This window comes from Butyrivibrio sp. MB2005 (assembly GCF_000424285.1).
In the GTDB taxonomy this organism is placed as follows: Bacteria; Bacillota; Clostridia; order Lachnospirales; family Lachnospiraceae; genus Butyrivibrio.
This window is the reverse complement of sequence record NZ_AUJP01000003.1, coordinates 1-115343: the sequence shown is the minus strand read 5'-3', so window position 1 is coordinate 115343 and position 115343 is coordinate 1. Positions and strand designations below refer to the sequence as shown.

The window sequence follows — 115343 nt, the reverse complement described above, 5'->3', positions numbered from 1 at the left end:
CTTCATTACAAGACCCTTGCCGTTATCGCCCATGCGGATTACGTTGCAGCCCATGTATAAAAGGATGGGCTTCATAGCTTCGTAAGTCTTCTCATCGCCGCCTACGTAGATACCAAGTGTACCTTCAATAGCTGCGGGCTTTGACTTAACTACAGGTGCATCGATGAAGCCTGCACCTGTCTTTTTAACCATCTCTGAGATCTCAACTGAAACGCTGGGATCGATTGTGCTCATATCTATGCAAGTCTTAGACGAATCAAGAACATCAACGATTGCCTCGTATACTGATCTTGAGTGCTCACTCTTTGGAACCATTGAAATGATGACATCTGACTGCTTTGCAAGCTCTACTGAATTCTCGCAGGGAACTGCGCCCTTAGATGCAAGAAGGTCGACCTTCTCCTTGATGAAGTCGAAGCAGTAAACAGTGTCGTCATGCTTTTTTACTATATTCTCGCACATGGACTCTCCCATGATGCCAAGTCCGATAAAACCGATTTTCATATTTCTCTATCTCCCTTTAATATTTTTAAGGTTTCGATCACTCGGTAACTGTGTTATCCCAAGCTTCACAGAATGTGTTAAGACCCTGGTTTGTGTATGCATGCTTCATGCAATCCTGGAATACTGCAAGTCCGCATGTAACGATGTCAGCACCTGCTACTGCGCAATCAGCGATCTGCTTAGGTGTACGGATTGCTGCACAGATGATCTGTGTCTTGCCATAGAAACCGTAGTTCTTGTAGATCTCTACGATGTTCTTGATATATTCCTTGCAATCCTCACCGTTCTGCTCTTTCCAACCGATGAAAGGTGAAACGAAAAGTGAACCGTTCTTTGCAGGAAGAATAGCCTGTGAAGGTGAGAAGATCAGAGTTACGTTTGTTCTGATGCCTTCCTTCTCAAGGATTCTTGCAGCTGTGATACCGGGCTCGATTGCAGGAATCTTGATTACGAAGTTAGGGCTGATCTTAGCAACCTTTCTTGCCATCTCTACCATATCCTCTGCCTTATCGAAGTGAGGATTGATCTCAACTGATACAGGGAACTTATCAACTCCCTCAAGACCCTCTTCCTTGATCCAGTTTGCAATATCGGTAATAGCTGTCATGAAAGGCTTACCACTTAACATGATGTGACGGGGATTTGTTGTTACACCGTCAATACCGAATGTATTGTAAGCTAATTTGATTTCATCGAGTTTCGCACTGTCTAAGAAAAATTTCATTATATTGCCTCCTAAAACTATATTAGTTAATCGCTTTAAGCAATTATAATCATAGCACCTCTCATTTTACAGTCAACAGCTAATATGTGGGTTTTATTAACTTTGGCGTTTTGTTTATTTTGTTTAATCTATTTTTGTTAATTAGTCACATAAAAGAAAAAGTGATTTTGATTAACGTTTTTAATTTATAGTACACCAAACCCAGGCCATACAAGCATTGTCACGTATCCAACCGCTACCGCTATGAGCATTCTCACCAAAGCTACCACAAGACCATTCTTAAGAAGCTTGTCAGGATCAAGACCGTATGATACGGAAATAGCTCTTACACTTACAGGAAGAATTGATTCAAAGTTCATGCCCATTGCTGTCGTGAAGACATACGGAATGGGATCAAGTCCCATCTTCTGCGTTACACCAATTACTATAGGCAGTGCAACAGCTGCAGATACTGTACTGTTTGTCATCTCGGATATAATGCAGGCAAAAAGTGTAAATACCAGTATTGTTACAAATCCGCCATTTAAGTTGGCAGATGAGATCACACCGGCGATAGCATCATTAGCACCTGAGCCTGTAAGTATCTGTCCAAGGGCAAGGCCGCCTGCGAAAAGAAGAAGCATTCCCCACATAACTTCCTTCTGGGCTTTTTCCCAGGTAAGAAGCAGTTCCTTTTTCTCGAAAGATACGATAACAAAGTTAGCAAAACCAAGAAGCAGGAAAAGATATGCAGGAACAAGTCCCGGAATCAGATCCGCATATAAGGGTCTTACAAATGAACCGAGCATAGCTACAATAAAGAGAACAAGACTTACTTTCTCATCCTTTTTCATGGGGCCAAGTTCCTTGTAGCATTTTTCAAAATATTCCTTTGTTCCCTCAAGAGAGTTTGTCTTCATGGGCTTAAGAAGCATTGTAAGAAGAACCGCTACAGTAGCGATGATAGTGTAAGGAAGCATTCTGGTAATCCAATCAATGTACATAAATTCCTTACCTGTAAACTCTTCAATAAAGGCTATGGCTGTGATGTTCATTGCACCGCCAAGAGGTGTGCCGGCACCGCCGACCTGAGACCCCCAGGCAATGGCGCAAAGGATAGGTGTTGCAGCTTCGCAGTTTTTGATATCCTTATAACCTGCTGCCGCTAGCATTGATACAGCGATAGGTGTGAAAATAGCAACTACAACTACGTTGGGCATCATGTTTGAAAGCACAATGGCTGCAATGAGCCATACGGTAATCTGAGATTTCATGGAAGGTCCGATAAGCGAAAGAGCCTTAAGTGATATTCTCTTATCAAGTCCTATCTCACTCCAGGGAGCTGTCAAAAGGCATGAGCCGAAGATCAGAATAATACTGCTTGATGCATACTGGCTTATAACATTCTCCATGGGAACGATATCAAAAATCGCGTTTATAACTCCGGGAAGAAGCGCCGTTACAGTTATGTCAACCGGTCTTGTAACCCACCAGTAGATCATCCAGACCGCAGTTCCTATACCCTTTGCAGCGGTATAATCGATAAGACCTGTTTTGCCAAGACAAAGACTTATCAGCAGGAACAGCACAGGTCCCAGTATCAGGTGCATTCCTCGTTTTGTGTTACTCATTTCTTTTCCCCTTTAATTAACAATTTTAATCAATTATCTTATTTTTTAAGCAGATCTAACTACCACAAGCCTGCGGAATTAAATCTGCTTTTATTTGCTTAGAACTTCAGAGCATTGTCCTCATTCCAGAGTTTATCATATTTGAATCCTGTAACCTTTTCACATACAGCGATCTCCTTAGAAGTGATCTTTGAATCATCCTCTCCTCTTCTTCGCATAATTTCTTTTTTAATGATATCGTACTCAGGCTTATTCATCGGGAACAGAACCGCGAACACAATCGCCAGTGCCATCAGAGCAACGGGAATCCAAACATAGAGCTGTGTAATACCCATCTGCGTTCCTGCTGCCTGTCTCAGCTTCTGAGAAGCAAGGTTCTCATCATATCCGATCATTGCGAGACAAATACCTATTATAGTCGAACTAAGTCCGGTTGCAATCTTTCTGATGAAGGTCGCCATTCCGGATACTGTTCCGGGACGTCTTATTGAGGTAATAAGCTCATCCACATCCGCCATGTCGGACAAAATAGCGTAGATACTTACTGATGAAGCAGCCATACCAAGTCCGATAATGAATGAAAGCACAAGGATTATAACAAAAGGTGCTCCCTCATAGGAGAGGAACAGCAGTGCAACAGTAGCGATCATTCTCACAGGGAAGCCGATAAGTATCGGGAACTTCTTGGATGTCTTTGGCATGATTATCGAGAACAGTATCGTGCCTGTAAACTGAGCAAGAAGCAATACTCCCATCATGATTGTGAAACGGCCGCCGGAGTATGCATTAAGCACGTCATCAACATAGTAAACCGCAAGGCCTGTAACAAAATCAGCAGCACCCTGTCCTGCAAGGAAGATGCAGATAAAAAGCTTAAAGGAAAAGCTCTTATATACTGTAAAGGACTGCACAAGGCTCTTTCTTAACGGAACCTTTACGGGTTCCTTCTGCTTTTCCCAGGTTCCGAAGAAGGTAAGTAAAACCACCACAAGGAAGATCACTGAGAAAATGATCGCAACTGTAAAATACAGGCATGCATTGGTGTTATCTGTGATAATGATGGTAGGTACAAGGCCTGCCAGAATTGCACCAAAGCTTGAAAATACAGTTCTTATTCCGGAAAAGCTGCCTCGCTTATTGTAGTCATCAACCATATCCGGAAGAAGTCCGTTATAAGGTACCATTACGATAGTGAAGCCCGTTGAAAACAGCATGTACATAAGTGCGTAAAAAGTATATTGTCCGCCCACGCTCTCAATGCCTGCATTCATCCAAAGCATCAGAAACGTAATAGCAGATATGATACTTCCGATAAGAATGTAAAAACGTTTTGCTCCGAATTTCGAGCTGGTTCTGTCAACTATATTGCCCATTATAGGGTCTGTAATTGCATCCCATACTTTTCCTATAAGCGGGATTGTACCTGCAAGTGCAGGCGACATTCCTAGCGCCTTTGTAAGAAATACCGTGAAAAATGTGCTGATTACAACAAATGCACCGCCGCCGTAAATGTCAGCAAGGCCGTAAGCACATTTTGAAAGAAACTTATCTTCTCTATTATTACCCATCTCATTAAACCCCATTAAATTATTCTCTTATTGTGATAAGCTCATCGAATCTCTCAGAGCTTTTTCTGACAAATACACATGGCTTCCCAACAGGCGCATCCACAGTACAAATCCCCTTCTTGTACTCCTTACCTGTATAAAGATGTACCCATGTATCATCAGGTAGTGTAACCGTTCTTTTGTCGGTACCCGCTTCAAGAACAGGTGCAACCAGAATATCTCTTCCCAAAAGATACTCTGTCATCTCGCTGTAAGCCCAGGATTCATCATAGTGATAGAACACAGGCCTGATGACGGGAGTCCCTTTCTCTACCGCCTCATCAACGAGTTCTTTAATATAAAATCCAAGCCTTGCATGAATCCTTGTGCACATGGCTGTGTGCTTCAAAAGCTCTTCATCTGAGTCAAACTGCACATTATTTCCGGGCTGATTGCCCTCATGAGTTCTGAAAAGAGGCGAAAATGCATTCATCTCTTCCCATCTCATAAGAAGCTCCTTAGTTCTTCTCATGTGCATTATGGTGGTATATCCGCCTGCATCCGAATGAGTTATGCCGTATCCTGACATGGCAAGTGACAGTGTTGCAGGTATTACAGATGGAATTCCATCATCCACCGACCAGTCTACATGCTGATCTCCTGTCCACATCATGGCCGCACTGCCAAGACTCTGCGTATAGCCTGCTCTTGTGAAAAAGAAGACTTCATCCTCTACGCCGCACTCTTCTATGGCCTCTCTGTTCATCTGTGCCCAGATACCCGGCCACTTATTGTGAAGAGCCTTAGGATCCCCGTCATAGAGCACAGCATCCACCGGCAGGTACTCACCAAAATCAGCCATCCAGCCGCCCATGCCGATCCCTATCATATTTTCCTTGATGATATTCTTATACCAGTTGTAGGCTTCAGGATTAGTGAAATCCACCATTGCAGCCGGAAATGTTGTTATCGTAACAAGATAATCGTCTCCGTTTCTATCCTTTACGCAGTATCCCTTTTCTTTTGCTGTCTCGTAAATATCCTTCTCAAGTGCGATAAAAGGATTGATGTAACCAAGGAATCTGACGCCCTTCTCCTTCCACTCTTTTATCTTGGATGGAAGATTCGGATATTGCTGATCGTTGTATCTCCAGTTCCACATAACCTGATAGCCAAAGCCTGTACAGCGACAGCCGCACCAGTCCTGACACCAGACACCTACAACCTTGCCATTTTCTTTTGAAAGCTCTTCCAGCTTCCTGTCGATATTGCCGCAGCCATCAAAGCCTTCTTTTACCTTATCGCCATCCTTGATCCAGTCCTGCATGGCGATGATACCGCCCTCATAGATCCAGTCAGGAAGCCTTCTCTGACGGCCAAGAAGAGCTGTCAGCTTATCAGAAAGCTCTGTAAAAGTGCCGGCTCTTTCGCTTGTAACCACCGGAAATTCCTGGGTGTATAAAGTAATCTTGTCAGGAACTGAAAAATCAAACTCGCCGTAAGCGCTCATATCCACATGAACATAGTATTTATCTGATGATGTGAATGTGGGCTGTACATAGTAAGATTCATATTTATCAAAGGGCAGCTTTTTCTTTGGACGAGGTCCCCTCAGCTTTTCCTTGATAAGCTTTTTGGAAATCCTGGATGCATTCTGATGCTCTGCAACCCATATCCTTACGTTTTGCCCTTTAAGATCAAACTCTGAATAAGTCTCCCCGCATCCGTAGATATGTTCACCCGGATTAGTAGGAAAACTTAGCCAAAATCGGTTTATCTTAGAAGCACTGCCGGCTTCGGATGACAACCTGATCTCAGTCCTGTCCCCGCTCTTTGTAACCCTAAGTGTCAGAATCTCTCCGGCTTTTTTGCACTCATATTTATAATCTGTCCCATCCGGAGTATTTTCCGTTTCCTTCAAAACACACTGTTCTTTCCAGTCAAAACTCTGTTTATACTTAAAGCTTCCCCTTTTCATGGAGAAGTTATTCTGCCCTGCCCCCACGCAAAGGGCCATATTTTCAAAGACTATTGTAATTTCCTCCCTGATGTTATATTATCAAAACAAATAATTGATTAAATGTTTTAATTAACTCTAAATCATTCTATATTAACTTTTACGTTTTCTCAATTGTGAATATATAAAGAAAAATAGACATCCCAATTGTGCATAAATACAGAATCAGGCAAACAGAAAAGCATTATAAAAAACAGCCAAAATAAGGTATAATAACACTATAAACAAGCCATTTCAGAAAGGTTTATTTATTAAATGCTTAGATTTTATTACGTAATAATAGTCTCTTTACCTCTGATTATCTATTACATCATAAAAGCCAGACTTGTCATGAACAAAACAGATAAATATGACGATGAGTATTGTTACAGAATCGCACGCAACATGGTTCGAAAAGTAATGCGTAACTGCTTCATCAAAACGAACTGCTATGGCGTGAACAACCTTCCAAAGGAAGGCGGCTACATAATGATTCCAAATCATCAGGGTAAGTTCGATGCGCTTGGCATCATTAATTCACACGACTCACCATGTAGTGTTGTAATAGATCTGCAACGTTCAAAGATGATACTGACCAACGAATTTATAGGACTTCTCAGGGGTATTCGTCTTGATAAAAATGACATGCGCTCACAGATTAAGAGCATGCGCCAGATGGCAGATGAAGTAAAAGAAGGAAGAAAGTACATTCTCTTTCCTGAAGGAGGATACGATCACAATCAAAATACTGTGCAGGACTTTAAGCCCGGAGCCTTCAAGACTGCTCTTTGGTCAAAACAGCCCATAGTACCGGTTGCCCTTGTTGATTCCTATAAGCCCTTTGAGCTTAATTCCCTAAAGCCGGTAACTACGCAGATACATTTCCTTAAGCCAATCTACTACGATGAATACAAGGATATGAACACCACAGAAATAGCGGATATGGTTAAAAAGCTTATAGAATCAAAAATAGCCGAAGCATTAAGCTCAGCAAATAAGTAAAGCTTTGTCATGGCAAGTAAATACTAAATAAAAAGACGCAGGTTACAAACTTAATTGCAACCTGCGTTTTTTATTCTTCTGTATCCTGTTCTGTATCAGTCTGGCTCTCCTTTATATCAAAGGTGCCTTCCGGTATGTAAACAAGTACCGCTGTAATACGATTTCTCTTGATGGCGCTGGCAGTAAGCTCTACACCGTTATCAAGCTTTGTGGTCTCGCCGCCTCTTGGCAGTCTGTCAAGATTCTCTATCATCAGTCCGCCGATTGAATCATAATCGTCTGATTCAAACTGTGTTCCTAGAGCATCATTGATATCATCAAGCTTCATGTTTCCTTCTACAAGGAATCTTCCATCGCCAAGCTCTCTTATCTGCTCTTCTTCGTCCGTATCATACTCATCACGGATCTCACCAACGATTTCTTCAAGAAGGTCTTCCAGGGTGATCATACCAACAGTAGCGCCGTACTCACTAAGTACAAAGGCAACGTTCTGGGCATTTTTTCTCATCTCCACAAGAAGATCCGCTGTCTTTTTATATTCGTAGGTGTAATAAGCTTCTCTCAAATAATCGCTTATCTTGAAATTATCCTTATCGGATACCAGCACGATATCCTTGATATTTATAAGACCGATGATGTTGTCCTGATTATCCTCATAGACAGGGATTCTGGTATACATCTCCTGCTTGAAGACTCTCATGACTTCATGGTACTCAGCGTCAGCACTGACGCAGCTCATATCGATTCTGGGGATCATGACATCCTTGGCTACAGCATCACTGAATTCAAAGATATTGTAAATGATCTCCTTCTCGCCGCTCTCGATTACGCCGTCCTCATGACTTACATCCACGTAGGTCTTAAGCTCATTTTCTGTCATGACCGTTTTGCTGTTTTTATCAATGCGAAGGATTCCAAGAACCACATCTGCTATGGCATTAACGATCCAGATAAAGGGTGTGAGGATCCACATGATCGCAAGGATTATTCTTGCGTAATACAGTGAAAGATTCTCCGCATAGGTTGTAGCTATAGTCTTAGGAATAATCTCACCGATTATAAGAACTGCGATTGTAAGGACACCGGTTCCGATACTTACGGCCCAGTCGCCCCACAGTCTTTGTACAAACATAGTGGCAAGAGCAGATGCCGACAGATTAACTATGTTGTTGCCGATAAGCACTGCTGACAGCATCTTCTGATAGTTATCAAGAATCTGCGAAACAGCCACGGCTCTCTTATTATTCTCATCCACAAGCGTCTTTATTCTCACTCTGCTGACACAGCTCATGGCTGTCTCTGCCGATGAAAAGAACGCCGATATAAACACCAGTAAAACAAGTATTACGAACTGTATTATGTTTTGCTGCAATTTGATTCCCCCTGTAATTAGCAAAATCTAAACTCAAGTAATTTTATTATATCATCCGGTACATCTGCAAATATCTTGCCGCCGGCTTCCTGCTGTTCCTCCCTGGTGCGAAATCCCCAGGCAACACTTATGCAGGGCATGCCTGAATTGGCTGCTGTTTTAATATCCACATCGGAGTCGCCAACATATACGCAATCAGATGCGGTAACACCAAGAATCCTCATGGCTTCTATAACCGTATCGGGTTCAGGCTTTTTGCGAATGCCTGCGCTCTCGCCTATAGCAACATCTATAGTATCCTTAAAATATAGAGCTGCCAGTTCCTTTGTGGCATCCATAAATTTGTTTGATACTATGGCAAGCTTATAGCCTTTTTCCTTAAGAGCTGTAAGAAGCTCCGGAATTCCTTTGTAGGGTCCGCTGTTATCGTTACAATGAACCTTGTAATGCTCTTTAAAATCTGCAAAAACAGCTTGGAAATCCGGATTCTCAAGGCCGCCCGGAACGCATCGTTCCATCAGCTTCTGTACTCCGTTCCCCACTCTGTATTGTATATCATGAAGTGAGCAGGTTTCCATACCATGCTTACTAAGTGCATAATTGGCACTTAGCATCAGATCCTCAAGTGTGTACAAAAGTGTTCCGTCAAGATCAAATATTACTGCCTTAATTTTACTCATTTATGCAAGCTCTGCCTTCCCGGTCCCCATCTTGGAGACTACCTTTTTCTTAATGATGAAATAACTTATAAGATGAGCGGACGCAGTTATAAACCAGGTCACAGGATATGAAATATAAAGTACTGTAAGGGAATGATATATCCTAAATATCGTCAATATCCAAACTATTCTAAGTCCGCACGCACCTACTATAGATACTATCATAGGCACTGTGGAATATCCCATTCCGCGAAGACTTCCGCAGATTACATCCATACATCCGCACAGGAAATACAAGGTGCAGATGATCGCCATACGCTCAACACCAAACTTAATGGTATCAGGCTCAGCTGTGTAAATACCAACAAGCTTGGGTCCAAGGAGATAGAAAAGATTACCCATTGCAAGGCCTACAACCGCTACTATAGCAAGGCAGTTGCGAAGAACCTTCCCTATTCTGTCCGCTTTTCCTGCACCTACATTCTGGCTGGTGAAAGATACGCAGGCCTGATATATGGAGTTCATTGCCATATATACAAAGCCCTCAAGGTTCGCACCTGCAGCACTTCCCGCCATGGCTGTAGCACCAAACTCATTTATAGAAGACTGAATAAGAACATTTGAAAATGAAAAGATGGTTCCCTGAAGTCCTGCAGGAAGGCCCACTCTGATAATCCTCTTAGCCTTATCCATATTCACACGGATTTTCCTAAGGTCAAGCCTATAGCTTTCTTCTGTCTTCATAAGCGCTCTTACGATAAGAGCTGCGGATACTGCCTGCGCAATAATGGTAGCAAGAGCAACTCCTGCAACATGCATGTGAAGAAGGATTACAAAAATCAGATTGAGTATAACATTTATTACGCCAGCACCCATAAGGTAGTACAGCGGTCTTCTGGTATCCCCGGTTGCCCTAAGAACGGCAGCTCCAAAGTTGTAAAGAAGCGTCACGGGCATTCCCACAAAATATATCCTCATATAGAGAGCAGATAGATCGATTACTTCCTCGGGAGATCCCATTAGGCCAAGAATCGGCTTGGATGCAAGAACACCGATTACAGCGATGATCACACCGCCGATAAGAGCCAGCGCAACAGTAGTATGAACCGTCTCGCTCATCTCTTTTTTCTGTTTTCCTGCGAAATATCTGGCTGCAAGAACATTCACGCCTACAGAAAGCCCCATGAAAACACTAAGGAGCATATTGATAACAGATCCCGTTGATCCGATGGCCGCAACGCAGTTTGCACCCATAGTCTCATCACCGGAAAACTGTCCCACAACCACGATATCCGCTGCGTTAAACAGGAGCTGCAAAACGCTTGAAATCATCAGTGGTATAGAAAAAAGGAGAATCTTCGGCAGAAGAGCCCCCTCCGTCATGTCTATTTCGTATTTCTTATTACCAGCACTCATTTTAATAACCCTGTGCAAATCCGCACAAACAAATCAAAAAACAACCTCATTAAGGTTAATATTATCCGTCCTCTCTCCGATACATACTGTAAGAACGTTTCCAATGAGGGGGAGAGGTTCTATTATATAACCGGCAGTTACTTCGGGACTTCCTCTGCGAATTTCCATATCATCAAAGGATATATGGAAACCGCTCAGGTCTTCCTGAAGTCCATGGCCGGTCATTTTTATGTAAGCTTCCTTTGCAGACCAGATCCTGAAAAACATGTGTGAACGGTCTTCATCATCTGCTATCTTCCTTAACATCTCATTTTCTTTTTCAGAAAAAAATCTCTCGGCAAGCTTATCTGAATCCGATACCCGTTCTTCCTGCACATCAATTCCAACAGGAATACCGGCCGCAGCCAAAGCCACATAGTCACCTGAATGAGATAGTGAAAAATGGAAACTCGGATAATTTTTAACGTACGGTTTACCATTTTCTACCAAGACGTAGCTTATGTCAAGTACATCCTCGGAAGAAAACTCTAGCGCTTCATTCTCTGCGATATAATCCTTTAGAGCATTCTGAACAAGAGCTCCTCCCACAAGGCTGCAGACCTTGTCGGGAAGTCTTTTGAAACGAGAAGCCTTCTCTATTCGCGTCTTATCCACCCTTTTCATAAGGGCTTCTAAAACCGAATCATCGGCCTTCGCCTGCTCTATCAGATTATGAACGTTGCAATAATAGATTTTCATCAGTGCTTAAGTTCTGTCTTGTAGAAATCCTTAAATTCTTCGTAACCCTGAGCTGTAAGCTGCTCCTTCTGGAACTTCTTGTTCTTGTTCATACGAACAACAAGAACCTGCTTGCCTGCTGCCCTTTCCTTCTGAGCCTCCGCGATGATATCTGATAACTGCTCGCCGCCGATACCCTTCTCTACAAGGAAAGCTACCTTATCCTTCTCATCGGGAATCTTGAAGCCCTCATCCATCATGATCATGATTATACGCTCAAAACCGATTGAAAATCCGCAGGCAGGTGTATCCTGACCTGTGAACTTACCAACCATCTTGTCATAGCGTCCGCCACCGCCACAGCTTCCGCCGTACTGAGGCATAGCAACTTCAAAGATTGTTCCTGTATAATAGCTCATTCCGCGAACAAGAGTGGGATCGAATACAAGCTCGAACTCAGCACTCTTTGTGGTGTCGACACTTGAAATGATCTCTTCAAGATTGTTCTTAACATCAGCATCAAGGAAATCGCCAAGCTCATCAGCAAGGAATCTGATTCCGTCAATTGCACCCTTATCCTCAACATTCTTGAACAGGTTAAGGTACTTATCGATGCTGGTCTTATCAAAGCCATCCTTCTCAAGCTCTTCTGCAACCCCCTCAAGACCGATCTTATCCATCTTATCAAGAGTGATGAAAACAGAATCATAGCTCTCTTCCGGGAATCCGCTGTAAGCTGCCATAGCCTTAAGCATACGTCTGTCGTTTATTCTGATCTGGAAGCCCTTAAATCCGAGTCTTCCAAGAGTTGTGGTTGTAGCAAGGATAAGCTCTATCTCTGCAAGGTTAGTTGCCTCGCCAAGGATATCGATATCGCACTGCATGAACTGACGATAGCGGCCCTTCTGAGGTCTGTCAGCTCTCCATACATAGCCCATCTGAAGTGCCTTAAAGGGTGAAGGCAGCTCGTTCTGGTGATTTGAATAATATCTTACAAGGGGAACAGTGAGGTCATAGCGAAGACCTGAATCTGTAAGGTCATTCTCTTCCTTCGCTGTCTCTAAGTTAAGCTTCTCTCCTCTTTTCATTACCTTGAAGATAAGCTTCTCATTTTCTCCACCCTGCTTACTGTTAAGGTTTGCAAGAGATTCAACGCTGGGAGTCTCGATTGATGTAAAACCAAATCCCGCATAGGTCTCCTTAATGATACCTATTACATAATCTCTAAGCTTCATCTCCTCAGGGAGAATATCCTTCATTCCTGTTACAGGCTTTTTAATCAGTGCCATTTTTATTCCTCTTCTTTCTTTTATATAAATTTGCAAGGAAGTTCTGCTCTCACTTCGTTCGCCAGAACACGCGCGCACTAGGCTCGACAAAACCTCGCCAAGTGCTTACAGCCAATTCCAAGGGTCACTTAGTTTCTTAGCGCGGAGCACTATGTCCTCGCGGTTCTGTTTGATGTAAAACTCCAGAGCTGCGATCTCGTCAGGCTCGAAGCCTTCAGATTTCATGATCTTGTAGCCCGGGATTATGCCTTCAGCGCTGGCTTCCTCGCCATTTACACCTTTTCTCACGAAATAAATTCTGATAAAGGTCTTACCTGACTTGGACGTAAGGAGTCCTGTCTGAGTCATTTCAAGTTCCTGGCCAAAATTTTTTGCCATGTTTTACCCCACATAAAAAAAATGAACATTCTCCACACATAATATATGGGCGGAACAAAAAATACAAGTCCGCCCACGTCTGCTCTTATTCTATTCCGGTTACAGTTACATTTTCAAGTCTTGTGAGCGCAGGGATAAGGCAGAAGTCGTACTGACGCTGTTCTTTGGACATGTACATCTCATTTACGAAATTGAACATGCTTCCTGAAACAGAGCCGCCGCTTACAGGTGTAACCTTATCTCCGTCGTGATAGTAAGCAAGTCTTATCTCTCCGGCGATATCGCCTGAAATAGAGTCAACCTCAAAGCTTGAGAACTCTACCACTTCAAGATATTTGCCGCTTCTGATCTCATCCATGGTCTTGCTGCCGCCGCTTACCTCGTAATTGTAAGCCATGGAAGATCCCTCTATTCCAAGATAGCAGCGATATCTTCTGCCGCCGCAGAAGGTCTTGGGTACATTGTTTTCGAGAAGAACCGTATCCTTGATAACTGCACCTTCTTCATCCACATCGAAGTTTTTGGATGAATTGGGAAGATTCCTAAGAACCTTAAGAGTCACCTTATCGCCCTTTGCCTTGGGAGCAATATCCTTGCCGATTTCCCAATCTGAATAATGATTGTAAATAAATCCTGCATCACTCTTACCTGCAAAATAGTGGTAGAGCATAACAGCATCGCTTGTAGGGAACACAACTGCTGCCTTGCCAAGCTGAGGAGTAGGACCTGCAATTAGCTTATCCTTACCATATTTTAAAACTTCAGTAATGTCTTTCTTGAGGCCTTCCTTATCACAGGTGCCGCCCTCATACATGCGATAAAGCTCAATCTCATGTGCCTCATCTCTGGCATTAACAACAACCTCTACCATTGAAGAAGGGTACTCGTAGGAAACATCAATGCCTTCAGAGTTGATAAAACGGCACTTATTTTTATTTACAAAAATCTCGTATGAGTTAAGGTCCTCTGTATCAGTCTCGGGAATCTCCTTCATGGTATTAACAAAGTCTTCCGCAATCTTTGATACATCGATGTCGCTATTCTTTGAAGCCTCAAATTCTACAGGCTTGTTGAGCTCATAAAACGGATTCTGCACGTTCTCAGCTCTTGAAATAAGCTTATCAATTTCGCTCTTTATCTCATCCTCTGTAAGTGTGGGATAAATCTCACCGGATGCGCTTCCGATCACCTTGCCGTCCTCGAGCTTTTTTAATACCTTTACGTTGATGTGCTCAACGTCTCTTACTCTGTTCTGATCAAGCTTGTGCTTAATAAAATAAAATTCATATGCAAGTGTAACTGTATCTGTAACCTCGAAGGCATCAGCACCGGATGCCCTGAGGATCTCTACTATTTTATCTGTCATTTTGAATATCCTCTTATTATGTATATAATTTTTTCCTTTTTCACAAGGAAGTTCCGCTCTCACTTCGTTAGCCGGAACAACAGCTCTGACTAGGCTCAAAACAACTTCGCCAAGTCATCGCAGTTAGCCTAGTCTCGCAATTGCCTTAAGGCACGGGCCGCCATCTGAAACCTTTGCCCATTCCTTGTGGCCCTTGCCGCAGCCGCCGGTACCGAAGGATTCGCGGTCCTTACTTACCATTGAAATGGAACCAAGAAGATCCGGAACATAACCTGTCATAACAACAGGAGAAACAACCTTACCTGTGAATTTACCGTCGATGATTTCTTTTCCTCTTGCGACGATACACTGGATTCCCCAATGCTTGGGATCCTCCATTCCTGAGAACATTCCTTCAAGATAGTAACCCTTCTTTACAGAAGCGATCATCTCTTCTTTTGTAGACTCGCCGCTGTCAAAAATAGTGTTGGTCATTCTGGTGTAAACCTTGTGCTCAAAGTTCTCACGCTTACCGTTTCCTGTAGGCTTTGTTCCAAGTCTGAGGGCAGAAAGAGCATCGCAGACACCGGTTTTCAGGATACCGTGATCTATTTCTGTAACATCACCTGCAAGAGTTCCCTCATCATCAAAAGCATAGCTTGCAACATCAACAACGACGTTTGCACCCTCGTGCATGGAAACAAGATCTGAACCTACTCTCTTATCGATATACTCTGCGCCAAGGGCTCTGTTTTTCACAAACATATCCATCTCAACGCCGTGACCAAAGGCCTCGTGAGCGATAAGTCCTGTAACCTCAGGGCTTGTTACAATCTCATATTCACCGGGCACAACAGGTGATGCATCAAGCATCTCGCCTACTTCTATTGCAGCAAGCTCTGCCTTTTCTTCAAGGCCGTCGATTATGCCTACACCGCTTCTGTCTGATACACCCTGAATTGCCATTGAGTTCTTGCCATTTTTCACACCTATGGCAACAACAGATCCTTCAGTGTAAACATAGCTCTGTCTCATATCTCTGTTTTTGGTAAGGAACATCTTACATACATGTGTTGACTTAGCGGAAACAACAGCATCTACCATATAATCCTTAAGACCTGCTGCCTTATCGCTGTAACTCTTTAACTTTTTCATAAGAGCACCAAGATCAGCATCCTCAGGCATTACATCTGTTTCCATCTCCACAAAAAGTTCGCAGGGCTCGTCCTCAAGCTTTGCTGTGTCAAAGACTTCAGTAGATGTTCTTTTTAAAATGGAAATCTGATCATCAAGAATCCCCTTTAACCTGGAAGCCATCGCACTAACGTCAGCTTCAGGTCTGTTAAAGGCATATTCGCTGTAAAGGCCGTCCTTGTAAACTCGTACAACGCAGCCCCTCTCAGTCATCATTGTCTCTCCTGTAAGAGACTTGTTTCTCTGTGAAGCCTGCATGGAAAATCCCTTGGAATCCGTTGCAAGAATGCTCACATAATCATAATCCGATGAGAGCTCATCTATGAGCTTTTTAAGGCTCGGAGCAAGCTCTTTCAGATAGTTTGAAAAAATTGCTTTCATATAATAAAACCCCTTTCTTTTTCACCAGCTCCCCGATCATTTATCTTCTGATCTTATCAGAATTATTCAAAAGCCTTTGCATGGCTTCTTCTAACTTATGTCTTGGGCATGCGATGTTGAATCTCTCAAAGCCTTTACCCGCTTCACCAAAAAGGTATCCTTCGTCGGTAAACAAAAGCACATCCTTGATATTAAACTCCTCAAGCTCGCTGCAGCTAAGTCCGTATGCGCCAAAATCACACCACAAAAGATAGGTGCCTTCAAGGGGATAGACCTTCACCTCAGGGAAATGCTCATTAAGAAAACTCTTCATATACTTCGCATTACCATCTATCACTTCTATACATTCATCAAGCCACTTTTCGCATTCAGTATATGCTACTCTGCAGGCCTCCATTCCAAGGGCATTGACTACTCCTCTATGTTCTTTGGCACGGCTGTTTATAAAGGCTTTTCTCCTGTCCTCATCCTCAATAATGATGCACGAAGTCTGAAGTCCTGCCAGGTTAAAGCTCTTACTTGGTGCAGTACATACCGCCATGTGTTTTCCTGCATCTTCAGCCACATTGGCCATAACAGTATGCTCATAGCCCGGCATTATCAGATCGTTATGAATCTCGTCACTGATTATGAAAACATCATTTGAAACGCAGATATCATAAACCTGCTTAAGCTCTTCCTTTGTCCACACTCTTCCAACCGGATTGTGAGGATTGCAGAATATGATAAGCTTGTTGTTTTTATCTGCTGCTGCCTTTTTTAGGCCGTCAAAATCTATGGTGTATGAAGAATCATCATGTAAAAGATCCACATTCACCACTTTTCTGTTATTTTTTTCAATTGAGCCCTTAAAAGGATAATATACGGGAGTCAGAATAATTACGCCATCTCCCTCATCCGTCGTGGACCTGATAAGGTCGCTCAGTGCAGGAACCACACCGTCTGATAGGGCTATCCACTCTTTTTCAATATGATAATCGTGGCGCTTTTCCATCCATCCACAGACTGCTTCAATAAATCCATCGGATGGTGCCGTATAACCAAGAACCGTATTCTCAATATATTTCTTTAATCCCTCTATGATCTCAGGAGCATTTTTAAATTCCATATCCGCTACGGAAAATGGGATCACGCCCTCAGGGATGTCAGGATTTTTGTCAAACATATCCTTATACTTGTAGGAAAAAGATTTTGTTCTGTCAGGACATGTTAAAAAATCGTACATTGTCTTTACCTCTGATATTTATTTTCTCTCTATAATTCCGGAATCCTTTTCCCTGGCGATCCTGGCCAGATCCTCGTATTCCTTCTTCTGACGGCTTACACCATAGCCGCTTACTTCCTTAATTCGAATATCCCCATCAGGTGTGGAGACAGTTTTCTCTACGCGGTCAAGAACATAGCGTCTGCAAATGCTCTCTCTTATGCCGATAGTTGTAGTATATTTAAAAATCAGTTTTACAAATTCATCCTTTGCATTTTCTTTGCAAAGTACCGTCAGCATTACGCCGGGGCGGTTCTTTTTCATTCCTATGGATGTGGTGAAAACATCCAGGGCCCCTTCTTCCATAAGGCGCTCTGTGGCAAAACCGATCTCCTCGGGAGTCATGTCATCAAGATTGCAGACAAGCTCAGTGACGCTGTCCATCATATCTGTATCTTCGCCAAGCATAACTCTTACAGTGTTTGCCTGAGGGAAGTCCTTTTTGCCCATACCATATCCTATCTTGGATATACTCATAACAGGCTGATTTCCAAAGCTTGACGCGAAATATCTAACCAGCGCTGCCCCTGTAGGAGTACAAAGTTCGCCCTTAATATCACCGCTATAGCTGGGAATTCCCCTTAGAAGATATGCGGTTGCAGGTGCGGGAACAGGAAGAATTCCATGGGCACACTTAACCTGACCGCTTCCAACATGGATTGGAGATACCACTATATTATCTACTTTAAGGCGGTTCATGACAAGACATACCGCGGAAATATCAGCGATTGCATCCATATTTCCAACTTCATGAAAATGAATCTCATTTACATTTACGCCATGGACATTACTCTCAGCTTCAGCAATCAGTTTGTAAACATTTATCACATCCTGTTTTACAGCTTCACTCATCTTAAGAGAATTAACGATCTCTTCGATATCCTTAAGGTGTCTATGTACGTGATGGCTGTGATGATGCTCGTGCTCATCATGGTGATGATGTTCATGATGATGCTCATGCCCCACATCTTCACTTATCTCTTCTTCACCATTTACCTTCACTTCCAGATGGCTACCCATAATTCCGCATTTTTCACTTTTTGTAAGCTCGTAGGTAACCCCGGGAATCCCCAGCTCAGATAGCTCTTTTAATATCTCTTCCCTGTCATCGCACAGCTCTATAAGTGCAGCTGATAGCATATCACCGGCAACGCCCATTTTGCATTCCACATATAAAGTCTTCATCATCATGTCCTCATTAAAATACTTCTCGTCAATTGTTGCTAGTTGGTGAATCTTTTAAATCTTATGTTATTATATCAATCTATGGACACTTTATCACGACCAATATTGTTAAATATGGTATCATATATAGAAATGATTTTAGGCTTATTTACTGCATTCGCGGTAAGTATTCCTTTAGAAAAGGATGTTAAAAATGGTTTTATTTTTCGATATCGACGGAACACTCTGGAACTATAAAAACGAGATCAACGAAAAGACAATAGAAGGAATCAGACAGGCAAGAGCAAACGGTCACAAGTGCTTTATTAACACCGGCCGCGCCAGAGCTTTTATCACCAATGAAAATCTGCTTGGCATCGGCTTTGACGGCATCGTATCAGCCTGCGGAACCATGATTGAATTTGGAGATGAAGTTATTTACCAAAGATTCATTCCAAAAGAGGATGCCATAAGAACCATCGAAACAGTAAGAGAATATGGCTTTAAGCCAATCCTTGAAGGTCCCACACACCTCTATTTGGAGCTTAAGGATTTTCAGGGTGATATGTACGGCGATAAGATAATCGCTGAGATGGGCTCACACCTTCGGGGTATCGATGAATGCTATGGAAATTGGGAGATGAATAAACTCTCCTGCGCAACAGAGATTCCTGTTGAAAAAAGAGATGAGTGCTTCGATAAGCTCTCAGACCTTTATGATTACATAATTCATTCAGACACCGTTGTTGAGATGGTTCCCAAGGGCTTCAACAAAGGTACAGGAATCGAGAAGGTCTGCGATCTTCTTGGTGAATCAATTGAAAATACCTTTGCCTTCGGTGACAGCATAAACGACAAAGAGATGCTGCTCGCAGCAGGCGTTGGTGTAGGCATGGGTGAAACCTACCATGACCTTACAGACTACGCAGACTACATCACAACATCTCTTGATAACGACGGCATTTGGAATGCCCTTAAGCATTTTGAGCTTATTTAAGACTTATCTTTAAATCATTTCCTTTTGCGTATACCTTAGCCTCAGCTCCCATGACAATGGGCATTGCAGGATCGATATGTCCTATATCCGCATCCATTACGATAGGCACTCCAAGCTCGCCCACAATATCTGTCACTGCATTGAAATGATTTGCCCCCATCATCTCGCTTCCAAAAGCTGTCAGTGGACGACCTATTACAAAGCCCTTGGCACTGTCAAACCATCCCGCTTCTCTCATGTTCCAGATGGTTCTTCTGTAGCTGAGAGGTGTCAGGTCACAGGCTTCAAGAACCCAGATAACATCCTTAAAATCTTTATTGAATTCCTTCATCTTATCAAACCTTGTTCCCACAAGATTTGCAAGAACGTCAACGCAGCCCCCAAGGAGGATTCCCTGCATATTTATCTCAGTATTCTCATCTACCTTGACTGCCTTACCACTATTGCACACAAAGCTTGTAAGAATCTTATCTGAATTATATTCGTAGGGAACATCAAAGTTCACCTTCGAATAATCCGTAATTTCTTCAGAGGGCTTCTCTTCTTTTGCAGGATCAACGAATTTCTCATATCCGGAGAACTCTGTCTGAGTCCCCTCAAGAGCGGCCATAGCGTCATACTCAGGTTTCTCCCATTTTTTTGAAAAGCCCGAAATACACGGCCCATATATACCCTGCACTCTTGAAATTGTAACAAGAGGGAAAATAAAATTAGTATTGTCCGAATAGCCAAGATACCACTTGGGCTTCTCATTTTTCAAAGCTTCAAAATCCACATAGGTTATGGTCTCATTCATGCACTCACCGCCCCCGGCAGAGATAATTGCATCGATTTCATCCCTTTTATAGAATTCCACAAGCTCAGCGGCAGCTACCTTGGGATCAGTATTTATTCCGATTCCGTCATTTTTAAAAAGGGTATCACCCTCAATAATTTTATAGCCTCTGTTCTCAAGATTTCTCTTGGAATAACCATACATTGAATAATAAGGCTCGCTGGATGGCCCAAAAGAAGGTGCTGTGATTCCGATACTACATCCTGGTTTAATATATTCAGGTCTTTTTATCATACTGTTCTCCTCCTTTTTATCATCAGTATATTTTAAAAACATACATAAAAACAGGCTGCTCTTTTCGGAAAACAGCCTGCTTTACAAAACTATCTTTGTACTAAAACTTAATACGGCAGTTTATATTTATAGTTGATCAGTCTCTCCACAAACTCTTCGTATGGAAGCGGCTTATCAAAGAAGTATCCCTGTGCCAGAACGCATCCTGTTTCTTTCAGGAACTTAAGCTGCTGTTCAGTCTCCACGCCTTCTGCGATACTCTCAAATCCCATATCGTTAGCAAGAGAAATTACGTGGCGGAACATGATACTTCTGATGCTTCTCTCATCCTCATCATCTTCAGGAAGGAAGCACTTATCAACCTTAAGTACATTCCAAGGGATTTCTTTTATGAGATTCAGTGATGAATAACCCATACCGAAGTCATCAACAGAAGTAAATATTCCTACCTCCTGAAGATCACTAACCATTCGCTTAAGATAAGTGAATTCCACATCGGCATTGGTCTCAGTAAGCTCTATCTCAATGCATTCATGAGGTACGTTATGTCTGTCTATGATATCGAGAATATGCTGCGTTATATCAGGATCAGCCATGTGCTTACGTGACAGGTTAACAGAAACTCTAACTACTCGTTTACCCTCGTCAAGCCATTTTCTTATATCCATGCAGGCATGCTCAAGCATATAAAAATCAAGCTTGCAGATATCCATATTCATCTCCAGGATCGGAATAAATTCCATAGGCGGAACTATTCTTCCATTCCTGAACCATCTACACAGTGCCTCAGCTCCCATCAGTTCACCGGTTTCTACTGCTATCTTTGGCTGATAGTAAACCTTAAACTCCTCATCCCTGAGAGCTTCCACAAACTTACTCTGAACCTTTATGATATATTCACGATCGATATCTGTTTTTCTGTCGTAATTAATTATGCTGGCACCGCCGCCTGTCCTTGCCTGCTCTGAAGCCCCGGTTACCTTCGTCATTATGTCGCCAAAATCATGATATTCGAATTCCTCAGGAATATTGAAAACACCTGCAGATGAAGACACGATAATATAGTCACCGCTATTATCATCATAGACAACAGGTGCCCCGGTAATGATTTTAATTACGTCATCTTTTTTATCCTCAGTCAGGATCATTATGAAATTGTCACCACCGATATGACAAACGACACCATCACCGGCAATCGCATCCTCAATCAATGAGATATATTTCCTCATAACAACAGTACCGGCATCTCTTCCGATCTGCTGATTGACAAGTGAAAAATGGCTAAGATTAATTCTGATAGCCACCATGCCGTGAAGCTTATCTTCCTCATTAAGCCTGTCTATTTCGCGCATATAGAACTTTAGGTTCTTATATCCGTCAATATCATAGAAAGAAAGTCTCTCAACTGTTCTTTGCAAACGCGTTCTGGATGCAATGCTGACGATAATCTTTTGAATCAGATCGATACGCTGAGTCTCCTCTTTATTTAGAGGTTCTGCGCCTTTTGCAAAATAGCAGATACAGGTGGTCACAGTTTTTACATCTGTTTCGAAGCGGGCAATTCTTGTCTTATCAGAACTGTTCCCATCATCGTAGCAGATAAACTTTTCACCTATATCAAGAGCCTCATTTTCAAGACTGTCGTAAAAACAAGTGACGCCCTTTGATACTCTGAACATTTTGCATAGCTCGCCCAGAGTAGTATAGATGTCTTCAATATCAAGGACTTCAGCCGTCATCTTTTTTACAAGTTGTTCAAGTAATTCATAGTATCCCATACACGGATCACCACTTTCATACTTAATTAACAATGACTACTATTATATTTTACCTTAATATTCAGATTTTGGCACCACTTGTTATCGATTTGTCAGATAAAAGTTTTATTAAATTGATAATCTAATTCTATACTGCGCTATGGAATCCACCGAATTCATTCTGCAAACCTTACCATCCTCCATTTCAGGTCTGGTCTGAAGGTAAATCTTATCATTTTCATGCAGGGGATAAACCACAGCCTCAGCCTCGAACTCTTCCTCAAGACCGCTTTTTCCTTCTGATCCTATAAATCTCTTAAGCCCGATTTCCCACTTTTGACCTGTGTAGAAGCTGTCAGCAATCATCTGGCCTTTGGTAAAGCTCTCCATCTCTGCTCCGGCATAGATTTCTCCTCTGTCTCCTGCGTAGTCTATCATAAGATAAACTTCATCTATGTCAGCATCTATATCAGATACTTTTATTCCGTATTTCATGCTGCCGTCGGAGGCAGCTTCAGCGTTCTCATCCCAGGAAAGAATTGTCATTACAGGATTTACATACTCATCAACATATCTGTAATCAGCAAATTCCATGCTGTCTATCATATATGATTCGCTGGCACTTTCAGCATCTGCATGTATAAAACCTATGGGCGTCTCATCAAGATCAGGCCATACTCTGAAGGATACGCCGTGAGCCTGTCCATCAGAAGGAATCTCTGCATATATCTCATATCCAAGAGAATTGCCCTTTTTGTCGGTCCTTGGATTCTCAACAACGTTATATTCACTTATTATGAGGTGCTCTGCGCCGCGCTCATCCTTTACCTTTACAGCGTGCTCAGCCTCTTCCCTGAGAAGAGTAACAATGCTGATTCTTCCAAGGTCACCTTCAATTTCGTAGGATGCAGACTCATTTTTATCTGTGTAGAAGACGTATGCTATCTCTCTTCCTCTCTCGTCATGAAGAATACAAAGAGGAGTTGCGTTAGCCTTCTTTAAAACCGCATCATAGCCTATAGGCATATTAAAGGGATAGAAGAAATAGTCTCCATTCCTTACATCCCTCTCCTCGAAATCGCAGATTTTCTCTCCTGCTTCATCATAAGCTGTAAGCACAATCTGCTCATGATCAGCCATCTCATATCTTCTCTGATAATTGTTTACAAAAAGATATCCGGAGAGTTCTTCCTTGCCGCAAATCTCTGTCTTGTGTGCTCTTACAGCACTTCTAAGAGATGAAAGATCATCCGGCTTAAGGGGGTTACCTGGCTGCGGAATGTAAGGCATGTCACAAAGTTCTTCTCCAAAATCCTTGGTGAACATGGCAAGAGTTCTTACCTTGCGATAGGTCTCCTCCATCTGTCCATACTCTCTGATGGGAGCATTAAAATCGTATGACAAAACAGGAAGATCATTAGGATATCCGGTCTCAGTACTCTCCTGAAGAGTTGTGAGCTTACCCTCGGGATTGGTGCCGCCATGATACATATAATATCCAAGAAGATTTGCACCACTTCCCATTTTTACCATACTCATAGCAGCTGTATCATCACCTGTAGCGATAGGTCTTCTGTGGTGTGTAACCTGAAGTCCGCCTCCAAGCTCTGCTGTAAGATATGGGAACTTATCCATATCAAAGGTAATTCCCACGCCAAGACCATGATCTGAGCCTATGTTGTGATCATTTCTCTCTTTAGTGAAAATATAATTGCCACTTGGCTCAATCTCAGTAGTTCTGGGATCCCAGGGAGCTTCGCAGTATCCACCCATGACAGGCAGCATCCCTCCTGTCACAGCACCTCCCCAGCCGGTAGCAGTATAGATTGGTACATCAAAGCCTATCTCCTTGGCCATGCTCTGAAGAGTTCTCATATGCTGTTCACCCTCAGCTCCTCCAAAACCGCCGCAATGACCATACTCATTCTCAATCTGAACACCGATAACAGGGCCACCATCCTTAAGGAAAAATCCCTTTGCCTGCTCAAAGATGTGCTCATAGAAATTTCTAACATGTGCAAGATATTCAGGTGCATCGCTTCTAAGATCGTATCCCTTTTCCTCAGCATCCTTCAAAAGCCAGTCAGGGAAGCCTCCGTTTCTGGCTTCGCCGTGAGCCCAGGGTCCTATTCTCAAAATGCATTTAAGGCCGCTCTGTTTAACGGTCTCAAGGAATTTATGCAGATCCCTGTCCCCGCTAAAATCAAACTCTCCGCGAACTTCTTCGTGATGTATCCATATAGTATAAAGTGAAACGATGTCTACACCGCCACTTTTCATTTTCTTAAGTTCTTCAGCCCAGTAACGGCTTCTATATCTGGAAAAGTGCATCTCACCCATAACAGGATAAAAAGCCTTCCCATCAACTGTCAGTGACTTTTCATTAAAAGACAGTTTGTTTTCCTTAGTAAGTTTCATTTTTTCATATCCTCCGGGCAGGTCTGGCTCAGAAGAGTCATTCTCCTGCTTTATTTAAAAAGTGCCGGCTCATTTGAAATACCAATAAATGAGCCGGCTTATTGATTTTACTTCGTGCTTTCCTTCATTACAACTTCATAATTTTGCAGACTTTGTTTTTCAACACTTTCACCGTCAATAAGCGAAAGCAGCATTCTTGTCGCTGTAGCACCAAGTTTTCTTTCATCAAAATTCAGTGAAGTAACAGGAACTACAGCATTTTCCAAAATATTACTGTTGTAAAAGGATGCCAGTCTAATATCCTCAGGAATCTTGATTTTTTGTGCTCTGCATATAGAGATCACATACCCAGCAAGCTGATCATCCATACAGACTACACCATCAACCTTCTTGGCTGCAAGCTGCTTTACAATTTCGGTAAGTCTCTGCTCATTACCCTGATTAAGGAAAATAAGTGACTCATCGATCTTCTTATTGGCCCTCTTAAAGGCATCAACAAAGCCATTATATCTGGTCCTTGTTATCATGTGATTCGAGGAACCGCCGATCAGAGCCAGCCTGGAATGCCCCTTCCCTATCAGAATAGAGGTAAGTTCCAAGCATGCGCCATAATTATCATTATCAACAGTAATGATATCTTCGTCAAAGGATGTACCTATGGCTATAAATGGAATCCCGCTTTTCTTTAAGTACTCTGCAGGCCTGTCATCAATAAGCGTTCTTGTCAGGATTACTCCATCAACCTTCCTGTTTTCAATGATTCGTCTGAGATTGGATATCTCATCTCCGGACACAAGGGATATAACAATGTCATACCCGTGACCGCTTGTAACCTCGCTCATTCCAATGAGACATCTCTGAAAAAAAGGAAGATCAACAAGTGAATAATCTCCGGGCCATACAACAGCCATGTTGTAAGTCCTGCGCTGCGCAAGTCCCTTGGCGACAACATTAGGTTTGTAATTATTCTGTTCAATGTATTCGAGGACGCGGTTTCTTGTTTTTTCTCCAATTCTGCCTTTACCGGAAATAGCTCTGGATACGGTAGTTTTGGAAACACCAAGGGCCGCCGCAACATCCTCGATAGTAATTTGCTCGCCCATATTATTCTCTCAATTGTTTTTTATAAGGAAGTTCCGTTAGCCCTTTACCGCACCGCCGGTAACACCTTCAACATAGTACTTCTGCAGGAACAGGAACAAAAGTGTAACCGGAATGGCAACAAGTACGCCGCCGGCACAGAATCTTGTAAAGTACCCCTGATAGTCTCCTGTATTCATCCATCTGTACATGGAAACGGCTACGTTGTAGCTCTTATCATGTCCAAATGCGATGTAGGAAGCAAATACATAATCATTCCAGGGTGCCATGAAAGCTACCAGCATTGTGTAAATGATGATGGGCTTACTCATGGGAAGTGTCATTGTAAAGAATACTCTTGCTCTGGAAGCGCCATCGATACGGGCAGCTTCATCCAGTGCCTTGGGAATAGTATCAAAATATCCCTTACATACGTAGTAACCCATACCTGAGCTTGCTACAGATACAAGGATCAATCCGGGAATTGCTCCGGCCTGAGTAAGTCCCATCTGCTTAAGCAGGAAGTACAGACAGATCATTGTAAGGAAGCCCGGGAACATTCCAAGTACCAACCAGAACTTCATAAGTGCAGTTCTTCCGTAGAATCTCATACGGCTAAGAGCATAGCTTACGCAAAGTACGATGATAGTCTGAAGAACAGACACGCATGTAGCAATAATAACCGTATTGAGATACCATCTCTTAAAGTTGGTCTCATTTCCAAGAACGAATCTGTAGTTGTCCAAAGAGAAAGTCTTGGGAACGATATAACCAACAATTCCGCCGTACTCAACCTCAGGAAGATATGATCTGAAGCTTCCAAGTACCAGTCCCACAAAAGGGAACAGCCATATTATTACGATGATTGTAAGTGCCAGATAAGCAAGAGCGTTGCTAATGGCACGTTTCTTTTTCATTGAAGTTTCTTTTGCCATTACTGGAATCCCTCCTCATCCTTTACTGACGGCAGCATGCGATATACAGAAAGCATGATTATAGCCGTAACAACGAATACCATGATACCTATTACAGCGGCCATCTTATAATCTGTGTCATTGATGGTCATCTTATAAAGCCATGTAACCAGAAGGTCTGTACCACCTGCACCTCCTGCATAACTCATGGACTTCGGTCCGCCACCTGTCAAAAGATAGATAACGTTAAAGTTATTAAGGTTACCTGTATATGATGTCAGAAGGTACGGTCCTGTTACGAAAAGCATGTACGGCATTGTGATATTCTTGAACATCTGCCATGGTGTAGCGCCGTCGATCTTGGCACTTTCATAAAGATCCTCAGGAATATTCATAAGAAGACCTGTAGCCATAAGCATAAGATAAGGAATACCGATCCAGATATTTACTACTACAATTGTAATCTTGGCAAGCCATGGATTTGTCCAGAAGGGAATCGCGCTCTTTATTATTCCAAGCTTCAAAAGTGTAGCATTGATGATACCTGCGTTATCGAACATCTTTGCCACATACAAAAGACTAACAAACTGAGGAATAGCGATGGTCATAACAAGACAGGTACGCCAGAACTTTTTAAATTTGATTCCCTTTTTGTTAATAAGGATTGCAACAGCTATTCCAAGGAAATAGTCGATAAACGTTGCAAGAAAAGCCCAAACCAGTGTCCAGAGAAGTACACTTACGAATGTACTACCGAATCCGCTTTTTCCAAATGAAAACAGATTCTTGAAGTTGGCAAGTCCAACCCATGTGAACAGCTTGGTCGGTGCCTGATGTGTCGCATCATAATTGGTGAAAGCAACACATATCATGAAAATGATTGGCAAAACGGTGAAGGCAAATACACCTGTTACCGGAAGTGCCAACAATGTTTTATCAAAATTAGAATCAAAGAGAGACATGAAATCTGCTCTGTTTCCGGGAAGCTTCTTGCCCTGTTTAAGTGCAAGCTCTTCCTTTCTGTTCTCTTTGATGTTCATTCTCCACAAGAAAATAATGAATACAATAAAAATAAGAGTAAGAAGACCAAACAAAAGAATAAGGAATGAATGATCTCCATAAACTATTTTTCTGCGCTTTTTAGTTGTCTCGATTACACCAAGGGTTCCCAGCTTGGAAAAATATTTACCACCAAAAGCTCCAAGGAACACAAAGAATAAAATCTCAACAACAAGATACATAAGGCCTCTTAAGGTCTGTCCCCTGAGTATCGGTCCGATACCCATAATCAAAAATGAGAGTTTTGTTTTCCAATCGCCCTCTTTAAATGTGACCCCGATCTCTTTGAGGTCATTTACCAAAATCGAAAAAAATCTGCTAACAGGATTCTGTTTCGAATTAGACGCATTATCACTGCTCATAGCGTTCTCCTCCGCTCTTGCGTTCCCACACAACCAAGTATTTTCAGCATTCCTTCTAAAAAACCGGCAGAAGGCAAAAGCTCCTGCCGGTTTGAATTTTTCAAGGTATTGTTTTTACAAACTTCTGACTAAGCTCGACAAAACCTCGCTAAGTCATCAGTTTTACTGAGCAAGACCTACTACTGTCTCCTGGAATGTAGCAAGTGCTGCCTTGAGGTCATCATCAGATGCGCTCTGGAACTTGTCTGTTACGTCACCAGCAAGTGCCTCTGCGTTTGACCAGTAGTCACCAGGATACTGACCCTGAGGAATTGTGAATGCGAACTGCTCTGAAAGTGCTGAAAGAGCTTCGTCAGCCTTAACTGATGGATCTTCCTGAGCCTTGAGGTTTGAAGGGCCCCAACCTACTGCATTGTATCTAGCAAGCTGAACTTCTTCGCTTGTGAGGTACTGAGCAAGTGCATCACATACAGCAAGCTTGTTCTCATCTTCCTGAGGCTTAACACCGATGAGCTTGCAGCCATTGAAGCCGCTCATCTGATAGCTCTTGCCGTCAGAACCTGTGAATGTAGGAAGCTTAGCGCAAGCGTAGTTGTCGCCAAGTGCTGCCTTAACAACATCTGCATCCCATGTACCATCGATGATTGCTGCGTAGTCAACTGCATCGCCTGCAGAAGAACCGGGCTGGAAAGCCTTAGAAGAAGCAACTTCGATCATCTCTTTAAGAGCTACAAGACCTTCTTCTGAATCATAGTTACAATCACATGCTGTGAAGTTACCATCATTGTCAGACTCGTATGTAAGTGTGCAGCCTGTTCCGAAGAAGAATGCTACCTGATACCAACCTGTAAGATCCATGTAGAAGTTCTTACCAGCTGCTTCGCACTGCTCAAGGATGCCCTCAAGAGTAGAAGGATCTGTTACAACGCTCTTATCATAGTAAAGGAAATATCCGTTATCTGCTGTCTCAGGATAAGAATAAAGTGTGTCACCAACTGTTGCTGCTGTTACAGCACCTGCTGCGTTCTCACTCTTGATTGCATCAACGTTCTCAGGAGCAACCTCCTCAAGAGCACCTGCTGCAACAAGTCTTGCTGTCTGGTCCTGAGCGAAACCATAAATATCAGCACCTGCTGTTACGTCTGTGATCATGTTGCTTGCTGCATCGCCTTCACCTACAGCCTCAACTGTTGCTGTGTATCCAGCGAACTGAGGGTTAGCTTCGATAAACTTATCGAACTGCTCCTTTGTGAAATCAACTACGTTGTCAGCAACCCAGATCTTGATCTCGCCTGTGCCGTAATCTGTGTCATCTGCTGCTTCTGCAACATCTTCTGTAGCTTCTTCAACTGCTTCTGCTGCATCTTCAGTTGTTTCTTCAACTGCTTCTGTTGCCTCTTCTGCAGTCTCCTCTACTGCATCTGCAGTGCTCTCAGCAGTATCTGCTGCTGTGTCGGCTGCGCCGCCGCATCCTGCAAGCAGTGATGCAGTCATAGCTGTTGCCATCAAAACTGATACCAATTTCTTTTTCATTTTACTTTTTCCTCCGTTTATTACCGTTTTTTGTTGCGCAATGATTAATTTGCGCAATCGGTTGCTCTTGAACACATTGTAAGTCTGTGCTTTTTTATCGTCAATAGTGATTTTCTCATAAAAGAAAAACGTTTTCCTTATACATATTGCACAAATTCATTACCGGAAACGTTTACACGGCAAATGTGTGTGCGCAACCGTTTGTCTTAGCTCTATTACTGTGTTGGAAACGTTTCCGTTTGATATTTTAATTAGGTTATTTTTTTACAAAAACCTCCTCCGTTTCCGGCTGCTATCCCCATGATACAAAGTTCAACAAGGATATTCATAACCTCCGAGATTCCCATGTTTATGCCCTTTGCGGCCATTTTGTCATAAATGGCAGTTGAAGTCTGCGGATAAAAATCCATTTCCGAATACACTTTTTGTTGCTCATCGCTTAGCGGAACAAGTGGCGCAGTTGCGCTATTTTCAGTCTTATCTTTAATGGAAACTTTATAATCCGGGGCAGTACGCTCTGAATTAATTTCGAACCCTCCATCCTTTTCCTTCGAAATTACACCTGCATCTCCTATAAGCTTTCTTCTTAGAAATTCCACAACGTCTTCCGGAGAAGTGGCAATATTCGCTCCCTGCCTTATAAGCTGATTACATCCGCTACTTAAGTTGTCACAGATTCTACCTGGCAGGGCAAAAACCTCCCTTCCCTGATCCAGTGCCATATCAACAGTGATAAGTGTTCCGCTTTTCTGCCTCGCCTCTATGACTATCACCGCATCGGAAAGCCCGCTGATAATCCTGTTTCTTGGCGGAAAAAACTGAGGCTTTGGCAATGTCCCCGGAACATATTCAGAGATGACACCACCCGTCGAAATAAGAGCATCATACAAAGGTCTGTTTTCCTCGGGATAACATACATCAACACCGCTTCCAAGGATCCCAAAGGATTCTCCATCTACGTCTACTGCCGCTCTTTGTGCAATACCGTCAATTCCTCTTGCCATGCCGCTTATAACCTGGACTCCCGCAAGTGCCAACTTTTCACCAAAAAGCCTTGCAGCATATTTCCCATATTCAGAACTGTTTCGCGCTCCTATTATCGAAACGGAGGGCCGCAGCTCATCAGGTAATTTCCCGGCGCAATATAGCCCAAAGGGCGGATCGGGGATATCCTTAAGACGCCTTGGATATTCTCCGGAAAAGTAAGGATAAAAATCGATCCCTCTGTTATAAAGAAATTCATATTCACCCTCTACATCAAATTCTCTTTTCGCTGTTTCAAAGGCTCTGCATTGTTTGGCAGTAAGAATCTTTCTGATGTCCTTATCAGCCGCGTTATATATCTCACTGCAGCTTCCAAATTCTTCATAGAGCATAAAAAGAGTTTTATTCCCAAAGCCCGGAATGCTATGGAGCATATATGCATATTTGACCTCATCAGATGCTTTCGGGCCATTTTTACCGATCCCGCAATATGCCATTATCCTGCCCTCCTGCTCTTAATAATCTTTACAGGCGTATCATCTTTTCCCCGGGTACTCTGCTTATTCCAATATTTGGAATCCGTCATCCTATAGCACGCAGCCTCAGTAATATGCCTTGTTTCAATAAGCTCGCTCCCATCAAGATCTGCTATAGTTCTTGCCACACGGAGAACCTTATGATACGCCCTGGCAGAAAGATCCATAGTATTAAAAATCTGCTCCATCAATCTCTGTTCTTTAATTCCAAGTCTGCAATATTTTCCTATCTGGGAAGGGCTCATCTCAGAATTGAATCTTATGCCTTCATCCTTAAACCTGTTCTTTTGGATATCCATGGCCTTAAGCACGCGCTTCCTGATCTCGGCGCTGCTCTCGTTGCAGTGATTATCATGGCTAAGCTCGCCCACATCAATTTTGGCAGCTTCGACACTTATATCTATTCGGTCTAAAATAGGACCTGAAATTCTTCCAAGATATCTGGATATCTCATTTTCCGAGCATCTGCATTTATTCAGATCGGGATAATATCCGCAAGGGCAGGGGTTCATGGCGCCTACCAAAAGCATGTCGGCAGGGTATGCAAAATTGCCTCCGCTTCTTGCCACATGAACCTCCCTGTCTTCAAGGGGCTGCCGCAAAAGATTAAGTGTATTTCTCTTAAATTCTGTCATCTCATCCAGGAAAAGAACACCTCTGTGAGCCAGTGAAATGACTCCCGGATGAGGTATTGTTCCGCCTCCCGTCAGAGCCGATTCCGTTATGGAATGATGAGGACTCATAAATGGTCTTCTTGTGACCAGCGCCTCTCCCTTTTTAAGCATCCCTGCCACGCTGTAGATTGAGGATACTTCGAGGCTCTCATCCTCTGATAAGGGTGGCATTATCCCGGGAATCCTCTTGGCAATCATACTTTTCCCCGATCCCGGAGGACCAACTATAAGTATGTGATGATATCCGGACACAGCAATTTCCACTGCTCTTTTCACCGCAGCCTGCCCGTTTATTTCAGAAAAATCCATCCCCCTCAGATACTTATCACCGGGCTCGGCATCCCTGAACATCATGCTCACGTCGATGTTTGTCGGCTCAATTACGCTGTCACGCTCAGCAGCATCAGCAGTAAGGTAGCTGATGGTTTCAAGAAGATTCTTTACTCCAATAACCTTCATCCCTCTTACAACAGCGCCTTCTTTTGCATTATCGTAGGGCAGAATGCAGGTCTTGAAGCCCTTTTTCCAGGCATAGGTAACCATGGGTAATACACCGTTTACCGCCTTCACTTCTCCGTCAAGTCCAAGCTCGCCGATAACCACTGTGTTTTCAAGAGCCTTCTCATTTATCTCACCCATGGCACAAAGAATTCCCAAGGCCACAGGGAGATCTACCGCAATGCCGGATTTTCTTATATCCGCCGGAGACAGATTAACCGTAATTCTCATGGGCGGCATCGGAAATCCCGCATTTTTCAGGGCAACTCTCACCCTCTCTGAGGCTTCTCTAACTTCTCCGCTTACAAAGCCAACCATATTGAACATTGGAAGTCCGTCGGAAGCATCCACCTCAACCTGCATCAGATACGGCTGAATCCCCTTCACCGCACCTGAAACAACTGTACTAAACATATAAACTCCTTTCAGGGCATAAACGTACCCCAAAGGACCGTCAATCCAATTAATTCACCAAAAATAAAGGAAAATTGTACGGAGAATCTCCGCGTGAAATCTTTTTTATTATACCGATTAGAAAAAGAAATGCAAGCAAATTTTCAATTATAAATCTATACCGAAAATTTGCCTGCACTTATTTACACTGACTTTGCGGAACAAAAACTGCACCGCAAAAAATCATCTAAGAATTTTTGCCTGCATGGTCTCAGGATCCTGAGCATAATGTATAGCCATATCACGATTTATCTGGCCTGACTTACACAGCTCAACAATTGCATCATCCATGGTGATCATGCCCTGCTTGCGGTTTGTCTGCATGATTGTGATAAGCTGGTGAGTCTTACCTTCACGAATCATATTTCTGACAGCACTGTTTACATGCATAACCTCGAAGGCTCCCACTCTGGCATCACCATCAGCTGTAGGAATAAGCTGCTGTGAGATAACAGCTTCAAGAACGTTGGCCAGCTGAATACGGATCTGTTGTTGCTGATGAGGCGGAAAAACATCGATTATTCTGTCCACAGTACTTGCTGCTCCGATGGTATGCAGCGTGGAAAGAACCAGATGTCCCGTCTCAGCCGCAGTTATAGCTGTACTTATAGTCTCAAGGTCTCTCATCTCTCCAACAAGGATTACGTCGGGATCTTCTCTTAAAGCAGCCCTTAAAGCATTGGCATAATTATCAGAATCAAGGCCAACCTCTCGCTGATTTACTATGGATTTATTGTGCTGATACAAAAACTCAATAGGATCCTCAAGGGTGATGATATGAGCTTCCCTGTTGTCGTTTATCTTATCGATAATAGATGCAAGCGTTGTGGATTTTCCTGAACCGGTAGGTCCTGTTACAAGCACAAGCCCTCTCTGTCTCTGATAAAGATTGACTACAGACTGAGGGATTCCCAAAATCTCAGGATCCGGTATCTCAGTGGCAACAAGACGAATTGCCATAGCCACAGAGCCTCTCTGTTTAAACACATTAAGTCTGAAACGTCCAAGTCCCATAACCGAAAAAGACATATCATGCTGACCGTTGGCATCTAAAAGCTCAAGCTGCTTTTCGCTCATGATGGTCTTTGCAACTTCCATGGTATCATCGGGAAGCATTCTCTGATATCCTTCAAGAGCTATAAGCTTACCGTTTACTCGCATCTTAGGCGGAATACCTACAGTAATATGGACATCTGATGCCCCTGCCTCTTTCGCTGTTTTAAGAATCTCATCAATCCTTGACATTTTCCACTCCTTGCATTTGCATGCGCATATTTTTCTATAATTATCTTGTCGAAAAGAAAAAAAATTGTCAACGAAGTTATCGTTAAATATTCTTAAATTTGGATTAAATGGCTCAAACTGCCACTCTTACTCAAAATAAAAATTCAGCCATGCAGTAGTTACTGACATCCAGCCCTGCGGAAGATAATCTAATCATATCTCCCTCCCATTCAAGGAGCTCTTTTTCCCGGAGATCCTCGATAACATCTCCGTATACTTCTCCTATTTCTATTCCAAATCTGTCTTTAAATTCACTGGCGGATACTCCCTCTGTAAGGCGAAGCCCCAGGAACATAAACTCTTCCATTTTGGCCTTTTCATCCAGCTTTTCTATATCTTCTCTGATATCAGAAAGGAGCTGCACTCTGTCATTATCGCCATCAACTTTGTCAGGTAAAGCATTGCCCAAAACTTCTATGTACCTTTCAAAATCAGACGTATTGTGGAATCTTTCGCCCTTCATCAAAGATGCTGCTCCAAGGCCGACACCAAGATAATCTCCGCCCTGCCAGTATCTTAGATTATGGCTACATTCTTTTCCATTTTCCGAGTAATTGGAAATCTCATACCTGTGATAGCCATGGGCAGATAGTATTTCCTCCGTGCGATGATACATCTTGCGCTCAGTATCCTCATCGGGAAGAGGGAGCCTACAGTCATCGCGGCTGCCCGCCTGAACATGCGATGCGTAATCAATACTGTTTTCTTCGCTATCATCTCCATACATCTCATAAAAAGGAGTACCCTCCTCGATGATAAGACTGTAGGCAGAGATATGCTGCGGCGCAGGTTCAAGGTCGCACACATATCTCAGATTATCCTCCCAAGCCTCCAAAGACTGACCGGGAAGAGCGCTCATAAGGTCCACATTTATGTTCTCAAAGCCTGCCTTAACTGCATTTTTATAACAATCCTCAAACATCGACCTGTCATGGATTCTGCCAAGTCTTTTAAGCTCCTCATCATTTGCTGACTGAAGCCCTATGCTCAGCCTGTTTATTCCTGCTTCCCTGTATTTTTTTAAAGCTTCATAATCCGCCGTTCCGGGGTTACACTCCATGGTTATCTCAGCATCATTTTTTATCTGAAAATTATCTCTAAGGACATTCATTATCCTCACGATACATTCCGGTTCAACAGAGGTTGGTGTTCCTCCGCCAAAAAATACAGAATCTACTTCATATTCTCTGCAATCCTTAGTCGCAATCAAAATCTCTTTTTCAAGAGCATCAAAATAAAGTGCCTGCTGCGCTCTCCCCTTGGAAAAGGAGAGAAAGTCGCAGTACAGACACTTTCTTATGCAAAAAGGTATATGAATGTAAATTCCAAGTGAATTCATCAGTTACCCTCATCCGTCAGCTTCGCTGACACCTTCTCCCTAATTATAGGGAGAAGGCTTTAGATTAGTATTCCTTGCTTAATTTCCTTCATCCAGTTTAAGGACGCTTAAGATTAGTATTCCTTACTTAATTTCCTTCATCCAGTTTAAGGACGCTTAAGAATGCCTGCTGAGGGATCTCTACGCTACCAATCTGGCGCATCTTCTTTTTACCCTCTTTCTGCTTCTCAAGGAGCTTTCTCTTACGGCTGATATCACCGCCGTAGCACTTGGCAAGCACGTCTTTACGCATAGCTTTAACGGTCTCTCTGGCAATGATCTTGCCGCCCACTGCTGCCTGAATCGGAATCTCAAACAGGTGTCTTGGAATCTCGCCCTTAAGCTTCTCACACATTTTGCGTCCGCGCTCATAGGCACCATCCTTGTGAACGATAAAGGAAAGGGCATCCACCTGCTCACGATTTATGAGAATATCAAGTTTCACAAGCTCTGACTGTTCATAGCCCTTGATCTCATAATCAAAAGAAGCATATCCCCTTGATCTTGACTTAAGCGCATCAAAGAAATCGTAAATAATCTCATTAAGCGGGAGCTCATATTTAAGGATAGCTCTAGTAGCCTCTATATATTCTGTGCTCAGATACTTACCGCGTCTCTCCTGGCAAAGCTGCATAATGGATCCCACATAATCGGTGGTAACCATAATCTCGCCGTTTACAATAGGCTCCTCCATGTAATCTATCTCTGAAGGATCAGGGAGGTTCGAAGGATTGGTCAGATCAAATACTGTTCCGTCTGTCTTATGAACCTTGTAAACAACGCCGGGAGCAGTGCTGACAAGATCAATATTGTACTCTCTTTCAAGTCTCTCCTGAATTACTTCAAGGTGAAGCAGTCCAAGGAATCCTGCACGGAATCCAAAGCCCAGGGCCTGTGAAGTCTCGGGCTCATAGAAAAGTGAAGCGTCGTTAAGCTGCAGCTTTTCAAGAGCGTCTCTAAGCTCAGGATATCTGGCTGTATCAGCAGGGTAAAGGCCGCAGTAAACCATAGGCATTACCTTCTTGTATCCCGGAAGGGGCTCTGCGCAGGGTCTGCTGACTTCAGTTACGGTATCACCAACTCTCGCATCCTGAATATTTTTGATGGAAGCTGTAAAATATCCAACACTTCCTGCAGAAAGCTCATCGCAGGGAATAAACTGGCCGGGGCCAAAATATCCAACCTCGACAACTTCCCATGAAGCACCGGATGCCATACATTTTGCGGTCATGCCCTTTTTAAGGACACCGTCTCTTACTCTTACAAATACGATAACGCCGCGGTATGAGTCATATACAGAGTCAAAAATAAGTGCCTTAAGAGGCTCCTTGGGATCCCCGTTAGGCGCCGGGATTCTGTTAACAACAGCTTCAAGAACATCATCAATTCCTGTTCCCATTTTTGCAGAAACCAAAGGCGCATCATGAGCCTCGATACCTATTACGTCCTCGATCTCTTCCTTAACCTCATCAGGTCTTGCACTTGGAAGATCGATCTTATTTATTACAGGGAAAACATCAAGGTCGTGGTCAAGGGCAAGATATACGTTTGCCAATGTCTGAGCCTCAACGCCCTGAGTCGCATCAACTACAAGTATTGCGCCATCGCATGCCGCAAGGCTTCTTGAAACCTCATATCCAAAGTCGACGTGACCGGGAGTATCTATCATATTGAAAACATACTCCTCACCGTCTTTTGCTTTGTAAATCATACGTACAGCCTGAGATTTGATAGTGATACCTCTCTCACGCTCGATATCCATATTATCAAGAACCTGGTTCTGCATCTCACGACTTGTGAGAACACCGGTGGTCTCAATCATACGATCAGCCAGGGTTGACTTACCATGATCTATATGTGCTACTATGCAAAAATTCCTTACTTTACTCTGATCAAATTCAGCCATTCTATAAATCCATCCTAAAAAACATAATACATGCGCGCACTAATTCCGGGTAGCACGCATACCATGAAATATGATAACATAAGAAGCGTCGTAAAGTACAGTAATTCAAAAAAGCTCTTGACATAATCTACTATAACAACTAAAATATTTGGGTGTATGTGGCATTGACTGTCCGTGTCCGGTTTCATAGCCATATAACTTAGATGACTATTAAATTTTTTGTAATAATAATGGAGGAAGTTATGGCTAATATCAAATCTGCCAAGAAGAGAATTCTTACAAATCAGAAGAAGGCTGCAAGAAATCAGGCTATCAAGTCTGGTGTTAAGACTGAGATCAAGAAGGTAAGAGCAGCTATCGAAGCTGGCAATAAGGAAGAGGCTGCTAAGGCACTCCTTGCTGCTACATCAGCTATCGACAAGGCTGAGTCAAAGGGCGTTTTCAAGAAGAACACAGCTTCTAGAAAAGTTTCTCGTCTTGCTCAGGCTGTTAACAAGCTTGCATAATTAAATATATGAATTTTAAAAACTCCTGCATCTCTCACCGGTGCAGGAGTTTTTTGTTGTTTAGAAAAAAGAATTACCTATATGACAAAAATCGCCGGTAGAAAAAATCCACCGGCGATTATCATTTATTCATTAGGATTTGAAAAATCGATTACAGGGTTCTTAGGCTCTGATACATGCTCTATATCAACGACACTAAGAAGTGGTCCAACACCCTGGTATTCAGGTACAAGAGCCTTTCTTACATTGGCTGTTACCCTAACCCACTCTTTCTCCTTAAGTGAAGGAGCATCGTCATATTCGCACTTAAAGCCCAAAAACTGCATATCCTCTGCGCAGCAGGTCATGGCCATACGTCCGGGAACAAATGCATTATCAGCCATATCAAAAGGTTTAGCTACCAAGGCAGTAAAACGGACATTTTTGCCGTCATATCTGTCTACATGCTCAAGAGCATCAAGATAGAACATTCCATAACCAAAATTGTTAAGCTCTATAGGATCAGCATTCAAATCAAAAGGAAGATCCTCATCCAGAGTCACATCAACCTCACCGTTCATATCCTCAAAGATAATGTCCGCTTTCTGGTTTATCGCTTTAACATTTCTCTTATATGTAGCAAGATCTTCTATTCCGTCACATCTGTTAAACAGAATAAGCTCAGAATTCCTAAGCTGCTCTGACAGAAGTGATTTCATATTTGTAAAATAAAGCTCAAAGCTTGAAGCATCAATTACAGTGATCTGCTGCTCCAGTTTCCATTTGTTGGGAATCTTGAAATTCTTAAAATTCCACATTCCGTTATACTCTATGAGAATACGCTCGGGCTCATGCTTTGCATCAAGAGCCATAAGAGCTGCAGGAGTAAAATCTTCCTCTTCCTCAATGGTCTCAAGCACTGTATTGGTATTGCTAAGAAGCTTCTCATCGTATTCATTCTCGCCCTCTTCACATACTATAAGAAGAGTCTTACCCTTGCTTCTGAAGTAAGGCTGAGCAATTGTATACTTGAAAAAGTCTGTCTTTCCACTGTCAAGAAAGCCATTAATTACATATACAGGTTTCATTTTCTTCTCTCTATTCCTTCCAAACATCAAATAACTCCACAAAATCCCCCGCCAAAACGACGAGGGATATCATTATTATACCTGGGTTACAATAAGCATCAAAGCTTTCTCTTAAAGAGCTTTTCAAGATTATCCTCGTTAAGCTCAGCACCGATTACACAGAATTTACCTGTTACATCTGCGCTTCCCTTACGGATTGCAGGCTCTCCGGGAACATAATCAAACTCGATCCATTCACCGTTCTCATCGGGAACCATTCCCTTTGCTCTGAGAACAACACCAAAGGTCTCCTCTTCCTCAAGTCTTCCAAGCATCTTCTCAATCTCATCCTTGGAATACTTAGCAGGAGTCTCCATTCCCCAGCTTGTAAATATATCATCTGCGTCATGGTGATGATGCTCATGCTCGTCATGATCATGATCGTGGTGATGCTCGTGTTCATCATGGTCATGATGGTGCTCGTGCTCATCGTGGTCATGATGATGCTCATGCTCGTCATGGTCATGGTCGTGGCTGTGAACACTTGCCGAGGTATCTTCGAGGCTAGTGTGAGCGTGTTCCGGCGAGCTCTGCGAGAGCGGAACTTCCTTGTGCTCGTCATGGTCATGGTCGTGATGATGTTCGTGCTCGTCTTCATCATGGTCGTGCTTGTGAGCTCTGTAAACTGTATTTCCATCCTCATCAGTGAACTTTTCAGAACCATGGTCATGGTGATGATGATGCTCATCAGCCTTCTGCGCAAGAACCTCCTTAAGAAGCTCTGCCTCAAGATCATGATTGCCTTCGAAGGTATCAAGAACCTCTTTACCATCAAGCTGATCAAGAGGTGTGGTAATTATTGTAGCCTTGGGATTGTGCTGACGAATAAGCTCAACAGCAGTCTCAATCTTAGCTTCATCAGCCTTATCTGTTCTTGTAAGAAGGATAGTTCCTGCATTTTCAATCTGGTTTGTGAAAAACTCACCGAAATTCTTGATGTAAACCTTAGCCTTGCTGACATCAACAACAGTAACAGCACTGTTCATAGTAAGATCAGCACTCTGGTCTGCAACATTCTGGATAGCTCTCATAACGTCTGAAAGCTTACCTACACCTGAAGGCTCGATAAGGATTCTCTCAGGAGCATAGGTATCCATTACTTCCTTAAGAGATGTACCAAAATCACCAACAAGTGAGCAGCAGATACATCCTGAATTCATCTCGCGGATATCGATACCGGACTCCTTAAGAAATCCGCCATCAATACCAATCTCACCAAACTCATTCTCTATAAGTACTGTTTTTGTTCCTGCAAGCGCTTCCTTTAAAAGCTTCTTAATAAGAGTAGTCTTACCTGCGCCAAGGAAACCTGAAATTATATCTATTTTTGTCATATAATCACTCTCCGTTCCAAAAAAGTCAAATTCTATTAAACAACGCTAACATTGTAGACCTGAATTCAGACAACTGTCAAGGAACGCAGAATATCAGTTATTTTCTGTAGTAGCCTCAGGAGTGGCCGTGTCATTACCATCCCCTGATGCTTCCTCTTTTACTTCCACAGAATTATCAGTCTGTTTCTCTTCTTCGCTTTCACTACCTTCTCTCTCCTCTTCTATAGTCTCGTTTTCTACCTCACTGTTTTTTGCTTCTGAGCCTTCCGTTCCATTCGAAGCATCAGGCTGCTGTTCACCGGCAATTTCATTATTATCGCCAACCTCCGGAGCCGGTTCTATGGAACTACCATCTGTGTTTTCATCACCTTCCACTTCAGTTTCAGAATAATCCTCAATTTCTGAATCATCATTATTTCTTGGAATAAACTCTTCAAACAGTATCTCTCCGTCTATAAAATTCACTTCCTGATTTGTGCTCATTAGAGATGTTTCAAGATTATTCTTTTTATCATATTTAATGATAGCTTCAACAATCGAATTCTCGTAATATCCACAATTTGGAGCATAACACTCAATCATATTTTTCTTTTTGCAGATAAGATTTCTTTCAACCCTCTTTTTACATCCTGTAACGTTTCTTTGTGATGCCAGAAGAACGTCATCAGTTTCCTCATCATGTAAGGGGCTATGCAAAAATGTTTTGTGACACAGATCACAGGTGTATTTCTCCGGGCCGCCATTCATAAACTCTCTGCTATCATAGTGCTCAGTTTTATAGCTGTAATATGTTTTTTCTTCAAAACACTCAGGGCCATGTCTGTGTCTTACTTCGGTCTGGAAGCAGCCGCCTTTATTTTTACTGGTCTCATAGGGACAAGCACCCTTTCCATCCTTGTGATGGTGACGAACATATTCAACATTACTTGTCTTTACAATTGCCTCAGGAACCTGCTTTATTGCATTTTCAAGATCCGCAAATTTGGCATCCTCAGGAACATTTACTCCAAGTGTGGCAAGCGCGGATGCCAGTTTACTCTTACCGCTGGCCACCTGGTTAAAAACCGTTTCAAGCTTTTCAGAAAGGGACTGAATATTAGTGTCAATCTCATCGATGTCTTCCTCTATATAGCCCATTCTGTCATCCATGGTATCAAGCTTGTCATTGGTGTCATTCTGAGTCTGCTGAATACCATCGACACCGCTTTTTACATTATTAAAACCGTTATCGACCTTTGCGCCAACGCCATCAACCTTGTTTTCAACTCCGCCAACCTTGGATTCAACGCTGCTGACTTTGCCATCTACTCCGCCAACTTTTGTTTCAACACTGCTAACCTTGCTGTCCACTCCGTCAACCTTGTTTCCCACATCGCCGACCTTGCTCTCAACACCGTCAACGTTTTTATCGATACCTGCAAGGCCTGTCTCAACCTTTTTACCGACTCCGGATACGCTCTTATCTACCTTTTCTACGCCATTTTCAAGGTCATTCATCTTGGTGATGTAAGTATTCTGGGTTCTTAAAAGATCAGACTCCATTCTGGAAAGAGTATCATTTGCATTTACCTTCTCGAGCTGCTTCTCGATCTTCTCAAGATTATTAATTACAGTTTTGTTATCAGTTCCTGCAGTATCCTTGCTCTCCTTGATCTGTGTAGCCAGCGCTGTAACATCTGAACTTGATTTTTCACAAGCCTTCTTAATATCACTGAGCGCATTTGTAATCTGTGAGAAATTCTCCTTATCTTTATCTGAGTTATCGCTCCCACCTTTATTCATGCTCTCCTTAAGCTCTTTTACCTGATCGGATGTGTTCTGAATTTCTGTATGGATTGATGCCAGCTCCTTATCAAGACCTCCGATTTTCTCTACCACCTTGGTATTATTTGTTACAGTGGAATTGTTCTTTTCATTTTCAATTGTCTTTTCAGTAAGCTGCTTCTGCTCACTCTGAACAGTCTGAATCTCCTTAATAAGATCCTGGCTGCCTGTTACGACACTATCAAGCTTCTCAAGATAATTGTCGATCTCTTTTAGCTGATCGCTGGCCTTTTTCTGGACTCCAAGAGAATCCTTACGGACCTCCTCCGCAGCCGCATCAGCACTTATGGCAGGTGTTGTTACATAAACAAAAGCACCACATAAAATTGTTGCAGCCATAACACCGGCACCCATAACAAGGGTATCGTGCCTGCGAAGCTTCTTTAATAATTCTTTCATCGAGTTACTCTGTTTAAATGGTTTCATAGATAATAAACCGCCTTTCATAAAAAATAATAAAAATAAAAACAATAGGGATTCTTCTTGAAGCGATGGCTTCAAAGAATAGCCGGCTGACCGCCGACAGGAAGTGATACTACCACGCCAAAAATCACAATGCAATATATTTTTGTAAACTTAAACCTTTCTTAAGATTGCCATAAGAATCTTAAGATTTTCAGATTCGCTTTTTATCAACTTTCATTTATATTGTTCAAAATGTTTTTTGTGCTAAAATGTTTATATGTTTACTAAAAAAATACCAAGAGATGAACTTCATATTTTTTATCAATCGAAATTTGATTATTACCGGAAGGTCTCCTTTTTATCAGCTTTGTTGACAGGACTTTTGGAGATAACATATTTTGTTTCTGATTGTCAGATTTTCGGAAGATTCGCTGCAGAGACTTTAATTCCGAGGTTTTCTGTCATAGTACCTCTTATTCTGCTTGCAGTCTGCGAGCGCAGGATAAAGGATTACAGGTATGGCGTCTTCCTATATTATATGGTAGCCCATGCATCCATGTGGGCCACGATATGGTCCATTTGGTATCTGCCAAACAAGGATTTCGCCAGAGAAGGCTTTATAATAATGCATTTTGCATTTCTAGCCATCGGACTTGGAATGCCTGTGGTATATCACATCCCCATCCATTCACTGGTTTTGCTGAACATAATTATTTCCAACATGTGGAATCATTATGAACACTTTAATATGATGATTTCTTTGGCTGTGCCTGTTTTCATAGGCATAATATTCATTATGCTCATTCTGGAAAACTCTTATGCGGATCAGTACCTGATAAAAAAGGAGCTGGAGAAAACATCCATTACCGATAACCTTACCGAAGCATTTAACAGGAACAAAATCAATGAGATCATTTCGGATGACGAGACTGAACAACTGAACATACCCCAATCATCGGATATTGTAGTACTGATGATCGATATAGATAAATTCAAGAGAGTAAATGATTCATACGGTCATGATGCCGGCGATAAGGTCCTGGTATTTCTTGCAGAACAGATAAAGAGATGTATCAGATCATCAGATATGCTTATCCGTTGGGGCGGCGAAGAATTTGTAGTTTTTCTTGTTGGCGCTGAGATGGAAGTCGGCTTAAGGATCGCTGAGCATATAAGACACTCAGTTGAACATACAGAGAATGAGGTTTGTCCAATTACAATTTCTGTGGGAGTAAGCAGATATGATGGCGGCAATTACCACGACGCTGTAAGAAAAGCAGACAGAGCTCTATATTATGCAAAGGGACACGGAAGAAATCTCGTAGTCCACTATGATGATATAGCTGATGAAGATCTAAAAGGTTATACGGAAACAGAATAAAACAATAATAGAGCCCCGTGTCGCGCAGACATGGGGCTTTTCATAAGCAAAGCTTTATCAGTCTTCAAACTTGGAAGGATCAAGGTTCCCGGGATCCTGACCAATGTATGCAAGGATACCTCCATCAATATAAACCACCTGACCATTGATGAAATCAGATGCAGGAGATGCAAGAAATACAGCAAGCCCCATGAGGTCCTCTGTTTTGCCCCAGCGCTGTGCAGGGGTCTTGGATCTGATAAATCTGTCGAAGGGATGCATAGAACCATCAGCCTGCTTTTCTCTAAGGGGTGCTGTCTGAGGTGTAGCGATATAGCCGGGTCCGATGGCATTGCACTGAATGTTGTACTGACCATACTCAGAGCAGATATTTCTTGTAAGCATCTTAAGACCGCCCTTTGCTGCAGCATAAGCAGAAACAGTCTCTCTTCCAAGCTCACTCATCATGGAGCAGGCGTTAATGATCTTACCGCTTCTGCGCTCAATCATTCCGGGAAGCACTGCCTTTGAGCAGATGAATGGACCTGTAAGATCCACATCAATTACCTGATTCCACTCCTCAACACTCATCTCTGTCATAGGAATTCTCTTAATTATTCCTGCGTTATTTACAAGGATATCGATAGGTCCTTTAGCAGCTTCAGCCTTCTTAACAAACTCAAGAACCTGATCCTCTTTCGTGACATCACAAACAGCACCGTAAGCATCAATTCCCAGCTTCTTATATTCCTCCATGCCCTTATCCACCAATTCCTGGCTGATATCATTAAAAACAATCTCTGCACCGCTCTGAGCAAATGCGATTGCATAAGCAAGTCCAAGGCCGTAAGAAGCGCCTGTAACCCACGCTGTTTTACCTTCAAGTGAAAAATGCTTCAAAAAACTTGTATCCATAGTAACCCTCCAATACAAATAGAATTCTACCCTTCCATTTTACATGAAAAATTTATCTAAATCCTAGTTGATATCTCATTAAAACTTGCAAATTTTGACTTGAGAAAATTTAATCATGCTTGACAATAAACATTCTATTTATTAAAGTGCTTATGTATGAGCAGGACAAATGATCGCGGCCGCTATTCCCGAAAGGGTGCGGGTGAGGAAAGTCCGGGCTTCATAGGGCAGGATACCGGATAACGTCCGGCGGAGGTGACTCCCGGGATAGTGCAACAGAAAATAACCGCTCGTAAGAGTAAGGATGAAAAGGCGGTGTAAGAGACCACCGTGCAGATGGTAACATCTGTAGCCATGTAAACCCTATCCGAAGCAAGACCGAAAAGAAAACCATGGATCGGCCCGGTCCGTTTTCAGGTGGGTCGCTTGAGGCTGTTGGCAACAGCAGTCCTAGATAGATGATCATTCACGACATAACCCGGCTTACAGGCCTGCTCATACATAAAAGGAACAATGTCTAAGAAAATAATCTTTTCACTTTTAATCATCATATTGTTTAATCCCATAAAGGCAAGCGCTCACGGCCCCATGCCATCTGAGATAGCTAGAGACATGCTTTCTGTCGATGCCTTTTCCATGTCCCCAATTGACAATAACTTTGAATCAGAACAAGACGTTATAGAAACCGCTCTTTATATAAGGCCTTCCTATGTAAGAATACAGATAGGAAACCATTACGGCGAGGGCACTATCATTTCTGTGGATGAAGATGAGATCAGAATCCTGACTGCTGCCCATGTCATGAGGGTTTATACAGAAAAAGATATGATTTACACCGTTTTCTATAACGGCCTTGTAAAGGAATCTAAGCTCTTATACATAGATGAAAATGTGGACGCAGCTCTTATCAGCGTCCCCACATCAGAAATTGATCCATCAGACCTTATCCACCTAAAGAGCGCACCAATCTCAGAAAAAGCCTTCAATGCTTTTGAGAAAAAAAGCAGCGAAATAGTTATTGCTCTGGATTCAGAGCCCTGCGCTTTTCCTGAGAAAAATCAGAACTATGATTTTTACGGAAACGGAACAAAGGTAGCAGAAAGCTACATCTACGGAACAGCCATCAATACCAATATTCTGGTGACAAACTTCGGTTACAAGATGCTATATGCAAAATGCTCCGCCCACGAAGGAATGTCCGGAGGCGGAGTATTTGATATCAATGGCAATTTGGTAGGCGTTCTTGCAGGCGGCACCGAGAATGATGAAATGGTGGCCGTACGCCTTGTTGATGTTATAAAAGTACTTTCATACTTTGAAGCAGCTTCCACCCACGAACTCTCTGGTAAGTGAATTCATAGGTAGTGCCTGTGCGTCTACAGCCACAAAGTAATCCAGGAATTTAAGAAGCCTCTTAGCTTCGAAGTATTCAGGCTCTCCCGGCTTAATTGCAAAAAGTAGCGGTTCTGCGTACTGCTTTAAAACAGCAAGTTCATATATCTGAGCGGAATTGAACATCTCATCCGCATCTTCCTGGAAGGGGAAAATATTCTGCTCTTCCCCTCTTCTTACAGAATCCCACATGGCAATAGTATGTTTAGCGGTAGCCCCGCGGGTTCTTGCATCCCTTACTATTCTTCGAATAAGGCGACCATCTGTGGTGGTAATTCTGTTATGAGCATCAACACTCAAAGTGGTTAATGCACTTATGTAAATCTTGAACTTGGATTCTGCAGGAAGTGCATAGCTCATTTTTTCATTAAGGCCGTGAATTCCCTCTATAACAAGAACATCATTGGGAGCAAGCTGAAGGAAATCTCCGTTCATCTCCCTTTTACCTGTAACAAAGTTAAAGGTTGGCATCTCCACCTTCTTGCCGTTAAGAATATCCACCATGTCTCTATTGAACTGCTCAACATCGAGAGCTTCAAGACACTCAAAGTTATAGCTTCCATCCTCATTAAGAGGAGTCATTTCCCTGTTAACAAAATAGTTATCAAGACTTATTGGATGGGGACGAAGACCATAGGTCCTCATCTGAATTGCAAGTCTGTTGGCAAAGGATGTTTTTCCTGATGAGCTGGGACCGGCTATCATGACAAATTTTACATGCTTTGCATCAAAAATCTTCTTGGCGATCTCACCGATTCTTCGCTCCTGAAGAGCCTCCTGAACCAGCATCAGCTCATTAAAACCGCCGCTGCAGATAACATCATTGAGGTCACCTACAGTATCAACTCCCATCATTTCTCCCCACTGGGAAGCTCTAACCATCTCAGCAAAAATCTTCTCTCTGGGAGCACTTTCAGTGATGGAATCAGGATTCTTTCTGGTGGGCAGATTAAGAAGCAGTCCGTCGTGATATTTCTCAACCTTAAACCACTTAACATAAGAGGTATTCGGAAGCATATATCCATAATAGTAGTCCGAGAATCCATCAAGCTTATATACATTTACTTCCGAGCTTCTGCGGTAACGAAGAAGGCGAACCTTATCATCCATGCCTTCTCTAGTAAAAATATCAACTGCATCAGGAAGAGAAAATCCCTTCTTGGTTATGGGAAGATGGTCATCAACCATATCCTGCATGCGCTTCTGAACTTCCTCGGCAAATGCCTCGGTAACCTTGAAATCTCCTCTGATGCTGCAGTAATATCCGTTACCAATCTTGTACTCGATTCTGGTAAAAGCAGGCTGTTTGCCTGAAGCATCACGGACAGCCTTAATAAGCATCATGAGCGCAGTTCTGGTATATGTGTTATTACCAATCTCATCTGCTGTTGTAATAAAAGTAAGGTCATCATCATGATCGACCTTCTTCATAAGCTCCCTGATACGGGTACCATAGGTAACAGCCACGATCTGATTTGGAACCTTGGGCTGATATTCTCTGGCAATCTCTTCAAAAGTAGTGCCCTTGTCGTACTCTTTAATCTCACCGTTTATCCTAAGCTTTGGCATATAATGTTCCCCCTAAACCTTTCATGCACAAAATTGTCAGTAGCTTAATACAGCGAAAGAACAGTTGTAATATCGTTCTTTTTATTTATAATATCACGCATTCTGTCTGTATGCTCGTTTTCAGATAATTTTTTTAAAATCTTATCGTAAACACTAAGTTCGTGCTCAAGATAATCCTTAAGAACCGGGTCTTTTCTCAAAATAAGAACAGGGCCAAATCTATGACAGATATGAACCGCCCTTTCCTTATCGCAGCCGCAACGCTCTACTATCTCATTTACAGCCTCTTCTTCAGGAGTGATGTCCCCGGAAAAATCAGATCGCACCCTCATCATGGTGTAATATTTTCCCTCTTCGAAAATCTCCATTTCATCATCTATCACAAGGTTATTCTCGCTGAGGAATGTTCTGAAATTCACAAGATCAGACTGAGGCTGAAGGATCATAGTCTTTATGCCCTTACCTACAGGATCTCCCTCCTTCAGAATTCGCATCATCAAAAGGCCGCCCATACCGGCGCATACCATGGTATCGGCTTCTCCCTCCAGAAGCTCCTTTAGCCCGTCCGATAACCTGAGCTCGATTTTTTCATCAAGGCCGTACTCATGGACGTGCTCCTTAGCCCTTTCCAAAGGACCTTCATTTACATCCATGGCCACTACGTGCTCTGCGATATTTTCATTTATAAGATAAATCGGAACGAATCCATGATCCGTCCCGACATCTGCCACGCGGCTGCCCTTTGGAACAAGGGATGCAGCCGCGAAAAGTCTTTCTGATAATTGTACGTTCTTCATTAATCCAGATAATCCTTAAGCTTTCTGCTTCTGCTGGGATGACGAAGCTTTCTCAGGGCCTTAGCTTCAATCTGTCTGATACGCTCACGGGTAACGTTGAACTCCTTACCAACCTCTTCAAGAGTTCTTGCTCTTCCGTCATCAAGACCAAATCTGAGTCTAAGTACCTTCTGCTCTCTCTCTGTAAGAGTTCCGAGAACTTCTACAAGCTGCTCCTTAAGAAGCGTGAATGCTGCAGCATCTGCTGGTACAGGTACGTTATCATCCTGAATGAAATCACCAAGATGTGAATCTTCCTCTTCACCGATAGGTGTCTCAAGGGATACAGGCTCCTGAGAAATCTTAAGAATCTCTCTTACACGCTCTACAGGAATGCCCATTTCCTTTGCGATTTCTTCAGGTGTGGGTTCACGACCAAGCTCCTGAAGCAACTGTCTGCTGATACGGATGAGCTTGTTGATAGTCTCAACCATATGTACAGGAATACGGATTGTTCTTGCCTGGTCAGCGATTGCACGGGTGATAGCCTGACGGATCCACCATGTTGCATATGTGGAGAACTTGAATCCCTTACGGAAATCAAACTTCTCAACTGCCTTTATAAGACCAAGGTTACCTTCCTGAATAAGATCAAGGAAAAGCATACCTCTACCAACATATCTCTTGGCAATACTTACAACAAGACGAAGGTTAGCTTCTGCAAGGCGCTTCTTTGCTTCATTACCATAGTAAGTGAGGTTCTTTAATTCTTTGTCATCAAGATCCTTAATGCGATCATAAGGCTCCTGCTCTTCTTCCTTAACCTCAACCTTGTCAGCACCGCCTGCTGCAAGAATCTTCTCAGCCATCATACCGTCTTCCATCTGCTGAGCAAGCTCAATTTCCTGCTCTGCTGTAAGAAGCGGTACCTTACCGATCTCCTTTAAGTACATACGAACCGGATCTTCAATGCTGATTCCATCCGGAACTGAGAGATCGATATTCTCCATATCAACCTCATCCTCATCAGAGAGAACAACTTCATCATCATCGGGAAGTTCAACTTCTGTATCGTCCATTCTGATTACGTCGATTCCTGCTGACTCAAGATGCTCAAGCACCTTATCAAGATTCTCTTCATCGAGGTTAAGGTCTCTGAAATAATCACTTACTTCGTTGTAATCAAGAGTATTCTGTTTTTTCTTACCAAGTGCAAGGAGCTCTCTCATCTTCTGGATGAATTTAGCCTTTGTCTCCTCATCGAGCTCATCGCCGCCCTCTTCTCCGGCAGGAGAAGTATTTTCGGGCGCAGCCTTTTTCTTAGCTGTCTTTTTAGCAGCCTTTTCTTCAGCAGCCTTCTTTGCAGGCTCCTTCTTTGCGGTCTCCTTTTTAGGTGCTTCCTTCTCTTCTGCCTTGGAAGCCTTCTTAGCAGGCTCTTTCTTGGCTGTTTCTTTCTTGGCGCTTTCCTTCTTAGCAGTCTCTTTTGCTGTATCTTTCTCAGCTGCCTTGGTGCTCTTAGCCTTGGTTGCTGTCTTTGTTTCCTTTTCAGCAGCTTTCTTATCTTTGGCTGTAGTCTTCGTCTCTTTTTCAGCTGCAGCCTTCTTGGTAGTCTTCTTTACTGTCTCTTTCTCTTCTGCCTTGGCCTTAGCTGTCTTTGACGTTGTCTTAGCTGTTGTCTTCTTCTCTGCCACGTTAATCAATTCCTTTCTTAATCAGTGCTAATTATGATTCTTGCCTTTAATAGCTCTTCAAGTCTGCGTTTTCCCTGGAGTGTAAAATTCCATCTCTCAGGATCGTCGGATGCCATGTCCTTTAGTCGCCTCTCGTAACCGGTCCTCTTGACCTCATATAAAATATCATGTAGCGCTTTTTCACGTTCATCCTTCGTATCTATCTGAACAAGGTTTGAATTAAAAAGCTCCGCAACCTGTGCATGCTCTTCCTCTTCAACAAATCGGTCAAGCACTCTGGCGGGATCAAAACTGCCATCGGACAATCCTTCCCACATCTGCTTCGCTATTCCCCTGTACAAATCATCTGAAAAATCTTCAGGTTCAATCCACTTACTGATTGATTCAAAAAGCTCCGGCTCATCCGCAAGCCAGGTTATCAGAACTCTCTGGGGCTTCCTGCCCGGATCCTCTTTCCTTAGCTGTGAATGCATTCCGCTCTTTGGCTTTTCCTTGGCTTTGACTATTCCGCCCTCTGCTGCAATGCTTGCAACCAGTTTATGCAGATCATCTGAACCTATCGAATATCTCTGAGCCACCGCCTCGATGTAATTCTCTCTCTCGACGGCTTCCTTGAATTCACAGAGCTTCTGACCAATATATCTGTGGAACTCCGTCTTGGCAGCGGGATCCGACATATCGTACTCCCTTTCCTTTACGGAAATCTCAAAGAAAAACGGATTCTCAGCTTTTTTGATTCTCTCTTCGAAAGCTTCTTTCCCTTCAGCTTTTATGAATTCATCAGGATCCTTATAGGGCTTAAGATTAAGAACCTTGCCCTTTAGTCCCGCCTCCTTCAAAAGCTGTATTCCTTTCAGGGCTGCGCTGGTACCTGCTCCGTCACTGTCGTATGAAAGTATGACGGTATCGGTATACCTTTTAAGGAGCTGGGCCTGCTGTGATGTAAAAGCTGTTCCCAATGATGCAACCGCCATATTAAAGCCTGCCTGATGCATCGCTATTACATCCATATATCCCTCGCAGATAATGATGTAGCCTGCTCTGGCGTTCTTGGCATAATTAAGTCCGAATAAATTCCTGCTCTTATCGAAAACAGGGGTCTCGGGAGAATTGAGATATTTGGGTTTTCCATCTCCCATCAGTCTTCCGCCAAAGCCGATGACCTTGGAATTGGCATCAAGTATCGGAAACATTACTCTGTTCCAAAACTTATCATGGGTGCCGTATTTTTCATCATGGGATGCAAGGCCCGCCTCGATGATAAGAGCATCGCTGTAGCCCTTGCTCCTAAGGTATTTCACCAGATCATCGCTGCTGACGTTTGCATAGCCAAGTCCGAATCTGGTAATGGTCTCATCCGTAAGCTTCCTGTCTCTAAAATAAGCAAGGCCCTTTTCACCGGATCTGCCTTTTAACTGATAAACATAGTATTTGGCAGCCTCTTTATTTATCTCAAAAAGGGTGGCACGTTTATCTCTCATCCGCTTAGCTTCGGGGGATTCATCTTCCTCAGGAAGCTTCACTCCGCCTCTCTCAGCAAGAGATCTGACTGCTTCACCAAATGTCAAATTGTCATATTTCATTAAAAACGAGAAAACATTGCCGCCCACTCTGCAGCCAAAGCAGTAAAACATCTGCTTGGATGGTGAAACACTAAAGGACGGAGATTTCTCATTATGGAAAGGACACAGCCCCACGTAATTGGCTCCGGCACGCTTAAGGCTCACATACTGCCCTATAACGTCCACTATGTCATTACGGGATCTGACCTCTTCTATGATGTCATCCGAGTATCGCATTTTTATCCCTTTATTTGAAAAGTCCCTTATAGTACCTGCCAGCTCTGAGGCACATAGATCTCATGAAATCTGGCAATCGCAAATCTGTCTGTCATGGAACTTATATAATCACAAACAATTCTCTCTCTGGGCTGTCCATCCTCAAGTAATCTCTTAAGGTAATCCGGAAGCACATCGAGATGGTCCATATAATACTGATAAAGAATCTTGACGAGGTTCTCAGCCTTACCTTCCTGGCTCTTGGCTACAGGATTGGTATATACGCTCTTAAACATGAAGGCTCTTAGCTCCATCAGCGCATTGCCCACCTCATCGGACATGGCAATGTCATTCTTATCAAAACTGTTTTCAACTATGTCATGAATAAATGTATCAAGCCACTCACCATTGGTATGACCGATGACCTTTGTAATGCTCTCCGGCACATCGCTTACCTTAAGTATTCCGCCTCTTATGGCATCATCCATATCATGATGAATATAAGCTATCTTATCTGAAAGCCTCACAACCCTTCCCTCTAAGGTGATGGCTGTGGTATTCATCTCATGATTAATGATTCCGTCTCTGACTTCAAAGGTCAGATTAAGGCCTGCTCCATCCTTCTCAAGAAGTTCAACTGTACGAAGACTCTGCTCGTTATGCTTAAAGCCATAAGGGCAGATATCATTAAGCGCGCGTTCTCCCGCATGGCCAAAGGGTGTATGCCCAAGGTCATGACCAAAAGCAATGGCTTCACACAGATCCTCATTTAACTTAAGTGCTCTTGCAATGGTTCTTGCATTCTGAGCTACCTCAAGGGTATGAGTCATTCTGGTTCTGTAATGATCTCCGTCAGGTGTTAAAAAAACCTGCGTCTTGTCCTTAAGTCTGCGGAATGATTTGGAATATAAGATTCGATCCCTGTCCCGCTGAAAACACGGTCTGATATCGCAGGGCTCCTCATCAATTTCCCTCCCCCTCGAATTCATGCTGAGGGTAGCATAAGGGCTTAAATTAAGTCTTTCTCTGTTTTCTAAGTTTTCTCTTATTTTCATAGTTTGAAAAACTCCCCACAGTTATTATATTCTGCGGGGAGTCTGCTTTTCCTTTTTTCAATTTTTAAATTTTCAGGATTCATTCCAGTCGCGGCTGTCATACATCTGATTGATCCACTCAATTGCCGCATCGAAGCCCTCCTCATCAATGGAAAACTTCTCTGATATTTTCTGTTCATCGGGAGTATCAAAATAGCTGTATGGTTCAGGCCACACCGTTGCCATAAGTCTGGCATCGGGATCTCTGTCCTCTACCGGCACGAAAAACACGTGATCCAGCGGTTCTCTTGCAAGTCGGAAGCGCATTCCCTTGTAGCTTCCAAAAAACGCCTCTCCATACTCGTAATGTCTTAAATTAAAAAATAAATTCTTTTCTATCTTCAAAAATAAATCCTGCCTTACTGCTAATCAATATGTGAACTTACCTGTATCCTTGTGGTTAACCACATAATACGCGGTGTTCTCCTCGGGTTTTAAATAAACCTGAAGCTCTTTAATGTCACTTGCTTTATGTCCTTCTGCAATATACTGCTCGCGGATCTTTTGTGCAATATCCTCTGTGCGGATTTCATAATCCTTATACTGGATAAAGAACTCGGTCTTCTGGTTCTTCTTGGCTGAAGCCTCAGATATATCCTTGGTAGCTGCTCGTACTTTATCAGCTGCCTTGGTTCCCTGCTCCTTTGCCTTTTTGATATAAGGGCCGGCATTTTTCATGGCAACATCGATTGCAGGCTCAGCCTTCTCCTTCATCTCTTCGATGACAGGAGCTCCTTTTTCCTTTGCCTTTTCGATATAAGGCTCTGCTGCCTCTGTAACGGTTTTTGCGATGTCCTTTATTGTATCACTTGCTTTCTTAGCCATATCAATCACCCCTTATCTAAATTTGTTCATAAAACTCGCAAAAGGACCAACTGCATCCTGAAGGTCAGTTATCGCCTTATTAAGTCCATCGAAATCTATCTGAGACATTTTATCCAGTGATTCAGTGAGAGTACTCTCATTATCCTTGATTAGCTTATTCATGTCTTCCCCGGTCTGCTCAATCGAATCGGCCATTTCGGATATGTCGGCAAGAGTACTATCCGCCTTCTCCAGTGTAGACATGGCTCCTTCCGCTACACTCTGTGCCTGATCCAGCAGTTTAACAGCCCTTGGTACCACCATAATAACTGCGATAAGAATAACTACAAATATACCTGCCGTACAGAAAGTCTGCAGCTTCTGGAATTTCAGTATTTTTTCATTAACGTTGTTTTCCATATGCTCCCCCTTACATCGTTATAATGCATTTATGCTGATTTTTATTGTATCACAGACTCTATTTGATTTGGTACAAAATAGAGTAATATAGTTTGTTCTTTTTTTCGTAATAATTTACGCAAATTTTAGAATATGCTCGCTGTTTTTTTACACATTAATGATAAGTTTAGAATAGCATTATATGTATTGTATTTTCCTTCAAATAAAGGAGGCCCAAATGAGTGAAAAAGCTGCTAAAGTTCCAAAGAGAGGAAAAATAAGGAACAGACTACTTCTGTACATCGTTCCCATAGTAGTTATCATGATTGCTGTTCTTGTCACCATAGCTACTACCATGTCAAGAAAACGTATGACCGAGCTTGCAACTGCCAACCTGAATACTTCCATTTCCAATCAGGCAGATAACATCGAATCCTGGCTGGATGAAAATCTTGAGTTCTTTAAAACTGCGAAGCAGGCTATTGAAGGCTCTGAACCTGATTCCGACCAGCTTCAAAAACTCCTTGATTCCTATTATGGGTTCAATTCCAATTCACCTGAGGGACTACATATAGCAACCTCAGATGGAGAGTTTATAAAGCCTACAGAGTCATCCCTTGAGGAAAATGATCCCACTAACTCTACCTGGTACAAGCAGGGACTTACAAGAGCTAACATGCAGTACGGTACAGCATACAAAAACGCAGAAGGCATCAATGTAATAAGTGCCTCTGCCATCATCAATTACGGTGATGATTCCATAAAGGTCATAGCCGCAGATGTTACTCTGGACAAAATCAGTATTATTGTTAACTCCGGTGTAAAAATGGATAAAGCAAGTTCTTTCCTTGTTGACACCAACGACAATACCATTCTTGCTCACAGAGATTCCGCCCTTGTATCCACAACGCTTGACACAAACAACAGCAACAGTCTTCTGGCAGGCATTGCTCAGTCCATAGCCGATAATGATCTTACAACAAAGGACATCGGCAAATATGTTGTTGCTTTTAAAGAAATCAGTGGCACTGACTGGATACTGGTTTCCTATATTGCAGAGGATGTTATAATGGCCAGCGTTCAGGAGCTTGCAAATTATCTGCTAATGGCAGGTATTATCGCTGTAGTTATTATCATACTTCTCATCATCTTCGTAGTTAGCAAAGTTATAGCTCCTCTCGCAGGAATAACAGAAAGTATCCACGCCATGAGCGAAGGCGACTTTACTATAGATATAAAACCTCAGAGTAATGATGAGATTGGCGTCATGAGTGGCAAGATTTCCGAATTCATTGCCAGTATGAGAAGTATGCTTTCAAGCATCAGCGAAGAGTCTGAAAAGCTTAAACAGGAATCTGAAACCAGCGACGCTGTATCAAGAGACATGTTCGATGCATCACAGTCACAGGCAGAAGCTATGCAGCAGCTTAATGATACTGTTGATCAGCTTGCCATAGCTGTAGGAGATATCGCTGAAAATGCAACCACACTTGCTAACGTAGTAGCTGATACCAAGGATAATTCAGAAAAAGCTGATGTGGCAATGAAGGAAACCGTTAAGATTTCTCAGAAAGGCCGGGAAGATATGGAAAAACTCTCCCATGCCATGGAAGGAATCCAATCTGCAAACAACCAGCTTGTTGATTCCATCAATGAGGTAGGCAAGGCATCTGAAGAAATCACGAATATTGTAAGCATGATCGCAGAGATTGCAGAAGAGACCAATCTCTTATCACTTAACGCTTCTATCGAGGCTGCCCGCGCCGGTGAAGCAGGTAAGGGATTTGCAGTAGTTGCAACACAAATTGGCAAACTGGCTCAAACCAGTTCAGAAAGCGCAACAAATATCTCCAACCTCATCGGTGATGTCCACAGACTGATTGATGAAGCCGTAGGTCAGGCCAATGCCAGTGCCGAAAGTATTGAGAAAAACAGTGAACTTATTAACGTAGCAGTTGATACCTTCGATCAGATTTATTCCAATATTCAGGCATCCAATGAGTGCATAGAAGAGATGATAAGGAATGTCGAAAAGGTTAATGATGTATCAACTAATGTAGCTGCCATCTCTGAAGAACAGGCCGCAAGTGCAGATGAGATACTGGCAACCTCACAGAACATGGTTGAACAGGCCAAGAATATATCAAGAAGCAGTGAAGATGTGGCCAACAACTCACACGAGCTTGCAAACACATCTGACACTCTCACCGCCCATGTTCAACAGTTTAAGATTTAAGAGGAGGTCTTATCATGAAAAAATGCATTTCAACCAGATTGATAAGTATTTTGGCAGTATGTATATTAACAATCACTACTATCACAGGCTGCGGAAAAGCTTCCTCAGATAGTGGCTCTATTGATGGTTCAGGCGTCAAAGTATTCTTCTCCACTTTGACTCTCGACGATTTCAAGGAGCTGATAATGAACTCAGTTGCAGAGGCAGGCGCCAAAAGCGGAGTGACTGTTGATCTTGGAGCACCATGTGCCTCTGTAGATGAACAGGTTGTTCAGATCCGCGACGCGGTGTCAAAGGGATATGACGCAATTATCTGCAATCCGGTTGATGCAGATACTGCGTTGCAGCTTGAGGTAATAGCAGGTGATACACCTATAATATTCACCAACACACAGCCCTCAGAAGATCACCTTAAACCTGATAAATACATTTATGTTGGAAGTTATGAAATAGATGCAGGAACCATGCAGGCAGAATATGTATGGAAAACACTGGGCAATCCAAAGAGCCTTAATGTAGTTCTTTTCCAGGGTCAGCCCGGGCACCCTGCGGCAATCAGCAGAACCAAATCCGTTAAAAACTTCTTCAAGAAAAACGGCGTTGATGCCAACTACGTGTTCAATGATACAGCTTATTGGGATACTCAGAAGGCTGCAGACGGATTCAAGACCTTCCTGAAGACACAGCAGGAATATGACTGCGTCATCTGTAACAACGATTCCATGGCACTTGGTGTCGTTCAGGCTATGAATGAACTTGGAATAGATACCTCAAAGGTTCCTGTTGTTGGAATTGACGCAACAGTAGACGGCTGCCAGTCCATTCTGGATGGCGGTATGCAGTTCACAGTTTATCAGTCAGCTACAGGTCAGGGTGCTGCCTGCATAGAAGCAGCTGTAGCCCTTGCGAAGAAAGGCACCATCAAGGATGTAGAGTATGTAACAAACGATAAAATGTACGTCTGGGTTCCATTCGTTCCCGTTGATAAATCAAACGCCGGCTCAATACAGTAAACTTGTTCCCGGTATCCCCAACGGGCACGAAATGCTATTTAGGTAGTATTTCCTATAAGAAAAAATGGCTATGGCTTTGTAAAAACGCAGCCATAGCCATATCTTTTAATATTTTATCACGGTGCCTCAGATAGTAAGCTTACCCTTTTTGAAATGCTTTCTGCAAAGAGCAATATAGCTCTCGTTTCCGCCCATGAAAACCTGCTCACCGTCTCTGACGATTTTGCCATCATGTATTCTGGCATTACAGGTAGCTTTACGGCCGCACCAGCATACAGTTTTAACTTCTTCTATCTTATCTGCAATCTCCATGAGTCTGAGTGAACCAGGGAAAAATTTCTCCTGGAAATCAGTGCGAAGACCGTAGCAGATAACAGGAACCTTATCAAAATCAACGATATCTGAGAGCATATCTACCTGCTCTGCTGTAAGAAACTGAGCTTCATCAACGATAATAGCATCGTATTTTTCGATCATCTTGTGTTTTCTGGTGTATTCGTCAAAGAAATCCTCCACCAGCATACACTCTGCCTGAAGACCTATTCTGGAACGAATGATCGTTGCTCCGTCCCTGTTCTCGAGACCGGGCTTAAGAATAATTGAATTCTTCCCTCTCTCATGATAGTTGTAATTGACCATAAGTGCATTGGCCGTTTTTGACGACCCCATTGCACCGTATCTGAAATAAAGCTGTGCCATCTAACCCTCCGGTACCCATAATGAATTGGTCACTTGGACCTAAACATCATATTATCCTTTTTATGATGCCTTGTGAATAGGTAACCGACAAATTAACGCATCTAATCAAAGGAGACTACTATTATGCCAGATAATTCCCCTAAGAGTCAGTTGATTTCCGACAGCGGTGTTATTGACAGCAAAAAAGAATTGCATACAAAAATCTTCGTTACACTATGCCGGATCATGAGCTTAGCACTGGCTATTATCGGCATACTTGCTTTTTTAGAAGGAAATTTCTAAATTTCATTTGTCGCAGAATTTACCGCTAATCGCTCTAACAATTACCTTGACTCAGGCAAAGAGGTGCTTATGAACGCTTTCAAAAAAAGGATCTATGAAGTAATAGAAGTTTCCAGTATAGGTGATGCCTCCAGCAGGGCCTACGATATTCTCATGACTACAACCGTCATCGTAGGAATGATTCCTCTGACTCTAAAGGCAGACAACATTTATACCTTTATCATTGAAATAATGACAGGAATAATTTTCCTGATAGACTACTGTGCAAGAGTGTACACAGCGGATTATAAAATGGGCTACATCAGCATTCATGCATACTTTGCCTATGTTCTGACGCCCCTTGCGATATTTGATTTGTTATCTGTTATGCCGATTTTATATGTGTTTTTCCCGACTTCACAGAGTCTTAGACTGTTAAAGCTCATTCGAGTTTTCAGAGTAGTGAAGCTGGTAAGATATTCCAAGACCATGATCGTCATTGCCAATGTTCTTAGAAAAGTAAAAAAACAGCTCCTGGCTGTTCTTATACTTATAACAATATATATCTTCGTTTCTGCCATGCTGGTATTCCAGCTTGAACCGAATCTTTTTGATAATTTCTTTGATGCCCTGTATTGGGCGACCATCTCCATAACCACTATAGGTTACGGAGACATCTCACCCACAACGGACATCGGCCGTTTTATTACCATGATATCAGCACTGGTGGGAGTCGCCGTAATAGCGCTTCCCTCAGGCATGATAACCGCTGCTTATATGAATGAAATAAGCAGAAAAAAATCAAAGTACGAGCTGTAATTATCAGCTTGCCTTTGCTTCAAGCACTTCCTCTTCCTTCTTGTTCTTATAGATAGGAGCAAGAATGAAAAGAGCAAATACAAGGCTCTGAACAACCGCGATCGGAATCTGCGCCCATGTGATGGTCTGATTCTGAATGACAGTGGCATCTCCACCTGCAAATACAGCGATGTAGTTGTTATTGATAAAGTGCATCATTGCAATTGCCCAGATGTTTCCTGTCTTCATGTATGCATATCCCATGAAGATAGCAAGGGCGATGCAGGTGATGATCTGCGCTGTAAAGTACTGCAATCCTGTGGTTGTGGAGTAGAATATGAAATCAAGCACTCCGTGCCATGCTCCCCACAAAACACCAAGAATTATTACACCAAGTCTAAGGCCGAACTTCTTCTGAAGTATTGGCTGTAAATAATATCTCCAGCCATATTCCTCGCCAAGAAATGCAATAAACATGAGCGGGAAATTCACAAGTACAATTACCGCACTTGAAAGCACAGCAGGATTTGTAAGCAATCCATTTATTTCTGCTATAAGGCTCATTTCAGGCTTTAAGATTATCTGTGTCAAAAATCCCGATACATACATTCTTGCAATGTAAAGTGCCACAAACAGTACAACCATAACTATGCTGAGCTTAACCTTGGTTCTGCTAAGTCCGGCATTTCTTCTCTTTTCCTTACCGCATACCCAGAAAAGAATATATGCTATTACACTTCCTGCCATAAGAACATACTGAGAATAGAGATTCCAATTGGAAATCTGTCCTCCGTTTATCTCTGACATTACGTGTGGCATGAATGTAGATGCGATAGCCACAACCATCATAAGAGCAGAGGTTGCCAAAAACACAATAAAGCCTGCCTTTGGAAGCTTCTTCTCCTTATTCCCCCAAATAAGAAGTCCGAGAATTACGCCGCATGCGGGATAAGTCATCTGCACATTTACAAATGCAGTCATGTCCTTATCTGCCTTGAAGCACATGAACATAAAGATGCTCATGATCAGGGTCAGACCATAGGCCACCGCCAAAAACAACACTAATCTCTTTTTTTCATTTTTTTCCATGTAATATACCTCCAGTAAAACTTTTTTCACGACAATTAAATAAATTACCATATATCCGTATTATTTTCAATTAAAAATCGGTCACTGCTACAACCATCGTTTCCTAAAAACGACCAAATACAGCAGATGACCGAGTAATCATTGCACTTTCGTTACCTATATGGAAGTCTATTTATTCGATTTATTTATTCTTCACCAAAGCCAAAACTGTGTCATAATCAAGAGCCCTGAAGGCGCTCTCAACCTTCCCAAGAAGTTCTGCATCCTCTTTAGGGACAACATAGCCCTTCATACCATCAAAAATCATCTCTATGCTGCTGTAATCCATGTATTCAGCGGCTTCCTTGATCTGATTGTAGGCTTCCTGAACAAGCCATGGTTCCGCAACAACCCTGTGTTTTTCAGGGCTCTTGTCCTCGCACACTTCCCCTACAATATCCTTAAGCTTCCTGCTCTTTTCTATAAACTTATCATGATGTTCCCTGATATAATCATAGTCTTCCGCCATACCGGCACCCTCAAGGCGCTGCGCCTCATCAGATATCCCGACAGCCCCGATTATTCCAAGGGAACTCTTTAACGCATGGACCTTAATAGTATAGTTGACAAAATCACTGTCACTATAGTAACGGTCAAGTTCATCCAACTTAGAATCTGCCGTCTCATAGAATATATGTAATATAGGCAGATAATCCTCCGTCGAGCCGCTGTTTTTAAGGCCGATATTGACATCTATTAGCTCCTGCCCGACTAAAGGAGCCAGTTCTTTATCTATCTTGGTTTCATCTTTTACTTTGGGTGCTTTATCTGCTGTATCTGCACTTGTCATTTCGATAAGGTCGGCAGGAAGATACTTGATCAACATGTTTTCAAGTCGATCGGGATCAATGGGCTTAGTCAGATATCCATCAAAACCGGCTGCAATATATTCTTCTCTTGCACCCAGAACCGCATTGGCAGTAAGGCATATAACAGGCGTTGAAATATTTGGATTATCCTTCTCCTGTTTCATCTCGTGAAGTGTGGTAATTCCATCCTTCTCAGGCATCATGTGATCGAGGAAAATAATATCGTATTTTTTCTCTCTCATAAGCTCAAGGCCCTGATCTCCGCTGTCAGCAGTATCTGCCACTATTAGGGTCTGCTTGATAAGACTCTTAAACACAGCCAGATTCATGGAATTATCATCAACAACAAGTACCTTAGCTGACGGAGCAGTGAATTTCTCCTTATAGCCTGCACCCTCGCTGAGCGCAGACTTATATGATGCACTGTAATCACCAAGAACCTCGTTACCAACAACCTTCTGCTTCAGAGCAAAATGGAAATTAGAACCCTCGCCGTATTTACTTTCAACCTCCAGCGCTGAGCCCATCATTTTGAGAAGATTCTGTGTGATGTTCATACCAAGGCCTGTTCCCTCGATATTGCGGTTTCGCATCTCCTCGATTCGCTCAAACTCTGAAAACAGCTTTTCCATGTCTTCCGATTTGATGCCAATACCTGTATCCTTTACAGACACCTTCAAATAGATGCTGTCAGGCTCTTCTTCAATCTTTTCATAACCAATATGAAAATTGATGCTGCCAATTTCAGTGTATTTGACGGCATTGGTTAAAATATTGGTGATGACCTGTTCAAGACGCACAGCATCTCCGTTAAGGTTTTTGGGAATATCCGGATCAAAATCAAGATTAAGCGCAAGCCCTTTATCATCCACACGGGTGCGGATCATATTTACAAGATCGTTTATAACCGATGAAAGATCGTAATCAACAGGAATTATCTCAAGTTTTCCGGCTTCAATTTTTGAAAAATCAAGAATATCATTGATTATGCCAAGTAGCGTAGAACCCGCTGTTTTGACATTTTCAGAATATGTTCGAATTTGTGGATCCGTCGCTTCTCTGAGGACCATCTCATTCATTCCCAGTACCGCATTGATAGGTGTACGGATCTCATGGGACATATTTGCAAGGAAGCTGCTCTTCGCACGATTAGCTGCTTCTGCCTCTTTTATCTGCTCTGTAAGAGATCCCGCCATGGCCTGAAGTGAACGGGATAAAAGCCCGAGCTCGTCCTCTCTGTCGATCTCAAGCTTTTTACTAAAGTCGCCCTTTTCATAAAGCTGTGCTACTTCTGCAATATGCTCCATGGGCTTTGTTATTGTCTTAACCTGGTGATAGCCAAAAATTCCTATAAGCACAATGTTAATACTGATAATCAGCAAAAAAACCAGCATAGTGCTTCTGATCTGGTCACTTAGCTGTCCCTGATACCATTCCTTGCTGAAATCCACAGCAACTATTCCGACAATTTCACCATCTGAATCATAGATAGGACTATACGCACTGTAAAATGTTCCCCATTTGTCAGTATAAGGGATCTCATCCACGGCACTTACACCTCTGCTGGCTTTTATAAGTGCCTCGGTTGTTACGGCCTTTTCGCCAAATTCTCCAGGCTCCTCAAGGGATGGATCAATGGTGAAGGTAAAGCTTCCATCCTCTTCCTCATGGACTCCGTAAACAGAGTCTGCCTCTATGTTGTCACGAAAAATCGCCAGTGCATTATAAATCCTCTGATATCCGGGATTTCCTATGCTGTCCTTCGTAAGTCTCTTAAGTGTATCTCCATCAACTGACCCGGAAGCACAATTTGCAATATCAAGCATCCTTTGTCTTGTGTAACGGATTATGGCATTATTGGCCTGAATTATAGTTACAACGCAAAAAGAACCGGTCGACAGAATTATCGCCAGCAAAACAACCATCCATATTCTAGCTGCAAAGCTTTTGCTATTATTAACCATCAATGCCACCCGTCGGCTGCATCCTATTTTTCGCCTAATCAAGATGGATACAATGCTTACATTAAATTATAATACCTAGCAAAGGCCTAAAGTCCTCATTTATGAAAATATTAACTTTATTTAATCCCATGTTTATAAGTAGAAAAAAATCAAAATGCCGTCGCATAGCCGATTTCTGTATAGATCATGCCATGACTTCCCCTCTCGGATTTCATAAGGGAAATACCCCTGACACGCATAGTCTCAGCCTCATCAAATTCAGGTAGCGGCGCACCTTTGACGCGGTGAGCCTTTCTTACAAGAGTGACGTGAGGAAGGAACTTTTTCCTGTCAAAAGGAATCTCCTTTTCTGTAAGAGCAGCCCTAAGCCTTTTCACATAGGCCCTAAGATCCTCATTTTCCTCAATGTCCGCAAAGATCATGTCCTTAAAAGGTCCGTATCCCTTAAGGGCAATGGAAAAAGACCTCATAGGCACACTTTTCATAATTTCAAGCACGCCCTCAGGATCATCCCACTCACCGATAAAGGCCAGTGTCATATGGAGGTTCTCAGGAGCAGTGTAATTCCCTTCAACTCCGCATCGCATAAGATCGTCCTGAATATCAATAAGCGCATCCCTGAAATCTTCTTCAAAGTTAATTGCAATGAACAGTCTCATATTCCGCCCTCCATCTTTTCCTAGTAAAGCACAACTCCACTTGGTTCACCGTTTCATTATGCGTTAGTAAGCGTTGCCAATTCTTTCGTCCGATACTATATGCTCTACTCCTGTGTGCTCTGTTTGTAAAAACTCCTTCATAAAACAGGGAAATGCTTTGTAATTATCAAGCTCTGATATGGGAAGCCAGTGCATGGTCTCTTTCACTCCCTGAGTGTAGCTGTCGCTTTTAAGCTCCTTTGTTCCTCTTGGCTTCATCATGAAATAGAATGCAATCTCATGACAATCCATCCCCTTCAAGGCTCCCTGATTTTCATTAAAAAAGTTTTCATGTATCACAGCAAGATGATCAATCTCATATTTTATTCCGGTCTCTTCATAGACTTCCCTCATGACAGCATCTTCTGCCGTCTCACCCATGTGTACAGCTCCGCCTATAGAGTAAAAATAATTATCTTTTTCATTCCCTGCAAACAAAACACATCCATCTTCTACAATTATCGCCGCCGCACGATACCTGAACCATTTATTATCTTTTGTGAATCCGCAATTATATTCCATACTTCTCCTCTTTTCCGATCACTATTGCCTTTGAATTATGGCCATGTCCGATTTCTCTTGTACCTGCCACAGGAATATCCTTTGAAATATGCATCTTAAGAAGATCATATACAGACATGGTAAAATCTGCCTTTTCATAATCAGTAAAGGTACCAAGCAAAACTCCTGCCACCTGATCAAAGACACACATATTATCTAGCTGCGTAAATAACGTTGCTATCTGCCCTGAGCCGCCGCCCAGGGATTCAAGAAACAATATCTTTCCTTTCATATCAGGAAAATATTTTGTTCCTGCAAGCTTTGTAAAGCAGCGGATATTTCCGCCAACGACTACGCCCTTCATGGCTTTTCCCTGCAGGAAGCTGTATTCGATATCAAAAAGGTCTTCATTCTCTCCGGAATGATAATCCCAAAAGCGCTGCCTTTGCATATCAGCATAAGACCATATCATATTTTTCACCTGATAAAGAACTGATTCATTTCCGGTCATTGTATATATAGCATTGATCACAGTTGTAAGATCGCTATATCCCCAAAAGGTTTTCCCGGATTTTGCGATCACATCATAGTCCAGGTATTTAAGCACTCCATTAGCCAGATCGCCGCCGGAAATATCGTATATATCAGATATTTCATCATCCTCATAAAAACCCATGAGATCAGCTGCTCTTTCCATATCGGTACCGCTAAAATCATCCACAGTCCTTATGATATGCTGCGCAGGCACCGCCTCTACTCCATTTTCCTTAAAAACTCCCACAAGCTCTGCTATCTGATCTTCCCACTCAGGAAGATGTCCGCTAGAACAGGCTGATAAACCTACTTTCATACTTTGCTCCTATATCATGATGATAATTCATAAATCCAAATCTAATTTATAGTAAGGATGACTCTTAATCATAATGATCTTGCTAAATGCCCAGGATCTCACTGAAACCGGTCTGACCAAGAATGTCGGATACAAGATCGTTCACACCTATGAGGCTGACTCCTTCTTTGCAACCCTTCTTCATGATCACCAGTACCCGCAGTCCGGCAGAGGAAATGTAGTCCAGGGCATGGCAGTCAATATGCACTTTTCTGATGACGTCGGATGCACTACCTCAACGCCCATGATTCTTCCCAACCTTTCTGCGGATACTTTTACCCCTCTGCAAACCCCAATTGTCGCTCTCATTTATAATAAAATTATAACAGAAAATTCTTCTGGTTAAGAAAAGACCAGATCATCTGACCTGGTCTTTTTGTTCTTGAACTTCAATTAGATTATCAACCGTAAATTTTCTTCATTCCTGCGTTAAAAGCTTTAACTGTTTTACCTGCTCGTTTTGCAGCTTCCTTCACATCAAGGACTCCATCATGGATCAGATAATAGCTCAATTCTGCCTTTCTCAATGCCCTGTTCCATCCCTTTTTCTATGCCTTTTCCTTCTATCTCATCAAGAACCGTACACATATTAACACGCTACTGTTCTTTTGAAGACCAGCGCCACTATTTTGCGTAATATGGTTATTTTCTCTGCGCAGACCTTATGGTGAGAATCTCTCTAAAGTCGCTCAAATGGGCTTTACGCCTCTATTTTAGGGGAATTTGCGATTTTCTCTGCTCAAAATCCGGTTTTATAGCATTTCAGAAAAATGCCGCGCCTCTATTTTGGCGATAATTGTGTTTTCCTCTGCGCAAAAAGGATTTGTCATACTTTTCAATATTTGTCCGCACCTCTATTTTGATCAAAATCAACATTTTCTCTGCGCGAAAAGAATTAGAAATAGGAATAGATAGTTTGTATTATTTCCGAAAATAAGGTGATTACATAAGAGATCGGCAGCTTCTGGTTAGCTGAGCAGAAACATTTTTGAAAAAAGCGAGTAAAACATTTCAAGTGCGGAAAATGGGTTGCTGCACATCCGGGGGATGTGCGTTCAGCAACGACCGGAGTGGAACGGAGAGAGCCGTCCAGTGGCACGCGTTTAGCGCCGACCGAGGCGTGTCCCCACACGCCGAGACCTTGAACCCTACTTGCGAAGCAAGTTGGTCCAAGTATACCCTTCCACAAGTGCGGAAGATGGGGTGAGCCGGAGAAAGAAAAAGGTCCAGTGGACCTTTTTCCCGGCGAACTGACCGACGCAGGCGCCCCGCGCCGAGGAGATTGAACCCAGCTTGCGCAGCAAGCTGGGTTCAAGGCCCCCTTCCGCACGAACGAAAAAGACCAGGTCATTCGACCTGGTCTTTTCATTCGTGCGGAAGAAGGGACTTGAACCCTCACGATGTAGCCATCACAAGATCCTTAGTCTTGCTCGTCTGCCAATTCCGACACTTCCGCATCTATCAAGTTTTCGCTGCCGCTGTATCAGCGACAGCTTCTATATAATATCAAATTCACAGAAATAGTCAACCCCCTTTTTTCAAAAATCGTTAATTTATTTATTTCTGCACGGTATTTGATAATATCTCAACTTGCTATTTCCTTTTCATGGAGCTCCTGAATGTCCTCCATTGCTGAAAGCATGGGCTTTACATCCTTACCCTTGATCTTTCTGTCCACATAGTTCTGAGTTATTTTCATAACTGTTCCACTAAGAGCAATTACACCGATAAGGTTGGGAATCGCCATCATTCCGTTAAATGTATCTGACAGATCCCATGCCAGTGACAGATCCATGGTAGCACCTACAAAGATAAATACCACAAATACAACCTGATAGAACTTGATTGCCTTTGTGCCAAAGAGATACTCAAAGCCCTTACTTCCATACTGGCTCCAGCCAAGTACTGTTGAGAAAGCAAAGAACAGAATTGCTATAGCAATGAATGCAGAACCTGCTTTTCCGAAGATAGTTGAAAATGCTTCTGCAACAAGAGCTGTAGAAACCTGATCGGAAAGAACTGTTCCTGTCTCAAGATCAACAAGTCCGCTTGAAAGAACTGCAAATGCAGTAAGTGTACAAACGATAATTGTGTCAGCGAATACCTCGAATATACCCCACATACCCTGAATTACAGGTTCGCGAACGTTTGAACTAGAATGAACCATAACTGAAGAACCAAGACCAGCCTCATTTGAGAACACGCCTCTCTTCATGCCCCACTGCAGTGCATATGCGATTCCACTACCTACGATACCGCCGCCAACAGCTTTAAGTCCAAATGCGCCTTTAATTATAGAAGTGAAAACTGCACCAACCTGATTTATATTTGCAAAGAAAACAATAAGTGCTCCTACAAGATATATAACAGCCATGAAGGGAACAAGTCTCTCGGTAACGGCAGCGATTCTCTTAAGACCGCCAACGATTACAAGACCTGCAATGACCATAAGGAATATTCCTGATGCTACAAAAGGAACGCCAAAAGCTGAGTTCATGTTTACAGCGATTGAGTTGATCTGGCTCATGTTTCCGATACCGAATGAAGCAAGAACGCAGAATACGCTGAAAAGAACAGCAAGGATTGCGCCGATCTGTTTGCAGCCCTTCTTTGCTCCAAGACCATCTTTAAGGTAGTACATGGCACCGCCGCACCACTCATTTCTCTCGTTTCTTCTGCGGTAATAGATACCAAGAACGTTTTCTGAAAAGTTGGTCATCATTCCGAAAAATGCAACGATCCACATCCAGAAGATAGCTCCCGGGCCACCTGCCACGATAGCTGCTGCCACTCCTGCGATATTACCTGTTCCGATAGTAGCTGCAAGAGCAGTACAAAGACTCTGGAACTGGCTTATCTGTGTATCCTCTTTTCCGGTATGAGCTGTGACATGCTTATCCTTGAAAATACCGCCGATTGTATTTTTAACCCAATGACTAAAATGAGTTACCTGAAAAAGTTTGGTAAGCGCTGTCATCAGGATGCCCGTTCCTACAAGGAGAATGAGCATCGGCAATCCCCACACAAAACCATTCACTGCATTGTTGACATTTTCTACTGTTTGAACCATAGAATCCTCCCCTTCCTGACACACAAAAACAAATTTTTAGAAATTATACATGAATTTCCCCTGTGGCACAATATAAAATATTCAAAAAAAGTATTTTTATTCATTTTTTATGCATCCATAGGCACAAATAAAAAAACTGCCCGCAATAGTAGTACTCATGCACCCTTGCAGACAGTTTAATATTTACATTATTTAGTTTTCAAAATGAATAAATTACCACTCAGCCTTCATAGGGAGTAACTGCAGGTCTCTTGTGCCAAAATACATGCTGTTTCTGATCATCCCTATTCTGTACAGGCTGATTACATAATACAACGATTTTGTCACATTGACAAATCCAAATACTTCAACGAGTTCCTCCACCGTGGGCGGGTAGCCTTTTCTCCTTGTGTAATTCCCAACAAATTCTGCAATGTAAGTATCGCTCGTTTTCATATGACGTCCTCTCCTTTGTAAGTCATGAAACCATCTTACATTTGAAATGTTTAGAAACTGTGAGCCAATTATAAAAATTTTATAAACTTATTGCCTCTTCTATTTTTTCTTAAGATTATCAGTATCAATCAGAATAGTTACGGGACCGTCATTTATGGACTCGACCTTCATGTCTGCCCCGAATTCTCCTGTCTGAACTTCGAAGCCTTTTTTCCTGCATTCTGAAACCACAAGTTCATATAAGGGCTCTGAGATTGGAGGCTTTGCAGCTTCGGTAAAACCGGGCCTTCTTGAAGAAACATCCGCATAGAGGGTGAACTGGCTTACTATAAGAAGCTTTGCTCCTACATCTGCAGGACCGATATTCATCTTGCCGTTTTCATCCTCAAAAACACGAAGGCCGCATATTCTGTCGGCCACCTTTATGGCTTCTGCCTCTGTATCATCATTGTGTACGCCAAGAAGCACGAGAAATCCGTTCCCTATCTCGGATACTTTTTTGCCATCAATTGTGACAGATGCTGATAAAACTCTTGTTACTACTGCTCTCATTTTGCACCTTCCGTAAGCTCAGTCAAAAAGCTCTTTATAGCATCTGTGACTTTTTCCAAACTGTTGTCATAACAATGTGTATCGCCTGGAATAAGAACCAGCTTGCAGTTTTTGTAAAGCTTTGCAGCATCGATTGAGTACTGTACAGGAACTGCCTCGTCCTCATCGCCGTGGACGATAAGTACGGGACCATCGTATTTTTCTATAGCTTCTTCCACATGAAGTGTCTGAGCTGCTCGAACATAGTTACCGCTAAGGCTTCTGCCATCCCATGAAAAGAGTTCGTCCGGAATATGATCAGGATCAAAGGGCTGTCCAAGAAGATTACCTTTTCTCGCGCCATCAAGAATTACAAGAGCCGGGGAAAGAGGAAGAAGCGCCTTAATCTTATCTCTCTCCATGCCGGCAAGAAGCATTGCTGTAAGTCCGCCCTGGGAATGTCCTGCCACATAAATATCTGTCACAAAATCAAGCGTCTTTGCATAGTCCATAACCGCCATAGCGTTTGTAAGCCACTTGTAAAGTGTGTGGTCCTTGAATTCGCCGTCGCTGTTTCCATGGCCATACATCTCAACTCGAAGTGTTGCAAAGCCCACTTCATTCATAGCTTCCTGGGCTGCTATTATATGTCTCTCCTCCATGTGACCTGTAAAGCCGTGAATTATAATGCAAAGCGGGCATTTCTCAGCGCCGTTTTTAGGCATATCAATCTTCGCATTAAGTCTGATTCCATCGTCTGTAATATACATTTTCCGTCTCCTCCATTCTGTAAAATACCTTCAGTAAAAAATTTTATCATCTATGCTTATAAGTTTATAGTCTAAAGTCTTGCACACTCGTATGCTTCAAGGGGCTGCCCCATAAGCTCCATTATCTTAAGCTCATCTTCAGCATCCCTCACTGCATTGTGAGTCTCGCAGTAATTGGTGCCGTGACCAAGCATTCTCAGGATCTCTTCTACGCCATAGCCCCGCTTAAGTCTGCCGGTTTTACAGCACTCGGCGGTGGCAGGAATGCTTTTATTATACTGTTTGTATGCAGCAAGCCTCATGATATCAAACCAGTCAAAATCAGAAAGTTCAGGCATATGTCCATAGTCGAATCTGGCGTTGTAGGCAAAAATCGAAGCGGCACCTTTCTCTTTTAAATATTTGGCAATGTCCTTCATTACCTTTTTCCTATCGCCCTTGAGCTGGGTGGCATCCTTCGCAATATAGAGGACGCTGTCGAACATTCCTCCAACAAAAATTTCAGGCTCAAGTATGTAATATCTAAGTTCAAGGCACTTGAAGGTCTTTGCATCGGCAAGAGCAATTCCGATAGACATTACTTCATCATGCCAGTTGGTTTCTGTGTCTATGACTGCGATAACTGAAGACGATATTTTAGTATATGCAGCTGCTTTAGTTGAAGTATTAGTTACCGTTTTGGGTTTGGTTTTCGCTTCATGTATTTCAGACTTTTTTGCGATTTCCTTTTTTGCTTCTTTTTTCTCTATAGGTTTTGCAGGCTTTGATGATGTATTCTTAATCATCTCCAGAAAATCCAGGGATTTGTTATAACTCATAAAACTCCTCAAAAAAATTTATTATGTGCATTCCATTTTAACATGTACCCGGCACAATAGCATTTTTGCGCCAAATGGTATATTATATAACAATATTAAGTATATCCTTTCCGGGATAAAAAGTGGGGAGAATTTTAACATGATGGAAAAAAGAATTCGCGACAGATTAAAGAGGGTTGAAAAGCTCGAGACAGAACTTTTATCCGATGAAGAGATTCTTGCAGAGAAAAAAGAGATTCAGGTTCTGATCGATGCGATTCACCAGGAGCTCCTTAGAAGGATCATAGTGATGGCAGCGATCATTGTAGGGCTTACGATATGTGTGGTTGGTATTTTGGCAAATCCCACACCGCTTAATCTGATAACGGTTCTTATCAGTATATTGCTCCTTATTATTTCAATTATTCAGTACTATCAGAAGTTCCATATTTTAGGGGATCTATTCAAGGCAGCGGACAAACTGAACGTGGATTGAGCCATAAAAAAATAGCGTCCGATATGAGAAAATATCGTTGACAAAACGGGGCATTGTAGATAGAATATCTATTGTTGCTTGCAGGAATGGCGGAATTGGCAGACGCGCACGGTTCAGGTCCGTGTGATAGCAATATCATGAGGGTTCAAGTCCCTTTTCCTGCATCAGTTTTTAAACTAGTGCAACTGAAATAAATATGTAAAATGCGGAAGTGTCGGAATTGGCAGACGAGCAAGACTAAGGATCTTGTGATGGCTACATCGTGAGGGTTCAAGTCCCTTCTTCCGCACTGTAATACAAAAGATGGTCAGCATAAAGCTGACCATCTTTTGTATTACGGAGCGGAAGCGAACATTGAACCCTAGGTTCAATCTCCGCTTCGCTTCTACACTCCGTTTCGGTCGTTGCTAAGCAGAGGTCCACTGGACCTCTAGCAACGGTCGGCGCAAAGCCGACGTCCCCCGGACGTCGTGCGCCCCTTCTTCCGCACTTATTGAAGAGGAACTTGGACCCGACATATAGCGCCATATACTTCATGACATCTTCACGGCGCTCATCTATGGATCCCCAATTATGAAAAAAATCATTGGTAACAAAAGCTTCGCCAACAAGAATCCGAATCTTTTCAAGCTGCTTTTCCGATATATGTTCTACTCTGCTTATCATTTCTTCGTGATCACCGCTGTTGCACAAGGCATTCTTCCGTCAACCACGTGGTATTCCACGTTATTGTATCCCATTCCTTCAAAGAATGACTTGTATGATTCAAGATCAAACTGCTTTTTGAAATCAGCTCCCAGAAATTCTACGAATTTCACAGCTAATCCGGCCGACTTCTTTGACATGTTGATATAAGTAGGTATGATTATCTGTCCACCGGGTTTTACTACTCTTTCAAGCTCTGCAAGTGCCTTGGCCGGATCTGGTAATAAATGGATCACATTGCCAGCAACTACCTTGTCAAACCGATCATTCCTGCACTTGATCCTTGTGATATCTGCTCTCTTAAAACGCACATTACTGAACTTTCTGCATTTTTTTGCTGCCTGTTTAAGCATTCCGGGTGCAAAATCCGTTGCTATAAGTCTCCTGCACTTTTCGGCAATGCAGACAGTTATAGCCCCCGTACCGCAAGCACATTCAAGAACCTCATCTGTCGTATCAATAAACTCGGCGACCTTTTTGCCGGTATCGGCATACACCTTATGGTTATAAACATTTTCAAACAGGTCATATAATGGCGAAATCTTATCCCAAAACATGTGAATTCTCCTATTTCAAGCCTACCGCTTTGATTGCGCCCAGGCTATGAATCCTTACGACACGGTTACTGTCAGTTTCAGATATCTTCTGCAACTGTTCAACATATGGTCTTACAAGTTCCGATTCGTTCAATCTCATATCTCCTTAACCTTGCACATGCAACAGATACAAATCATCCGCATATATGCGTTCTCCCTGCACGTACGGCTCCAGGTTTTCCTGATGCCACCGTTGCAATCTGGGTGCAAACCACTCTTGCTTACTCCACTGCTCATAATGAATTCCAAGACAATCTAACAACGTAAGTACAAAGCAAGCGTCTAACACGTCGTAGCGAATCGTTCCACCGGCATCACGATACCCTTCTGCCATTTGTTGTCTACGCACCAATCCGCCAATATTCCCAAACAGAACTGCAAGATCATACATAGGATGTCCCATTCCGAAAAACGAAAAATCAATAGGCACTAGCCCATCCGTCGTTTGCAAAATGTTCGACGCAGATAAATCCCCATGAATCATTTGAAATTCATCCCGTGCTTTTTCCAATACTGCCCCGGCATGGTCACAACACTTTTGCATGATTGCTGAAAGCTCAGCACTTAACCCTTGGTTTTCCAATGCCTGAATTCTTTTTTTCGTACATTCACAATGTTGCTTACCGTACGATTTTACCGGTGATACTCGGAATCCCTTTGCCTTCTGATGCAAACATGCAAGCATCTCACCTATCTGATAACAAATCTCCGCATTCAATTCAAGCTTGTCTAACGATTCGCCCTCGAGCCATTTCGAAACCGTAACATACGTACCATTCTGTAACTTCGTAATGCATTCACCATGACAATTTTCAACTGCTTCACGTATCTGCATGCCCTGTTTCTTTAAGTGCGCTTGGAACGCAAGCTCTGCCTTATATATCTCGATACGCTCAACACCTTCAAAAAAAAATCTGTAGAAAACCCTTCTACCGGCTCATGGATTTGCAGCAAATACTCGTTTCCCACACGATAGGTAAGATTCTCATTGTGTCTCAGTAATTCTATTTCCGGCACAGTTATATTGTAATGAGCTAACGCTTCTTGTATGTAGTTGCGCTCCATATTTTGATCCTCCTGCGCTGAAACCAATTCAAGTTTATCTAACTGTTAGACATATTGGAATTTACTCACAATACATACAGATAGTTCCTTGTGACAGTTTAAAACCATTATTTTCATAGAATTTGAAAGCCGGTGCATATTCACTGGTGTAAAGGACAACTCCAGCATATCCTGATTCCTTACTATAATCTAATAGTGTCTTCAATAATTGCCTGCCAATACCTTGGCCTTGTCTTTCAGGTAAAACTGCCATTTCGTTAATATATATTTCTTTTTTACTTCCTGATATCTTACATAATGCAAATATACATCCAATTACCACGTCATCTTCTTCATACACATATCCTACAAATTTTTTCTGCTCGTAATAATCCAATAAATATTCTTTTGCATTATCAGGGTTCCAATCAATCCCCCAATATTCTATAGGAAACGCTTTAGCATATATCACTCCACACTGTTGCAAATCTTCCTCTTTCATTTTTCTTATCATAAAAATCACCTCGTGTGCCTCAGTCTATTACAGGACAGATCATCTGAAGGTCATATGGTTCCTTTTCAGCAAGTTCTTTTCAGGAATAATTCGATTTTTATCAAATGATAATTCCTCTTTCATCACTCACATTTCTTAATATAATAAATAAATTCATTATCCCGACTCACTTCCACATATCCCAGCTTGGTATAAAAGGCGTTTGTTCTGACATTCCAAATGGGCGTATCTAATACAAATTCTTCACCGCTTTCCGAAACAAAAGGGGCGCTTAAATCATAATCTGAAATTTCAGAAATGGGTATGGGCAGTTTAAGACCGATTTTTGAATCTTTGTAGTTTATTTGTTTTGAATGAGCCTCGTTGCCGCTTCTATCCACAGAATATAACTGTATCGTATCATTTTGTAATGAAATAAAAGCGTGACCAAAACCTGCAGGAATCAGAACTGCAAAGGCGTTTTCTTCTGATAGCTCAATTGACTCCCACTCCAGATAGGTCGGCGATTCTTCTCTCAGATCAATAATGTAATCCAGCCCTCTGCCCCTTATGACTGTCACAAACTTCGTCATTGGGTTACTCTCTTCTCTGTAGTGTATTCCAAAAAATGTTCCTTCTTTGGGTATGCTGTAAATTCTTGTCTCCCGGACTTTGAAAATAGCAGTATTTTCATCAAAAACATATTCCAGAGATCCACGGTTATCAACACGCGTAAGAAGCCGATATATTTTTACTTTTCCAAATATTTCTTTTATCATCATATCCGCCATATCTCCTTTAATCATCGCAGCAATTCGTTTACCTCATCCATCTTTGGCGGATAAAGCGGCAATGGAAACCTTGAGATTGCGACTGCGGAACATGCACTTGCAAAACGAACAGTCTCCGTATCAGATAATCCATTCAAAAGAATGCGTTCCAAGTATCTGTCCAAATAGATAAACATCTACCACTTTCATCGTCTTTCTCCCCGTTATTCAGTAATCTCAATCTGGTTATTCTCTATAGCCACGATGCATGACTCGTAATATCCGTCTCCCGTTGTTCTTGGACCGCTAATTACTTTATATCCGGATAATATTATCTTTTCTGTCAATTCATCTACCTTTTCCCTGCTCCCAACTGAAAAGGCTATATGCGAATAGCCGGTACGATTAGGTGTTTTAGGATCGTCTTCCATCTCCGGCTTACTCATTATCTCAAGACGAGCTCCATCCTCAAATGATATAAAATAAGAACTGAAACCGGTCTTTTCATTATGGTATCCCTGATTGGATACTCCTCCCAAAAGGGAAACAAAAAACTCTTTTGCAGTATCCAAATCATTCACATACATTGCAACATGCTCTATTTTCATCTTTTCTTACCCGCGTTTATAAAACGCCAATCTAAACATAACAAACCATTTGCAAATCATACGGTTCATCTTCTGCAATTTCTTTTATTATACAATCTGCGAGTTCAGCTCCCATAAGGCTTAAACTCTTGTGTCTACTTTTCCAATTTTACATTCATTATTGTCACGCTTTCCTTATAGGATGCCTGATCACAGTTTTCAATTTCTCCGGTGCAACCTTTCTGGCATCGCTCAGATATATTTCGTGATGTAGGCGCTGATCGGTAATATCCAACGTATAGCCCTGCTGCTCCATGTACTCATGCATAAGTGCGACAGTGGCAGGTTCATCGTCATAGGAACCTGCATGCATGCATTGAACGCACAGCCCCTCATCATAGGTAAAGAACTCTGTCTTCGAGAAATCTGTCTTCTTTTTTCTTGTCGCTTCCTCGACGGCCCTTGCAAAATCATCTGCAGTCACAAAATCCGGCAGGCGGATGACGGAGATCCAGCGGAAGGCTTCCTTGTGCGCATAGTCGATCCCCGCGACGCCGTTCTGCCACCAGAAGCCCTCCAGCGGAGGGACGACATAATCGAAATAACCCTCGATTCGGTGGTCGCCCAGCTTGCTCATCTTGATCGTAAAGGCAATGCCGTATAGAAGCCCAATGGCCTGCTTGTACGCGCCGTCTTCTTCGTTGGGATCCCCTTGGCCACGAACGGCGATGTAGTTCATTCTTGGCACGGTTACGATGGACGGCGTGTTTTTCGGAAGATAGAACTCTTTGTATTCTTTCTTGAAATCAAAAGCCATTCCCAACCTCGCTTTCATAGTCATCATCAATTATAACGACCTGCTCACCAGCTTGCACAAATCCGTTTATGATTTTATCGTTCTCTTGCCATGAACGTAAATCACAAGGGAGTTCTTATTCTCATTCATTGTAGTCTCTCCTTAACCAGTCAACATTCTAACTTTGAAGGTCTTTTCTTCTGCTATATATCTTATCTCGCTATCAGTTTGTTCTATGAAATTCAGAACGCTTCTGGTTCCTATTCCATGATCCTCCTCATTACTAAACGGATGGCCTTCTGCATCCAGGACGATTTTATCCGCACATGAATTGCTGATTTCTATCAAAAGCTGACTCTTATATCTGGCATTGATGTCGATTCTTCTCTCATTCTCTGGAACTCTTTCGCAGGCATGAATGGCGTTTTCAATAAGGTTGCTGATCACTATGGCAAGCTGCATCTCATCCACATTCAAATAAGCAGGTATAGTAGCAGATATATTTACTTTAATGCTCTTTTCTTCAGCAACTGCTACATAGTGTGTTATTGCTGCATTAAGCGTGGTATTTTCACAATATTTTTTTACTCCATGCGGTTCTTGATTGAGCCTTTCATTAAGACATTCAATAGCCTCCTGCGTATTACCTTCCTGCAAAAGAGTTTGCAGAAGAGCTTCAAAATGTCTTCTGTCATGACGCATAGCTCTGTCCTGTTTCATAATATTCTCTGAAACAGCAATACGCTCTTTCATGGCTTTAGTTGCGATTTTCATTGTTTCTGCATCTGCTTGGAGTATTAGTTTATTTTCTCTTTCGGTATTCTCAAGTATCATGAGTCTGGAATATTTATCAAGCAACACAAAAACAAGTATGTTAATAGCAACAAGAATTACCATTAGTTCAGAATATTGTGAAAGATTATATCCGTCTTGACCAAGATAGCTGATACCATCAAATACCACTATAATAATCGTTGCAATAGGTAATAATAAATACGGGAATAATTCCCTATCAAGTTTCTTATTCTTTTCCTTATTCCCAACCAAGCTAATAACCCTTACCAAAATAATCTGAAAAGCCACTATAATCGCGAAATTCTGAGGCATCATAGCTTCATAGCTTACTTTTCCCCCTTCCATACTCATGAGTCCTTCAACGCAAAACGCCAGGACCGATTCTAATATAATCTCGATAGCTAAGAAAAAAATGAAATAAATGATACCTCGAGCGTTATTAACCTTATAACAGATAAACAATGGAACCAGGTATGAAAGTATACCAGCCAGCAGGTTAATTACAGCAATCCCCCATGAGTTGATATAAAATAAAGCCACCCCGGTTAGAATATATATTAGAAACACCAAAATTTTCCACTTTTTGAAGAACTTTCGCATCTCATAAAAACTCATATGCAAGATATAATGCAGAAAACTCCCTACAATATCTCCAAGCAGTATTAAGGTGCATGGATTAGATAAAAAATCCGTCATAAACACTCTCCCCTTCGGCTGTTTTAATCTCTCAAATCATGTTTTCTTTTCATTTGTAACTCCTTTTCATCTTGCGAAACTGGTATCATGTTTGTTAATGAGAGAAGAATCGGTCGCCCGATTCTTCTCTCCAAGACATTCATCAGTTATTTCCATCTTTCTTCTTCACGGGGATCCAGATTGCACTGTGATAATCCTTATCCGTCATTTCGCCATTTACACAGTCATACCATTCTGCAGATGCATTCCCGCAAAGTTCATAGTCCGGATTACCCGGAAGCCACTCATTGAAAATCTGTGTATTCAGGCTCTGCAGTGCCTCAGGAATAGGGCCGATGCAGTCAAATACTGCCCAGTCACCCATCGGAAACTCATAGACCACCATTCCTTCAGGAACTTCCCCTCCGGCATACTTCCCAGCCACAAGATACCTAAACTTTCCCTCTCCGATATCATCTATGCAGACTCCATACTCTCCAATGCAGTTCTCTGCGATAGCCTTCTCATAAGGATTGGCCGGAGCATTCCCGGCATAAACATTTGCTGCATACTTCTCGCAAATCTCGTCCCAGAACTTTGGAATCTCCTGATAAGCAGTATCATTATCAAATATCTTTTGAAAACCGATAACCTTAAACTGGAACATTTTTGTAATTTTACAATTCATTTGATTGCCTCCTTGAACCTGTAGTTTTACAGTCAGTGGAAGGAACGTCTTCACAGCCGCCCCATCACGGACCTGTGATGGTGTTACACCGTGAAAGCGAGAAAATGCCTTTGTGAAGCTCTCAGGCGTCTCATAGCAATAAGCGTATGCAATATCGATTACCTTATCATCCGTATTCTTCAGATCCAATGCTGCCTGATACAGCCTGCGGTTTCTGATATACTCCCCGATTCCGTATCCGGTCATCAAGGAAAATCCCTTCTGAAGAAAGAACGGAGAAATATACACCTGATCTGCCACATCCTGCGCACTGATGTTGTCTTTCAGATGTTCTTCCATATAATCAATTGCTGTGCGAATGCTGGTAAGCCACTCCATCTTATACAATCTCCTACTCCGTTCCGGCCGTTGCTAAACATACACCAACGACTCGAAACAGCCTTTCCTTTACCCTGACACAATTAGTATATCTGGTCAGTAAGTACTCATCCTGTCATTTTCTGTTCAAATCTGTCCTATTTTCAGTCCGATTAACTTATAATTGCTGATTTCTTTGTGCCAAATAGAAACGGTATAGCTTTTCTTTTGCATCATTAATATCTCTGTACATTTTTTTCTCTGTCAGCGAAAAGCCTACTCTTTCTATCGTTTTCCAAGATGGAAGATTATCCTCACGGATAGTGGCAATTATCTCATTTTCATCATAATGCTCAAAGAAATAACAAACATACGCCTTTATTGCTTCTGAAGCGTATCCATTATTTCGAAAATCAGCTCCGATAAAATAAGTAATGCCCACTTTCTCCAAATCTTCATAAAATGTACATCCGACAGCTCCGGCAGGCGAACCTGTTATTTTATCTTCAATCACATAAGCAAGATAATTCTTTCGAGGATCGTCCTCTCGCGCCAGATTTTGTGCTTTTATAATCCAGTCATCCATCCAGTAACTGCAATCTTTGCCAAAGCCTACATCATTCAAGCTCCCATCCAAAGCCATATGAATAAACGCCTCTCCATCCGGCAGTTCTATATCTCTAATTATCAATCTATCCGTTTCTATTACCATGTCGCTCACCTATAACTCCCTCATATCAAGCTCTTTCTGCGTTGTTGATATCACATCATTGCTTTTACAAATTGTAGGCTCATATCTTTACCCTCTTCTTTTCATCATCAGATAGCAGTTAATCCCATTTTTATAAAAATCAGGTAGTTCTCCAACACACTTATACCCCAGATTTTCATATAATTTCTTTGCCCTCGGGTTAAAATCATCTACAGTCAAAAAATATTTTGCTGAAGGAGAATCAGAAGCATTATCTTCAAAATACTTCATCAGCTGTCTACCAATACCATAACTCCTGTATTCTTCCTTTACAGCAACAATATGAAGATAAGGGCAGCTTCCAAAAACACCATTTATCATGTAGTAAATAAATCCTAAACATTTCTCATTTTCATCCAGTGCTACATATACGTTTTTTTGTTCCACTGCATATGTAAGCATATTAGTTGCCTTTTCATGATCGCTAAAATACGCTTTTCCTAAATCAGAATTTTGCAAAATGTCTATGCAGCTATCAAGATATTTCATATCTGCAAGTTGAATATGTATATCCTTTTTCCACTTACGCTCTTCACCTGCATCAGCCACCTCAGCATTTCTGAACTCAATCATTTTTTATTACCCCTCTTATTTCTATACCCATCCATCCCGGATATCATCACATTCAGTGATATCTCAAAGCTCTCTTCCAATGATATTGGATTTCCAAAAGAATTATGAATCTGAAGCATAATAAAACCTTCAAGGAAAGATCTGTATGTTCGAAGCAAGTGATTAGCGATCTCACGATCTATCCCTAAGCCATCTGTCTGCTTGAAGAAAAAAGAATATAATCCTTCTGTGGCAGAAAGCAGCGCATCATCTGAGTATTTGTTATACCAGAGCATAGCTTCAAATACGCCAGGATTCTCTATTGCAAACTTATAGAATTTTTTTCCGTAATCAAATAGATTTGCTTTTTCATCTGAAGAATCAATTCCTCTGACAACGTCTTCCGATACAGTTTGCCAACCATATATCATAAGACTTCTGTGCATATCTTCTATGGTCTTCATGTGATTGTACAATGAAGGCTTCCTGATTCCTAAATATTCTGACAGTGTAGTAACCGACAAGTAAGACAGCCCCTTTTCGTTGGCCAGTTCTGCAGCTTTTTCTACTATTTCTTCTTTTGATAATCCTGTTCTTGGCATAACATCTCCCAATCAAAAATAACTAACATTGTTAGTTAATATTATACTAACAATGTTAGTTATTTCAAGTATAAAGTGCAATATAAATTATCTTGTCAAATTCTTTAGGTTAGAATCGCTGTAAGGTCAAACGAAAAAGCAGCTTGAATAATGTTTAATCTTTTATTAAAAAGATTTTTTTATAATATGCGTGGGATTTTTAATTAGTAATCATATATATATATAAAATAAAAAGTTAACGGTTCAAAGTGCCGAATAATACAATTTCAGGAGGATAAAATAATGCCTAAGCGTTATGCTGCAACAAATTTAGTAGAAGACATAGAGGAAGCAGACAGAAAGAAACTATGGGATACTGCCACATCAACCGATAAGGAAATACAGCGCGGCAATGGCTACCAAAACATAATCAAGGCCGGAAACCAATTATCTAAATACAAGGGCGAGATGTGTAGCCAGATGATCCATGACACCTTTGAGGGTGTGCCCGGAATGAGCGATGAGATTTCTGATCAGCTATCAACAGATATGCTGAATTATCTCCTTAAAAATGTGATCGTTGAGAAAGACGGCCAGAAGATGAATTATGCAGCCGCCTATGGAATACCTTTTGGAACTTCACGCGACTACAGTTATTTTGGTGACGGAAATGAGCAAAAATATATCAATTCAGTATTAGCACATATGGCTATCAATATGACAGACGGTGACCTGGCTCAAGGCAAGATCAAGATGTCTGTCATGATTAATAGCGAAATGCATGAGATTATTCCGGCCACACCGGAGGTTATTAAGCAGAGAAAGCAAGAGCAGGCAGCCGCTGAAGCTGAGAAAGCTCAGAAGGAAAAAGAAGAAGCCATAAAGAGCGGCAAGATCAAAGAAGATCCCGCTGATAATCCGATGATCGAAGCCCTTGATCCTGATCAGAGATATGCAGTTGCTGCTCTCAGGGAGAGCCTTATGAAGAAAAAGAAGGCTCTCGAAGGTACCTATACAAACAGAAAAAGAGAGGACAACTCACCTGAATACAATGCCATGAAGGACGCTCTTGACAATGCTGTCAAAGCCACAAACCTCAATAACGGCAATACCCTGAATGAACTTCTCTCAGCTTTATCAGAGGCTGACAGAACTGCCAAGGCCTATGAAAAAAAGGATAACATCACAAGAGGCTGGTCAATCGGTAATGGACACACCAGGCTTTCAAATTCCAGGAGCATACAGAAGGTTATCAGCTCCTTCAAGAAAAATCCTCATATTGGAGTAGTAAATGCCACTAATCTGGATGGTCTTATGAAACTTGAAGGTGTGGCAGATAAACACGAATCCAACAGGCACTCAAGAATCAGGCAGAACTCAACCAGCAAGCAGATTGCTACCGGAGAGAAAATCGAAGGTCCTGAAATAAAAAGCAGTAACATCATGAAATAATGAGCTAAGCAAAGAATTTGAGATTACATAATCTTCAAGCTCTTTTTATCGATTCCTGTATCTGTTTTTTGTAGGATACAGGAATATCCTTAAGAAGCACTCCTGTTACCGGATTTTGCGCAGCTGCCCTGTTATCAGACAGGTATATGTCTACCTCTTCCAAATACCTGTTTCCAATAGATAAGGTTTTAATTTGCACAAATCCATGTCATACAGGCGTATCTTCATGTGCAAATCTCTTGATATTCTTGTAGGCATTGACATTTAATACGCACATGATGACTACCAGTGCAAGCATGCCCATTAATATGAGAATCTCATTCTCACTCCCGCTGCATACCATTGCAACAGAATCGTATATTCCATGGATTAAAATAGCGACTAAAACTCCTTTTCGCCTCATCCGGACTGATCGTTTAACGTCTCCCATGAGTTCCAGGCTTTTGGCCTGTCCATAGTAATATCCCATATATATACCGAAGATGCAGTGGCCCGGAAAAGCTGATCTGAGATATGCCGTGCCGGCATCTGATCCAATAAGGTAAAGAAGATTCTCAACCACTTCAAATCCTATTGCAACAGTGGTTGAATAGACAACTCCGTCAAATCGGAAATTAAAAGCCGGATGTCTCCAGGTCATTTTCTTTAATACAGCATATTTACATATTTCTTCGGTAAAAGCTGCAACCAAAAAAGCATTCAGAATACTGTTTAATATCGTTCCAGGCCCTGACACTACATCTACCACTACTTCAATGACTGATTCGATGATCATTGCCACAATGGGCAAAAGTACTGCTCCAAACAGAAACAGTTTCACGAGCAATGAAAGAGGCTCAGGCTCTATCCGGTCCAGTCTGTAGATGAGGAAAATCAGGACTATTCCCTGTAAGCAGGAAATACCCATGGCAAAGGTCATACTACCTGCGCCCATGGTGAAGGACGTGATGATAAGTCCCAGTGTCATTAGAACGATCATCACTAATGGAAGCTTTCTTACATAAAATGTATCCTTCTGTATGATTTCAGCTCCGGGCACCATAGTACCGCAATGTCCGCAAAACTTTTGTCCCGGTTTTAATTCTTTCCCACATTTTGAACAAAACATTATATTTTCTCTCCCCAATATCTATAAGAATGACATCTACATTTACACTAACTATTATAAAACACTGGATGAACTATTTTGGGAATAAAACTTATGATGACTTCTAATACTGAAAGTAAACGTGAACAGATGCAGATTGTGAGCATGGATGCTCTTGTTCCGCAGGACCACATAGCTGATTATTTCGGTCTTATAACACCGGTGCTGATCTTTGCTCAGCACTATTGTTTTTTAATTTAGCACCACCGATCTGCGGCTTAGCCCCACTAAGGGGTATGTTATACTTAATAATACAAACAGACATTATCTTTGAAGTATGAATCTAATGATTCTAAACAGAAATTTGTCTCTGATAATAATTCGATTTTTATCAAATAATAATTTCCCTTTCATCACTCACATTTCTTAATATAATAAATGAATTCATTATCCCGACTCACTTCCACATATCCCAGCTTGGTATAAAAGGCGTTTGTTCTGACATTCCAAATGGGCGTATCTAATACAAATTCCTTTACATTTGAAAACATTGTCTCAATTTCCTGCATCATGTAGACTCCATAGCCTTTGCGATAATGCTCCGGGCTTACAAAGATCCTTCCGATGTTCAACTTGTCTTTTTCCAAAAATAGAATCGCACCGCCAACAATTAGTCCATTGTCCGTGAGCTTATACAAGTGATTTGATCTGGCCATCTTTGTGTGATAAGAAACAGACATATATCCAGGTGGCCCACCAGCTGAAGGTGCTCCAACCTGAACATCGCTATCAAAGGCTCTTTTAGATATTCCATTAAGTGTCAAAGCATCCGAAGTGCTTGCTTTTACAAATTGTAAGCTCATATCTTTACCCCCCTATGTCCATGATTCTCCTTCTTGTAATGCCTTAATTAATACTTCAAAATCACTCAAATGAATATAATGGCCACTATTGTCTGCTCTTAACAAGATCGATTTTTCTGAAAAAGTAAGGTATTCCTGCATCAAAGACTGCCACAGCTCTTCAACTTTTTCTGCAAATTCTTTTGTGGTTTGTCCAAATTCCATTATTTCTTTTATTTCAAATTCACTTCCATGGGTTATAAGTACGATAGGAATCTGCGGAAAGTTCCCTCTTTCTTTTAATTGACAGATCTCCTTTTCCTCATGTGCCAGGCGATATTCCTCTAAGGCGGCATCATGAAGTTCTACCTTTGTTAATTCATCTAAAATGTATTTCTTTGCTTCCGGTGTAAATTGATCATAGTAATAAAATGGTGGTGCTTTTTTCATAATGAGTTTAATTACAAATCCCAAATGCCAAGAAGCCATTTTCCGCATGATTACAAAGTTTTCTGATTTATTAAACCCACTCTTTTTCTGCTCATCAGTTGTAGTAAATACTGTTTTATATGTATTGTCATTTGCAGATAAAGGATCTACAAACACTATGCCACGAATCATATTGGGATACAATCTGGCAAATTGCTGCGCATACAGACCACCCTGTGAATGTGCCAAAATAATAATCTTACTTTTACAGGGTAGTTCCATTAGCAAAGTATGTAATTCTTCGGCTATATTTTTCGGCGAGCGCGCCTTGATAATATTTCTTCCGCGCTCATACAAAAGAACGGTAAATTGTTCTGAAAGCTGCTCTGCAATGTGCCACCACTCACCGGCAACTGCGCCAAGCCCCATTTCAATAACCAGATCAATATCTCCCTCGCCAAATATGCAATAGGATATATTCTGACTCTCTATCATTTTGCTATCCAGAGATAAAGGCTTTTTCATTTAGAATCTCCTTTATTATTATTTTCCCAGCAATCTACTCATCCCAGGATTTTCTTATACCACACGCTCCTTTTCGCTTAACTCTTTGGAACATCCTAGAACAAAAATATCACAAAACAAAAAACAGGTCTTATCTTACACTGATAAAGACCTGTCTTTCACTTAATTATCTTCCGAGATTCCTTCCCAACTTCCAGAATATAGATAAAAGGGAAACCAAGATTTTCAATTTTATATAATCATCTCTTTGAGAACTGTCGACACTAAAAACGTGCCAGACATAGCAATTCTGCCATTGTCTGACTCGTCAATTATCTTAGGAAATCCTATTTACAGAACTAAGGATTTACACACACTATTCATTTTCGCCGTAATACTTAAAGCACATCATGGTCATGTCATCAAACTGCGATGTTGCACCGACGAATTCTTCCACGTTCTTTTTAACATTTGTAAGTAGCTGTTTGGCGTCTGCATCAGGCTCGATATTAAGAGCATCAAGAAGTCTCTTAGTTCCATAGAGATCATCAGCTACATTTGTCGCTTCCACTACACCATCCGTATAGACGAATATTGAATCACCGGGCATAATCTGAAATTCATGCTCTTCAAACTTTGTCTCAGGGAATACCGCAACTGCCATAGAGTGCTTGTATTCCTTAAAGCTGTATTGTCCGCCCTCATGCTTTATCGCCGGATGCTCATGACCTGCATTAGATGCAATTCCTTTTCCTGTGGACAGCTCAATGATACACAGCCACACAGTCACAAACATATCCGAATCGTTACCTTCACAGAGCTGATTGTTTACATCATACAGTATTTGGGCGGGAGACATCTTCTCATCCATCATACTTCTGTTTTTAATAAGGGTCTTCGCAATAACCATGAAAAGAGCTGCAGGTACACCTTTTCCGGATACATCCGCCATAACCATTGCTATATGATCATCATCTATAAGGAAAAAATCATAAAAGTCACCGCCCACTTCCTTGGCGGGAGACATTGTAGCATAGATATCAAAAGCATCTCTGTCGGGAAAAGGAGGGAAAATACTAGGCAGCATATCAGCCTGAATTCTTGTTGCCACGTTCAGCTCAGCTCCGATTCGCTCCCTCTCTGCGGTAATGCTCTTAATATCATCGATATAGTTGATGATCTCCTTTTCCATATCATGGACGGATTTTGCCAGATCCTCAATTTCATCACCGGACTTTATTTTATTAAGAGAATCATCTGCCTGTGCGCTGCCTTTAGCAAATTTCCCGACGCTGTCTCTTATCAGCATTATGGGATCAATAAAGTTTTTACGCATGACTATCCAGTTCAAGACGCAGAAAATCACAAGCAAAACAAGCGTAATAACCGTAATGTTAAAAACATATTTCAGAAGAGTGGATATGATCACATCCATATATGTATCAACAAATAAAAGAGCAACCACCTGTCCGGTACTGTCCTTAACAGGAAGACAGCTCGATGTGAGATATCCGTATTTTTTGGATCTTCTAACAAGATAGCTTGATGGTCTCTCCCCCTCGGTATACGCAGTCCATATCTCTTCAAAGGATGCCGCGATTGGATCCGTATCTCCGATAAAGGTATCAGAATCGTAGACATATCTCATGGTCTTATCTTCATAAGGAACAGCTATATAGATAAAAGCAGCACCCGAATATTCTTCTATTCTTCGAAGGTACTCTTCCATCCAATGATAATAATCATCCGCCTCCCAGGTTCTGGTATACTCGGCAATCTTGTCATGATCGATTTCATTCAGGATAATATTTGCCAGCACATATCCCCTGTCGTTATACATTTTCTCGATGGCTCTGTCAAAAATCCATATACCTGCTGTGCAGCTAAGAGCCCCGAATAAAAGCGTAAAAGCCACGATTCCCGCAATAGCTTTTTTATTAATGTTCCACTTTATTTTCATCACGATTACTTCCCTCAAAAGCTTTATAGATTAATAATATCAGACATTTATGGTTTTGTTGTGATTTTTTATTGACATACTACGACAGTCGTATTATATTTACTATGACAGTCGTAGTAACGATGGTCGTAGTAATACCAAATATCAACATGGATAGCAAATAATCGCGTTTCTACAAAGGAATAGATCATGCAGGAAATCAGCAGTGATGTTATTCGCGGGTATAACGACACCATAATCTTATTTTTTCTGATAAAAGAACCATCTTATGGTTACGAAATATCCAAGAATATCAAAACTCTCTCCGACAACAAATATCTGATAAAAGAAACCACGCTCTATTCTGCTTTTACCAGACTTGAGAAAAACGGATATATAACATCCTTCAGTCAGGAAGCTGAAAATGGCAAGCGAAGGACTTACTACAGGATAACGGATTCAGGGAAGAGTTATTACAAAGAAAAATGTGAAGAATGGCAATTGACCAAGGATGTAATCGAACGATTCATATCTGATGCACAATAGGGAAAGGGGTTCAAATATATGGAGACAATAAAAAATTATTTAGAGACAATGTTTACAAATTTTCCTGACACTATGGAGATAAGACGCGCGAAGTCAGAGCTTCTGTCTATGTCAGAGGATAAGTATAATGAACTTATTGCTTCAGGGATGCCTAAAAATGAGGTCGTAGGAACTATAATAAGCGAACTTGGAACTCCAGAGGAGCTGGCAGAAAGCCTTGGGTTCTTTAACTCACAGCAGAGAGAAACACCTGTTGAAATAGTAGAGACTAACACAGTTTACAGACGTCTTGTAACTCTCGATGAAGCGGCTGACTATGTGGGAGACTGTGCCCTGTCAAAAATGATTCTGGGACTTGGAATTCTATTTTGCATAATCTCTCCTGCAGGTCCTGTTCTTGGCGAGAGCTTCCGTTATATTTTTGGCAATAATGCTTTCTCTGAGATGCTTGGAGGACTTGGCGTAGGCTTCCTCTTCCTGTCTACAGCAATAGGTGTTGGCTTTATCATTCTCTCAGGCCACAAGATGAAGGAGTGGAAATTCCTCAAAAGAGAACTCTGCGCAGTGGATGGAGAAACCGAGAACTTTCTTAGAAGCGAGCTTGAAAATGTCCGTCTTAGAAAATCATTTTCACTGGTTGTGGGAATTGGCCTTTGCATCATAAGTGTAGTGCCTGTAAGCATATTCGGATCTATGTCAGCTCCTCTGTTTTTCACAGCAGGTCTTGGCCCCGCTATGATCTTTAACCTTACAGGTCTTGGTGTTTACTTTATCATTACTTCAGGAAGTAAGTCACACGCTTACGAACATCTGCTTTCACTTAACACAAGAATGGCAGCATAAATTACGAAATCAGCCTGTTATAAAAATATCGCATATCATTTGATTCACGCGGTTACTGGATGCTACCCCCTGCTCAGTGAAAATATCATCTGAGTCAGGCGCACATTCACCGCAAACATCCACCGCAAGAATCCTGCCTTGGAACCTGCTATTCAGGTCATCCAGGGCTTTTTTTAATTCTTCTATAGTCATCTCGCCCTGATCCCAGTTAGTTGCAAGCTCCTCCCGACTTATAACATCCTTATCTACTGAGATGTAGATCTCCGCTGCATCTCCCTCGTTTCTATATGCATCAGTAAAGGCATTCATATCACGGACAAAGGTAACTCTCTTTTCATACTCCGGATGTTCTTCCTGCACTTCCTTAGTAAGCTTCTCATCAGCGCCTATGATATATACATTTCTAAGGCCCTCAATATCCTTAAGGGCATTCAACACCCAGCTTCCGCAGGATAGAATCTCCCCGTATGAAGTCCACTTCATATCAGGGTGGTGATCAAACATCACAAGGTCAAATTCAGGAAGCTTTTCCTTATCATTCATAACATCCATCAAAACCTTGGACATGTAATGATAATTCCCGGAATCAAAAAATCTCAGTGACGGCAGTTCTTCAAGCTCAAGCAGCCTTTCCTTTATTTTCGCCCATGCAAAATCGTCACAGATACAATTGGTCCCTGTGACATCATTTAAACGCAAAAGAGAACGAGGGGCTCCTTCTGCATGAAAAGTAAATCCCTCGTTCTCATAGATTCCTGTGAAATCAATTATCAGCATATCATATCTCTAAGGTGTAACAATGCATCCTCTTTGATAATGCATTTACCTGTCTCCTCAACGTGTGTCTGTTCTGCAGAATTCATCACAAGATCGTCTGCATATTCAAGTCCGCTTCTTCTAAGATCATATACTGTATTCTCATTGTCAGGCTCAAGCACAAAGGTCAGATAATATGAATCATTCTCTTTGTAGAGCTTGGATGCCGTGATTGGCAGACTGAATGCAATTTTGGAAAAGCGTGCAGCAGAATTGATATCAGAGAACTTCGCCATGTAACGCTCAGTATTAACAATATGCTTTGCGATAGCCTCGATCTCGGGCTCCTGAACCTCGTCCTGATCATAAATCTGCTCGATAAGCTCAGATACCTGACCTATCATCTCATTAAGAGCCTGTCCCTTCTCCATACCGGTCTTGCGCTTGATCGCATCGACTCTCTCCTGGGTCATCTCTCTGAGAATCGCCTCTGCTGAGCCGCGGATCCTGTCTGCAGACTTCTGGATATCTTCATTGGACATCTTAATTGCGAAAATGCGGACACTTCCATCCACCATCATGTTCTTGCTCATCATTAGAACTTCTGTCTCGGGATTAAATCCCAGCTGTTCACCAACTTCCCTGTTCAGCTGTGCCATAAACGGTACGGTTTTCTTCTCACCGTTCATGATTGCTTCAGGGGTGAGGCCGATTTCACGAAGTTCCGATGCAGCAATACTGCATTCAACTGTAGTATTGTTCATTTTAACGATTACCATATAGCCTCATCTCCTTCCTGCGTATAGCTAAAAATGATATGCTAATGATTATATCCCCTTTTGTTAGCACTGTCTAGTACCGAGTGCTAATTGTCGCAATATTCACTTTTCCTATACTTATTGTACTATATATTTCGGTCTATGTCCCCTATTTTATTACACATTTTCTGAACGAATATTTATAAATATAAAACCCGAAATAAGGTTTTTTTGTTAAAAAAGATCTTATTCCGGGTTTATTATCATTGTTCAATTATGCAGGTATTATCAGCGTTTGAGCTGTCTCAGTTCATCGAGAAGGGTATCTGTCACAGTAATAACGCGACTGTTTGCCTGGAAACCACGCTGAGTGGTAATCATATCCGTAAACTCAGTGGACAGATCCACATTACTCATCTCCAGCGTTCCGGATGTCATGTATCCGCCATCGTCAGTAACAAACATGAGCTGTGCATCGCCGGAGTTACCTGTTGCAGAATAGAGGTTTTCACCTTCCTTTGCAAGACCTGTCACATTGGCAAACTCTGCAACTACTATTTTTCCTGCAAATCTAGTCTGACCGTTGCTGTAATATCTTGTAATTGTGCCGTCCTGACCTATTGCAAAGCTCTTCATCATTCCTTCAGGATAGCCCTCGAAGTTACCTTCTATATCGCCTCTATGGGTCTCAAGGCTTGAGCTTGTAGCTCCATTTAAAGGTGCATAATTGGTTGTGCCCGAAAAATCAATTGTAACGGTTCCTGCTGCCGCTGCGTCTCCCTGGAAGGTCACTTCAACCTGTCCGTTGGCTGCACCGTTTGCTGATACAAACTTACCTGTTGCAGGGTCATAATTAAGAGCAACGTTCATGTTTTCAGGAACACCGCCTTCTATACGATTGTGATTTTCATCATAAATTGCAGTGAGATTAGCCTGATATGTAGTATCGTTATCATCTCCCGCATTAGTAAACTGGAATCTGGCGGTATAAATCTTGCCGTCTGTTCCATAGAACTCAAGGTTCACTGTGCGACCATTTTCAGAAGCTAAAAGTGAATCTGTTCTGCTGATATTTCCTGTAACTCTTGCGTAGGTTGTAGCTTCGCCTGCAAGATTTATAAGATTTCCGTCATCATCAAGAGGAAGTACCTGGATTCTTCCGGTATTTGCGGCATCTCCGCCTTCCTGTGTGATACCTCTTACATAGTATCCATTAGATCTTGTAACAAGATATCCGTTAGCGTCTACAGAGAATGAACCATCTCTTGTATAGTTCATCTGTCCGCTGGCATTTTCTACCATGAAGAAGGAATCGCCTGTGATACTTACATCCAGAGCATTGTCTGTAGTCTGGATTGATCCCTGTTTTCCTATATTTGTCATTATGGCGCCGGTTCTTACACCAAGACCAACCTGTCTTGCGTTGGTTCCGCCTCTTACTGCTGAAGCACCGTTTGCTCTTCTGCTTGTCTGATATAACAGATCGCCAAAGGTGGTCTGCTGGGATTTATAAGATGTAGTATTTACGTTAGCAACATTGTTACCTATTACGTCCATCTTCTGCTGATGTGTCTTAAGTCCTGCTACTCCTGACCATAATGATCTAACCATATACTCACCGCTTTCCATGAAAAAAGAATATAGTTTTACCTACATCTATATTATCGGTAAGCATGTTTAGATACTTTAGTATAAAAAAGAACTTCGCTCATAATTTTTCTATCATGAACGAAGTCCGTTATTAGAATTGCAATTCCTGTTTTTTCATGCTGACGCGGGAGCCGGGCTCAATCGAGTATGTAAGGAAAGCATTGGAGCCTACCACGCTGTCGTGACCAATGACGGTCTCTCCGCCAAGTATTGAAGCTCCGGCATAGATCGTTACATTATCCTCGATTGTGGGATGTCTCTTGGCACCCTTAAGTGACTGTCCGCCCCTTGTGGAAAGAGCACCTATTGTAACACCCTGATAGATTTTTACGTGTTCTCCTATGATGGATGTCTCACCAACTACTATGCCTGTTCCATGGTCGATCATGAAGTATTTTCCTATGGTAGCACCGGGATGAATATCGATACCCGTCTTGGAATGAGCATACTCAGTCATGATCCTTGGAATAAGCGGAACCTCCAGAAGATAAAGCTCATGAGCCATTCTGTTGATGGTACTTGCAAGAAGTCCCGGATATGAAAGTATGATCTCCTCCTTGCTGTAAGCGGCAGGATCACCCTCGTAGGATGCCTGGAGATCTGTATCAACAAGCTCTCTGATATGTGGGATTTTCTTGAAAAATTCAAGGGTTATGCATCTTGCGCCGCAGTTAAGAGTATCATCTGTTGCATGCTCATAGTCCTTCGCATGTCTGAAGGCTATGGCAACCTGCTTCTGAAGATTGTAGATGACGTCCTCGATAATGATACCCATTCTGTTGTTGTCGCTGTAGCTTCTGTAGACCTTATCCCTGTAATATCCCGGAAAAAGAATGCGAAGGAGCTTATTTACAATATCGATTACCGCATCTCGGTCAGGCTGATTAAAAACATCAATCTGATCCACATCTCTGCCCTTTTTATAGTCATCCAGAATAAGACCAACTATGTTCTCTATTTCTTTTCTCAAATTCTGGTTTTCTTCAATATTCATGTCATCCTCCTGCCAGTAGCTCTTAGCGAGTCTTAACCTTTATCACGTCTGATTTTTTGCCATATACATAGGTATCATGGGATATTCTGTATGGCACGATGTAATAATAGTACTTCTTTTTAGATGATAGCTTCTTATCAGTATACGTCAGTTTATCCTGTTTGCCGATACGTTTTATTCTTTTATATCCGGATTTTTTCTTTTCGGAACGGTATATCTCGTAGCCCATAGCTCCTGTGGATCTTGTAAAAGCAAGTGTGATCTGCCTTTTCTTGGGTTCTGCTCCTATTATCTGAACCTTTGAAGGCGCATAATCCTTGTACTTGACGATTATGGGTTTAAGGGCCTTTTTATAGTTATCAAGATCCTCTGATGCAATCTCCAGGTTAAGCTTAAGTGTGGCGCTCTGAGTCTTGGTGTAGTCAGAATCCTCAGTAGTCTTGGCAAACTCCTGAACCCAGTAGTGAACACCGTTTACCTTAACGTGACCTATAGCGCAGACATTGTAGTCCTTACTAAGCATATTTCTGCGGTGGCCCTGGCCGATGTACTTGTTGTCATTTTCCTGAAAAGCCTTAAATGCTGCCTTTGCGGTCTTGTAGCCATAGGCAATGTTCTCGCCCGCTGCGGTGTAAATATATCCTGCATCATCAAGAGCAGAAAAACAGCTGTTGCCGTTTGGTCTTTCATGTGAAAAATTGATAGCGATCTCTGCAGCTCTTGTCATGGCAATCTTTTCAAGAGCGTAGTCATAGGATAATCTTCCAAGCCCCGATATATATACCTTAGTGGTATTTGTGGCATTCCAAACCCAGGCGTCAGAGCCTCGCCTGAAATCATTTATCATGCCCAGCATTTCTCTGGCACTCTTCTGCTTATATGCCACCTTCACCTTGGCAAGAGTTATGTTCACTCTGGTAAAGGTCTTTGCCGCAGACTCCTTGGAAAGAATTGTTCCGTTATAGGCCTGAACCATGTATGTGTACAGACCGCCATCCTTCATGGTGTCCTTATCCTTATAGGAAAGTGTTCCCGCCGGAACTGTTGCAATAAGTGTCCATGGCTGTGAGGATTTTGTCCTTCTATATACGTTATAGCCCTCCGCATTTTCGGACTCTTTCCACCTAAGGACCATTCCGTCATATTTATTATCGCAACCCTTTATAACAGGCTGTGATACCTTTATTTCATTTTCCTGGGCGTGAACCACAAGGCTGCCCACATTTTCCTGAAAAATCACGCTGTTGCAATCAGAACAACAAATAGTGCCCAGCATGGCTGTCAGAATAACAGCTGATAAAAACCTTTTCTCTCCCCAACTCTTTTTCATATCGGCTCCTAGTATCGATAATTGTTCTTATTACTATACCATATTATAGGTCTTCTTGGGAAAAAGGGAAAATAGGATTTTCTACAAAAAAAACCTTGAATTCCTAAGAATTCAAGGTTTTAGTAGTCGGAGTGGCGGGACTCGAACTCGCGGCCTCTACCTCCCTAAGATAGCGCGCTAACCTACTGCGCTACACCCCGGCGACAAATGGTATATTACCACGCCACGAGAACAAAAGCAACCATTAATTTTATTTTTTTTATTTTTTCTCAAAAATATTTCTTTTAATGTTAGAATAAAACTCATGAGAACCGAATCAAACACTACTAAACACTTAAATATTGGCATATATGCACACGTTGATGCCGGCAAGACAACTTTGTCCGAGGCGCTGCTTTTTACATCAGGAGCCATTAGGAAATCAGGACGAGTTGATCATGGCGATACCTTCCTTGATACCTATTCTCTTGAAAGAAGCCGTGGCATCACCATTTTTTCAAAGCAGGCGGAGCTCACCTTACAGAATGGAACAAGTGTGACTCTCCTTGATACTCCGGGGCATGCTGACTTTACTGCTGAAACAGAGCGCACCATGAAGGTTCTGGATGTGGCTATACTGATAATCAGTGCTGCTGATGGCGTCACATCCCAGGTGTCACTTCTTTGGAGGCTTTTATCCCACTATCAGGTTCCTACATTTATTTTCGTTAATAAGATGGACCAGACAGGGGCTGACAAAGCTCGCGTCTATGAGGATATCAGAAAAAGATTATCATCCCATGTGCTGGATTTTTCAGTTGATATCAGTTCAGAAGATTTTCAGGAGGAGCTGGCTCTTTGCGATGACGAGCTCCTTGCTGAATACCTTGAAAGCGGCCGCCACGTAACCGATGACGAAATATCCGCCCTTATCGCAGACAGAAAGCTTTTCCCCTGCGTATTTGGCTCTGCCCTTAAAATGGAGGGCGTAACGGAGCTTACAGAGCTAATTGAAAGGTATGCTACAGAACCTGAATACGGCGAAGAATTCGGTGCAAGAGTATATAAGATTTCAAGAGACAGCCTTGGTGCCAGAATCACCTGGATGAAAATTACCGGAGGCACCCTCCATCCAAGAGATATGATCTTCGATGAAAAGGTCGACCAGATAAGGGCGTATTCCGGCGAAAAATACGAACTTTTAATGGAAGCAGGCGGTGGCAAAATCGTGGCAGTTACAGGCCTTTCCAAAACCCGTGCAGGTCAGGGACTTGGTAATCTCCTTGGAGAAACCGCAGAGCTTTTGCAGCCCATTCTTTCTACAACCATTATGCTGCCTGAGGATGCCGATAAATTCACAGTCTATAACAATCTCCTTACCTTAGCCGAGGAGGAGCCTCTTTTGTCTGTACACAAGAGTGATCAGACAGGAGACATTTCCGTCCAGATAATGGGTGAGGTTCAGATGGAGGTGTTAAAGCATCTTTGCAAGGAACGCTTTGATATTGATATAGATTTCGGACCTGAGACCATCGTATACAAGGAGACCATAAGAACTGCCGTTGAAGGAGTGGGACATTTTGAGCCCCTGCGTCATTATGCAGAGGTTCATCTTTTACTGTCTCCTGCTGAGCCGGGAAGCGGTCTTATTTTTGATACAGACTGCAAAACGGATCTCCTTGCAAGGAACTGGCAAAACCTTATTATTTCCAATCTTGAACAGCTTAAGATCAGGGGCGTTCTTACAGGTTCAGATATTACCGATATGCGCATAACCGTAATCGGCGGTCGTGCACACGATAAGCACACAGAGGGCGGAGACTTCAGAGAAGCTACTCTCCGTGCTGTACGTCAGGGACTTATGATGACAGACAGCATCCTTTTAGAGCCTGTATATGATTATGAAATCGAAGTACCGGGAGACTGCGTTGGAAGAGTACTTAGCGATATGAGCAGAATGAACGGCACCAGCAATCCTCCGGAGGTAAAAGAGGATGGATCTTCGGTTATTACAGGTACCGTTCCCGCATCAGAGCTTTCTGGATATTCTGCTTCGCTTATCTCCTTTACCCACGGCCAAGGCAGGATTTCTCTTAATCTTCGCGGCTATGAGCCCTGCCATAATGCTGAGGAGATCATTGAAGCTTTCGACTACGATCCTGACAGAGATATTGAGCAGCCAACAGGCAGTGTATTTTGCTCACACGGCGCAGGAACGCTCATACCCTGGGATGAAGTAAGAAACCACATGCATGTGGATACAGGCTGGTCAGATGGAAATTCAGGCGCATCCGGCACACTTAACCTCAACTCTCCTGAGACAGATTTATCCCTCTTAGGCGATGAACTTAAGAGCTTTCGCTCATCCGATATTAAATCTTCAGCGCAGGAGCTCTCCTACGAGGAAAGAGAGCGAAACTACAGCGCCACCATAAAGGAACTGGATCAGATTTTTGAGAGAACCTACGGCAAGGTTAAGCCTCGCTATGATGCCAAGGCAGATGAGGAGCGCAAGAGAAAAGCTGCAAATAAAGCTCCCGAGAAAAAATATAAAGCTAAAAACGAGTACACACCCGAGAACTCTTATCTTCTGGTGGATGGCTACAATATTATTTATGCCAATAATGAGCTTAGAAACCTGGCAGAGCATGACATTAAATCCGCCAGGGATAAACTGATGGATATTTTATCAAATTTTCAGGGCTACAGAAGGGAAAATGTGATCCTGGTGTTTGATGCATACAGAGTTCCCGGCGGTACAGAGCATGTGCTTAAATACCACAATTTGGATGTTGTTTTCACCAAGGAAGCTGAGACAGCCGATCAGTACATAGAAAGAACGGCTCATGAATACAGTAAAAAAAGTCGCGTAACAGTAGCGACTTCGGATGCAATAGAACAGGTAATTATTTACGGTGCAGGCGCTATCCGCATGTCCGCTAACGATTTCTGGCTTGAAATAGACAGAACCGAAGCGGAAATACGCGATAAACTTTAACTCATATTATGAGTTGTGCTCTGCAAGATAATCGTTGAGAGCATCAGTGATCTCGTCACCATCGATGCCATGAACTGCACAAGCCTCTGCAAGAGACTCCATCTGTGAAGCAGGGCAATGGATACAACCCATTCCACACTCCATAAGGAACTGTGCTGCAAGAGGGTGCTTTGTGATGATCTCTCCAACGAGCATGCTTGAATTAATGATTTCCTGATTTGCTGTTTCGCTCATTTTGTCCTCCTATGTCAATAAAAACTATAAATTACATTTTATACACTCTATTTAAGTGTGATAGAATTTTAACCCGAAAAACATATAAATACAACCCCCGATAATCAAAAGTACTTATATCAATAAACTATAATTACTACATTGAAAATCTTTGTAAACGTAAAAAGAGACTACATTTTTAGTAGTCTCTTTATTCTATGCGTTCTTCACTTATTGTGGCTGATCCTATTGAATTGCTAAGCGAAGTTCAGTTCATAGCTGTTATGATTACCAAACGAAGGTTACTGCGTTTGCAACATCCTGGGATATGGTGTTGTCCTTAACCAGCTGCTTAAGCCAATTCTCAAGATCATCTGCCTTGTGGTTGGTCTCAACAAAGTGTATGCTCTTTCCATTAACATCTTTTGCAAGAAACAATTCGTACATATACATTAGCTTGTCCTCCGTTATATATCATTATTTGTTTCATGCTATCGGCCGTTTTGCATGTAATTTGTTTGTTCACTTTTATTATCGTGCCGATATTTAATTTACTTTAGAGGAAAAACAAATGTATTTAACTTTCATTTTGCCGCATAAATACTGAAAATTTTATGCATTTTATCTGATCAATTCCACCTCGTAGGTGACCTCAAATTTCTCAGAAGGATCCAGCTTTTTCCAGTTTTCAAGCACCCTTTCGATTACCATCTCACAGTACAAAGCCCCTGCTTCAAGAAGAATGAGCTCAACCTTGTTCTTTCCGCTTAGTGTTACAACGTCGCTGTTTCTAAGGGAATTGCAAAGGCTGTCATTAAATTTGGAAACAGCATCTCCAAGCTTTTTACTACCTTCCCCCGGAGATATTGTGAAAATGATCAGGCGGTTTTCTTTTTGATAATTCTGACCAACTCTTGTGAGGAATCTGTAAATGGTTTTAAACTCGTTAGCTGATACCTTATAGGCACCCTTGCCCATACTGCTCTCACCAAGGGTAAGCATCTCCTTCTCTATATCTGAAACAGGATTCTCTTTACCATCCTTATCCTTCTTGTCTTCAACATAAAGATTGTGCTTATGCTTTCCCTCCTGCTTAGCAGCTGCCAAAGCCTTGTCGGCCTTTCTGTAAAGCGTAAGAAAATCAGTGCCCTCATCCGGAGCCATAACAGCACCTACAGACACACCAAGAGGAATATTCATATCCTCTCCCATGAACTCCTTAGCTGACTTAAGCAGCTCCTCGTTCATGAATCTGTCTTTTCCTGCAATAATCTCTTCACTGCTGACATTCTGGCAAAAAGCAATAAACTCATCTCCGCCCATTCTGCCGGCAATATCGTTATTTCTTACAGCCGCTCTTACAATCTCTGCAAAGCGGATAAGAATTTTATCACCCATGTTATGGCCATAGACATCGTTAACCTGCTTGAAATTGTCAATGTCTATCATCATAAGAGTGCCCTTTACTTCACGGCACATATCGCCAATCTCAAGCTGAGATGAAGACTTGTTGTAGAGACCTGTCATTGGATCTGTCTCTGTGGGAACCCTGTTGCCCCTTACCTTTTTGACTCTGGCAAAGACTTCTTCAACCTTATCCAGAAGGACATCAGCTCTAAATGGCTTTCTTATCAGATTGATGCTTTTTATATCAACACCCTTTATCTCTATCTCTTCATCCTCTGCAGCCGCTGTCATGAAAATAACAGGAATACGCTCTGCATACTGATGCTGCAAGGTGCTTTGAAGCTCGAATCCCGACATATCAGGCATTTGAAGATTAGAAACTATCATATCCGGTCTTTCTGCTTTATAGATACGAATAGCATCCTTTCCGGATTTTGCACAGAAAGTCTCATAATCCAAATCCAGAATGTGCTTGGTCATTCCAAGTGTAATCTTCTCATCATCAACAATAAGGATTTTTTTCATATTGAACCTCTTTGTGGGTTATCCCTCACCTGAAAATACAACAATCCGTTATATGCATCACTTCTAAGGCACACCTTGGCACCTTCTTACATTATACGAAATAAAATAAAAAAAAGCTTAAATATCCGAAGATTTTAAGCTTTTTTTATCTTTTATTTATTTGCTTGTAGTTGTAGGTGTAATCCTAAAGAAATGGCACAGTTTTCCTGTAAGCTTCTTATTCCTGAGCTTAACGTGAGAGGTGTCGGAAAGGTTGGTGTAGCCTTCCGCAAAGCCAAGATTCCAGTCAGTCATTTTTTCATAGTTACTTATGTGGGTTCCGCATACACCGATACACAGGTCAGTGTAGCCTGTCGGCACTGTAATCGAATAGGTCTTGGCGTAAGATACATAGTAGCTATATGTATTACTTCCTATCTTTGCCTTCTGAGGTTTGTATTTCTTCCATTCATTTTCTTCCTGAACAACAACCTCCTGATAGTTAAGGCCCTTCTCGCCGTCGGTTTGAACGCTCTTAAGATTTTCACCGGTCTTAAAATCCACGATGCAGATATCAACGTAATCTATGAACTCATTGCCCACGGTCTTACCGTTATTTATTCTTTTCATGAAGTGCTTGGCAACTTTTTTATTGATCTTACTTGGAATCTGAATCTGTATGGTGATCTTGTAGTTTCCACCGCCGGAACTTCCACCGCCGCCACCTTTACCGCCCTTGCTGCCTGTGGAGAATTTGGTTATCTTGGCGTAGAGCTTTTGATATTTGCTTGTACCGGGAAGCTTGGTGTAAAAAGATGTCCAGTTTCCCTTTTTCAGATCCACCTTAACGCCGTGGCGTCTAAGATCATTGAAGGCTGCTCCTGATGATATTGGCATAGAAGAAAATGAAACCGAAAAGATAAGTGCAATTACAAGAAGTACTCTGAGTATTCTCTTCATAATTATTTCCCCCATAAGACAATAGTTTCATTTATTATATCGGCAGATTCAAAAAATAAATTAGACAAAAGAATCTCAAACTTCCAATATCCCAACCCTCTAAAACATCAGACCTCCAATATCTCAGCAAGGATATCCTGTCTTCTGTCTCTTAGAAGCAAAAGCTTATTAAATTTGTAATATTCCTCAGAACCCTCATTCTGAATGAATTTCAGGCTATAGTGGCCTCCATCAAGTCTTGTAAGGAAAAGAACAAGCTCCTGCTCCTGACCATATACGCTTTCAAGGAAAACAAAAGCATTTTTAAGATGAGCCGATGTAACACCTGCTGCCTCTCTTCTCGCCTGCTCTCTTTTTGCAAACCATTCCTTAATGATCTTCTTGGCATCATCTCTGCTGCCTGCATCAGCGCCTGCAAGCTTACCGCGAAGCTCTGTAAGCGCTTTGGATGTCTGAATAAGTACTATCTCAGACTCTTTATCCATAAGATGCTCACCGGCCTTCATTGCAACTTCATTCTCAAGTTCGCTTGTTCTCTCAGAAAGCTTCTCTAAAATGGACTTACTCTCATCCCCTGCAATTTCTTTAATCTCACTCTGGAGCTTTTTCTGAATTCCAAGGTCTCTGTCATAGTCAGCAAATTCCTGAGTAAGTCTGTCCATAAGAAGATTAAGAATACTAAGCTTCTCATCAAAAGGAGCCTTCTTAAGCTTATCCTTCTCTGCAGGTATGGTTCCTTTAAGAATGTCAGCTATGTTATATACGTCCTCATATTTCCTATAGAGAGCATAATACATGGCAAAGTCGCGGGATATTTCAGGCTCCTGAAGATACTGCCTTGTCACATTCTCATCAATGTCTATGCCAAGCTTCTCGTAAGCTCTTATAAGCTGTGAGAGATCCTCCCAGCCTCTTGCGGTAACAAAACGCTTGCCGTCGATATCGCTTTTTATTCTATAGAAATTGTCCTTGTGGATATCAAGATAAGCTCTGATAGATCCATGAACTCCGGTAACATCAGCATATTCAAAGAAGGCATCAAGATCCTCTTCAATGTCGATTCTCTTTACACGGTCCAGTGTTACAATATCGAAATCGCGGACAGCCTTGTTGTACTGAGGTGGGTTACCTGCTGTTACGATAATGAAGCCGTCCGGAACCTTGTGGGCACCGAAGGTCTTATACTGGAGAAACTGCAGCATGGTAGGAACCAGAGTCTCGGATACACAGTTTATCTCATCAAGGAAAAGAATGCCTTCCTCAACACCTGTCTGGGCAATCCTGTCATAAACAGAAGCAATGATCTCACTCATGGTGTACTCGGTTACAGATACCTCTTTTCCTCCATACTCCTTCTTGGAAACAAAAGGAAGTCCGATGGCACTCTGTCTTGTATGGTGCGTAATTGTATATGAAACAAGATTCACGGAAAGCTCCTCCGCAACCTGCTCCATAATGGCAGTCTTACCGATACCCGGAGGTCCTATGAGAAGAATAGGTCTCTGCTTCTGAATAGGAATCAGATAGTTCCCCATTTCATCCTTTTCTCTGTATGCTCTTATCGTATTTATTATCTCTTTTTTGGCGTCTTTAATATTCATGTACTTTTCCTTTTTATCTCTATTTACATATAGAAGCTGGTAATTCTTCAGCCCTATTAAATATACAGCATTATGGCCCATTCAGGCATCTTATCGGAGCCGTTCTGTTTATCCTCAGGAAAAACAAAGGCTGTGTCATAGTCTGTAGGCTCTTCAGGATAATCCCCAAAGCCGTCTGTAAAATACATCAAACCTCGGAGATTCTTTAGCTGTCCCTTTTTCCTAAGGTCCCTTACATATTCAAATACTGGTCTGAAGTCTGTTCCATATCCTCCGGAAACCTCGAAATGCTCGGCATAATGCTCCATCTCCTCCGGCTTATGGATCACGATGTCCTTCTGAATCCTGTTGTCGCACTCTATAATATGAACATGTATCTCTCTGAAAAAGTTATCACTGTTTCTCAGGATTCCCGCAGTTTCATTAAGGAAGGTCTGCACCAGCTCATCTGAGCAGGAAGCTGAAGTATCTATGGCTATAACAAATTCATCCACCTTATGGGTCTCGCTGTATTCATTCTCCTCTATGAGAGGCATGTTGCCATATAGCTCCATACCGTAATTATAAAGCCCATAATCGAAGCTGTCGGGATCTATTCGAATCTCTTCTCTAACCACCGCTATCTGCTTAAGGAATTCGGTATAGTAGACCTTCTCAGCAGTCTCTGCCCTCAGATAAAATGAAAGACCTCCGCTCTCGCTGCTCTTGTCATCACCGATACTGGCAAGATCACTCTTTATGCGCTTAGCAGTATTCTTCCAGAATTCTTCGAGTTCCTGTTTATTGGCTTTCCTCATGCGAAGCTGCATTTGCATATCGATGTCGGGCTTATCCTTACTGTCACTGTCATTCTCTTTGTCTTCAAGCCTGTCCCAAAATCCGTGATCGTCTAATTTAAACTCACGGCAAAGCCTGTCGAATTCCCGCTCCTCCAGTGCTGTCTCGGGATTTGCCTCAAGCTCCTCAAGATATCTGCATATCCTCTCTGCCGTAAGAACCCGGACATCACTTTTTAGTCTGTCATACCATCTGTCACGAAGGTCTGAACTTACTCTGTAGATGCACCGGTAATCCATTGAATCCAGAATGTTCTCAACAGCTATATCGCAGGCCAGATTCCACAGCTCCTCATTGTCGAACTCATAGCTTCTGTACATATGCCTGAACATACAGTGAAGAAGCATATGAAGATAAGTTCTGTTCAGCTTAAATGGCTCCTCCACAAAGGTCCTTCTCACATAGTCAGGATTATAGAGTACGCTCTCTGCATCCGTTCCTACAGTGGTTGTGGACAGCTCCGCTCTTTGCTCAAGTACAGACAAGGCAGGTGCCATGAACTTCATATCAAGCAAAAGTTCTGTCTTAACTGCGCTCCATATTTTATTTCCAATTGTTTCAAGTTCTGCTTTTTTCATATATCCAGCTCTAAAAAGTTATCCCGCTTCTCGCTGCCGCTCTGATACTCCATCAGCATGCTGACAAGCTCTGTTCTGTCAAGCTCGGCGGCCTCTGCGATTATGGCAGAAGTATCGCCTTCCGGTATAAGCTTCTCTTTAATATAATAACTGACCTGATCGGTCACAAGTCCGCTAAGTTCTGAGTTAGTATCTGATATACTATTACCCTTAGTACCAAGGGATCTTATGGCCCTTGTCAGATTCTTTTTGGCATTTTCATAAAGCCAGTCCCTATACTGAGTCTTAGCATCCTCTGCCAGCTCATAAGGGAATTGCAAACGTGACACAGCTATCATCTCCGCGGTGACACTATCGTCAGCAGACACCTTTGTAAAGAAACTGTCGTACTCCCTAAAGTTGATATTGTCCGCCTTAACACACTCGCGGTAGGCGTACCCAGTACCCTCAATGGCAAACTGAATGGTCCTTGCCATGGTGTTCTCCACAAAGTCGTAGTTAAACCCCGGGAAAACAAGAACAGCTTCGCCACCCGGAAGATGCAATCTGAATCTAAGCCTTCTGTCATTATCTTCAAGAATTCTTCTGACCACGTAATAGTTCTCATGCTCAAAAGTTACATCTATCTCTTCAAGGCTCTCGCATTGCCTGGTGCTACCATCAAGATATTCACTGACTGAATCTGTCAGCTGGATTCTGCGCAGCCTTCCGCAGTTATGAAAAGCAAAGCCAAGGATAGTATGAATGGAAGAAGGTATAATAACCTCCTCTAAATCCTTCCTTGAAGAAAATGCATGGTTACCAATGATTTTCACAGGGAGACTTATTGCTGCTCCCACATCATTCCCCCGCACTTCCTCCGTAGATACTTCGCCATTTACTATCGATTCCGGCACTTCAATTAGGTCCGGTATCACCAGCTGTCTGCAGGGCTCATCCAGTCCCTTTAACACTATATATTTTGCCTGAGAGTCATTCCTCTCACATTCTACTTCATACTTAAATTTCATTCTACCTGTCCACATACAGAATCTACATATTAAGCTATATCATTATAAACTATTTTCTACCATATGAACAAAGAGTCGCTCGCGACTCTTTGCTCGCTGGTGCGCGCAAGCTTTAGCTTGCAAAATTCATCTGCGCACCAGTCGCATCCTTAGCGGAGCGCTTTTTATTCAATAGGAAATCCGAAGGAATTTCCTATTGAATAAAAAATAACCGAATTACAACCTTTTACTTAAAACGGTTATAATTCGGTTATGCATCCATTTTATTGGATTTTATGCTCAAATATGGCACATTGTCAGTCGGTTATTATGTCAGCCATAAAGAGCCTATCCGGAAAGTTCCGGTAATAGGTGAATTAGGAAAGTACCATAGCGTCGTTTACTTCATCATTTCCTGCTTCTTCAAACTTCTGAAGAAGATCGGCAACCTTGAGGTTCTTCTTTTCTTCGCCTGATACATCATAGATAATCTTACCTTCGCTCATCATGATAAGTCTGTTTCCGTGAGCGATGGCATCCTTCATGTTATGAGTAACCATAAGGGCAGTAAGATTATGTTCCTTAATGATATTCTCTGAAATCTCAAGAACCTTCTTGGCTGTCTTGGGATCAAGAGCAGCTGTGTGCTCATCCAAAAGTAAAAGATCAGGCTTTTTAAGAGACGCCATAAGAAGTGTTACGGCCTGTCTCTGTCCACCTGAGAGAAGACCAACCTTACTTGTAAGTCTGTCCTCAAGTCCAAGGTCAAGAGATTTTAAAAGCTCCTTGTACTGAGCTCTCTCGCTATTATTGATACCGCTCTTTAAGCCTCTGCTCTGTCCACGTCTTGCAGCCAGGGCAAGATTTTCCTCAATCTGCATTGTAGCAGCAGTTCCCATCATGGGATCCTGGAAAACACGACCGATATACTTTGCTCTCTTGTATTCAGGAAGCTTTGTGATGTCGTGTCCGTTAAGTACGATGGAGCCCTCATCGATGGGCCATACGCCTGCAACAGCGTTAAGAATTGTTGATTTTCCTGCACCGTTACCACCGATAACAGTTACGAAATCTCCATCATTAAGAGTAAGGTTTACACCGTTAAGAGCGACTCTTTCGTTAATTGTACCTTTATTGAAAATTTTTACTAAGTTCTTAATCTCTAACATATCTTATCCGCTCCTTATCTCTGCTTAACCTTGATTCCAAGATATCCCTGAATAGCAGGAATTCCAAGGAATACAGCAACAAGTACCGCACTGAGAAGCTTAAGGTATGTTGAAGGAAGACCTAGCTGAAGTACTACGGCGATTACGATATAGTAGATGATGGCACCTACAACGGAAACGCCCATACGTACTGCAAAGTTGTGTCTTGATCCGAAAATAACCTCACCGATAATAACAGCTGCCAGACCGATTACGATAGCACCACGACCTGCATTGACATCGGCATTACCCTGATACTGTGCATACAGACCGCCTGCAAAAGCAGTAAGTCCGTTACTTACAATAAGTCCGATTCTGATACACCTTCCGGTGTTGATACCCTGGGCTCTTGCCATGTTCTGGTTACAACCTGTTGCACGAATGGCAGATCCGATCTCACTTCCAAAGAACATATAAAGCAGGAAAATAATGATTCCTACAATGATTACGCTCATGAGAATTGAGTAGTTGATGAATCTGAGACTTACAATAAGCGCATACTGGTCAACGCTGATAGCCTGGTTTGATTTTCCCATGATAGCCAGGTTTACTGAGTAAAGGCCCAACTGAGTAAGGATACCTGACAAGATGGGAGGTATTCTGAGCATTGTGTGCAGAAGACCTGTAACATAGCCTGCCACCATTCCTGCAAGGAATGAGCAAAGAAGTGACACATATACGTTGTGGCCTGAGAGCATCATCATTACGCATGTTGCTCCGCCTGTGCAGAATGAACCGTCAACTGTCATATCCGCATAATCAAGGACTTTAAAAGTAAGAAAAACACTGATAGCCAGAATTCCCCAAATAAGTCCCTGTGCCACGGAACCCGGCAGTGCATGTAATAGCGAGATCATAAATATTACTCCTTAAATATCAAAGTAAGAAGGTGCCCGCGACTTTGAGCACCTTCACTCTTTCAAAGAATTATCTTTTCATGTAAGACTGCTTACTCACCCATCTCGATTGCTACAAGACCCTCAAGAAGGCTCTCGTCAAACTCGATAGCTGCTGCTGTCTCAGGGTTGTATTCGTTTGTGATACCCTCTGAAACATACTCGATAGGCATCTCTGCGGGGTTCTTGCCATTTACAAGAATCTCGTAAGCCTGCTTACCTGCTGTTACGCCAAGATCGTAGTAGCTGATTGAAAGTGTAGCAAGACCGCCGTTCTTACACATGTTCTCCTCACCACAGATGATGGGAAGCTTTGCAGGCCATGCTGCGTTCTTTACGATTGACATGTTATCAGCGATTGTGTTGTCTGTAGGAATGTAGAGGCAGTCGCTGTTAGCAATAGCGTTTGTTACAACTGACTGGATCTCATTTGAATCAGCAACTGTGTACTCCTTGTAGCCGATTCCTGCAGCATCAAGTGCAGCTGCTGCAAGGTCTACCTGGAACTTGGAGTTTGCTTCTGATGAGCAGTAAAGGATACCAACCTGCTTAGCATCGGGAACGAGCTTCTGAAGAAGTGCGATCTGCTCATCAACGGGAGCAAGGTCAGAAGCACCTGTTACGTTTGTTCCGGGTGCGTTATTGTCATTGATAACACCGGCAGACTTGTAATCTGTGATTGATGTTCCAACTACCGGGATATCACCTGTAGCTGCTGCAACTGCCTGAAGTGCAGGAGTAGCATTAGCCATGATAAGGTCATCCTTGTCATTTACGAATTTGGTTGCGATGGTAGCGCAGTTAGCCTGCTCACCCTGTGCGTTCTGATAGTCGAACTCTACTGAATATCCATCAGCCTCAAGTGCTGCCTGAAGGCCTTCTTCAAAGCCCTTTGTTGCGGCATCAAGTGCAGGATGCTCAACGAGCTGGATTACACCTACGTGGAATGTTTTGCCTGCTTCAGCCTGTGCTGCATCGTCTGTGCTCTCTTCTGTAGTTTCAGCAGCTTCCTCAGTGCTCTCTTCTGCAGCAGCTGTCTCTGTAGCTGCCTCTGTCTGAGTCTCCTCAGTAGCTGTAGTGTTGCCACCTGCTGTGCGGGCACAACCTGCAAGGCTGAAAATCATTGCGCCGCTAAGAACTGCGGCAAGAATCTTCTTTTTCATATCTGTCCTCCTCGTCTTATGATACATGCAAAAGCCAGCAGTAATGCGGCTTCACATAGCATGTTCAACTAAAATGTTTTTCTTTGACACTTTAAACCGTCAAAGTGAATATTTATTATAATATCTCAAACATTTGATTTGGTCAATAAAAAAGCAGCGATTTTTATCACTGCTTTTTAGAAAATCTTATTTCTAGTTTTCTCAAATCCTTCTGTAGGTTCTGAAGGTGTAGGTTGTATCAAAATATGCCTGCTCGTCGCTCTCTTCCGCAAGCTCCCACTCAGGATCCTCATCAAGATTTGTGAAGAAGCGATCTGCCTCAAATGTGCGGTCAATCTTGGTAACAATGCAGGTATCGCACATGGGAAGAAGCTGCTCGTAAACATTGGCTCCACCTATGCAATACACGATGTCTGTATCATACTCTGCGATTGCATCCTTAAGCTCATCCAGATTGTGAACAACTGTGGCATTTTTTACCACATAATCAGGATTGGTTGAAAGGATAATGTTTTTCCTGCCTTCAAGGGGCTGCTGTCCGGGAAAGGTCTCAAGAGTTTTTCTTCCATATACAAGAACCTTGCCCATGGTCTCTGCCCTGAAATTCTTCATATCATTGGGTATTCTGATGAGGAGCTGTCCCTTGTTGCCAATTCCCCAATGCTCATCTGCCGATAAAATAATTTTCATGTAATCCTCCGAGTTATTATTCTGGCTTTTATTTTGATGATACTCAGAATTGCTGCGCTGTTCCAGCTCCCGCAATTCTACCAACATCATATCGCTATAGGAATATCTTTTATCTGATCTCCTGCTACCTCGTAGTTCTCAAGAGATACGTCATTCCTTGTGAATTCATAAAAATCATGAACATCAGGGTTAAGCCTGAAGGTAGGTGCCGGCTTAGGTGTACGGCTAATAAGCTCTTTTATGAGATCCACGTGTCTGTCATAGATATGTGCATCTGCAATAACATGAACAAGCTCTCCCACATTCATATCGCATACCTGTGCAAGCATGTGAACAAGCACAGAATACTGAACAACATTCCAGTTATTTGCGGCAAGAACATCCTGTGAGCGCTGGTTAAGAACAGCATTAAGTGTGAGTCTGTCCTCCCCCTTTTTCTGTGTCACATTGAAGGTCATGCTGTAGGCACAAGGATAAAGGTTCATCTCTGAAAGATCCTGGTGCACATACATATTAGTCATGATTCGTCTGCTGAAGGGATTATTCTTGAGGTCATAGATAACTCTGTCAACCTGGTCAAACATGCCCTCTTTATACTGATGCTTAATGCTCATCTGATAGCCGTAGGCTTTTCCGATGGAGCCTGTCTCATCAGCCCACTCATCCCAAACGTGGCTGTGAAGATCATGAATGTTATTGGACTTCTGCTGCCATATCCACAGCATCTCATCCGTTGCACTCTTAAGAGCAGTTTTCCTAAGGGTCATAATAGGAAACTCTTCTGCCAGGTTATAGCGATTAACTACGCCAAACTTTTTGATAGTATATGCAGGTGTTCCATCCTCCCAATGGGGACGAACCTTCTCTCCCTCGGTACTTGTACCGTTTTCAAGGATATCCTTGCACATATTTATGAAAATCTCATCAGCTTTACTCATGCCTCTCCTCCGGGTAAAACACCATCGCGTCTAAAAGAAAACTTAACCTACTGAATACTTCGCACCGGATACAGTCTTCTTTTTAAGAAGCTTCTTATACTTCTTGTTAAGAGTCTTGTTGGGGCTCTTAAACTTAACCTTCTTGTTTACTCTTTTAAAAGCACCACTTCCGACTTTCTTAAGATTCGTTGCTTTGATAGTTACGGTCTTAAGATTAGGACAATTATCAAATGCATTTGATCCGATAGAAGTTACGTTAGCTCCGATCTCAACGGATGTAACTGTCTTATTGCCGGCAAATGCCTTGTTGGAAATAGCTGTAACCTTATAGCTTGTACCATTGATCTTTACATTTGATCCGATTGTTACCTTCTTGGTAGCCTTGTTCTTATTTGCAAAACCAAGAACTGTAACTGTACCTGTTCCATCACCCTTAACATTGGTGATCTTATACTTAAGGCCTGAAACATCAGACTTAGCAGCCTTTTTTACAACCTCAGTCTTAAATGCGCCGGTATAAACACATTTTGTAACCTTGAAATTGTAATTGAATTCTGAATGATACTCCTGAAGACATCCAAGCTTCATGGTTACTTCCTTTGCAGGATAGCCAAGAGCAACCAGATCTGCATCGCTAGCGGAAAGTGAATACTCTTTTGCTCCACCGTTTCCGATATATTTTACTCTGGAGCCACTGCTTGAGAACAGTCCTAACTGGAAGCCATCAAATGATCTAAGTGAATTATATTTATTAGCGTGCTGGATATTATCCCATGTGAACTTAAAGGTTCCGTTTCCGGCCTTCATATTGAAGTTATCAGCAGCTCTGAATGCAATAAACTTAACCTGAAGCATATTCTTGATACTGAACTTCTTGGAAGAATCGCCGTCATTGGTATTTACTCTGATGTAGTACCACTCATTTTTAGCAAGTCCGCTTAAAGGAAGTACGATATCAACAGTATTACCTGTTGCCTCTGTTCTGCACTGGGTACCTGCGCCGCCTGTAGCTGTACCATCAATAACGTTGCCATAATTATCCATGATCTGAACAGTAATCTGGCTATATGTGCTCTTACTGTTTACCATAGATTCGAAACTCAGAAGATGAATACCCTCCTGACCATCTGTCTTAAACTTATAGTAATAATCTCTTGTTTCGTTAACGTCCTCTTCAAAATACTCCTGCAGGTTTGTCATTGATTCAGCATGTGCCTGATCACGACCTCCCTGAATAGGTGTTTCTGCTTTGGCACTTAAAGGCATTGCGCAAACAAAAGCTGCGCATGCAAGAGCCATAATTATTCCTTTTCTCATACACTTGTCTCCTATCATAATGAACTCAGTTCCCTGCATTCATTATATAATCCCCATTTAGATTATTACGCAAAACGCAAAGAACCTAAAACCATCATTTAGTTTACCATATATAGAGCCAAAATGTTAGTACTAAAACGTTTAACCCCTAAATGTAGTGAACAATAATAAGCCCCATTGTCCAATGACAATGAGGCTTAATTTCTCAGGTTCTACATACAGATCATTCCCATTTGTCGCAAAGAGCGATTATCTGATCTGCGAACTTTGCTTTATCTTTATTTGTCATACCCTCGCTTCTTGCAATAATTGCAGTAAGCCTTGCACCTGCTGCCTTAAGTCTTGTAAATACATCAGATACAAGCTTCGTGGATTTCTTGACAGCTTCCTTGGGAATACCTTCCTTAATTATCTGTCCGGAGATAAGGTCAAACTCTGTTCCGCTATAGGGTGCATAGGAACTGTATCCGTACTCATCCCTTAGACAGTTGGCAAAGGATGTACAAACTCCGTCTTCACCATGAACTATGAATACTTTTTTCGGTCTTTCCTTAAACCCCTGTAACCAGTCGATCAGACCGTTCTTGTCGGCATGTCCTGAAAGTCCGGTAAGTTTACATATCTCTGCGCGCACATCCACAGTCTCGCCAAAGAGCCTCACCTCTTCTGCGCCGTCGATTATTGCACGTCCTGTAGTACCTACTGACTGATATCCTACAAAAAGAATGGTTGATTCTTCTCTCCACAGATTGTGTTTAAGGTGATGTCTTATTCGTCCCGCCTCACACATGCCGGATGCAGAGATTATAACCTTGGGAGTATCTTCTTCATTTATAGCTCTTGATTCCTCTGTTGTAATGGCAAGGTTAAGTCCAGGGAATGAAATGGGATTGATGTGATTTTTCACAAGCTCCATCGCCTCTTCGTCGTAGCACTCCATTGCATGCTCTGTAAAAACTTCTGTCGCTTCAACAGCCATGGGTGAATCCACGTAAACAGGGAAATCATCCACTGCGGTAACAAGATGCTCCTTTTTTATGGTCCTTAGAAAATACAGCATCTCCTGAGTTCTGCCAACCGCAAAGGAAGGAATTACCACATTTCCTCCTCTTGCAAAGGTTCTGTTTAAAATCTCAGTGAGTTCTTTTACATAATCGGGACGTTCTTCCCCATGATATCTGTCACCATAGGTTGACTCCATAACCACATAGTCAGCGCTTGTGGTGAGCGCAGGATCCTTGATAATGGGCTGATCGTAATTACCGATATCCCCTGAAAATACTATCTTTTTATCTACGTTCTTTTCATTGAGCCACACTTCTATGCTGGCAGAACCAAGCAGATGCCCGATGTCTGTGAACCTGATCTGAACACCTTCACATATATCGATCTTAGTACCATAATCGCAGGCCACAATATGACGCAGAGTGTTATCTGCATCCTCCATTGAATACAGCGGTTCTATCTGCTTTATGTCCTTATTTCTTTTTCCTTTACGGCTTCGCCACTCAGCCTCCTGCATCTGAATATGCGCACAGTCTCTTAGCATTATGCTGCAAAGATCGGCGGTTGGTCTTGTCATAAATATTTTCCCGCGAAAACCTCTGGCATAGAGAAGCGGCAAATTGCCCGAATGGTCTATGTGGGCATGGGTCAAAAAAACATAATCGATCTGGGCCTCATTGACCGGTAGATCGACATGCTCAAAAGATATTCTTCCCTGCTCCATTCCGTAGTCAACCAGAATGTGTTTTCCGCATGCCTCGATGTAATGGCAGCTTCCTGTAACTTCATGATCTGCACCGATGAATCCAAGTTTCATAGGCACCTCCTTCTAGCTTAGCAGATTACTCTGTTTCGTCCGCTTTCTTTTGCTTGATACAGCTTCCTGTCAGCATCCTGCAACAGCTTTTCCAAATCCATTCCGGTGGAATAGCTGGCCGAACCGATTGAAACCGTAACCGGTATCGTTTGCCCCCTGAAAACAAATTCATGCTCTTCTATAATGCGGCATATTCCTCCAATAGCCATGCAAAACGAAGGATAAGTATACTCTTCGGGATTTATCAGAATAAATTCCTCGCCGCCCCATCTGCCAACGATCATGCCTTGATCCATGGCGGGTTTTAATATCTTTGAAAGCTCTTTTAATACAAAATCCCCGGCAAGATGTCCGTATGTATCATTAACATTTTTGAAAAAGTCCACATCCATTATGGCGATGCTAAGAGGGAATTTCCTCTCCGACTGAACTTTTATCTCATTTTCAAGAACCCGCTGGGTACGTTGTCTGTTATAAAAACCGGTCATCTGGTCATAGTCCGCTTTTTTCATAAGAGCTTCATTTCTGCGTCCCACGCGGCTGGTGTACATTCGCGTATAGACCATAACCGAGAAGAAACCGATTATTGAGTTCAGACAATAGATAACTCTCTGTGCCATCTGCGAGGGATGGAAATGCTTTGGGAATATGTCTTTCCACGTAAGTACAACCAACGCAATATATGTGAGCACAAGGAGAACCGCATAAATCTGGCTTCCTTTTCTCTCTTTTTCCTGAAGTATCGGTGAAACAAAGGGAACAAATATGGCGCAGAAAAGCCCGAAGAGCCACTGATAGAAGCCGCACTCTCCGCCCATGAAAATCGTCGCGCAAACCGCATGGACATAAACCTCCCACAGACAGATCCACGCTGCCACAAGCACATTACCTTTTCTGACAAAGTAATTTGCGACAGCATAAGTGAGCATGCTGAAGATATTTATGATCACCATGGGGTTATTTTTGAAGCCTATATAACATAATTCAAGCACAAAATGTATCCAAAAGAAGTTAATGACTATGCTGTTTACCACAAGCACATCCTGAAAATCGCCACTTACTTCATCCTTGTACACGCGCCTGATTTTGTTTTTCGTAATCTCGGATTTCGTCATGAAATCATCTCCTACTATTACATTAATTTTAATTCCATGTAACAGTGGATGCAAATTAAGAAAATATAAAAAGGCTTAACAATTGGGGTTGTTAAGCCTAAATTTGCATTGTTTCGAATAGCTGTAATTAGAAAAGTGTCAGATATCATCTGTCTGAAGATTTGCTATTAGATGATCTGCGATAGGCGATAAACCTGCTCTAACTATAACTTGCGATCGGATGCCATAAGGATGCAATTTCCGCCGCCGGGACATCTGACAATTCTTGTGTGTGCGAAAATGGTCTTGAGGCTCTCGTTTGTCATGTGCGTTTCCATGGAAATGACATCATGAGCCTCATTAATAAGATTGAGCGCGTAGATGCCGTTTGGTCTTAGCATAGAATAGACCTGCCTTAACGCGTCCCTTGATAAAATAGCCTTCGAAGCAGCGCTTCCTGTATAAGCATCAAAAATAACAAGATCATAAGCCGCAAAATTACTGTTTTGCCTGATGAACTCAAGGCCGTCCTGAATCTTTATCGTCAGCCTTTTGTCATTCGTATCCAAGGCAAAATACTTCTTTGCCAGATTCACATATCCGGCATCCACCTCAACTACAGTCATGGTCCGCTCAGGGTGATCTTTTAGGAATATCTTTGGAAATACAAACCCTCCTCCGCCTATCAGCAGAGCGTTGTTCAATCCTTGGTGATGCTCTGTCATAAGCTTCAGCGTCCGCATGTACTTAAACAGCGGATCCTTATCTCCGTGCTCATCCAAATACATCCCGGATTCCCTCACGCCGTCATAGAGCAAAAGCCTCACTGCTCTTCCATCTTCAATTGTATCTCGTATCTCTATGTGCCTGTCCTTCGACCTGAACCTGGTCCTGGGAAACAGGAACAACATGAATTGTTCAAACAGAGTCATTCTATGCTCCTATGATGTATTGGAATGGTGTGCGTATCTGGTGCTGTTTCCATGATGACATATTTGATTGTAATTTCCAAGGCGGCCTCCAAAACGATATTACGATGGTTCTAGCATGGGGCTGTCTGCTGCTTTTTCAATTTTTCAAATTCCAGCATGTCAGAGAATACTCACACTGTTATGATGATTCATTCCCTATGGCACGTAATGATAGTATAACTACTTGCATTGACTGTAATTACGCACCCATCGATGTGAACATACCAGTTTTTGCCCTGTCTTTCTATAACTGCGTTTGCATCAAGGATTTTCTCCCTACACCACGCAACTACATCACTATCTCCAAGCCCAAGGTTCCTCCTGATCCTGTCCACTCCCATTTCAGTTGTATGTACTCTATCTATATTTGCTATCAGTATATTCTCCATAATCTGTTTCCCTTCAATTCATAATGCGCTAAGCTCAGAGAAGCAATTTCGAGAAGAGACTAAAATAGTCGAAATAAAATTGACGAGCAGCCCACCCATAGAGTATATTATAACAGTTAGCAGAAGTGATGGAATTGGCAGACATGCAGGATTTAGGTTCCTGTGCCGCAAGGCGTGTGGGTTCAAGTCCCATCTTCTGCATTTTATTTTGTCAGTATTTATAGAGTGTTATGGAAGTACCGAAACACTAGATAGATACTGATTTTTCTTTTCTTTCACTTGTTTTATTGAGAGTTATTATTTACCACCGAAAAGCACCTTAAAACATAGTTAATGTAGTCAGAAATGTAGTAAAAAAGATACGGCGTGTGGGTTCAATCTCCTCTCCGCTTCGGTCGGCGCAAAGCCGACGTTCCCCGAACGTCGTGCGCCCCATCTTCTGCATTAATTAATATCAGTGTTTGTGTAGTATTATAGATGTATAAATACTATATGAATACTGATTTTTTTAATCCCATTTTACATTTGCGTTGTTGTAAAAACGAATACTTGGAGACAGGTATATAAGATAGAAATATACATAGAAATTATATATCTTTTTGTAAGCGACTGAGCGAGGCAGGTATATAAGGATAGAAATATGATGCACTTTTATATACTTTTTTCTGTGCTTTATAAGTACCAGGGGTGAGTGTTACAGGAAATGCTTATCGAAAAAGTATATAAGTCAAATTATCATTTTCAATTTATATACCGA

The 115343-nt window shown here is 42.1% G+C and carries 105 protein-coding genes, 5 tRNA genes, 1 other RNA gene and 1 pseudogene (1 of these 112 running past the window's edge); 19 read left to right on the top strand and 93 right to left on the bottom strand.

The genetic code is table 11. The features are described 5' to 3' along the window. From G610_RS0100565 to G610_RS19125, 5 genes are all read right to left on the bottom strand, one after another. On the bottom strand, positions 1-504 hold the 5' portion of the coding sequence (locus tag G610_RS0100565) for an NAD(P)-dependent oxidoreductase (RefSeq protein ID WP_026495287.1). 354 nt of this gene lie to the left of the window's left edge; only the first 504 of its 858 coding nucleotides appear in the window; the start codon lies at positions 502-504; its stop codon lies beyond the left edge, outside the window. A gap of 37 nt (positions 505-541) precedes the next feature. After that, entirely contained in the window at positions 542-1228 is a 687-nt protein-coding gene (locus tag G610_RS0100560; protein WP_026495288.1) for a transaldolase family protein, read from the bottom strand. 185 nt (positions 1229-1413) lie between these two features. Further along, positions 1414-2838 carry an SLC13 family permease gene (locus tag G610_RS0100555; RefSeq protein WP_026523216.1) on the bottom strand — a complete coding sequence of 475 codons (1425 nt, stop codon included), beginning with the start codon at positions 2836-2838 and terminating at the stop codon, positions 1414-1416. 98 nt (positions 2839-2936) lie between these two features. Continuing rightward, the gene (locus tag G610_RS19130; RefSeq protein WP_242829590.1) at positions 2937-4406 is read right to left on the bottom strand and encodes an MFS transporter; all 1470 of its coding nucleotides are present in this window, start codon (positions 4404-4406) and stop codon (positions 2937-2939) included. Positions 4407-4425: 19 nt separating this feature from the next. Then, the gene (locus tag G610_RS19125) at positions 4426-6402 is read right to left on the bottom strand and encodes an alpha-glucosidase (protein WP_051197396.1); all 1977 of its coding nucleotides are present in this window, start codon (positions 6400-6402) and stop codon (positions 4426-4428) included. A gap of 330 nt (positions 6403-6732) precedes the next feature. Between G610_RS19125 and G610_RS0100540 the strand changes: the two genes are divergently transcribed. After that, the gene (locus G610_RS0100540) at positions 6733-7383 is read left to right on the top strand and encodes a lysophospholipid acyltransferase family protein (RefSeq protein ID WP_242829588.1); all 651 of its coding nucleotides are present in this window, start codon (positions 6733-6735) and stop codon (positions 7381-7383) included. Between the two features lie 70 nt (positions 7384-7453). Here G610_RS0100540 and G610_RS0100535 read toward each other — a convergent pair whose 3' ends face one another. The 10 genes from G610_RS0100535 to larC all read right to left on the bottom strand — a co-directional run bounded on the left by G610_RS0100535 (position 7454) and on the right by larC (position 18586). Further along, positions 7454-8755, bottom strand: coding sequence for an HlyC/CorC family transporter (locus G610_RS0100535; protein ID WP_035796521.1), 1302 nt, complete (start codon positions 8753-8755; stop codon positions 7454-7456). A 17-nt stretch (positions 8756-8772) separates the two neighbouring features. Continuing rightward, positions 8773-9435, bottom strand: a complete 663-nt coding sequence (locus G610_RS0100530) for an HAD family hydrolase (RefSeq protein ID WP_026523213.1) — start codon at positions 9433-9435, stop codon at positions 8773-8775. After that, on the bottom strand, positions 9436-10830 hold the full coding sequence (locus G610_RS0100525; RefSeq protein WP_035796520.1) for an MATE family efflux transporter: 1395 nt from the start codon (positions 10828-10830) through the stop codon (positions 9436-9438). It lies immediately after the preceding gene. 33 nt (positions 10831-10863) lie between these two features. Next, positions 10864-11568 (bottom strand): 4'-phosphopantetheinyl transferase family protein, encoded by a 705-nt coding sequence (locus G610_RS19120; RefSeq protein ID WP_051197394.1) that lies wholly within the window; start codon positions 11566-11568, stop codon positions 10864-10866. After that, positions 11568-12836, bottom strand: a complete 1269-nt coding sequence (gene hisS, locus G610_RS0100515) for a histidine--tRNA ligase (RefSeq protein ID WP_026523211.1) — start codon at positions 12834-12836, stop codon at positions 11568-11570. Before hisS ends, G610_RS19120 begins: the two co-directional genes overlap by 1 nt. A gap of 105 nt (positions 12837-12941) precedes the next feature. After that, positions 12942-13214, bottom strand: coding sequence for a hypothetical protein (locus G610_RS0100510; RefSeq protein WP_026523210.1), 273 nt, complete (start codon positions 13212-13214; stop codon positions 12942-12944). 85 nt (positions 13215-13299) lie between these two features. Next, positions 13300-14580 (bottom strand): metallopeptidase TldD-related protein, encoded by a 1281-nt coding sequence (locus G610_RS0100505; RefSeq protein ID WP_026523209.1) that lies wholly within the window; start codon positions 14578-14580, stop codon positions 13300-13302. Between the two features lie 123 nt (positions 14581-14703). Continuing rightward, positions 14704-16134: a TldD/PmbA family protein gene (locus G610_RS0100500; RefSeq protein ID WP_026523208.1), complete on the bottom strand. Its 1431-nt coding sequence runs from the start codon at positions 16132-16134 to the stop codon at positions 14704-14706. A 40-nt stretch (positions 16135-16174) separates the two neighbouring features. Beyond that, the gene (locus tag G610_RS0100495; protein ID WP_035796519.1) at positions 16175-17359 is read right to left on the bottom strand and encodes a MalY/PatB family protein; all 1185 of its coding nucleotides are present in this window, start codon (positions 17357-17359) and stop codon (positions 16175-16177) included. Positions 17360-17377: 18 nt separating this feature from the next. Next, the gene (gene larC / locus G610_RS0100490; RefSeq protein ID WP_330368071.1) at positions 17378-18586 is read right to left on the bottom strand and encodes a nickel pincer cofactor biosynthesis protein LarC; all 1209 of its coding nucleotides are present in this window, start codon (positions 18584-18586) and stop codon (positions 17378-17380) included. A gap of 190 nt (positions 18587-18776) precedes the next feature. Between larC and G610_RS0100485 the strand changes: the two genes are divergently transcribed. After that, on the top strand, positions 18777-19559 hold the full coding sequence (locus G610_RS0100485; protein ID WP_051197392.1) for a Cof-type HAD-IIB family hydrolase: 783 nt from the start codon (positions 18777-18779) through the stop codon (positions 19557-19559). Here G610_RS0100485 and G610_RS0100480 read toward each other — a convergent pair. The 12 genes from G610_RS0100480 to lepA form a co-directional block, all read right to left on the bottom strand. Continuing rightward, on the bottom strand, positions 19552-20628 hold the full coding sequence (locus tag G610_RS0100480; RefSeq protein ID WP_051197390.1) for a S66 family peptidase: 1077 nt from the start codon (positions 20626-20628) through the stop codon (positions 19552-19554). The two genes, G610_RS0100485 and G610_RS0100480, sit on opposite strands and share 8 nt — an antisense overlap. A 107-nt stretch (positions 20629-20735) precedes the next feature. Continuing rightward, positions 20736-22406: a GGDEF domain-containing phosphodiesterase gene (locus G610_RS0100475; RefSeq protein WP_026523203.1), complete on the bottom strand. Its 1671-nt coding sequence runs from the start codon at positions 22404-22406 to the stop codon at positions 20736-20738. 108 nt (positions 22407-22514) lie between these two features. After that, positions 22515-24803 carry a beta-galactosidase gene (locus tag G610_RS0100470; protein ID WP_026523202.1) on the bottom strand — a complete coding sequence of 763 codons (2289 nt, stop codon included), beginning with the start codon at positions 24801-24803 and terminating at the stop codon, positions 22515-22517. A gap of 107 nt (positions 24804-24910) precedes the next feature. Then, positions 24911-25906 carry a LacI family DNA-binding transcriptional regulator gene (locus tag G610_RS0100465; protein ID WP_026523201.1) on the bottom strand — a complete coding sequence of 332 codons (996 nt, stop codon included), beginning with the start codon at positions 25904-25906 and terminating at the stop codon, positions 24911-24913. Between the two features lie 36 nt (positions 25907-25942). Then, positions 25943-26818 (bottom strand): sugar ABC transporter permease, encoded by an 876-nt coding sequence (locus G610_RS0100460; RefSeq protein ID WP_026523200.1) that lies wholly within the window; start codon positions 26816-26818, stop codon positions 25943-25945. Next, positions 26818-28218 (bottom strand): carbohydrate ABC transporter permease, encoded by a 1401-nt coding sequence (locus G610_RS0100455; protein WP_026523199.1) that lies wholly within the window; start codon positions 28216-28218, stop codon positions 26818-26820. The genes G610_RS0100460 and G610_RS0100455 overlap by 1 nt, the downstream gene beginning before the upstream one ends. Positions 28219-28380: 162 nt before the next feature. Further along, complete coding sequence (locus tag G610_RS0100450; protein ID WP_026523198.1) at positions 28381-29751, bottom strand: extracellular solute-binding protein; 1371 nt, start codon at positions 29749-29751, stop codon at positions 28381-28383. A 251-nt stretch (positions 29752-30002) separates the two neighbouring features. Beyond that, positions 30003-31232: a DNA-processing protein DprA gene (dprA, locus tag G610_RS19115; RefSeq protein ID WP_051197388.1), complete on the bottom strand. Its 1230-nt coding sequence runs from the start codon at positions 31230-31232 to the stop codon at positions 30003-30005. Next, positions 31232-32857, bottom strand: coding sequence for a YifB family Mg chelatase-like AAA ATPase (locus G610_RS19110; RefSeq protein ID WP_051197385.1), 1626 nt, complete (start codon positions 32855-32857; stop codon positions 31232-31234). The genes dprA and G610_RS19110 overlap by 1 nt, the downstream gene beginning before the upstream one ends. A 222-nt stretch (positions 32858-33079) precedes the next feature. Beyond that, positions 33080-34141, bottom strand: a complete 1062-nt coding sequence (locus G610_RS0100435) for a type IV pilus twitching motility protein PilT (protein WP_026523197.1) — start codon at positions 34139-34141, stop codon at positions 33080-33082. A 130-nt stretch (positions 34142-34271) separates the two neighbouring features. Then, entirely contained in the window at positions 34272-35519 is a 1248-nt protein-coding gene (hemW, locus tag G610_RS0100430) for a radical SAM family heme chaperone HemW (RefSeq protein WP_035796516.1), read from the bottom strand. Positions 35520-35646: 127 nt separating this feature from the next. Then, positions 35647-37464: a translation elongation factor 4 gene (gene lepA / locus G610_RS0100425; protein WP_026523195.1), complete on the bottom strand. Its 1818-nt coding sequence runs from the start codon at positions 37462-37464 to the stop codon at positions 35647-35649. Positions 37465-37706: 242 nt separating this feature from the next. On the opposite strand from lepA, the gene rpsT reads away from it, so the two are divergent. Then, the gene (gene rpsT / locus G610_RS0100420; RefSeq protein WP_026495310.1) at positions 37707-37970 is read left to right on the top strand and encodes a 30S ribosomal protein S20; all 264 of its coding nucleotides are present in this window, start codon (positions 37707-37709) and stop codon (positions 37968-37970) included. A 125-nt stretch (positions 37971-38095) separates the two neighbouring features. Here the strand turns inward: rpsT and G610_RS0100415 are convergent, their stop codons facing one another. From G610_RS0100415 to G610_RS0100405, 3 genes are all read right to left on the bottom strand, one after another. Next, positions 38096-39037 (bottom strand): TIGR03943 family putative permease subunit, encoded by a 942-nt coding sequence (locus tag G610_RS0100415; RefSeq protein WP_026523194.1) that lies wholly within the window; start codon positions 39035-39037, stop codon positions 38096-38098. A gap of 98 nt (positions 39038-39135) precedes the next feature. Next, complete coding sequence (locus G610_RS0100410; protein WP_026523193.1) at positions 39136-40410, bottom strand: CobW family GTP-binding protein; 1275 nt, start codon at positions 40408-40410, stop codon at positions 39136-39138. A 93-nt stretch (positions 40411-40503) separates the two neighbouring features. Then, the gene (locus G610_RS0100405; protein WP_026523192.1) at positions 40504-42633 is read right to left on the bottom strand and encodes a hypothetical protein; all 2130 of its coding nucleotides are present in this window, start codon (positions 42631-42633) and stop codon (positions 40504-40506) included. Between the two features lie 388 nt (positions 42634-43021). On the opposite strand from G610_RS0100405, the gene G610_RS0100400 reads away from it, so the two are divergent. Continuing rightward, positions 43022-44020, top strand: coding sequence for a GGDEF domain-containing protein (locus G610_RS0100400; RefSeq protein WP_196809785.1), 999 nt, complete (start codon positions 43022-43024; stop codon positions 44018-44020). A gap of 57 nt (positions 44021-44077) precedes the next feature. On the opposite strand, the gene G610_RS0100395 is transcribed toward G610_RS0100400, so the two are convergent. Beyond that, positions 44078-44914: a gluconate 5-dehydrogenase gene (locus G610_RS0100395; RefSeq protein WP_155830926.1), complete on the bottom strand. Its 837-nt coding sequence runs from the start codon at positions 44912-44914 to the stop codon at positions 44078-44080. A gap of 157 nt (positions 44915-45071) precedes the next feature. On the opposite strand from G610_RS0100395, the gene rnpB reads away from it, so the two are divergent. Both rnpB and G610_RS0100390 read left to right on the top strand, forming a co-directional pair. Then, positions 45072-45416: RNase P RNA component class A (rnpB, locus tag G610_RS21880), an RNA gene on the top strand. An 11-nt stretch (positions 45417-45427) separates the two neighbouring features. After that, entirely contained in the window at positions 45428-46267 is an 840-nt protein-coding gene (locus tag G610_RS0100390; protein WP_026523189.1) for a S1 family peptidase, read from the top strand. Here the strand turns inward: G610_RS0100390 and G610_RS0100385 are convergent. From G610_RS0100385 to G610_RS0100350, 8 genes are all read right to left on the bottom strand, one after another. Further along, the gene (locus G610_RS0100385) at positions 46223-47875 is read right to left on the bottom strand and encodes a nucleoside kinase (RefSeq protein WP_026523188.1); all 1653 of its coding nucleotides are present in this window, start codon (positions 47873-47875) and stop codon (positions 46223-46225) included. The genes G610_RS0100390 and G610_RS0100385 overlap by 45 nt on opposite strands. A gap of 44 nt (positions 47876-47919) precedes the next feature. Then, positions 47920-48672: a tRNA (adenine(22)-N(1))-methyltransferase gene (locus G610_RS19105; RefSeq protein WP_035796508.1), complete on the bottom strand. Its 753-nt coding sequence runs from the start codon at positions 48670-48672 to the stop codon at positions 47920-47922. Then, on the bottom strand, positions 48672-49880 hold the full coding sequence (rpoD, locus tag G610_RS0100375) for an RNA polymerase sigma factor RpoD (RefSeq protein ID WP_035796575.1): 1209 nt from the start codon (positions 49878-49880) through the stop codon (positions 48672-48674). Before rpoD ends, G610_RS19105 begins: the two co-directional genes overlap by 1 nt. A gap of 479 nt (positions 49881-50359) precedes the next feature. Next, a complete protein-coding gene (gene dnaG / locus G610_RS0100370; RefSeq protein ID WP_026523186.1) occupies positions 50360-52141 on the bottom strand; it encodes a DNA primase in 1782 nt (593 codons plus the stop codon). A gap of 26 nt (positions 52142-52167) precedes the next feature. Then, on the bottom strand, positions 52168-53175 hold the full coding sequence (locus G610_RS0100365; RefSeq protein ID WP_026523185.1) for a deoxyguanosinetriphosphate triphosphohydrolase: 1008 nt from the start codon (positions 53173-53175) through the stop codon (positions 52168-52170). Positions 53176-53247: 72 nt separating this feature from the next. Continuing rightward, positions 53248-53559 (bottom strand): hypothetical protein, encoded by a 312-nt coding sequence (locus G610_RS0100360; RefSeq protein WP_026523184.1) that lies wholly within the window; start codon positions 53557-53559, stop codon positions 53248-53250. A gap of 24 nt (positions 53560-53583) precedes the next feature. Continuing rightward, positions 53584-54039: a DUF6465 family protein gene (locus G610_RS21790; protein WP_051197383.1), complete on the bottom strand. Its 456-nt coding sequence runs from the start codon at positions 54037-54039 to the stop codon at positions 53584-53586. 12 nt (positions 54040-54051) lie between these two features. Continuing rightward, positions 54052-54438: a hypothetical protein gene (locus G610_RS0100350; RefSeq protein WP_026523183.1), complete on the bottom strand. Its 387-nt coding sequence runs from the start codon at positions 54436-54438 to the stop codon at positions 54052-54054. 217 nt (positions 54439-54655) lie between these two features. Between G610_RS0100350 and G610_RS0100345 the strand changes: the two genes are divergently transcribed. Together G610_RS0100345 and G610_RS0100340 are read left to right on the top strand one after the other, a co-directional pair. Further along, positions 54656-56653: a methyl-accepting chemotaxis protein gene (locus G610_RS0100345; RefSeq protein ID WP_026523182.1), complete on the top strand. Its 1998-nt coding sequence runs from the start codon at positions 54656-54658 to the stop codon at positions 56651-56653. Between the two features lie 14 nt (positions 56654-56667). Further along, positions 56668-57666: a substrate-binding domain-containing protein gene (locus tag G610_RS0100340; RefSeq protein WP_026523181.1), complete on the top strand. Its 999-nt coding sequence runs from the start codon at positions 56668-56670 to the stop codon at positions 57664-57666. 126 nt (positions 57667-57792) lie between these two features. On the opposite strand, the gene G610_RS0100335 is transcribed toward G610_RS0100340, so the two are convergent. Further along, the gene (locus G610_RS0100335) at positions 57793-58365 is read right to left on the bottom strand and encodes a thymidine kinase (protein WP_026523180.1); all 573 of its coding nucleotides are present in this window, start codon (positions 58363-58365) and stop codon (positions 57793-57795) included. Positions 58366-58488: 123 nt separating this feature from the next. Between G610_RS0100335 and G610_RS22895 the strand changes: the two genes are divergently transcribed. Both G610_RS22895 and G610_RS0100325 read left to right on the top strand, forming a co-directional pair. Further along, a complete protein-coding gene (locus G610_RS22895; protein ID WP_155830925.1) occupies positions 58489-58647 on the top strand; it encodes a hypothetical protein in 159 nt (52 codons plus the stop codon). A gap of 69 nt (positions 58648-58716) precedes the next feature. After that, positions 58717-59445 carry an ion transporter gene (locus tag G610_RS0100325; protein WP_035791913.1) on the top strand — a complete coding sequence of 243 codons (729 nt, stop codon included), beginning with the start codon at positions 58717-58719 and terminating at the stop codon, positions 59443-59445. A 3-nt stretch (positions 59446-59448) separates the two neighbouring features. On the opposite strand, the gene G610_RS0100320 is transcribed toward G610_RS0100325, so the two are convergent. The 13 genes from G610_RS0100320 to G610_RS0100260 all read right to left on the bottom strand — a co-directional run bounded on the left by G610_RS0100320 (position 59449) and on the right by G610_RS0100260 (position 71037). Continuing rightward, the gene (locus tag G610_RS0100320) at positions 59449-60513 is read right to left on the bottom strand and encodes a CPBP family intramembrane glutamic endopeptidase (protein WP_026523179.1); all 1065 of its coding nucleotides are present in this window, start codon (positions 60511-60513) and stop codon (positions 59449-59451) included. Positions 60514-60694: 181 nt separating this feature from the next. Further along, positions 60695-63325 (bottom strand): response regulator, encoded by a 2631-nt coding sequence (locus G610_RS19095; RefSeq protein ID WP_051197381.1) that lies wholly within the window; start codon positions 63323-63325, stop codon positions 60695-60697. A gap of 149 nt (positions 63326-63474) precedes the next feature. Continuing rightward, positions 63475-63984 carry an RNA 2',3'-cyclic phosphodiesterase gene (gene thpR / locus G610_RS0100310; protein WP_026523178.1) on the bottom strand — a complete coding sequence of 170 codons (510 nt, stop codon included), beginning with the start codon at positions 63982-63984 and terminating at the stop codon, positions 63475-63477. Between the two features lie 63 nt (positions 63985-64047). Next, positions 64048-64545 carry an NUDIX hydrolase gene (locus tag G610_RS0100305; RefSeq protein ID WP_026523177.1) on the bottom strand — a complete coding sequence of 166 codons (498 nt, stop codon included), beginning with the start codon at positions 64543-64545 and terminating at the stop codon, positions 64048-64050. Next, positions 64535-65374, bottom strand: a complete 840-nt coding sequence (locus G610_RS0100300) for an LD-carboxypeptidase (RefSeq protein ID WP_026523176.1) — start codon at positions 65372-65374, stop codon at positions 64535-64537. The genes G610_RS0100305 and G610_RS0100300 overlap by 11 nt, the downstream gene beginning before the upstream one ends. Positions 65375-65456: 82 nt before the next feature. Continuing rightward, positions 65457-65621 carry an STAS domain-containing protein gene (locus tag G610_RS22555; protein WP_196809784.1) on the bottom strand — a complete coding sequence of 55 codons (165 nt, stop codon included), beginning with the start codon at positions 65619-65621 and terminating at the stop codon, positions 65457-65459. A 193-nt stretch (positions 65622-65814) separates the two neighbouring features. Next, a complete protein-coding gene (locus tag G610_RS23665; protein WP_256379767.1) occupies positions 65815-65940 on the bottom strand; it encodes a hypothetical protein in 126 nt (41 codons plus the stop codon). 845 nt (positions 65941-66785) lie between these two features. After that, positions 66786-66869 (bottom strand) — tRNA-Leu (locus G610_RS0100285). Between the two features lie 129 nt (positions 66870-66998). Next, positions 66999-68483, bottom strand: coding sequence for an alanine/glycine:cation symporter family protein (locus G610_RS0100280; RefSeq protein ID WP_026523174.1), 1485 nt, complete (start codon positions 68481-68483; stop codon positions 66999-67001). Between the two features lie 213 nt (positions 68484-68696). Next, complete coding sequence (locus tag G610_RS0100275) at positions 68697-68918, bottom strand: hypothetical protein (protein WP_026523173.1); 222 nt, start codon at positions 68916-68918, stop codon at positions 68697-68699. Positions 68919-69017: 99 nt separating this feature from the next. Then, on the bottom strand, positions 69018-69470 hold the full coding sequence (gene dtd / locus G610_RS0100270; protein WP_026523172.1) for a D-aminoacyl-tRNA deacylase: 453 nt from the start codon (positions 69468-69470) through the stop codon (positions 69018-69020). Beyond that, positions 69467-70219: an alpha/beta hydrolase gene (locus tag G610_RS0100265; RefSeq protein WP_026523171.1), complete on the bottom strand. Its 753-nt coding sequence runs from the start codon at positions 70217-70219 to the stop codon at positions 69467-69469. Before G610_RS0100265 ends, dtd begins: the two co-directional genes overlap by 4 nt. A 71-nt stretch (positions 70220-70290) precedes the next feature. Beyond that, positions 70291-71037 (bottom strand): hypothetical protein, encoded by a 747-nt coding sequence (locus G610_RS0100260; protein WP_242829587.1) that lies wholly within the window; start codon positions 71035-71037, stop codon positions 70291-70293. 139 nt (positions 71038-71176) lie between these two features. Between G610_RS0100260 and G610_RS0100255 the strand changes: the two genes are divergently transcribed. The 3 genes from G610_RS0100255 (at position 71177) to G610_RS0100245 (ending at position 71801) form a co-directional block, all read left to right on the top strand. Beyond that, positions 71177-71512 carry a hypothetical protein gene (locus G610_RS0100255; RefSeq protein ID WP_026523169.1) on the top strand — a complete coding sequence of 112 codons (336 nt, stop codon included), beginning with the start codon at positions 71177-71179 and terminating at the stop codon, positions 71510-71512. An 80-nt stretch (positions 71513-71592) separates the two neighbouring features. Then, positions 71593-71676 (top strand) — tRNA-Leu (locus G610_RS0100250). A gap of 41 nt (positions 71677-71717) precedes the next feature. Next, positions 71718-71801 (top strand) — tRNA-Leu (locus G610_RS0100245). Here the strand turns inward: G610_RS0100245 and G610_RS22550 are convergent. From G610_RS22550 to G610_RS19080, 12 genes and pseudogenes are all read right to left on the bottom strand, one after another. After that, positions 71783-72178, bottom strand: a complete 396-nt coding sequence (locus tag G610_RS22550; RefSeq protein ID WP_026523168.1) for a hypothetical protein — start codon at positions 72176-72178, stop codon at positions 71783-71785. The genes G610_RS0100245 and G610_RS22550 overlap by 19 nt on opposite strands. Next, on the bottom strand, positions 72175-72774 hold the full coding sequence (locus tag G610_RS0100235; protein WP_026523167.1) for a class I SAM-dependent methyltransferase: 600 nt from the start codon (positions 72772-72774) through the stop codon (positions 72175-72177). The genes G610_RS22550 and G610_RS0100235 overlap by 4 nt, the downstream gene beginning before the upstream one ends. Positions 72775-72919: 145 nt before the next feature. After that, positions 72920-73717 (bottom strand): annotated as a pseudogene (locus G610_RS0100225) (phosphotransferase enzyme family protein); the annotation flags it as partial. A 222-nt stretch (positions 73718-73939) separates the two neighbouring features. Next, positions 73940-74371 (bottom strand): GNAT family N-acetyltransferase, encoded by a 432-nt coding sequence (locus tag G610_RS21785; RefSeq protein WP_051197379.1) that lies wholly within the window; start codon positions 74369-74371, stop codon positions 73940-73942. Positions 74372-74493: 122 nt separating this feature from the next. Then, entirely contained in the window at positions 74494-75132 is a 639-nt protein-coding gene (locus G610_RS19085; RefSeq protein ID WP_196809783.1) for a dTDP-4-dehydrorhamnose 3,5-epimerase family protein, read from the bottom strand. Positions 75133-75344: 212 nt separating this feature from the next. Continuing rightward, complete coding sequence (locus tag G610_RS0100205; RefSeq protein ID WP_026523164.1) at positions 75345-75728, bottom strand: VOC family protein; 384 nt, start codon at positions 75726-75728, stop codon at positions 75345-75347. A gap of 163 nt (positions 75729-75891) precedes the next feature. Continuing rightward, positions 75892-76524 (bottom strand): GyrI-like domain-containing protein, encoded by a 633-nt coding sequence (locus G610_RS0100200; protein WP_026523163.1) that lies wholly within the window; start codon positions 76522-76524, stop codon positions 75892-75894. Between the two features lie 141 nt (positions 76525-76665). Further along, positions 76666-77994, bottom strand: coding sequence for a sensor histidine kinase (locus G610_RS0100195; protein ID WP_026523162.1), 1329 nt, complete (start codon positions 77992-77994; stop codon positions 76666-76668). 142 nt (positions 77995-78136) lie between these two features. Then, the gene (locus tag G610_RS0100190; RefSeq protein WP_026523161.1) at positions 78137-79039 is read right to left on the bottom strand and encodes an AraC family transcriptional regulator; all 903 of its coding nucleotides are present in this window, start codon (positions 79037-79039) and stop codon (positions 78137-78139) included. Positions 79040-79196: 157 nt separating this feature from the next. After that, the gene (locus G610_RS0100185) at positions 79197-79730 is read right to left on the bottom strand and encodes a GNAT family N-acetyltransferase (protein ID WP_242829595.1); all 534 of its coding nucleotides are present in this window, start codon (positions 79728-79730) and stop codon (positions 79197-79199) included. A gap of 87 nt (positions 79731-79817) precedes the next feature. Next, on the bottom strand, positions 79818-80342 hold the full coding sequence (locus tag G610_RS0100180) for a GNAT family N-acetyltransferase (protein ID WP_051197375.1): 525 nt from the start codon (positions 80340-80342) through the stop codon (positions 79818-79820). Then, positions 80339-80923 carry a TetR/AcrR family transcriptional regulator gene (locus G610_RS19080; RefSeq protein WP_035796506.1) on the bottom strand — a complete coding sequence of 195 codons (585 nt, stop codon included), beginning with the start codon at positions 80921-80923 and terminating at the stop codon, positions 80339-80341. The genes G610_RS0100180 and G610_RS19080 overlap by 4 nt, the downstream gene beginning before the upstream one ends. A 282-nt stretch (positions 80924-81205) precedes the next feature. On the opposite strand from G610_RS19080, the gene G610_RS0100170 reads away from it, so the two are divergent. Continuing rightward, on the top strand, positions 81206-82354 hold the full coding sequence (locus G610_RS0100170) for a hypothetical protein (RefSeq protein WP_026523158.1): 1149 nt from the start codon (positions 81206-81208) through the stop codon (positions 82352-82354). A 34-nt stretch (positions 82355-82388) separates the two neighbouring features. On the opposite strand, the gene G610_RS23660 is transcribed toward G610_RS0100170, so the two are convergent. Together G610_RS23660 and G610_RS21780 are read right to left on the bottom strand one after the other, a co-directional pair. Then, positions 82389-82517, bottom strand: a complete 129-nt coding sequence (locus G610_RS23660; RefSeq protein WP_256379765.1) for a hypothetical protein — start codon at positions 82515-82517, stop codon at positions 82389-82391. Positions 82518-82562: 45 nt separating this feature from the next. Continuing rightward, positions 82563-83462: a PrsW family glutamic-type intramembrane protease gene (locus tag G610_RS21780; protein ID WP_026523157.1), complete on the bottom strand. Its 900-nt coding sequence runs from the start codon at positions 83460-83462 to the stop codon at positions 82563-82565. Positions 83463-83540: 78 nt separating this feature from the next. Here G610_RS21780 and G610_RS22885 point away from each other — a divergent pair, with 78 nt between their 5' ends. Next, entirely contained in the window at positions 83541-83702 is a 162-nt protein-coding gene (locus G610_RS22885; protein WP_155830924.1) for a hypothetical protein, read from the top strand. A gap of 152 nt (positions 83703-83854) precedes the next feature. On the opposite strand, the gene G610_RS0100150 is transcribed toward G610_RS22885, so the two are convergent. The 3 genes from G610_RS0100150 to G610_RS19070 form a co-directional block, all read right to left on the bottom strand. Beyond that, a complete protein-coding gene (locus G610_RS0100150; RefSeq protein ID WP_026523156.1) occupies positions 83855-84304 on the bottom strand; it encodes a GNAT family N-acetyltransferase in 450 nt (149 codons plus the stop codon). Between the two features lie 12 nt (positions 84305-84316). After that, positions 84317-85237: an alpha/beta fold hydrolase gene (locus G610_RS0100145; protein WP_026523155.1), complete on the bottom strand. Its 921-nt coding sequence runs from the start codon at positions 85235-85237 to the stop codon at positions 84317-84319. A gap of 355 nt (positions 85238-85592) precedes the next feature. Then, positions 85593-87176, bottom strand: a complete 1584-nt coding sequence (locus tag G610_RS19070) for a SpoIIE family protein phosphatase (protein WP_051197373.1) — start codon at positions 87174-87176, stop codon at positions 85593-85595. A gap of 189 nt (positions 87177-87365) precedes the next feature. Between G610_RS19070 and G610_RS0100135 the strand changes: the two genes are divergently transcribed. Beyond that, positions 87366-87701 (top strand): PadR family transcriptional regulator, encoded by a 336-nt coding sequence (locus tag G610_RS0100135; RefSeq protein ID WP_026495345.1) that lies wholly within the window; start codon positions 87366-87368, stop codon positions 87699-87701. A gap of 18 nt (positions 87702-87719) precedes the next feature. After that, positions 87720-88544 (top strand): permease prefix domain 1-containing protein, encoded by an 825-nt coding sequence (locus tag G610_RS0100130; protein ID WP_026523154.1) that lies wholly within the window; start codon positions 87720-87722, stop codon positions 88542-88544. Positions 88545-88553: 9 nt separating this feature from the next. Here G610_RS0100130 and G610_RS0100125 read toward each other — a convergent pair whose 3' ends face one another. The 6 genes from G610_RS0100125 to G610_RS0100100 form a co-directional block, all read right to left on the bottom strand. After that, complete coding sequence (locus tag G610_RS0100125; protein ID WP_026523153.1) at positions 88554-89321, bottom strand: arginase family protein; 768 nt, start codon at positions 89319-89321, stop codon at positions 88554-88556. Beyond that, positions 89315-90079, bottom strand: coding sequence for an adaptor protein MecA (locus G610_RS0100120; RefSeq protein WP_026523152.1), 765 nt, complete (start codon positions 90077-90079; stop codon positions 89315-89317). Before G610_RS0100120 ends, G610_RS0100125 begins: the two co-directional genes overlap by 7 nt. A gap of 267 nt (positions 90080-90346) precedes the next feature. Further along, entirely contained in the window at positions 90347-91669 is a 1323-nt protein-coding gene (locus tag G610_RS0100115) for a flagellar hook protein FlgE (RefSeq protein ID WP_026523151.1), read from the bottom strand. A gap of 130 nt (positions 91670-91799) precedes the next feature. Further along, complete coding sequence (locus tag G610_RS0100110; RefSeq protein ID WP_035796505.1) at positions 91800-92702, bottom strand: serine O-acetyltransferase; 903 nt, start codon at positions 92700-92702, stop codon at positions 91800-91802. A 22-nt stretch (positions 92703-92724) separates the two neighbouring features. Beyond that, a complete protein-coding gene (locus G610_RS21775; RefSeq protein WP_051197370.1) occupies positions 92725-94032 on the bottom strand; it encodes a CAP domain-containing protein in 1308 nt (435 codons plus the stop codon). 126 nt (positions 94033-94158) lie between these two features. Further along, positions 94159-94232 (bottom strand) — tRNA-Pro (locus tag G610_RS0100100). Positions 94233-94336: 104 nt separating this feature from the next. Here G610_RS0100100 and G610_RS19060 point away from each other — a divergent pair. After that, positions 94337-97009, top strand: coding sequence for a translation factor GTPase family protein (locus G610_RS19060; RefSeq protein WP_035796504.1), 2673 nt, complete (start codon positions 94337-94339; stop codon positions 97007-97009). Between the two features lie 6 nt (positions 97010-97015). Here the strand turns inward: G610_RS19060 and G610_RS0100090 are convergent, their stop codons facing one another. The 17 genes from G610_RS0100090 to G610_RS0100010 form a co-directional block, all read right to left on the bottom strand. After that, a complete protein-coding gene (locus G610_RS0100090; RefSeq protein ID WP_081667087.1) occupies positions 97016-97243 on the bottom strand; it encodes a DUF1858 domain-containing protein in 228 nt (75 codons plus the stop codon). 267 nt (positions 97244-97510) lie between these two features. Then, entirely contained in the window at positions 97511-97675 is a 165-nt protein-coding gene (locus G610_RS22880) for a hypothetical protein (RefSeq protein WP_155832692.1), read from the bottom strand. Between the two features lie 168 nt (positions 97676-97843). Further along, positions 97844-99154, bottom strand: a complete 1311-nt coding sequence (locus G610_RS0100080) for a diguanylate cyclase response regulator (RefSeq protein WP_026523148.1) — start codon at positions 99152-99154, stop codon at positions 97844-97846. A 156-nt stretch (positions 99155-99310) separates the two neighbouring features. Then, complete coding sequence (locus G610_RS0100075) at positions 99311-100093, bottom strand: hypothetical protein (protein WP_026523147.1); 783 nt, start codon at positions 100091-100093, stop codon at positions 99311-99313. A 107-nt stretch (positions 100094-100200) separates the two neighbouring features. After that, entirely contained in the window at positions 100201-101694 is a 1494-nt protein-coding gene (locus G610_RS0100070; RefSeq protein WP_026523146.1) for an ATP-binding protein, read from the bottom strand. A 56-nt stretch (positions 101695-101750) separates the two neighbouring features. After that, complete coding sequence (locus G610_RS0100065; RefSeq protein ID WP_026523145.1) at positions 101751-103109, bottom strand: vWA domain-containing protein; 1359 nt, start codon at positions 103107-103109, stop codon at positions 101751-101753. Continuing rightward, positions 103106-104119, bottom strand: a complete 1014-nt coding sequence (locus G610_RS21770) for a leucine-rich repeat protein (RefSeq protein WP_051197368.1) — start codon at positions 104117-104119, stop codon at positions 103106-103108. Before G610_RS21770 ends, G610_RS0100065 begins: the two co-directional genes overlap by 4 nt. Positions 104120-104475: 356 nt before the next feature. Beyond that, positions 104476-105267: an ABC transporter ATP-binding protein gene (locus tag G610_RS0100055; RefSeq protein WP_026523144.1), complete on the bottom strand. Its 792-nt coding sequence runs from the start codon at positions 105265-105267 to the stop codon at positions 104476-104478. A gap of 14 nt (positions 105268-105281) precedes the next feature. After that, on the bottom strand, positions 105282-106163 hold the full coding sequence (locus tag G610_RS0100050; protein ID WP_035796503.1) for an ABC transporter permease subunit: 882 nt from the start codon (positions 106161-106163) through the stop codon (positions 105282-105284). A gap of 92 nt (positions 106164-106255) precedes the next feature. Continuing rightward, positions 106256-107365 (bottom strand): ABC transporter substrate-binding protein, encoded by a 1110-nt coding sequence (locus G610_RS0100045; RefSeq protein ID WP_026523142.1) that lies wholly within the window; start codon positions 107363-107365, stop codon positions 106256-106258. Positions 107366-107566: 201 nt separating this feature from the next. Further along, on the bottom strand, positions 107567-108055 hold the full coding sequence (locus G610_RS0100040) for a dihydrofolate reductase (protein ID WP_026523141.1): 489 nt from the start codon (positions 108053-108055) through the stop codon (positions 107567-107569). A gap of 86 nt (positions 108056-108141) precedes the next feature. Further along, positions 108142-108993 carry a thymidylate synthase gene (gene thyA, locus G610_RS0100035; RefSeq protein WP_026523140.1) on the bottom strand — a complete coding sequence of 284 codons (852 nt, stop codon included), beginning with the start codon at positions 108991-108993 and terminating at the stop codon, positions 108142-108144. Between the two features lie 42 nt (positions 108994-109035). Beyond that, entirely contained in the window at positions 109036-110310 is a 1275-nt protein-coding gene (locus G610_RS0100030) for a leucine-rich repeat protein (protein WP_026523139.1), read from the bottom strand. 223 nt (positions 110311-110533) lie between these two features. Next, positions 110534-112132, bottom strand: coding sequence for an MBL fold metallo-hydrolase RNA specificity domain-containing protein (locus G610_RS0100025; RefSeq protein ID WP_026523138.1), 1599 nt, complete (start codon positions 112130-112132; stop codon positions 110534-110536). 17 nt (positions 112133-112149) lie between these two features. Next, positions 112150-113247: a GGDEF domain-containing protein gene (locus tag G610_RS21765; RefSeq protein WP_026523137.1), complete on the bottom strand. Its 1098-nt coding sequence runs from the start codon at positions 113245-113247 to the stop codon at positions 112150-112152. Positions 113248-113450: 203 nt separating this feature from the next. After that, complete coding sequence (locus tag G610_RS0100015) at positions 113451-114158, bottom strand: spermidine synthase (RefSeq protein ID WP_026523136.1); 708 nt, start codon at positions 114156-114158, stop codon at positions 113451-113453. A gap of 188 nt (positions 114159-114346) precedes the next feature. Beyond that, on the bottom strand, positions 114347-114586 hold the full coding sequence (locus G610_RS0100010) for a DUF3781 domain-containing protein (protein ID WP_026670716.1): 240 nt from the start codon (positions 114584-114586) through the stop codon (positions 114347-114349). Positions 114587-114705: 119 nt separating this feature from the next. Here G610_RS0100010 and G610_RS0100005 point away from each other — a divergent pair. After that, a tRNA-Leu gene (locus G610_RS0100005) sits at positions 114706-114787 on the top strand. The last annotated feature ends 556 nt before the right edge of the window (positions 114788-115343 follow it).

Coding starts and splice junctions, on each gene's coding strand:
- rpsT (WP_026495310.1), top strand. CDS start 37,707: ATGGCTAATATCAAATCTGCCAAGAAGAGAATTCTTACAAATCAGAAG.
- dnaG (WP_026523186.1), bottom strand. CDS start 52,141: ATGCGATACTCGGATGACATCATAGAAGAGGTCAGATCCCGTAATGAC.
- G610_RS0100205 (WP_026523164.1), bottom strand. CDS start 75,728: ATGAAAATAGAGCATGTTGCAATGTATGTGAATGATTTGGATACTGCA.
- G610_RS0100455 (WP_026523199.1), bottom strand. CDS start 28,218: ATGAGCAGTGATAATGCGTCTAATTCGAAACAGAATCCTGTTAGCAGA.
- G610_RS21780 (WP_026523157.1), bottom strand. CDS start 83,462: ATGTTTTGTTCAAAATGTGGGAAAGAATTAAAACCGGGACAAAAGTTT.
- G610_RS0100500 (WP_026523208.1), bottom strand. CDS start 16,134: ATGAAAGCAATTTTTTCAAACTATCTGAAAGAGCTTGCTCCGAGCCTT.
- G610_RS19060 (WP_035796504.1), top strand. CDS start 94,337: ATGAGAACCGAATCAAACACTACTAAACACTTAAATATTGGCATATAT.
- G610_RS19070 (WP_051197373.1), bottom strand. CDS start 87,176: ATGAAAATAAAGTGGAACATTAATAAAAAAGCTATTGCGGGAATCGTG.
- G610_RS0100410 (WP_026523193.1), bottom strand. CDS start 40,410: ATGACAAAAATAGATATAATTTCAGGTTTCCTTGGCGCAGGTAAGACT.
- G610_RS0100465 (WP_026523201.1), bottom strand. CDS start 25,906: ATGGGCGAGCAAATTACTATCGAGGATGTTGCGGCGGCCCTTGGTGTT.
- G610_RS0100180 (WP_051197375.1), bottom strand. CDS start 80,342: ATGATTGAGTTCAGAAATGCTGAGGTGGCTGATGCAGGTGAAGAGCGT.
- G610_RS0100350 (WP_026523183.1), bottom strand. CDS start 54,438: ATGGAAAACAACGTTAATGAAAAAATACTGAAATTCCAGAAGCTGCAG.
- G610_RS19120 (WP_051197394.1), bottom strand. CDS start 11,568: ATGAAAATCTATTATTGCAACGTTCATAATCTGATAGAGCAGGCGAAG.
- dtd (WP_026523172.1), bottom strand. CDS start 69,470: ATGAGAGCAGTAGTAACAAGAGTTTTATCAGCATCTGTCACAATTGAT.
- G610_RS22895 (WP_155830925.1), top strand. CDS start 58,489: ATGCCAGATAATTCCCCTAAGAGTCAGTTGATTTCCGACAGCGGTGTT.
- G610_RS0100460 (WP_026523200.1), bottom strand. CDS start 26,818: ATGGCAAAAGAAACTTCAATGAAAAAGAAACGTGCCATTAGCAACGCT.
- G610_RS0100470 (WP_026523202.1), bottom strand. CDS start 24,803: ATGAAACTTACTAAGGAAAACAAACTGTCTTTTAATGAAAAGTCACTG.
- G610_RS0100390 (WP_026523189.1), top strand. CDS start 45,428: ATGTCTAAGAAAATAATCTTTTCACTTTTAATCATCATATTGTTTAAT.
- G610_RS0100305 (WP_026523177.1), bottom strand. CDS start 64,545: ATGGAATATAATTGCGGATTCACAAAAGATAATAAATGGTTCAGGTAT.
- G610_RS21790 (WP_051197383.1), bottom strand. CDS start 54,039: ATGGCTAAGAAAGCAAGTGATACAATAAAGGACATCGCAAAAACCGTT.
- G610_RS0100365 (WP_026523185.1), bottom strand. CDS start 53,175: ATGAAAATAAGAGAAAACTTAGAAAACAGAGAAAGACTTAATTTAAGC.
- G610_RS19125 (WP_051197396.1), bottom strand. CDS start 6,402: ATGGCCCTTTGCGTGGGGGCAGGGCAGAATAACTTCTCCATGAAAAGG.
- G610_RS0100045 (WP_026523142.1), bottom strand. CDS start 107,365: ATGAAAAAGAAGATTCTTGCCGCAGTTCTTAGCGGCGCAATGATTTTC.
- G610_RS0100335 (WP_026523180.1), bottom strand. CDS start 58,365: ATGGCACAGCTTTATTTCAGATACGGTGCAATGGGGTCGTCAAAAACG.
- G610_RS21770 (WP_051197368.1), bottom strand. CDS start 104,119: ATGAAATTTAAGTATGAAGTAGAATGTGAGAGGAATGACTCTCAGGCA.
- thyA (WP_026523140.1), bottom strand. CDS start 108,993: ATGAGTAAAGCTGATGAGATTTTCATAAATATGTGCAAGGATATCCTT.
- G610_RS0100170 (WP_026523158.1), top strand. CDS start 81,206: ATGCCTAAGCGTTATGCTGCAACAAATTTAGTAGAAGACATAGAGGAA.
- G610_RS0100280 (WP_026523174.1), bottom strand. CDS start 68,483: ATGGTTCAAACAGTAGAAAATGTCAACAATGCAGTGAATGGTTTTGTG.
- G610_RS0100145 (WP_026523155.1), bottom strand. CDS start 85,237: ATGAAAAAGCCTTTATCTCTGGATAGCAAAATGATAGAGAGTCAGAAT.
- G610_RS0100235 (WP_026523167.1), bottom strand. CDS start 72,774: ATGTTTTGGGATAAGATTTCGCCATTATATGACCTGTTTGAAAATGTT.
- G610_RS0100485 (WP_051197392.1), top strand. CDS start 18,777: ATGGTTTTATTTTTCGATATCGACGGAACACTCTGGAACTATAAAAAC.
- G610_RS21785 (WP_051197379.1), bottom strand. CDS start 74,371: ATGATAAGAAAAATGAAAGAGGAAGATTTGCAACAGTGTGGAGTGATA.
- G610_RS0100055 (WP_026523144.1), bottom strand. CDS start 105,267: ATGTTAGAGATTAAGAACTTAGTAAAAATTTTCAATAAAGGTACAATT.
- G610_RS0100435 (WP_026523197.1), bottom strand. CDS start 34,141: ATGTCAAGGATTGATGAGATTCTTAAAACAGCGAAAGAGGCAGGGGCA.
- G610_RS0100110 (WP_035796505.1), bottom strand. CDS start 92,702: ATGAATATTGAAGAAAACCAGAATTTGAGAAAAGAAATAGAGAACATA.
- G610_RS0100495 (WP_035796519.1), bottom strand. CDS start 17,359: ATGTACGATTTTTTAACATGTCCTGACAGAACAAAATCTTTTTCCTAC.
- G610_RS0100525 (WP_035796520.1), bottom strand. CDS start 10,830: ATGAGTGCTGGTAATAAGAAATACGAAATAGACATGACGGAGGGGGCT.
- G610_RS0100560 (WP_026495288.1), bottom strand. CDS start 1,228: ATGAAATTTTTCTTAGACAGTGCGAAACTCGATGAAATCAAATTAGCT.
- G610_RS0100345 (WP_026523182.1), top strand. CDS start 54,656: ATGAGTGAAAAAGCTGCTAAAGTTCCAAAGAGAGGAAAAATAAGGAAC.
- G610_RS0100385 (WP_026523188.1), bottom strand. CDS start 47,875: ATGCCAAAGCTTAGGATAAACGGTGAGATTAAAGAGTACGACAAGGGC.
- lepA (WP_026523195.1), bottom strand. CDS start 37,464: ATGGCTGAATTTGATCAGAGTAAAGTAAGGAATTTTTGCATAGTAGCA.
- G610_RS0100395 (WP_155830926.1), bottom strand. CDS start 44,914: ATGGATACAAGTTTTTTGAAGCATTTTTCACTTGAAGGTAAAACAGCG.
- G610_RS0100255 (WP_026523169.1), top strand. CDS start 71,177: ATGATGGAAAAAAGAATTCGCGACAGATTAAAGAGGGTTGAAAAGCTC.
- G610_RS0100065 (WP_026523145.1), bottom strand. CDS start 103,109: ATGAAAAAAGCAGAACTTGAAACAATTGGAAATAAAATATGGAGCGCA.
- G610_RS0100320 (WP_026523179.1), bottom strand. CDS start 60,513: ATGGAAAAAAATGAAAAAAAGAGATTAGTGTTGTTTTTGGCGGTGGCC.
- G610_RS21765 (WP_026523137.1), bottom strand. CDS start 113,247: ATGACGAAATCCGAGATTACGAAAAACAAAATCAGGCGCGTGTACAAG.
- G610_RS0100200 (WP_026523163.1), bottom strand. CDS start 76,524: ATGGCTTTTGATTTCAAGAAAGAATACAAAGAGTTCTATCTTCCGAAA.
- G610_RS19130 (WP_242829590.1), bottom strand. CDS start 4,406: ATGGGTAATAATAGAGAAGATAAGTTTCTTTCAAAATGTGCTTACGGC.
- G610_RS0100195 (WP_026523162.1), bottom strand. CDS start 77,994: ATGACGGATTTTTTATCTAATCCATGCACCTTAATACTGCTTGGAGAT.
- G610_RS0100405 (WP_026523192.1), bottom strand. CDS start 42,633: ATGAAAGAATTATTAAAGAAGCTTCGCAGGCACGATACCCTTGTTATG.
- G610_RS0100120 (WP_026523152.1), bottom strand. CDS start 90,079: ATGGTAATCGTTAAAATGAACAATACTACAGTTGAATGCAGTATTGCT.
- larC (WP_330368071.1), bottom strand. CDS start 18,586: ATGATGAAGACTTTATATGTGGAATGCAAAATGGGCGTTGCCGGTGAT.
- G610_RS0100265 (WP_026523171.1), bottom strand. CDS start 70,219: ATGTATATTACAGACGATGGAATCAGACTTAATGCGAAGATTGATATG.
- G610_RS0100015 (WP_026523136.1), bottom strand. CDS start 114,158: ATGACTCTGTTTGAACAATTCATGTTGTTCCTGTTTCCCAGGACCAGG.
- G610_RS0100190 (WP_026523161.1), bottom strand. CDS start 79,039: ATGGAGTGGCTTACCAGCATTCGCACAGCAATTGATTATATGGAAGAA.
- G610_RS0100480 (WP_051197390.1), bottom strand. CDS start 20,628: ATGATAAAAAGACCTGAATATATTAAACCAGGATGTAGTATCGGAATC.
- G610_RS19105 (WP_035796508.1), bottom strand. CDS start 48,672: ATGAAGAACGTACAATTATCAGAAAGACTTTTCGCGGCTGCATCCCTT.
- G610_RS0100130 (WP_026523154.1), top strand. CDS start 87,720: ATGGAGACAATAAAAAATTATTTAGAGACAATGTTTACAAATTTTCCT.
- G610_RS0100150 (WP_026523156.1), bottom strand. CDS start 84,304: ATGAGCTTACAATTTGTAAAAGCAAGCACTTCGGATGCTTTGACACTT.
- G610_RS19110 (WP_051197385.1), bottom strand. CDS start 32,857: ATGTTTAGTACAGTTGTTTCAGGTGCGGTGAAGGGGATTCAGCCGTAT.
- G610_RS19095 (WP_051197381.1), bottom strand. CDS start 63,325: ATGGTTAATAATAGCAAAAGCTTTGCAGCTAGAATATGGATGGTTGTT.
- G610_RS0100115 (WP_026523151.1), bottom strand. CDS start 91,669: ATGGTTAGATCATTATGGTCAGGAGTAGCAGGACTTAAGACACATCAG.
- G610_RS0100450 (WP_026523198.1), bottom strand. CDS start 29,751: ATGAAAAAGAAATTGGTATCAGTTTTGATGGCAACAGCTATGACTGCA.
- G610_RS19085 (WP_196809783.1), bottom strand. CDS start 75,132: ATGATGATAAAAGAAATATTTGGAAAAGTAAAAATATATCGGCTTCTT.
- G610_RS0100075 (WP_026523147.1), bottom strand. CDS start 100,093: ATGAAGAGAATACTCAGAGTACTTCTTGTAATTGCACTTATCTTTTCG.
- dprA (WP_051197388.1), bottom strand. CDS start 31,232: ATGGCATATTGCGGGATCGGTAAAAATGGCCCGAAAGCATCTGATGAG.
- G610_RS21775 (WP_051197370.1), bottom strand. CDS start 94,032: ATGAAAAAGAGTTGGGGAGAGAAAAGGTTTTTATCAGCTGTTATTCTG.
- G610_RS0100025 (WP_026523138.1), bottom strand. CDS start 112,132: ATGAAACTTGGATTCATCGGTGCAGATCATGAAGTTACAGGAAGCTGC.
- G610_RS0100505 (WP_026523209.1), bottom strand. CDS start 14,580: ATGACAGATAAAATAGTAGAGATCCTCAGGGCATCCGGTGCTGATGCC.
- G610_RS0100340 (WP_026523181.1), top strand. CDS start 56,668: ATGAAAAAATGCATTTCAACCAGATTGATAAGTATTTTGGCAGTATGT.
- rpoD (WP_035796575.1), bottom strand. CDS start 49,880: ATGAGAGAGCTCCTTGCACTTGGTAAGAAAAAACAGAATACTCTTGAT.
- G610_RS22880 (WP_155832692.1), bottom strand. CDS start 97,675: ATGTATATGTACGAATTGTTTCTTGCAAAAGATGTTAATGGAAAGAGC.
- G610_RS0100510 (WP_026523210.1), bottom strand. CDS start 13,214: ATGGCAAAAAATTTTGGCCAGGAACTTGAAATGACTCAGACAGGACTC.
- G610_RS0100540 (WP_242829588.1), top strand. CDS start 6,733: ATGAACAAAACAGATAAATATGACGATGAGTATTGTTACAGAATCGCA.
- G610_RS0100135 (WP_026495345.1), top strand. CDS start 87,366: ATGCAGGAAATCAGCAGTGATGTTATTCGCGGGTATAACGACACCATA.
- G610_RS0100325 (WP_035791913.1), top strand. CDS start 58,717: ATGAACGCTTTCAAAAAAAGGATCTATGAAGTAATAGAAGTTTCCAGT.
- G610_RS0100040 (WP_026523141.1), bottom strand. CDS start 108,055: ATGAAAATTATTTTATCGGCAGATGAGCATTGGGGAATTGGCAACAAG.
- G610_RS0100080 (WP_026523148.1), bottom strand. CDS start 99,154: ATGAAAAAAATCCTTATTGTTGATGATGAGAAGATTACACTTGGAATG.
- G610_RS0100070 (WP_026523146.1), bottom strand. CDS start 101,694: ATGAATATTAAAGACGCCAAAAAAGAGATAATAAATACGATAAGAGCA.
- hisS (WP_026523211.1), bottom strand. CDS start 12,836: ATGGCACTGATTAAAAAGCCTGTAACAGGAATGAAGGATATTCTCCCT.
- G610_RS0100300 (WP_026523176.1), bottom strand. CDS start 65,374: ATGAAAGTAGGTTTATCAGCCTGTTCTAGCGGACATCTTCCTGAGTGG.
- G610_RS0100010 (WP_026670716.1), bottom strand. CDS start 114,586: ATGGAGAATATACTGATAGCAAATATAGATAGAGTACATACAACTGAA.
- hemW (WP_035796516.1), bottom strand. CDS start 35,519: ATGAATTCACTTGGAATTTACATTCATATACCTTTTTGCATAAGAAAG.
- G610_RS0100555 (WP_026523216.1), bottom strand. CDS start 2,838: ATGAGTAACACAAAACGAGGAATGCACCTGATACTGGGACCTGTGCTG.
- G610_RS0100030 (WP_026523139.1), bottom strand. CDS start 110,310: ATGAGAAAAGGAATAATTATGGCTCTTGCATGCGCAGCTTTTGTTTGC.
- G610_RS0100275 (WP_026523173.1), bottom strand. CDS start 68,918: ATGAAAACGAGCGATACTTACATTGCAGAATTTGTTGGGAATTACACA.
- G610_RS22550 (WP_026523168.1), bottom strand. CDS start 72,178: ATGATAAGCAGAGTAGAACATATATCGGAAAAGCAGCTTGAAAAGATT.
- G610_RS0100530 (WP_026523213.1), bottom strand. CDS start 9,435: ATGAGTAAAATTAAGGCAGTAATATTTGATCTTGACGGAACACTTTTG.
- G610_RS0100260 (WP_242829587.1), bottom strand. CDS start 71,037: ATGAGTTATAACAAATCCCTGGATTTTCTGGAGATGATTAAGAATACA.
- G610_RS0100050 (WP_035796503.1), bottom strand. CDS start 106,163: ATGATCTCGCTATTACATGCACTGCCGGGTTCCGTGGCACAGGGACTT.
- G610_RS19080 (WP_035796506.1), bottom strand. CDS start 80,923: ATGCCAAGAACAGGATTATCAAAAGAAGAAATAGTAGAAAAAGCTGCA.
- G610_RS0100415 (WP_026523194.1), bottom strand. CDS start 39,037: ATGAAACCTGTATATGTAATTAATGGCTTTCTTGACAGTGGAAAGACA.
- thpR (WP_026523178.1), bottom strand. CDS start 63,984: ATGAGACTGTTCATTGCAATTAACTTTGAAGAAGATTTCAGGGATGCG.
- G610_RS0100475 (WP_026523203.1), bottom strand. CDS start 22,406: ATGGGATACTATGAATTACTTGAACAACTTGTAAAAAAGATGACGGCT.
- G610_RS0100090 (WP_081667087.1), bottom strand. CDS start 97,243: ATGAGCGAAACAGCAAATCAGGAAATCATTAATTCAAGCATGCTCGTT.
- G610_RS0100185 (WP_242829595.1), bottom strand. CDS start 79,730: ATGGTAATAGAAACGGATAGATTGATAATTAGAGATATAGAACTGCCG.
- G610_RS0100125 (WP_026523153.1), bottom strand. CDS start 89,321: ATGCTGATAATTGATTTCACAGGAATCTATGAGAACGAGGGATTTACT.